Annotated in this window: 102 protein-coding genes and 1 tRNA gene (2 of these 103 cut by a window edge); 86 read left to right on the top strand and 17 right to left on the bottom strand. The window is 70.6% G+C overall.

All coding sequences use genetic code 11. The features are described 5' to 3' along the window. A protein-coding gene (locus DEJ01_RS07915; RefSeq protein WP_146247576.1) for a hypothetical protein crosses the window boundary here: on the top strand, positions 1–180 show its final stretch. The gene continues 591 nt to the left of window position 1, outside the view; 180 of the gene's 771 nt are visible here — the last part of the coding sequence; the start codon falls outside the window, past its left edge; the stop codon is at positions 178–180. 68 nt (positions 181–248) lie between these two features. On the opposite strand, the gene DEJ01_RS07910 is transcribed toward DEJ01_RS07915, so the two are convergent. Next, complete coding sequence (locus DEJ01_RS07910; RefSeq protein WP_110864596.1) at positions 249–1,241, bottom strand: asparaginase; 993 nt, start codon at positions 1,239–1,241, stop codon at positions 249–251. A gap of 34 nt (positions 1,242–1,275) precedes the next feature. On the opposite strand from DEJ01_RS07910, the gene DEJ01_RS07905 reads away from it, so the two are divergent. The 12 genes from DEJ01_RS07905 (at position 1,276) to rbfA (ending at position 15,870) form a co-directional block, all read left to right on the top strand. Further along, positions 1,276–1,785 (top strand): OsmC family protein, encoded by a 510-nt coding sequence (locus DEJ01_RS07905; RefSeq protein ID WP_071404620.1) that lies wholly within the window; start codon positions 1,276–1,278, stop codon positions 1,783–1,785. 6 nt (positions 1,786–1,791) lie between these two features. Further along, the gene (locus tag DEJ01_RS07900) at positions 1,792–2,763 is read left to right on the top strand and encodes an FKBP-type peptidyl-prolyl cis-trans isomerase (protein ID WP_071404621.1); all 972 of its coding nucleotides are present in this window, start codon (positions 1,792–1,794) and stop codon (positions 2,761–2,763) included. Between the two features lie 2 nt (positions 2,764–2,765). Next, complete coding sequence (dxr, locus tag DEJ01_RS07895) at positions 2,766–3,878, top strand: 1-deoxy-D-xylulose-5-phosphate reductoisomerase (protein WP_111092663.1); 1,113 nt, start codon at positions 2,766–2,768, stop codon at positions 3,876–3,878. A gap of 128 nt (positions 3,879–4,006) precedes the next feature. After that, complete coding sequence (locus tag DEJ01_RS07890; protein ID WP_181438387.1) at positions 4,007–5,341, top strand: RIP metalloprotease; 1,335 nt, start codon at positions 4,007–4,009, stop codon at positions 5,339–5,341. Positions 5,342–5,365: 24 nt separating this feature from the next. Continuing rightward, positions 5,366–6,838: a cytosine permease gene (locus DEJ01_RS07885; RefSeq protein ID WP_111092661.1), complete on the top strand. Its 1,473-nt coding sequence runs from the start codon at positions 5,366–5,368 to the stop codon at positions 6,836–6,838. Further along, positions 6,835–7,395, top strand: coding sequence for a cysteine hydrolase family protein (locus DEJ01_RS07880; RefSeq protein ID WP_084740730.1), 561 nt, complete (start codon positions 6,835–6,837; stop codon positions 7,393–7,395). The genes DEJ01_RS07885 and DEJ01_RS07880 overlap by 4 nt, the downstream gene beginning before the upstream one ends. 56 nt (positions 7,396–7,451) lie before the next feature. Continuing rightward, complete coding sequence (gene ispG / locus DEJ01_RS07875) at positions 7,452–8,606, top strand: flavodoxin-dependent (E)-4-hydroxy-3-methylbut-2-enyl-diphosphate synthase (protein ID WP_171907786.1); 1,155 nt, start codon at positions 7,452–7,454, stop codon at positions 8,604–8,606. 479 nt (positions 8,607–9,085) lie between these two features. Beyond that, positions 9,086–10,837, top strand: coding sequence for a proline--tRNA ligase (locus tag DEJ01_RS07870; protein ID WP_111092660.1), 1,752 nt, complete (start codon positions 9,086–9,088; stop codon positions 10,835–10,837). A 143-nt stretch (positions 10,838–10,980) separates the two neighbouring features. Continuing rightward, complete coding sequence (gene nusA, locus DEJ01_RS07865) at positions 10,981–11,976, top strand: transcription termination factor NusA (RefSeq protein ID WP_071414715.1); 996 nt, start codon at positions 10,981–10,983, stop codon at positions 11,974–11,976. A 68-nt stretch (positions 11,977–12,044) separates the two neighbouring features. After that, the gene (locus DEJ01_RS07860; protein ID WP_031259737.1) at positions 12,045–12,356 is read left to right on the top strand and encodes a YlxR family protein; all 312 of its coding nucleotides are present in this window, start codon (positions 12,045–12,047) and stop codon (positions 12,354–12,356) included. A gap of 74 nt (positions 12,357–12,430) precedes the next feature. Further along, positions 12,431–15,283, top strand: coding sequence for a translation initiation factor IF-2 (gene infB, locus DEJ01_RS07855; protein WP_111092659.1), 2,853 nt, complete (start codon positions 12,431–12,433; stop codon positions 15,281–15,283). Positions 15,284–15,396: 113 nt separating this feature from the next. Continuing rightward, complete coding sequence (gene rbfA / locus DEJ01_RS07850; protein ID WP_111046423.1) at positions 15,397–15,870, top strand: 30S ribosome-binding factor RbfA; 474 nt, start codon at positions 15,397–15,399, stop codon at positions 15,868–15,870. Here the strand turns inward: rbfA and DEJ01_RS07845 are convergent. Beyond that, positions 15,867–16,793: an A/G-specific adenine glycosylase gene (locus DEJ01_RS07845; protein WP_375342378.1), complete on the bottom strand. Its 927-nt coding sequence runs from the start codon at positions 16,791–16,793 to the stop codon at positions 15,867–15,869. The genes rbfA and DEJ01_RS07845 overlap by 4 nt on opposite strands. 52 nt (positions 16,794–16,845) lie before the next feature. Between DEJ01_RS07845 and DEJ01_RS07840 the strand changes: the two genes are divergently transcribed. Genes DEJ01_RS07840 through DEJ01_RS07820 form a run of 5 tightly spaced genes read left to right on the top strand, consistent with a single transcriptional unit; the run spans position 16,846 to position 20,111 of the window. Next, on the top strand, positions 16,846–17,292 hold the full coding sequence (locus DEJ01_RS07840) for a hypothetical protein (RefSeq protein ID WP_111046422.1): 447 nt from the start codon (positions 16,846–16,848) through the stop codon (positions 17,290–17,292). 22 nt (positions 17,293–17,314) lie between these two features. Continuing rightward, positions 17,315–18,277: a tRNA pseudouridine(55) synthase TruB gene (gene truB / locus DEJ01_RS07835; protein ID WP_111092658.1), complete on the top strand. Its 963-nt coding sequence runs from the start codon at positions 17,315–17,317 to the stop codon at positions 18,275–18,277. Next, complete coding sequence (locus DEJ01_RS07830; protein WP_071403707.1) at positions 18,274–18,639, top strand: hypothetical protein; 366 nt, start codon at positions 18,274–18,276, stop codon at positions 18,637–18,639. The genes truB and DEJ01_RS07830 overlap by 4 nt, the downstream gene beginning before the upstream one ends. 45 nt (positions 18,640–18,684) lie before the next feature. Next, complete coding sequence (locus DEJ01_RS07825) at positions 18,685–19,140, top strand: hypothetical protein (RefSeq protein WP_071403708.1); 456 nt, start codon at positions 18,685–18,687, stop codon at positions 19,138–19,140. Between the two features lie 8 nt (positions 19,141–19,148). Beyond that, positions 19,149–20,111: a bifunctional riboflavin kinase/FAD synthetase gene (locus DEJ01_RS07820; protein WP_071414720.1), complete on the top strand. Its 963-nt coding sequence runs from the start codon at positions 19,149–19,151 to the stop codon at positions 20,109–20,111. A gap of 99 nt (positions 20,112–20,210) precedes the next feature. On the opposite strand, the gene DEJ01_RS07815 is transcribed toward DEJ01_RS07820, so the two are convergent. Together DEJ01_RS07815 and DEJ01_RS07810 are read right to left on the bottom strand one after the other, a co-directional pair. Further along, positions 20,211–21,443, bottom strand: a complete 1,233-nt coding sequence (locus tag DEJ01_RS07815; RefSeq protein WP_173034022.1) for a DUF349 domain-containing protein — start codon at positions 21,441–21,443, stop codon at positions 20,211–20,213. A 113-nt stretch (positions 21,444–21,556) separates the two neighbouring features. After that, positions 21,557–22,369, bottom strand: a complete 813-nt coding sequence (locus DEJ01_RS07810) for a peptidylprolyl isomerase (RefSeq protein ID WP_146247575.1) — start codon at positions 22,367–22,369, stop codon at positions 21,557–21,559. Positions 22,370–22,501: 132 nt separating this feature from the next. Between DEJ01_RS07810 and DEJ01_RS07805 the strand changes: the two genes are divergently transcribed. The 9 genes from DEJ01_RS07805 to aroB all read left to right on the top strand — a co-directional run bounded on the left by DEJ01_RS07805 (position 22,502) and on the right by aroB (position 33,083). Continuing rightward, entirely contained in the window at positions 22,502–23,854 is a 1,353-nt protein-coding gene (locus tag DEJ01_RS07805; protein ID WP_111092657.1) for a replication-associated recombination protein A, read from the top strand. Positions 23,855–24,088: 234 nt separating this feature from the next. After that, positions 24,089–24,718 carry a 30S ribosomal protein S4 gene (gene rpsD, locus DEJ01_RS07800; RefSeq protein WP_017887166.1) on the top strand — a complete coding sequence of 210 codons (630 nt, stop codon included), beginning with the start codon at positions 24,089–24,091 and terminating at the stop codon, positions 24,716–24,718. A 422-nt stretch (positions 24,719–25,140) separates the two neighbouring features. Beyond that, entirely contained in the window at positions 25,141–25,323 is a 183-nt protein-coding gene (locus DEJ01_RS07795; RefSeq protein ID WP_027465751.1) for a hypothetical protein, read from the top strand. Between the two features lie 59 nt (positions 25,324–25,382). Further along, on the top strand, positions 25,383–28,040 hold the full coding sequence (gene alaS / locus DEJ01_RS07790; protein WP_111092656.1) for an alanine--tRNA ligase: 2,658 nt from the start codon (positions 25,383–25,385) through the stop codon (positions 28,038–28,040). Between the two features lie 8 nt (positions 28,041–28,048). Continuing rightward, the gene (ruvX, locus tag DEJ01_RS07785) at positions 28,049–28,492 is read left to right on the top strand and encodes a Holliday junction resolvase RuvX (protein WP_171907752.1); all 444 of its coding nucleotides are present in this window, start codon (positions 28,049–28,051) and stop codon (positions 28,490–28,492) included. A 93-nt stretch (positions 28,493–28,585) separates the two neighbouring features. Then, positions 28,586–30,148: an endolytic transglycosylase MltG gene (gene mltG / locus DEJ01_RS07780; protein ID WP_181438386.1), complete on the top strand. Its 1,563-nt coding sequence runs from the start codon at positions 28,586–28,588 to the stop codon at positions 30,146–30,148. 42 nt (positions 30,149–30,190) lie between these two features. Beyond that, complete coding sequence (gene aroC / locus DEJ01_RS07775; protein ID WP_110858979.1) at positions 30,191–31,411, top strand: chorismate synthase; 1,221 nt, start codon at positions 30,191–30,193, stop codon at positions 31,409–31,411. Then, on the top strand, positions 31,408–31,989 hold the full coding sequence (locus tag DEJ01_RS07770) for a shikimate kinase (RefSeq protein WP_111039074.1): 582 nt from the start codon (positions 31,408–31,410) through the stop codon (positions 31,987–31,989). Before aroC ends, DEJ01_RS07770 begins: the two co-directional genes overlap by 4 nt. Beyond that, complete coding sequence (gene aroB / locus DEJ01_RS07765; RefSeq protein ID WP_111092654.1) at positions 31,986–33,083, top strand: 3-dehydroquinate synthase; 1,098 nt, start codon at positions 31,986–31,988, stop codon at positions 33,081–33,083. Before DEJ01_RS07770 ends, aroB begins: the two co-directional genes overlap by 4 nt. A 9-nt stretch (positions 33,084–33,092) precedes the next feature. Here the strand turns inward: aroB and DEJ01_RS07760 are convergent, their stop codons facing one another. Beyond that, positions 33,093–33,272, bottom strand: a complete 180-nt coding sequence (locus tag DEJ01_RS07760) for a hypothetical protein (protein WP_110864577.1) — start codon at positions 33,270–33,272, stop codon at positions 33,093–33,095. A gap of 119 nt (positions 33,273–33,391) precedes the next feature. Further along, positions 33,392–33,580 carry a hypothetical protein gene (locus DEJ01_RS18090; protein ID WP_181438385.1) on the bottom strand — a complete coding sequence of 63 codons (189 nt, stop codon included), beginning with the start codon at positions 33,578–33,580 and terminating at the stop codon, positions 33,392–33,394. Positions 33,581–33,736: 156 nt separating this feature from the next. Between DEJ01_RS18090 and DEJ01_RS07755 the strand changes: the two genes are divergently transcribed. The 14 genes from DEJ01_RS07755 (at position 33,737) to DEJ01_RS07690 (ending at position 49,940) form a co-directional block, all read left to right on the top strand. After that, positions 33,737–35,428, top strand: a complete 1,692-nt coding sequence (locus DEJ01_RS07755; protein WP_181438384.1) for an AarF/ABC1/UbiB kinase family protein — start codon at positions 33,737–33,739, stop codon at positions 35,426–35,428. Between the two features lie 167 nt (positions 35,429–35,595). Continuing rightward, a complete protein-coding gene (gene efp, locus DEJ01_RS07750; protein WP_017887175.1) occupies positions 35,596–36,159 on the top strand; it encodes an elongation factor P in 564 nt (187 codons plus the stop codon). A gap of 11 nt (positions 36,160–36,170) precedes the next feature. Then, positions 36,171–36,623 (top strand): transcription antitermination factor NusB, encoded by a 453-nt coding sequence (gene nusB / locus DEJ01_RS07745; protein WP_027465744.1) that lies wholly within the window; start codon positions 36,171–36,173, stop codon positions 36,621–36,623. 24 nt (positions 36,624–36,647) lie between these two features. After that, complete coding sequence (gene pyrR / locus DEJ01_RS07740) at positions 36,648–37,247, top strand: bifunctional pyr operon transcriptional regulator/uracil phosphoribosyltransferase PyrR (RefSeq protein ID WP_017887177.1); 600 nt, start codon at positions 36,648–36,650, stop codon at positions 37,245–37,247. Continuing rightward, positions 37,247–38,221 (top strand): aspartate carbamoyltransferase catalytic subunit, encoded by a 975-nt coding sequence (locus DEJ01_RS07735; RefSeq protein ID WP_110864574.1) that lies wholly within the window; start codon positions 37,247–37,249, stop codon positions 38,219–38,221. The genes pyrR and DEJ01_RS07735 overlap by 1 nt, the downstream gene beginning before the upstream one ends. Then, positions 38,218–39,576 (top strand): dihydroorotase, encoded by a 1,359-nt coding sequence (locus tag DEJ01_RS07730; protein WP_111092652.1) that lies wholly within the window; start codon positions 38,218–38,220, stop codon positions 39,574–39,576. The genes DEJ01_RS07735 and DEJ01_RS07730 overlap by 4 nt, the downstream gene beginning before the upstream one ends. Continuing rightward, positions 39,573–40,136: a hypothetical protein gene (locus DEJ01_RS07725; RefSeq protein ID WP_111092651.1), complete on the top strand. Its 564-nt coding sequence runs from the start codon at positions 39,573–39,575 to the stop codon at positions 40,134–40,136. Before DEJ01_RS07730 ends, DEJ01_RS07725 begins: the two co-directional genes overlap by 4 nt. Continuing rightward, positions 40,133–41,332 (top strand): glutamine-hydrolyzing carbamoyl-phosphate synthase small subunit, encoded by a 1,200-nt coding sequence (gene carA, locus DEJ01_RS07720; RefSeq protein ID WP_071403717.1) that lies wholly within the window; start codon positions 40,133–40,135, stop codon positions 41,330–41,332. Before DEJ01_RS07725 ends, carA begins: the two co-directional genes overlap by 4 nt. Further along, positions 41,332–44,625: a carbamoyl-phosphate synthase large subunit gene (gene carB, locus DEJ01_RS07715; RefSeq protein WP_111092650.1), complete on the top strand. Its 3,294-nt coding sequence runs from the start codon at positions 41,332–41,334 to the stop codon at positions 44,623–44,625. Before carA ends, carB begins: the two co-directional genes overlap by 1 nt. A gap of 11 nt (positions 44,626–44,636) precedes the next feature. Next, the gene (gene pyrF, locus DEJ01_RS07710) at positions 44,637–45,521 is read left to right on the top strand and encodes an orotidine-5'-phosphate decarboxylase (protein WP_258375663.1); all 885 of its coding nucleotides are present in this window, start codon (positions 44,637–44,639) and stop codon (positions 45,519–45,521) included. Beyond that, entirely contained in the window at positions 45,518–46,441 is a 924-nt protein-coding gene (gene gmk, locus DEJ01_RS07705) for a guanylate kinase (protein WP_258372412.1), read from the top strand. Before pyrF ends, gmk begins: the two co-directional genes overlap by 4 nt. A 27-nt stretch (positions 46,442–46,468) precedes the next feature. Continuing rightward, the gene (rpoZ, locus tag DEJ01_RS07700; RefSeq protein ID WP_017887186.1) at positions 46,469–46,732 is read left to right on the top strand and encodes a DNA-directed RNA polymerase subunit omega; all 264 of its coding nucleotides are present in this window, start codon (positions 46,469–46,471) and stop codon (positions 46,730–46,732) included. A gap of 5 nt (positions 46,733–46,737) precedes the next feature. After that, positions 46,738–47,949: a methionine adenosyltransferase gene (metK, locus tag DEJ01_RS07695; RefSeq protein WP_110858970.1), complete on the top strand. Its 1,212-nt coding sequence runs from the start codon at positions 46,738–46,740 to the stop codon at positions 47,947–47,949. 8 nt (positions 47,950–47,957) lie between these two features. Next, positions 47,958–49,940 (top strand): primosomal protein N', encoded by a 1,983-nt coding sequence (locus DEJ01_RS07690; RefSeq protein ID WP_111092648.1) that lies wholly within the window; start codon positions 47,958–47,960, stop codon positions 49,938–49,940. A 122-nt stretch (positions 49,941–50,062) separates the two neighbouring features. Here DEJ01_RS07690 and DEJ01_RS07685 read toward each other — a convergent pair whose 3' ends face one another. Then, entirely contained in the window at positions 50,063–50,518 is a 456-nt protein-coding gene (locus DEJ01_RS07685) for a DUF4383 domain-containing protein (RefSeq protein ID WP_111092647.1), read from the bottom strand. Between the two features lie 14 nt (positions 50,519–50,532). Then, a complete protein-coding gene (locus tag DEJ01_RS07680) occupies positions 50,533–50,862 on the bottom strand; it encodes a hypothetical protein (protein WP_111029259.1) in 330 nt (109 codons plus the stop codon). A gap of 134 nt (positions 50,863–50,996) precedes the next feature. Between DEJ01_RS07680 and fmt the strand changes: the two genes are divergently transcribed. The 21 genes from fmt (at position 50,997) to DEJ01_RS07575 (ending at position 75,474) form a co-directional block, all read left to right on the top strand. Next, positions 50,997–51,932 (top strand): methionyl-tRNA formyltransferase, encoded by a 936-nt coding sequence (fmt, locus tag DEJ01_RS07675; RefSeq protein WP_071244762.1) that lies wholly within the window; start codon positions 50,997–50,999, stop codon positions 51,930–51,932. Further along, on the top strand, positions 51,929–53,497 hold the full coding sequence (locus tag DEJ01_RS07670) for an RsmB/NOP family class I SAM-dependent RNA methyltransferase (protein ID WP_258375662.1): 1,569 nt from the start codon (positions 51,929–51,931) through the stop codon (positions 53,495–53,497). The genes fmt and DEJ01_RS07670 overlap by 4 nt, the downstream gene beginning before the upstream one ends. A gap of 149 nt (positions 53,498–53,646) precedes the next feature. After that, positions 53,647–54,330, top strand: a complete 684-nt coding sequence (locus DEJ01_RS07665) for a DUF4433 domain-containing protein (RefSeq protein WP_111092646.1) — start codon at positions 53,647–53,649, stop codon at positions 54,328–54,330. 59 nt (positions 54,331–54,389) lie between these two features. Beyond that, the gene (locus DEJ01_RS07660; protein WP_220038671.1) at positions 54,390–55,394 is read left to right on the top strand and encodes a macro domain-containing protein; all 1,005 of its coding nucleotides are present in this window, start codon (positions 54,390–54,392) and stop codon (positions 55,392–55,394) included. Positions 55,395–55,438: 44 nt separating this feature from the next. Beyond that, on the top strand, positions 55,439–56,098 hold the full coding sequence (gene rpe, locus DEJ01_RS07655; RefSeq protein WP_110864565.1) for a ribulose-phosphate 3-epimerase: 660 nt from the start codon (positions 55,439–55,441) through the stop codon (positions 56,096–56,098). A 101-nt stretch (positions 56,099–56,199) separates the two neighbouring features. Next, positions 56,200–56,463: a phosphoribosyl-ATP diphosphatase gene (locus tag DEJ01_RS07650; protein ID WP_027465728.1), complete on the top strand. Its 264-nt coding sequence runs from the start codon at positions 56,200–56,202 to the stop codon at positions 56,461–56,463. A gap of 58 nt (positions 56,464–56,521) precedes the next feature. Continuing rightward, the gene (gene hisG / locus DEJ01_RS07645; protein ID WP_111092644.1) at positions 56,522–57,361 is read left to right on the top strand and encodes an ATP phosphoribosyltransferase; all 840 of its coding nucleotides are present in this window, start codon (positions 56,522–56,524) and stop codon (positions 57,359–57,361) included. A gap of 11 nt (positions 57,362–57,372) precedes the next feature. Continuing rightward, positions 57,373–58,128 carry an imidazole glycerol phosphate synthase subunit HisF gene (hisF, locus tag DEJ01_RS07640; RefSeq protein ID WP_232536485.1) on the top strand — a complete coding sequence of 252 codons (756 nt, stop codon included), beginning with the start codon at positions 57,373–57,375 and terminating at the stop codon, positions 58,126–58,128. 25 nt (positions 58,129–58,153) lie between these two features. Further along, positions 58,154–58,552 (top strand): phosphoribosyl-AMP cyclohydrolase, encoded by a 399-nt coding sequence (gene hisI / locus DEJ01_RS07635; protein ID WP_110864563.1) that lies wholly within the window; start codon positions 58,154–58,156, stop codon positions 58,550–58,552. Beyond that, complete coding sequence (locus DEJ01_RS07630; protein WP_111092643.1) at positions 58,549–60,093, top strand: anthranilate synthase component I; 1,545 nt, start codon at positions 58,549–58,551, stop codon at positions 60,091–60,093. The genes hisI and DEJ01_RS07630 overlap by 4 nt, the downstream gene beginning before the upstream one ends. Then, positions 60,090–60,788 carry a Trp biosynthesis-associated membrane protein gene (locus tag DEJ01_RS07625; protein ID WP_110858960.1) on the top strand — a complete coding sequence of 233 codons (699 nt, stop codon included), beginning with the start codon at positions 60,090–60,092 and terminating at the stop codon, positions 60,786–60,788. The genes DEJ01_RS07630 and DEJ01_RS07625 overlap by 4 nt, the downstream gene beginning before the upstream one ends. Further along, positions 60,785–61,024: an HGxxPAAW family protein gene (locus tag DEJ01_RS07620; RefSeq protein ID WP_017887200.1), complete on the top strand. Its 240-nt coding sequence runs from the start codon at positions 60,785–60,787 to the stop codon at positions 61,022–61,024. Before DEJ01_RS07625 ends, DEJ01_RS07620 begins: the two co-directional genes overlap by 4 nt. A 19-nt stretch (positions 61,025–61,043) precedes the next feature. Further along, the gene (trpC, locus tag DEJ01_RS07615) at positions 61,044–61,829 is read left to right on the top strand and encodes an indole-3-glycerol phosphate synthase TrpC (protein WP_111088782.1); all 786 of its coding nucleotides are present in this window, start codon (positions 61,044–61,046) and stop codon (positions 61,827–61,829) included. Positions 61,830–61,929: 100 nt separating this feature from the next. Next, on the top strand, positions 61,930–63,144 hold the full coding sequence (trpB, locus tag DEJ01_RS07610; RefSeq protein WP_071244754.1) for a tryptophan synthase subunit beta: 1,215 nt from the start codon (positions 61,930–61,932) through the stop codon (positions 63,142–63,144). Further along, the gene (trpA, locus tag DEJ01_RS07605; RefSeq protein WP_071403730.1) at positions 63,141–63,935 is read left to right on the top strand and encodes a tryptophan synthase subunit alpha; all 795 of its coding nucleotides are present in this window, start codon (positions 63,141–63,143) and stop codon (positions 63,933–63,935) included. The genes trpB and trpA overlap by 4 nt, the downstream gene beginning before the upstream one ends. A gap of 96 nt (positions 63,936–64,031) precedes the next feature. After that, a complete protein-coding gene (gene lgt / locus DEJ01_RS07600) occupies positions 64,032–65,018 on the top strand; it encodes a prolipoprotein diacylglyceryl transferase (RefSeq protein ID WP_071244753.1) in 987 nt (328 codons plus the stop codon). A gap of 220 nt (positions 65,019–65,238) precedes the next feature. Continuing rightward, positions 65,239–69,843, top strand: a complete 4,605-nt coding sequence (gene gltB, locus DEJ01_RS07595) for a glutamate synthase large subunit (RefSeq protein WP_372500256.1) — start codon at positions 65,239–65,241, stop codon at positions 69,841–69,843. After that, positions 69,836–71,293, top strand: coding sequence for a glutamate synthase subunit beta (locus DEJ01_RS07590; protein ID WP_111023053.1), 1,458 nt, complete (start codon positions 69,836–69,838; stop codon positions 71,291–71,293). The genes gltB and DEJ01_RS07590 overlap by 8 nt, the downstream gene beginning before the upstream one ends. Before the next feature lie 179 nt (positions 71,294–71,472). Next, positions 71,473–72,918 carry a pyruvate kinase gene (pyk, locus tag DEJ01_RS07585; protein WP_017887208.1) on the top strand — a complete coding sequence of 482 codons (1,446 nt, stop codon included), beginning with the start codon at positions 71,473–71,475 and terminating at the stop codon, positions 72,916–72,918. 130 nt (positions 72,919–73,048) lie between these two features. Then, a complete protein-coding gene (locus DEJ01_RS07580) occupies positions 73,049–74,143 on the top strand; it encodes a VIT1/CCC1 transporter family protein (RefSeq protein ID WP_111092642.1) in 1,095 nt (364 codons plus the stop codon). A 32-nt stretch (positions 74,144–74,175) separates the two neighbouring features. Beyond that, a complete protein-coding gene (locus tag DEJ01_RS07575) occupies positions 74,176–75,474 on the top strand; it encodes an acyltransferase (RefSeq protein ID WP_111092641.1) in 1,299 nt (432 codons plus the stop codon). On the opposite strand, the gene DEJ01_RS07570 is transcribed toward DEJ01_RS07575, so the two are convergent. Beyond that, the gene (locus DEJ01_RS07570; protein WP_181438383.1) at positions 75,413–75,952 is read right to left on the bottom strand and encodes an HdeD family acid-resistance protein; all 540 of its coding nucleotides are present in this window, start codon (positions 75,950–75,952) and stop codon (positions 75,413–75,415) included. The genes DEJ01_RS07575 and DEJ01_RS07570 overlap by 62 nt on opposite strands. 151 nt (positions 75,953–76,103) lie before the next feature. Here DEJ01_RS07570 and DEJ01_RS07565 point away from each other — a divergent pair, with 151 nt between their 5' ends. The 6 genes from DEJ01_RS07565 (at position 76,104) to DEJ01_RS07540 (ending at position 80,664) form a co-directional block, all read left to right on the top strand. Further along, positions 76,104–77,645: an aldehyde dehydrogenase family protein gene (locus DEJ01_RS07565; RefSeq protein WP_111092640.1), complete on the top strand. Its 1,542-nt coding sequence runs from the start codon at positions 76,104–76,106 to the stop codon at positions 77,643–77,645. Continuing rightward, positions 77,645–78,043: a DUF779 domain-containing protein gene (locus tag DEJ01_RS07560; RefSeq protein ID WP_071403736.1), complete on the top strand. Its 399-nt coding sequence runs from the start codon at positions 77,645–77,647 to the stop codon at positions 78,041–78,043. The genes DEJ01_RS07565 and DEJ01_RS07560 overlap by 1 nt, the downstream gene beginning before the upstream one ends. Positions 78,044–78,095: 52 nt before the next feature. After that, positions 78,096–79,265, top strand: coding sequence for a helix-turn-helix domain-containing protein (locus DEJ01_RS07555; RefSeq protein ID WP_111092639.1), 1,170 nt, complete (start codon positions 78,096–78,098; stop codon positions 79,263–79,265). 55 nt (positions 79,266–79,320) lie between these two features. Continuing rightward, positions 79,321–79,405, top strand: a tRNA-Leu gene (locus tag DEJ01_RS07550). A gap of 73 nt (positions 79,406–79,478) precedes the next feature. Further along, positions 79,479–80,084 carry an ANTAR domain-containing response regulator gene (locus DEJ01_RS07545; protein ID WP_017887240.1) on the top strand — a complete coding sequence of 202 codons (606 nt, stop codon included), beginning with the start codon at positions 79,479–79,481 and terminating at the stop codon, positions 80,082–80,084. Between the two features lie 109 nt (positions 80,085–80,193). Beyond that, complete coding sequence (locus DEJ01_RS07540) at positions 80,194–80,664, top strand: GNAT family N-acetyltransferase (RefSeq protein WP_111092638.1); 471 nt, start codon at positions 80,194–80,196, stop codon at positions 80,662–80,664. 24 nt (positions 80,665–80,688) lie between these two features. Here DEJ01_RS07540 and DEJ01_RS07535 read toward each other — a convergent pair whose 3' ends face one another. Continuing rightward, a complete protein-coding gene (locus tag DEJ01_RS07535) occupies positions 80,689–81,057 on the bottom strand; it encodes a PaaI family thioesterase (RefSeq protein ID WP_051596794.1) in 369 nt (122 codons plus the stop codon). 128 nt (positions 81,058–81,185) lie between these two features. Between DEJ01_RS07535 and polA the strand changes: the two genes are divergently transcribed. The 7 genes from polA (at position 81,186) to DEJ01_RS07500 (ending at position 91,738) form a co-directional block, all read left to right on the top strand. After that, positions 81,186–83,828, top strand: coding sequence for a DNA polymerase I (polA, locus tag DEJ01_RS07530; protein ID WP_258375661.1), 2,643 nt, complete (start codon positions 81,186–81,188; stop codon positions 83,826–83,828). A gap of 50 nt (positions 83,829–83,878) precedes the next feature. Next, on the top strand, positions 83,879–85,558 hold the full coding sequence (locus tag DEJ01_RS07525; protein ID WP_111092636.1) for a DUF885 domain-containing protein: 1,680 nt from the start codon (positions 83,879–83,881) through the stop codon (positions 85,556–85,558). Between the two features lie 158 nt (positions 85,559–85,716). Then, entirely contained in the window at positions 85,717–87,192 is a 1,476-nt protein-coding gene (rpsA, locus tag DEJ01_RS07520) for a 30S ribosomal protein S1 (protein ID WP_071403741.1), read from the top strand. Between the two features lie 92 nt (positions 87,193–87,284). Then, positions 87,285–87,887, top strand: coding sequence for a dephospho-CoA kinase (gene coaE / locus DEJ01_RS07515; protein ID WP_111092635.1), 603 nt, complete (start codon positions 87,285–87,287; stop codon positions 87,885–87,887). Further along, positions 87,884–88,927, top strand: coding sequence for a hypothetical protein (locus DEJ01_RS07510; RefSeq protein WP_111092634.1), 1,044 nt, complete (start codon positions 87,884–87,886; stop codon positions 88,925–88,927). Before coaE ends, DEJ01_RS07510 begins: the two co-directional genes overlap by 4 nt. Positions 88,928–88,949: 22 nt before the next feature. Continuing rightward, positions 88,950–90,446, top strand: a complete 1,497-nt coding sequence (locus DEJ01_RS07505) for an AMP-binding protein (protein WP_111092633.1) — start codon at positions 88,950–88,952, stop codon at positions 90,444–90,446. A gap of 47 nt (positions 90,447–90,493) precedes the next feature. Further along, positions 90,494–91,738: an acyltransferase gene (locus DEJ01_RS07500; RefSeq protein WP_181438382.1), complete on the top strand. Its 1,245-nt coding sequence runs from the start codon at positions 90,494–90,496 to the stop codon at positions 91,736–91,738. Positions 91,739–91,877: 139 nt separating this feature from the next. Here the strand turns inward: DEJ01_RS07500 and DEJ01_RS07495 are convergent, their stop codons facing one another. Then, positions 91,878–93,206 carry an MFS transporter gene (locus tag DEJ01_RS07495; protein WP_181438381.1) on the bottom strand — a complete coding sequence of 443 codons (1,329 nt, stop codon included), beginning with the start codon at positions 93,204–93,206 and terminating at the stop codon, positions 91,878–91,880. 170 nt (positions 93,207–93,376) lie between these two features. On the opposite strand from DEJ01_RS07495, the gene uvrB reads away from it, so the two are divergent. The 11 genes from uvrB (at position 93,377) to DEJ01_RS07440 (ending at position 107,611) form a co-directional block, all read left to right on the top strand. Next, entirely contained in the window at positions 93,377–95,449 is a 2,073-nt protein-coding gene (uvrB, locus tag DEJ01_RS07490) for an excinuclease ABC subunit UvrB (protein WP_071403981.1), read from the top strand. Next, complete coding sequence (locus DEJ01_RS07485; protein ID WP_111092630.1) at positions 95,439–96,359, top strand: SDR family NAD(P)-dependent oxidoreductase; 921 nt, start codon at positions 95,439–95,441, stop codon at positions 96,357–96,359. The genes uvrB and DEJ01_RS07485 overlap by 11 nt, the downstream gene beginning before the upstream one ends. A gap of 48 nt (positions 96,360–96,407) precedes the next feature. Further along, positions 96,408–99,464, top strand: coding sequence for an excinuclease ABC subunit UvrA (gene uvrA / locus DEJ01_RS07480; protein ID WP_258375660.1), 3,057 nt, complete (start codon positions 96,408–96,410; stop codon positions 99,462–99,464). After that, a complete protein-coding gene (gene uvrC / locus DEJ01_RS07475; protein ID WP_111092629.1) occupies positions 99,465–101,549 on the top strand; it encodes an excinuclease ABC subunit UvrC in 2,085 nt (694 codons plus the stop codon). 103 nt (positions 101,550–101,652) lie between these two features. Next, complete coding sequence (gene rapZ, locus DEJ01_RS07470) at positions 101,653–102,552, top strand: RNase adapter RapZ (RefSeq protein WP_027465691.1); 900 nt, start codon at positions 101,653–101,655, stop codon at positions 102,550–102,552. Positions 102,553–102,627: 75 nt separating this feature from the next. Beyond that, positions 102,628–103,608 (top strand): DNA-binding protein WhiA, encoded by a 981-nt coding sequence (gene whiA, locus DEJ01_RS07465; protein ID WP_027465690.1) that lies wholly within the window; start codon positions 102,628–102,630, stop codon positions 103,606–103,608. Positions 103,609–103,877: 269 nt separating this feature from the next. Then, positions 103,878–104,882, top strand: coding sequence for a type I glyceraldehyde-3-phosphate dehydrogenase (gap, locus tag DEJ01_RS07460; RefSeq protein ID WP_017887253.1), 1,005 nt, complete (start codon positions 103,878–103,880; stop codon positions 104,880–104,882). A gap of 3 nt (positions 104,883–104,885) precedes the next feature. Further along, positions 104,886–106,103, top strand: coding sequence for a phosphoglycerate kinase (locus tag DEJ01_RS07455; protein ID WP_111039100.1), 1,218 nt, complete (start codon positions 104,886–104,888; stop codon positions 106,101–106,103). After that, complete coding sequence (tpiA, locus tag DEJ01_RS07450) at positions 106,100–106,879, top strand: triose-phosphate isomerase (RefSeq protein ID WP_111031855.1); 780 nt, start codon at positions 106,100–106,102, stop codon at positions 106,877–106,879. The genes DEJ01_RS07455 and tpiA overlap by 4 nt, the downstream gene beginning before the upstream one ends. 108 nt (positions 106,880–106,987) lie before the next feature. Continuing rightward, positions 106,988–107,239 (top strand): preprotein translocase subunit SecG, encoded by a 252-nt coding sequence (gene secG / locus DEJ01_RS07445; RefSeq protein WP_017887256.1) that lies wholly within the window; start codon positions 106,988–106,990, stop codon positions 107,237–107,239. 3 nt (positions 107,240–107,242) lie between these two features. Beyond that, positions 107,243–107,611, top strand: a complete 369-nt coding sequence (locus DEJ01_RS07440; RefSeq protein ID WP_110862753.1) for an RNA polymerase-binding protein RbpA — start codon at positions 107,243–107,245, stop codon at positions 107,609–107,611. 568 nt (positions 107,612–108,179) lie between these two features. On the opposite strand, the gene pgl is transcribed toward DEJ01_RS07440, so the two are convergent. From pgl to tkt, 6 genes are all read right to left on the bottom strand, one after another. Next, positions 108,180–108,950 (bottom strand): 6-phosphogluconolactonase, encoded by a 771-nt coding sequence (gene pgl, locus DEJ01_RS07435; RefSeq protein ID WP_110864544.1) that lies wholly within the window; start codon positions 108,948–108,950, stop codon positions 108,180–108,182. 100 nt (positions 108,951–109,050) lie between these two features. Then, entirely contained in the window at positions 109,051–109,995 is a 945-nt protein-coding gene (locus tag DEJ01_RS07430; RefSeq protein WP_027465684.1) for a glucose-6-phosphate dehydrogenase assembly protein OpcA, read from the bottom strand. After that, positions 109,992–111,530 carry a glucose-6-phosphate dehydrogenase gene (gene zwf, locus DEJ01_RS07425; RefSeq protein ID WP_111029280.1) on the bottom strand — a complete coding sequence of 513 codons (1,539 nt, stop codon included), beginning with the start codon at positions 111,528–111,530 and terminating at the stop codon, positions 109,992–109,994. The genes DEJ01_RS07430 and zwf overlap by 4 nt, the downstream gene beginning before the upstream one ends. Before the next feature lie 22 nt (positions 111,531–111,552). Next, complete coding sequence (locus tag DEJ01_RS07420; RefSeq protein WP_111092628.1) at positions 111,553–113,151, bottom strand: glucose-6-phosphate isomerase; 1,599 nt, start codon at positions 113,149–113,151, stop codon at positions 111,553–111,555. After that, on the bottom strand, positions 113,151–114,263 hold the full coding sequence (gene tal, locus DEJ01_RS07415) for a transaldolase (RefSeq protein ID WP_071403753.1): 1,113 nt from the start codon (positions 114,261–114,263) through the stop codon (positions 113,151–113,153). The genes DEJ01_RS07420 and tal overlap by 1 nt, the downstream gene beginning before the upstream one ends. 138 nt (positions 114,264–114,401) lie before the next feature. Further along, positions 114,402–115,343 carry the final stretch of a transketolase gene (gene tkt, locus DEJ01_RS07410; RefSeq protein ID WP_111029283.1) on the bottom strand. 1,152 nt of this gene lie beyond the right edge of the window, so only the last 942 of its 2,094 coding nucleotides appear in the window; its start codon lies beyond the right edge, outside the window — the gene reads right to left on this strand; it ends in the stop codon at positions 114,402–114,404.

Genomic DNA, 115,343 nt, shown 5'->3' with positions numbered 1-115,343 from the left:
CGACCGCACGGGTCCGTGGTGCTCGTGGCCGGACTCGGATCGGCGCCTCGTCAGCGGGACGTCACCGTCGAGGTCTCGCGGTACGGCTGCTCCGTCCGTCGACCCGACGACCACGCGGTCGTCCGGGTGTCCCCGGCGCTGCCGGTCCTCGTCCCCGACCCGGTGAGCGCCGATCGATGACCAGCTCCGATCGATGACCAGCGCCGACGCTTGATCAGCGCCCACGCTTGACCAGCGCCGAGCAACGATCAGCGCAACCCGGCCCCGACCCGCACCGCGCCGACGGGCACGCCGCCGCCGAGCACCCGCTCACCGGTCGCCTCGAGCACCTCGGCCACTCCGTCCGACGCCACGAGCCCGTTCCGCTCGAGCAGCGCCAGGGCCGCCAGGGTGCCGGCCCGCTGCGAGCCGTCGAGCACCTTCACGGCCACGGCCGCGCCTCCGGGCAACCCCATGACCATGACGCCCTCGGCACCGAGCTTCGCCAGCACCTGCAGTCGCTCGATGGTGACCGTGTTCGCGCGTCCGACGCCGTCGATCGCCCACGGGTGCGCCAGGACCGCGTCGGTCAGCGCAGCGGAGTCGTCGTCGGCCCGTGCCACGACACCGGCGAACCCGCGTGCCAACCCCGTCAGGGTGAGCGGGAACACGGGGGCGCCGCAGCCGTCCGTACCGACCAGGTCGACGGTCTCGTGCGTGTACTCCTCGACGACGGAACGCACCCGCTGCTGCAGCGGGTGCTCGATGTCGAGGTACGTGGCCTCGTCCCACCCGTTCACCCGGCAGGCCGCGAGCATGCCGGCGTGCTTGCCGGAGCAGTTCATCGCCAGGCGACGGGGGCCGTCCATCGTGCGGGCGGTCCCGCGGTCGAAGGGCATGTCGGGCGGGCAGCCGAGGTCGGATTCGACGTGGTCGAAGGACTCGAGCATGTGCAGGGCGAGCGCCTGGTGCGCCGCGGTGCCGGCGTGACTCGCGGTGGTGAGGACGAGTTCCTCGTCGGAGAACAGCGCACCGGCACGTCGGACGGCCAGGGCCTGGAACGGCTTCATGGTGGAACGCGGGTAGATGCTCGCGGTCACGTCGCCGACGGAGTCGATCACGGTGCCGCTCGCGTCGACGACGACTCCGGCGCCGACGTGCCGGCTCTCGTCGAACCCTGAGCGTTCGAGCACCGCCAGCTCGACGGAACCGTCGGCGGTGAGAGGATGGCGATCACTGCGGACTTCGGGGCTCACCGTCATGCCGCCATGCTAGCCAAGGCGAAGGGGCGCACCCGTGCACGACCACTCCTACGAGGTCTCCGTCAGCTGGACCGGCGACCGCGGGACCGGCACCTCCGGGTACCGCGACTACGGACGCGAACACGTGGTCTCGGCGACCGGCAAGCCCGACGTCCCCGGCTCCGCCGACCCGACGTTCCGCGGGGACCGTGACCGCTGGAACCCCGAGGAGATGGTGGTCGCTGCGCTGGCCCAGTGCCACATGCTCAGCTACCTGCACGTCGCGGTGACGAAGGGCTTCACCGTCGTCGACTACCAGGACACCGCGACCGCGTCGCTCCGCCTGAACCGCGACGGTTCGGGTGAACTGACCGAGGCGACCCTGCACCCGGTCGTCACGATCCTCGAGGCCGACCGGGTCGCGGACGCCGAAGCAGCACACGTCACCGCCAACGAGCTCTGCTTCATCGCGCGGTCCGTGGCGTTCCCGGTGCACCACGAGCCGCAGCTGGTCGTCCGACCTGCGTCATTGGCAGGGGACTCTTCGACAGGTGGGGCAGACTAGGTCCTCGTGAAGCGTCTCCGCCTGCTCCCGATCGCCATCGTCCCCGCCGTCGTGCTGGGACTCGCCGCCTGCTCCGGCTCCGGTTCGAACGGGTCCTCGGCCTCGCCGACCCCGTCGGCCAGTGCCACGGCCTCGGCGATCACCTCCTGCCCCGACCCGGGCAAGTCGTCCGACGCCATCAAGGCGACCGGGTCGTTCGGTGGTCCGAAGGCCCCGACCGTGAAGTTCTCGTCCGGCCTGTCCGCGAAGACGCCGCAGGCCACCCGCCTCGTGAAGGGCAAGGGCGCGGCGCTCGACGAGGGCGACTACGCGCAGGTCTCCTACAGCGTGTACGAGGCATCGGACGCCAAGAAGCTCGGCACCGTCGGCTTCGACGAGGGCAACCCGCAGGTGCTCTCCGTCGGCGGATCGGGCTTCGGCGCGCTCCTCGCCTGCTCGAAGGTGGGCGACCGCGTCGCCGCGGTCGGACAGTCCTCGGCACTCGGCTTCAACACCGGCGGCGAGATCGTCGTGGTCGCCGACGTCGTCGCGCAGACCCCGACCAAGGCGACCGGTACCCCGCAGGACCAGGACCCGGGCCTGCCCACGGTCAAGGACAAGGCCTCGGGCGAGCCGGAGATCACGGTCCCCGACGGCGTCAAGGCGCCCACGAAGACCACGGTCGAGGTGCTCAAGCAGGGCGACGGCACCGAGATCGCCGACGGCGACACCGCACTCGTGCAGTACAAGGGCGTCGTCTACGACACCGGCAAGGAGTTCGACTCCTCGTGGTCGAAGGGTGTCCCCACCACCTTCACCGTGTCGGAGAGCGCGCTCATCAAGGGCTTCGTCACCGGGCTCGTCGGGCAGAAGGTCGGCTCGCAGGTCCTGATCGTCGCGACGCCGGAGGACGCCTACGGCGCGAACCCGCAGGAGGGCTCGGGCATCCCGAAGAACGCCACGCTCGTCTTCGTGGTCGACATCCTCGCCAAGGGCTGACCGTGACGGACGGCCGCCTCGGCAGCACCGGTCCTGATCGTCGGCGGATCGTCGTCCTCGGCAGCACCGGCTCGATCGGCACCCAGGCGCTCGACGTCGTCGCCCGCAACCCCGACCGGTTCCAGGTCGTCGGGCTCACCGCCGGCAGCAACCGCGACCTCGTCGCCGAGCAGGCTGCCCGGTTCGGCGTCCGCGACACAGCGTTCGGCGCGGCCGACTCGGAGCAGCTCGTCCGGAGCGTCGAGGCCGACGTCGTCCTGAACGGGATCACCGGCTCGGTCGGCCTCGGCCCGACGCTCGCGGCCCTCGAGACCGGTGCCGTGCTCGCCCTCGCGAACAAGGAGAGCCTGATCGTCGGCGGCTCCCTCGTGCAGCAGGCCGCGGCGCCCGGGCAGATCGTGCCCGTGGACAGCGAGCACTCCGCCATCGCGCAGGCGCTGCGCTCCGGCGCCGACGCCGAGGTGCAGCGGCTCGTCCTGACGGCGAGTGGCGGTCCGTTCCGTGGGCGCACCCGCGAGCAGCTCCGTGACGTCACCCCCGCCCAGGCACTGGCGCACCCGACCTGGGACATGGGTCTCGTCGTCACGACGAACTCCGCGACCCTGGTCAACAAGGGGCTCGAGGTCATCGAGGCCCACCTGCTCTTCGACGTGCCGTACGACCGCATCGACGTCACCGTGCACGCGCAGTCGATCGTGCACTCCATGGTCGAGTTCGTCGACGGCTCCACCATCGCCCAGGCGTCGCCGCCGGACATGCGGCTGCCGATCGCGCTCGGCCTGGCCTGGCCGGACCGGGTGCCCGGCGTCGGCGTGCCGCTCGACTGGACGACCGCGAGCACGTGGACGTTCGAGCCGCTCGACCAGGACGCCTTCGGCGCCGTCGCCCTCGCCAAGCGGGTGGGCGAGCTGGGCGGGACGTTCCCGGCCGTGTTCAACGCCGCGAACGAGCAGGCCGTCGCCGCGTTCCATGCGGGCGCGATCGGTTTCCTGGACATCGTCGACACGGTCGAGCGCGTCGTCGAGGAGCACACCGCGGGGGAGCCGTCACTCGACGGCGTGCTCGCCGCGGAGCAGTGGGCCCGCACCGCTGCGGACCGCGCGCTGACCCGCTGACGCGAGTCGCGCCTCCCGTCCGACGCGGAGGCGGCAGACCGCGGACGTGACGCACAGGCCTGGAGGCCCAGATCACCTCTCAGACGGCGCTCGGCTCCGTCATGGAATCAGTCCCGTACTCTTTCCCGGTGACCGTCGAATCCGTCCTGCTCTTCGTCCTCGGCGTGGTCGTCTTCATCATCGGCCTGCTGGTCTCGATCGGACTCCACGAGCTGGGGCACCTGTCCTTCGCGAAGATCTTCAACGTCAAGGTGACGCAGTACTCGCTGGGCTTCGGCAAGGCGATGTGGTCGTTCAAGCGGGGTGAGACCGAGTACGGGATCCGCCCGATCCTGCTCGGTGGGTACATCTCGATGGTCGGCATGCTGAAGCCGCGCGCCTCGGGTCGGGCGAACGCCATCACGAACACCGGCATGTACGGCGCGTTCGTGCAGGACGCCCGCCAGGCCAGCGCCGAGCAGATCGCGGACTCCGGCGGTGACGACTCCCGCGCCTTCTACCGCCTGACGCCCTGGAAGCGGATCATCGTGATGGTCGCGGGCCCGGCCATGAACCTGGTGATCGGCATCGTGCTGTTCGGTGTGCTGCTGTGCGGGTTCGGGGCGCCGACGACGACCTTCACGTCGAGCGTCGGGTGCGTGCTGCCGAACAGCCAGACGACCGAGTGCTCGCCCGGCGACGCGGTGTCCCCGGCGAAGCAGGCGGGCATCGAGTCCGGCGACGTCGTGCTCTCGGTGAACGGTGAGCAGGACCCCACCATCACCCGCGTCTCCGAGGTCTTCCAGGAGTCCGCCGGTGAGCAGGTCACCGTGGTCGTCGAGCGCGACGGTGCCCGCAAGACCCTCGAGATCACCCCGACGACCGCCACCCGCGACGTCTACGACGCCGAGGGCAAGGTCGTCGAGAACGACGACGGCACCACGAAGACCCAGCGCGTCGGCGTGGTCGGCGTCAGCATCGGGCAGTCCCTGGTACGGCAGTCCCCGGCCGAGGTGCTGCCCGCGACCGGTGCCCAGATCGCGGCGTCGGCGCACCTGATCATCGACCTGCCGCAGCGCCTGGTCGCCGTGTGGAACGCCGCGTTCGGTGCCCAGGAGCGGTCGCAGGACAGCCCCGTGTCGGTGGTGGGTGTGGGCCGTGCGATCGGCGAGGTCTCGTCGATGAGCGGTGTCCCGGTGGTCGACAAGGCGTACACGATCCTCGGATTGCTGGCTTCGCTCAACATCGGCCTGTTCGTGCTGAACATGGTGCCGCTGCTGCCGCTCGACGGCGGACACATCGCTGGTGCGCTCTGGGAAGCGATCAAGCGACGGTCGTTCAAGCTCGTCGGCAAGGCGGATCCGGGGCCCATCGACCTGGCGAAGACGATGCCCCTGACGATGGTCGTCGTGGTGCTGCTGGCGGGGATGAGCGCGCTGCTGATCTACGCCGACATCGTGCGGCCGGTGAACCTGTTCGGGTAGTCGCTCCGGCGCTACGCTCAGCGGATGACCACAGCCGCCCCGCACCCTCCCGAGGTTCGCACCGTCGAGCGCCAGGGCCTCGACGTCATCGCCGAGTCCGATCGGAAGGGCACCCCACGGGGACTGTTCTGGCCGTGGTTCGCCGCCAACATCTCCGTGCTCGGCATCGCCTACGGGGCGTTCGTCATCGGGTTCGGCATCTCCTTCTGGCAGGCCACCGCCGTCTCGGTCGTCGGGGTGGTGTTCTCGTTCCTGCTGTGCGGCGTGGTCGCGATCGCCGGCAAGCGGGGGTCGGCGCCGACGATGGTGCTGAGCCGTGCGGCGTTCGGCGTGCGGGGCAACCGGGTGCCCTCGTTCCTCAGCTGGATCCTCACCGTCGGGTGGGAGACCTCGCTCGCCGCACTGGCGGTCCTGGCGACCTCGACGGTCTTCACCGAGCTCGGCTGGGACGGCGGGGTGCTGACGAAGGTCGTCGCGCTGGTCGTCGTCGCCGCGCTCGTGGTCGGGGCCGGCGTCGCGGGCTTCGACGTCATCATGCGCCTGCAGACCTGGATCACGGTCATCACGGGGGTGCTCACCGTCGTCTACATCGTGCTCGCGGTGCCCTCCATCGACTTCGCCGCGATCGCCGCGATGCCGTCCGGCAGCGGTCAGCAGGTCATCGGGGCCCTGGTCCTGGTGATGACCGGCTTCGGCCTCGGCTGGGTGAACGCCGCCGCTGACTACTCCCGGTACCTGCCGCGGGCCGCGTCCACCGGTGGGGTCGTCGGGTGGACGACCTTCGGCGGCGCGCTGGCCCCGGCGATCCTCGTGGTCTTCGGCGTCCTGCTCGCCGGGTCGTCGCCGGACCTGAACGCTGCCATCCAGGACGACCCGATCGGCGCGCTCACCACCATCCTGCCGATCTGGTTCCTCATCCCGTTCGCGATCGTGGCGATCCTCGGGCTCGTCGGGGGAGCGGTCCTCGACATCTACTCGTCGGGCCTCGCGCTGCTGAGCGTCGGCGTGAAGATCCCGCGGCCGGTCGCCGCCGGGGTCGACGGAGCGTTCATGGTCGCCGGTGCCGTGTACATCGCCTTCTTCGCGACCAGCTTCGCGAAGCCGTTCCAGGCGTTCCTGATCACCCTCGGCGTGCCGATCGCGGTGTGGGCCGGCATCTTCGTCGCGGACGTCCTGCTGCGCCGACGCACCTACGCGGAGTCCGAGCTCGACGACCGTCGCGGCCGCTACGGTGACGTCCGGTGGGGCGCGATCGCCCTGGTCGCCGTCGGCACGGCGCTCGGGTGGGGGCTCGTCACGCTGGCGTCACCGGCGTGGCTGTCGTGGCAGGGCTACCTGCTCGGCCCGTTCGGCCTCGGTGGCCGCGAGGGGCCGTGGGCCTACGCGAACCTCGGCGTCCTCGTCGCCCTGGTCGTCGGGTTCCTCGGCACGCTGCTGTTCGCGCGCGGCTCGATCCGCCGTCAGGAAGCACTCGCCACGCCGGACGACCTGCGATGAGCGCGGCGATCCCCGACGACGCCTGGCTCGTCGTCATCGACATGCAGCAGGTCTTCACCGGCGAGAACCCGTGGGCCGCCCCGCGGTACGACCACGCCGGCGCCGGCATCGAGCGGCTCCTGCCGCGGTTCACTGGCCGCACGGTCTTCACCCGCTTCGTGGCTCCGGCGGAGCCCGAGGGGGCGTGGGTGCCGTACTACCGCGACTGGCCCTTCGCGCTGGTGCCGGACGCCGACCCGCTGTACGCGCTCACCGAGCCCTTCGCGTCGGCCGCCGCGGACCGGAACGACCCCGTCGTGACGGAACCGACCTTCGGCAAGTGGGGGACGAGCCTCCAGGCCGTCGTCGGCGACCACCCGCACCTGGTGCTCACGGGGGTCTCGACCGACTGCTGCGTGCTGTCGACCGCGCTGGCGGCGGCCGACGCGGGTGCGACGGTGACCGTCGTGGCGGACGCCTGCGCCGGCGCCAGCGACGAGGACCACGACCGTGCGCTCGCGGTGATGCGGCTCTACGCCCCGCTCATCACGGTCGTGGACTCGGTCAGGGAGCTCTGAACGGACGCACGGGGACCGGACCCGGCACGGTCAGACCGAGCGCGTAGAGTGCTCACGTGCCCGCAGTCAACCTCGGTATGCCCAAGTCCCCCGAAACCCTCGCTCCGCGTCGCAAGTCGCGGCAGATCCGGGTCGGCAAGGTGCTCGTGGGCGGCGACGCCCCGGTGTCCGTGCAGTCGATGACCACGACGCAGACCACCAACATCAACGCCACGCTGCAGCAGATCGCCGAACTCACGGCGTCGGGCTGCGACATCGTCCGGGTCGCCGTCCCCACGCAGGACGACGCCGACGCGCTGGCGATCATCGCGAAGAAGTCGCAGATCCCCGTGATCGCCGACATCCACTTCCAGCCGAAGTACGTCTTCCAGGCGATCGACGCCGGCTGTGCCGCCGTCCGCGTCAACCCGGGCAACATCCGCAAGTTCGACGACCAGGTCGGCGCGATCGCCAAGGCCGCCAAGGACGCCGGCGTCTCGCTCCGCATCGGCGTGAACGCGGGGTCGCTCGAGCCGAGCCTGCTGCAGAAGTACGGCAAGGCCACCCCCGAGGCGCTTGTCGAGTCCGCGGTGTGGGAAGCCTCCCTGTTCGAGGAGCACGACTTCCACGACTTCAAGATCTCGGTCAAGCACAACGACCCGATCGTGATGGTCAAGGCCTACCGGCAGCTCGCCGCCGCCGGGGACTGGCCGCTGCACCTCGGCGTGACCGAGGCCGGCCCGGAGTTCCAGGGCACGATCAAGAGCGCCACCGCGTTCGGCATCCTGCTGGCCGAGGGCATCGGCGACACCATCCGCGTGTCGCTCTCCGCCCCTCCCGCGCAAGAGGTCAAGGTCGGCCTGCAGATCCTGCAGTCGCTCAACCTGCGCGAGCGCAAGCTCGAGATCGTCTCCTGCCCGAGCTGCGGTCGCGCGCAGGTCGACGTCTACCAGCTCGCGAACGACGTCACCAAGGGGCTCGAGGGCATGACCGTCCCACTCCGCGTCGCCGTCATGGGCTGCGTCGTGAACGGCCCGGGCGAGGCGCGCGAGGCCGACCTCGGCGTCGCCTCGGGCAACGGCAAGGGGCAGATCTTCGTCAAGGGCCAGGTCGTCAAGACCGTGCCCGAGGCCGAGATCGTCCAGACCCTCATCAACGAGGCGAACCGCATCGCGGACGAGATGGGTCCGGCCGCCGCCACCGGCACGCCCCAGGTGATCATGGCGCCGTAGGCGCGACCACCCTCCGACCGGAGGCCCGGTGCCAGCTGGCACCGGGCCTCCGGTCCGTCGTCGTGCGGTGCTGGTGCCGGCGCCAGCGCCGGTCGGCACGGTGCGCGCTTCGCGCTTCCGTGCGGGGCTGTTCGCTCCGTGCGAGGCTGCAGGCGCGCACGCAGCGGCTGGTGCCGCACCGGCCGATGAACCTCGCACGGTGCGGCTCTGCTCCGCGTCGCCTGCGGCGCCCGCGACGCACCGCGGACCGGCCCGGAGGCTCGCTGCGGCTGCTCGACGCGCGTCCCCTCCGCACGGTGCGGACTTCGCGAGCGGCCGCCGGGTTGATCGCCCGGTGCGAGCCTGCGGACGCTCACCCAGCGGCTGCCGCCGCACGAGCCAGCGAACCGCGCACCGTGCCGAACCGCGCCGACAGCGCCCAGCGGCGGGGACACCGCAGGGAACCCGCGCCGTCGGCCCGCCGCCACTAGGCTTGCCCCGTGGTCACACGGCTTTCGCATCTGTTCCTCCGTACGCTCCGCGACGACCCCTCCGACGCCGAGGTGACGAGCCACAAGCTGCTCGTCCGCGCCGGGTACGTCCGTCGCCAGTCCCCGGGGATCTTCGCCTGGCTGCCGCTCGGCCTCCGGGTGCGCGCCAAGATCGAGGCGATCATCCGTGACGAGATGGTCGCAGCCGGTGCGCAGGAGGTCCTGCTGCCCGCGCTCCTGCCCCGTGAGCCGTACGAGGCCACGAACCGCTGGACCGAGTACGGCGACGGCATGTTCCGCCTGCAGGACCGCAAGGGTTCCGATTACCTGCTCGCCCCCACGCACGAGGAGATGTTCGCGCTCCTGGTGAAGGACCTGTACTCGTCCTACAAGGACCTGCCGGTCACGCTGTTCCAGATCCAGGACAAGTACCGCGACGAGGCCCGGCCCCGCGCCGGGCTCCTGCGCGGCCGCGAGTTCACCATGAAGGACGCGTACTCGTTCGACCTCACCGACGAGGGCCTCGAGCGCAGCTACCAGGTCATGCGCGACGCGTACGAGAAGATCTTCGCCCGCCTCGGCCTCGACTACGTCATCGTCAAGGCCGACGCCGGCGCGATGGGCGGCTCGAAGTCCGAGGAGTTCCTGCACCCGATCGGCGTCGGCGAGGACACCTTCGTCCGCAGCGCCGGCGGCTACGCGGCCAACGTCGAGGCGTACGTCACCCCCGTCCCCGAGTCGCTGCCGATCGAGGGCCAGCCGGAGCCCGTGCTGCTGCCGGCGTCGGACACCCCGACGATCGACACGCTCGTCGCCCACGCGAACCAGGTCGCGCCGCGCGAGGGTGCGCCGTGGACCGCGGCAGACACGCTGAAGAACGTCGTCCTCGCGCTCACCCACCTCGACGGCACGCGCGAGGTCGTGGTCGTCGGCCTGCCCGGTGACCGCGACGTCGACCTGAAGCGCGCCGAGGTGTCGTTCGCCCCGGCCGAGGTCGAGGCCGCCGGCGACGACGACTTCAAGAAGCACCGGGGCCTGGTGAAGGGCTACATCGGCCCGCAGGTCCTCGGCGCCGACAGCGCCACCGGCCTCCGCTACTTCGTCGACCCGCGTGTGGTCGACGGCACGAGCTGGCTCACCGGCGCCAACGAGCGTGGCGTGCACGTGTCCGGCCTCGTCGCCGGCCGTGACTTCGTGGCCGACGGTGTCGTCGAGGTCTCCGACGTCCGCGCGGGTGACCCGTCGCCGGACGGCTCCGGCCCCCTCGAGACCGCGCGCGGCATGGAGATCGGGCACGTCTTCCAGCTCGGCCGCAAGTACGCCGAGGCGCTCGGTCTCAAGGTGCAGGACGAGAACGGCAAGCTCGCGACGGTCACGATGGGCTCGTACGGCATCGGCGTGACCCGCATCCTCGCGATCCTGGCCGAGTCCCACAACGACGAGAAGGGCCTGGTCTGGCCGAAGAACGTCGCGCCGTTCGACGTGCACATCGTCGCCACCGGCCGTGACCAGGTCGCCTACGAGCTGGCGGCGTCCGTCGTCGCCGAGCTCGAGGGCGAGCGGTTCGACGTGCTGTACGACGACCGCCCCAAGGTCTCGCCCGGTGTGAAGCTCCGTGACGCCGAGCTGCTCGGCATGCCGATCGTCGTCGTCGCCGGTCGCGGCGCCGCCGAGGGCGTCGTCGAGCTGTGGGACCGCGCGACCGGCGACCGCCGCGACGTGCCGGTGGCCGAGCTGCTCGACGCGGTCCGCGCGATCTAGACGCGACCCCTGACGGACAGCAGGCCCGTGGCGACGTCGCCACGGGCCTCCTGTCCGTCTCCTGGTTCTGGGGTACGCTTGTGGCCGACTTCTGCGCAGTTCCACCCCGCAGGAGCGACTCATCTGAATACGGAGGCACCTCGGTGAAGATCGATCTCGCAGTCCTGCGACTCATGGAGCGCGAGCGGGAGATCCCGTTCGACGAGCTCGTCCAGATCATCGAATCTGCCATCCTGACCGCCTACCAGAAGCACGCCGACGAGAACGGCGAGCCGGCCCACGCGCAGTCGCGTGTGGAGCTCGACCGCAAGTCCGGCGAGGTCAGCGTCTACGTCCCCGAGCTCGACGACGAGGGCACCGTCATCGGTGAAGCCGTCGACCAGCCGAGCGACTTCGGACGCATCGCGGCCTTCGCGGCGAAGCAGGTCATCAACCAGCGCCTGCGCGACATCGGCGACGACAAGATCCTCGGCGAGTTCCGCGGCAAGGAAGGCGACATCGTCGCGGGCGTGGTCCAGCAGGGCCCGAACCCGAAGATGGTGCACGTCGACCTCGGCACGATCGAGGCGATCCTGCCGCCCGAAGAGCAGGTGCCGGGGGAGTCGTACAAGCACGGCTCCCGCATCCGCGTCTACGTGACGAGCGTCGCCCGCGGCAACAAGGGCCCGCAGATCATCGTGTCGCGCACGCACCCGGGCCTCGTCCGGAAGCTCTTCGCACTCGAGGTCCCGGAGATCGCGTCCGGTGTCGTCGAGATCACCTCGCTCGCCCGCGAGGCCGGCCACCGCACGAAGATCGCCGTCAAGGCGAACGAGCCCGGCGTGAACGCGAAGGGCGCCTGCATCGGCGAGCTCGGCGCACGTGTCCGGGCCGTCACGAACGAGCTCGGTGCCGAGAAGATCGACATCGTCGACTACTCGTCCGACCTCGCATCGTTCGTCGCGAGCGCCCTGTCGCCGGCCAAGGTGACGAGCGCGTTCGTGCTCGATGCCTCGACGAAGGCCGTCCGCGCGCTCGTGCCGGACTACCAGCTGTCGCTCGCGATCGGCAAGGAGGGGCAGAACGCCCGCCTCGCCGCGAAGCTCACCGGTGCCCGCATCGACATCCAGCCGGACTCCATCCTGGACGGCGAGGACTAGGACGATTTCGCTCCCGGCGCGCCCTGCGAGGGCGCGCCGGATCGCGCACGTCCGAGGCAAGGAGTAGAGTGGTTCCCGTCAGAACGTGCATCGGCAGTCGCCGTCGCGCTTCCCGATCCTCCCTCCTCCGAGTCGTCGCCCTGAGCGATGGCCGTGTCGTGGCGGATCCGAAGGCAGTCATGCCGGGCCGGGGAGCGTGGCTCACACCGACCGTCGATGCCTACGATCTGGCCGTCAAGCGCAGGGCTTTCCGCCGTGCGCTCCGGTTGGATCGCGATCCCGACACGTCCGCGGTGCTCGACCACATCGTCGGTCTCCCACAGGAACCGGCCGAGCGCCCGGACATGACAGAACAGGCTGAACGGCTTATGGACAACTGATGAGCGGCTCGAAATGAGACCCGTCATCCATTGAGTCCTGCCCCTTCACGGGGTGGGACCCGTGAAGGAGAACAGTGGCTAAACCACGCGTACACGAGATCGCAAGCGAACTCGGCGTCGACAGCAAGACCGCACTCGAGAAGCTCAAGGAGCTCGGCGAGTTCGTCCGGGGTGCCAGCTCGAGCATCGAGCCCCCCGTGGCACGGAAGCTCCGTGCCGCCCTCCAGGCAGACGGCGCCCCCGCGGCGAAGCCCGCCGCCTCGGCCTCCGCGCCGAGCGCACCCGCCAAGGCCAGCGCGCCGAAGTCGAGTGCACCCAAGCCCGGCGGTCCCCGTCCGGGTCCGGCTCGTCCGGCACCGGTTCCCGAGCCCGAGGCCCCGGCAGCACCCGCTGCCGACGTGCCCGCACCGGCCGCACCGAAGTCCGTCGCCCAGCGACAGGCCGAGGCAGAGGCTGCGCAGAAGGCCCGTGCCGAGAAGCAGGCCGCTGAGAAGCAGGCCGCCGAGCAGGCAGGCGGGTCGACCGACGCTGCTCCGAAGACCGACGCCGTGAAGCCGGGCACCAGCCCGAAGGCTCCCGCGGCAGCCGGTCCGAAGCCGGGTGGCCCCAAGCCCGGTGCACGTCCGGGCAACAACCCGTACTCGTCGAACCAGGGCATGGGCTCGCGCCCGCCGCGCCCCGGCAACAACCCGTACTCGTCCAACCAGGGCATGGGCCAGCGCCCGGCCGCCGGCGCAGCCGGTGGCGGTGGCATCCCGCGTCCGCAGCCCCCGCGTCCGGGTACGCCCCGTCCGGGTGCTCCGCGTCCGGGTGGTCCCGGTCAGGGCAACCGTCCCAACGGCTTCGGGCAGCGCCCGGGCCAGGGTGGTGGCCGTGGCGGCCCCGGTGCCCGTCCGGGTGCCGGCGGCGGTGCCGGTGGCGGCTTCCCGCGTCCGGCCTTCAGCGGCCCGCGTCCCGCCGGTGGCGGTGGCCGTGGTCGTGGCCCCGGTGGTGGTACCGCCGGTGCGTTCGGTCGCGGTGGCGGCAAGAGCCGTGCCCGCAAGTCGAAGCGGACGAAGCGCGCCGAGTACGAGATGCGTCAGGCCCCGTCGCTCGGCGGTGTGCAGGTCCCTCGTGGCGACGGCAACACGGTCGTCCGACTCCGTCGTGGTGCGAGCATCTCGGACTTCGCGGACAAGATCGACGCCATGCCCGGCAACCTCGTGACGGTGCTGTTCCACCTCGGTGAGATGGCGACCGCGACCGAGTCGCTGGACGAGGCCACGTTCGAGGTCCTCGGTGACGAGCTGGGCTACAAGATCCAGATCGTCTCGCCCGAGGACGAGGACAAGGAGCTCCTCGAGGGCTTCGACATCGACCTCGACGCAGAACTCGAGGACGAAGACGACGACGTGCTGCAGCAGCGGCCGCCGGTGGTCACCGTCATGGGTCACGTCGACCACGGCAAGACCCGCCTCCTCGACGCGATCCGCAACTCGAAGGTCGTCGAGGGCGAGGCCGGTGGCATCACCCAGCACATCGGTGCGTACCAGATCGTCGCGCAGCACGAGGGCATCGACCGCCCGATCACCTTCATCGACACCCCGGGTCACGAGGCCTTCACGGCCATGCGTGCCCGTGGTGCCCAGGTGACGGACATCGCGATCCTCGTGGTCGCGGCGGACGACGGCATCATGCCCCAGACCATCGAGGCGTTGAACCACGCGCAGTCGGCCGGTGTGCCGATCGTCGTCGCGGTCAACAAGATCGACAAGGAAGGCGCGAACCCCGCCAAGGTCCGCCAGCAGCTCACCGAGTACAACCTGGTGGCCGAGGAGTACGGCGGCGACGTCATGTTCGTCGACGTGTCGGCGCGGCAGAACATCGGCATCCAGGAGCTCCTGGACGCCGTGCTGCTCACCGCGGACGCCGGTCTCGACCTGCGTGCGAACCCCGACAAGGACGCCCGTGGTGTCGCGATCGAGGCCCGGCTCGACAAGGGTCGCGGTGCAGTCGCCACGGTCCTCATCCAGTCCGGCACGCTCCACGTCGGTGACGCCATCGTGGCGGGCACGGCCTACGGCCGAGTCCGTGCGATGACGGACGAGAACGGGGTCGCGGTCAAGGCCGCGACGCCGAGCCGTCCGGTCCAGGTGCAGGGTCTGTCCTCGGTGCCCCGCGCCGGTGACACCTTCCTCGTCACCGAAGAGGACCGCACAGCGCGTCAGATCGCTGAGAAGCGTGAAGCCGCCGAGCGCAACGCCCTGCTGGCGAAGTCGCGCAAGCGCATCTCGCTCGAGGACTTCACCCGTGCGCTCGAAGAGGGCAAGGTCGAGTCGCTCAACCTCATCATCAAGGGTGACGTCTCCGGTGCCGTCGAGGCACTCGAGCAGTCGCTCCTGGACATCGAGGTCGACGACAGCGTCCAGCTCCGCATCCTGCACCGCGGTGTCGGTGCGATCACGGAGTCGGACATCGACCTCGCCACGATCGACAACGCCATCGTCATCGGCTTCAACGTCCGTCCGGACGTCAAGGCCCGTGAGCGTGCGGCGCGCGAAGGCATCGACGTGCGCTTCTACTCGGTCATCTACAACGCACTCGACGACATCGAGCAGTCCCTCAAGGGCATGCTCAAGCCCGAGTACGAAGAGGTCCAGTCGGGCGTCGCCGAGATCCGCGAGGTGTTCCGTTCCTCGAAGTTCGGCAACATCGCGGGTGTCATCGTCCGCTCCGGCACGATCACGCGCAACGCCAAGGCGCGCGTCATCCGCGAGGGTGTGGTGGTCGCCGATGGCCTGGCCATCGAGTCACTGCGTCGCTTCAAGGACGACGTGACCGAGGTCCGCACGGACTTCGAAGCCGGTATCGGTCTGGGCAAGTTCAACGACATCCAGATCGGCGACGAGGTCGAGACGACCGAACTCGTCGAGAAGCCGCGCGACTGATCGCGTGACTCCTCTGGGCCCCGGCCTCCCCACGTGGGAGGCCGGGGCCCGACCCCTTTCCCACGCAGGACCACCGGCGGGAAGCGTCCCGCCACTGCCTCAGGAGGCACCCAATGGCCGATCCGCAGCGCGCACGCAAGATGGCGGACCGCATCAAGGAAGTCGTCGCACGTCGACTCGACAAGGGTCTGCGGGACCCGCGACTCGGGTTCGTCACGATCACCGACGTCCGTGTGACCGGTGACCTGCAGCACGCGTCGATCTTCTACACCGTCTACGGCACCGACGAGGAGCGTGCGGACTCCGCCGCGGCGCTCAAGGCCGCGACCGGCATGCTCCGGTCCGAGGTCGGCAAGAACATCACCGCCCGGCTCACGCCGTCGCTCGAGTTCATCGCCGACGCCCTGCCCGAAACTTCGGCGCACATGGAGGACCTGCTCGTGCAGGCCCAGGTGCGCGACGAGCAGGTCCGCGCAGCCTCGGTCGGTGCGACGTACGCCGGCGACGCCGACCCGTACAAGCGCGACGAGGACGAGGACGACGACGACGCTGCCGAGACCGACGGCTCCGCCGAGCCGCGTTCCTAGACCCCGGGCAGCTGGTAGCCGCTCGCGTCGTCCCCGACGGCCAGTCCGTCACGCAGGAGCGACGCGAGCGCCCGGTCCCGCTGGTCGGCGTCCGGCCACACCGGTTCGATCTCGGACCGGGTGACCGGCACGTCGCTGGCGCGCAGCTCGGCCATGATCAGGCCGCGCACCTGGCGGTCACTGCCGGCGAACTTCGTCTGCCGCGGAGCCCGCGGCCCGTCGTGCTCCGGGTACCCGGCCGCACGCCACGCGCAGCGGTCCGCGATCGGGCACGCATCGCACGCGGGGGAGCGGGACACGCACACGAGCGCGCCGAGCTCCATCACGGCGGCGTTCGTGGCGGCTGCGTCGTCGCGGTCCGCGGGCAGCACGGACTCCATCAGCGGGAGGTCCTGCTTCGCCTTCGCCGGCCCGGGTTCGCCCTGGCCGAGGACCGCACGTGCGAGCACGCGGCGCACGTTCACGTCCACGACCGGGTGCCGGTCGCCGTACGCGAAGACCGCGACGGCGCGGGCGGTGTAGTCGCCGATGCCCGGCAGGGCGAGCAGCGCGTCGACGTCGCGGGGCACGACGTTGCCGTGTTCGTTCGCGATGGCGGTCGCCGCCGCGTGCAGCGCGAGCGCGCGTCTCGGGTAGCCGAGCCGGTCCCAGGCACGCACCGCCTCGGACGGGGGCGAGTCCGCGAGGTCGCGAGGCGTCGGCCACCGGGTGAGCCACGCCTCCAGTCGGGGGACCACGCGCGCGACCTGCGTCTGCTGCAGCATGATCTCGCTGACGAGCGTCCCCCACGCGGGGAAGCCGGGGCGGCGCCACGGCAGGTCCCGCGCCTGCTGGCGGAACCACGCGATCAGCGGGGTCGCGATGTCGGGCCGTTCCGGCGTGGCCGGCTCCTGCACACCGCGTCGCGCGGTCGGTTTGTCCACATCCGGTCTGGAGGCCCGACTCGCGTTCACCTCGACAGCCTACGGTGGACGCATGGCACGCTGGGCACCCGAAGAGACCGACACGATGGCTGCGATCGCCGCAGAGGCGATCGCGCAGGTCGGCACGAACCGCACGGTCATCGGCGTCGACGGGCAGGACGGCACCGACCTCGAGCGGGTCGCGGCCGCGCTCGTCACCGGTTTCGAGCAGCACGGGGTCTCCGCGATGGCGGCCGCCGCGCCGTCCGCCGACCAGGACACGCTGCGGTCCGACCTGGTGACGCCCTTCCGCACGACCGGAGCCGGTGACGGTGTCCTGATCGTGCACGGACGGGGCATCCTGGCTCACGGGGTCCGTACCCTGTGGCGCTGGTCGCTGTGGGTCGAGCAGGAGTCCGGCCGGCTCGAGCGCCGCGCCGACGTGAAGATCGCGGCCTCCGCCGTGCTCGACGTCACCGATCCCGAGCACCCCCGCCGCGAGTGGAACGACGCCTGCTGACCGGCGCTGGTAATCTCGGCTGGTGCTCGAAACCGCGCCGGACGGCATCCTCCTCGTCGACAAACCGCAGGGGATCTCCAGCCACCGGGTGGTCTCCATCGCCCGACGGCGCCTCGGCCTGAAGAAGGTCGGCCACGCCGGCACCCTCGACCCCATGGCCACCGGGCTGCTGCTGCTCGGCATCGGGCCGTCCACCCGGTTGCTGACGCACCTGGTGGGCCTCGACAAGACCTACACGGCGACCATCCGGCTCGGTGTCTCCACGGACTCCGACGACGCCGACGGCACGCCGACCGCTGCTGTCGGTGTGGGAACTGCCGACGTCTCGGACGACGCCGTCGAGACCGCCGTCGCAGCACAGCGGGGCGTCATCGACCAGGTCCCGTCCACGGTCAGCGCGATCAAGGTCGACGGGCGCCGCGCCTACGACCTGGCGCGCAAGGGCGAGGCGGTGGAGCTCAAGTCCCGCACGGTGACCGTCTCGCAGTTCGACGTCACGACGCGGAACGAGCGGACCGTCGCCGTCGACGGCACCGACGTCGCCGTGGTGGACCTCGACGTCGTCGTGACCTGCTCGTCGGGCACCTACGTCCGCGCGCTCGCCCGTGACGTCGGCGCTGCCCTCGGCACCGGGGCGCACCTCGTCGCCCTCCGTCGGACACGCGTCGGACCGTTCGACGTGCAGGACGCCATCGACCTCGAGGACGACGCCGTCGACGTCCGCGCCGCGCTCGCACGTCCGGCGGACATCGCCCGGCGACTCTTCTCGTCGGTGACGCTCGACGCAGCCTCGGCGAAGGACCTCACCGACGGCAAGCGCGTCGCGGCCGAGCACCCCGACTCGGACGGGCCGGTGGCAGCGGTCACGGCGTCCGACGACCGGCTGGTCGGCCTCGTCTCCGTCCGCCGCGGACTGCTCCGGGTCATCACGAACTTCCCGACGCCCGGTGCGTCGTCCTCCTCGCAGACCGGAGCCCGCGCGTGATCGAGTGGTACATGTGGGTGCAGCTGGTGCTCGCCGTCGTGGTGGGGCTCTTCGCGGTCGTCGTGGGGTTCATCGGCTGGAAGCCGAACGACTACACGGTCGGCGCGCTCGTGCTCATCGAGTTGCTGCTCCTTGCGCAGGGCGTCATCTCGATCGTGCTGCCGGCGACGGGCAGTCCGCCCGACGGCAACGCGCTCGAGTTCGGGGTGTACGCCGTTTCTGTCCTGCTCGTCCCGCCGGCCGCGGTCGTGTGGGCGCTGATCGACCGCACGAAGTGGAGCACCGTGGTGCTCGGCGCCGGGGCCTTCACCGTCGCGGTGATGGTCTACCGGATGTACCAGATCTGGTTCGCGCTGAACTGACGCCGGAGGTCATGCGCGCAGCCGCGCGTCGGTAGAATCGGTGCAATGGCGACCAGATCCTCACTCGCGACCGGCATCGGCCGCGTCCTCATCGCCGTGTACGGCATCCTCGCGCTGGCGGCGACCGGACGCAGCGTCGTGCAGATCATCGAGAAGTTCTCGTTCGCACCGTTCGCCTACACGCTCAGTGCCATCGCTGCCGTCGTCTACATCGTCGCGATGATCGCCCTCATCGTGCCCGGCCGGTTCTGGTACCGGGTCGCCTGCGTCACGATCGTGTTCGAGATGACCGGCGTGCTCGTCATCGGCACCCTGTCGCTGTTCGACCGCCAGCTGTTCCCCGACGACACCATCTGGTCGTACTACGGCTTGGGCTACGCCTTCGCGCCGCTCGTGCTGCCGATCGCCGGGCTCTGGTGGCTCCGCAAGCACCACCGCACCGCGGTCACCGAGCCGTCGGCACCGGCTGCGTCCTCGTCCACCGCCCCGGCGAGCGAGTAGGAGCCGCCGTGCAGTTCTACGAGGACACCGCCGACGTGGCGGACGGGTTCGGCCCGAGCGCCGTCACCATCGGGAAGTTCGACGGCGTGCACGTCGGGCACCGAGCCGTCATCGCACACCTCGAGCGTGCCGCCCGCGAGCACGACCTCGTGGCCACCGTGGTCACGTTCGACCGCCACCCGCTCAACGTCATCGACCCGCCGCACGTCCCTCCGGCACTGACCAGCACCGCGCAGCGCCGCGAACTGCTCGAGGAGGCCGGGGTCGACGCCACCCTGCTGCTCCGCTTCGACCAGGAACTGCAGTCGAAGTCGCCCGAGGCGTTCGTGTCCGAGATCCTCGTCGACACCCTGCACGCCCGGCTCGTCTTCGTCGGCAGCGACTTCCGCTTCGGTGCGAAGGGCGCCGGTGACGTCGCGCTGCTCCGGACCCTGGGGGAGCAGCACGGCTTCACCGTCGAGCTCATCGACGACGTGGACCTCATCGACGACGTCCGACCCGACGGTGAGCGCCGCGTGTCCTCCACCTGGATCCGGGAGCTCCTGGGCCAGGGCCGCGTGGCCGAGGCCGCTCGACTTCTCGGGCGGGAACACGCCGTGCGGAGCGTCGTGGTGCACGGCAACCAGCGCGGCCGGGCAATGGGGTACCCCACCGCGAACCTCGACCCGGCGTGCGAGGGCTTCGTCCCCGCCGACGGTGTCTACGCCGCCCGGGTGCTGCACGACGGCACCGTCTACCCGGCGGCGGTGTCGGTCGGCAACAATCCGACGTTCGAGGGTGTGCCCGCGAAGCAGATCGAGGCGCACCTGCTCGACGTCGACATCGACCTGTACGGCGATCGGATCTCGGTGCTGTTCGTGTCGTACGTGCGCGGCATGGTGAAGTTCTCGTCGATGGACGAGCTCGCCGCGCAGATGCGGCAGGACGACCTCGACATCCGACTGCTGCTCGGATTGCCCGCGCCGGTCTGACCTGCTGAGCACACTTGTTCCCCCGTACGACGACGCCCCCGTACGACGACGCCCCCGTTACCGATCGGTCACGGGGGCGTCGTTCGTCGGGGCGGAAGCTCAGCCGCCCAGCGCGTCGAGCCAGATCTTGCGGGCGTCGAGGGCTTCCTGCGCGTCCTTGATCTTCCGCGCGTCACCGGTGGCCTGCGCCGCGGCGAGCTCGGACTGGAGCTTGCCGATCGCGTCTTCCAGCTGGCTCGCGAGGCCGTTCTGACGGGCCTTGCGCTCCGGGTTCGATTCCTTCCAGTGCGCGTCCTCGAGCCCACGGACGTGGTCCTCGATGGCACGCAGGCGGTCCTCGACCCGACGGACGTCGCCGCGGGGGACCTTGCCGATCTCGTCCCAGCGGCGCTGGATGCCGGTGAGGGTCTTGCGCGCGGCGACCCGGTCGGTCGCCTGCAGGAGCGGCTCGGCCTCGGTCAGCAGGGCCTGCTTCGCCTCGAGGTTGGCGGAGAACTCTTCGTTCTCGGCCGCGCTCTCGGCGTGGCGCTGCTCGAACAGCACGTCTCCGGCGGCCTTGAAGCGTGCCCAGAGCGCGTCGTCGTGGCGCTTGCCGGCACGTCCGGCGTTCTTCCAGTCGTCGAGCAGCTGGCGGTAGTCCGGGATCGCGTCGGAACCGCGGGGCGCGAGGGCCTCGGCCTGCGCCACGAGCTCCTGCTTGCGAGTCCGGGCGTCACGGTGCTGTGCGTCCAGCTCGGAGTAGAACGCACGACGGTGCTGGTCGACGGTGGACCGCGCTGCGCGGAACCGCTTCCAGAGGTCGTTGGCCTCGTTCTTGGGGATCCGCGGCCCGTCGTGCTGGTGCTGCTGCCAGCGCGCGAACACGTCGTCGAGCTGCGCCGTGATCTGCTTCCACTGCGCGCGTGCGGGGTCCACCGCGGCGAGTGCCTCGGCTTCCTCGACCAGGGCGGTGCGGTGCGCCAGGGCGTCCTGCAGGGCCTGCTGCGCCTGTTCCGCCTGCTCCTTGGTGAGCGAGCCGAGCTGCTCGGTGAGCGCGCCCACGCGGGTCTCGAGCGACTTGATGTCACCCACCACGCGGGCGTCGGCGACCAAGGCGGTCAGGTGCTCGACCGTCCGGGCGACGTCGTTCGCCGACGCACCGCGCTGGACGCGCTGCTCGGCGATCTTCACCTGCCCCTCGAGGTCGGCGTACTTCCGCGCGAAGTAGGCGAGGGCTTCTTCGGGGGTGGCGTCCGGGTACTCACCGACAGCACGTTCGGTCTCTTCGTACCGGACGTACACGGTCCCGTTCTCGTCGACCCGCCCCCAGGTCGTTGCTTCGTCAGATCCCACAGGTCTCGCCTCGATCGTGGTCGTGCATCGCCGACGTCACCGTCGGCACGGTCAGGTCGTCAGCCTATTGCACGGACGGGCTCCGCCGCCCGACCGGTGCGACGGGTTGTGGACTACTTCTGCTCCGCGATGGTCGCGTCGGTGATCTTCGTCGCCACCTTCGGCTCACCGGTGCCGTCGCGGCCGGGGGACGCGATGCCCTTCGAGGCGATCTCCGACTCGAGCTCGGACAGCCCGCTCGTGACCTTGCCGACGACCGTGTAGCCGCCCGTGGAGCCGTCGAGCGTGGTGTCCCCGTAGACGATGAAGAACTGCGTCGACTGCGAGTACGGGGAGTCCGACCGCGCGATCGCGATGGTGCCCTTCTCGTAGACGCCGTCCTCCGGCACGTTCTCGAGCGGGCCGTACTCGAAGCCGGCGTCGCCGGTGCCGTCGCCGTTCGCGGAGCCGCACTGCAGGAACTTCAGCCCGTCGCTGTCGGCGAGCCGGTGGCAGGTGGTGCCGTTGTAGAACTGCTGACGGATCAACGAGATCTCGACGCTCGCGGCCTGCGGTGCCTTCGCACCGTTCAGCTCGATGCCGAGGTCGATGCTCTTGTTGAGCGTGAGGCTGCCGGTCCAGGTCGCACCCTTCGCGATCGACTTGCTCGGCACGTTGCCGGTGTTGCCGGCCGTGGCGCTGGCCGACGGCGTGGCCGTCGACGACGCAGAGGCGCTCGGGGCCGGGGCGTCCGACCCCCGCGATCCGGCGAAGGCGAGCTGCGACCCGGTGGCGAGGGCCGCGACGAGGACGAGGGCACCGGCACCGATCAGGTTGTCCCGCACGCGGCGGCGTCGCTGCCGCTCGTGGAGGCCCTGGCGGGCCTGGTAGAGGCGGAGGCGCTCGCGCGCCTCACGGTTGTCACGCGCTGGGTTCTTCGGTGCCACGGTGCTGGTCTGCCCTCTCGTCGCAGTGTGCAACGAGCGTAGCCGAACGGTCACCACCACCACCTGGCGGGAGGCGCGGCCTGCGTCGGTGGACCGGCCTACGATTGCAGGATGGCAGCGGATCGTTCGGGAATGCACGCGCCCACCACGGGGGGTCGGGCCGGTCTCGCGCAGGGTTCCGTCCCGCTCGCCGTCCGGATGCGCCCCACCAGCCTCGACGAGGTCGCCGGTCAGCAGCACCTGCTCGGCCGGGGTTCGCCCCTGGTGCAGCTCGCCACCGGCACGCGTGAGAACCCCGGCGGGGTCTCCGTGATCCTGTGGGGCCCACCCGGTACCGGCAAGACCACGCTGGCGCAGGCCATCGCACGGCAGTCCGGTCGCGAGTTCGTCGAGCTCTCCGCCGTGACCGCCGGCGTGAAGGACGTGCGCGAGGTCATGGAGAAGGCGCTGACCCACCGCGACCTGTACGGGTCGACCACGGTGCTGTTCCTCGACGAGATCCACCGGTTCAGCAAGGCCCAGCAGGACGCCCTGCTGCCCGGCGTCGAGAACGGGTGGGTCATCCTGATCGCCGCCACCACCGAGAACCCGTCGTTCTCGGTCATCTCGCCCCTGCTGTCCCGCTCGCTGCTCCTGACGCTCAAACCGCTCACCGATCCCGACCTCGGCATGCTCGTCGACCGTGCCGTGGAGGACCCCCGCGGCCTCGGCGGTGCCGTCGTCCTCGGTGACGAAGCCCGTGGCGCGATCATCCGGCTCGCGTCCGGCGACGCCCGACGTGCCCTGACCGCGCTCGAGGCCGCGGCGGCGTCGGCCACCGCCGCGCAGGACGAGGACGACGACACCGTGCCCGTCGTCGACGCCGACACCGTCGCGGCCGCGGTCGACCGGGCCCTGCTGCGCTACGACCGACAGGGCGACGAGCACTACGACGTCATCAGCGCGTTCATCAAGTCGGTGCGGGGGAGCGACGTCGACGCCGCCCTGCACTACCTCGCCCGGATGATCGAGGCCGGCGAGGACTCCCGGTTCATCGCGCGCCGGATCATCATCTCCGCGTCCGAGGACATCGGCATGGCCGACCCGCAGGCGCTGCCAATCGCGGTCGCCGCGGCCCAGGCCGTGCAGCTCATCGGGATGCCCGAGGGGCGGATCCCGCTGGCCGAGGCCGTCGTGTACCTGGCGACGGCGCCGAAGTCGAACGCCGCCTACAACGGCATCAACCAGGCGATGGCCGACGTCAAGGCGGGGCGCATGGGCACGGTCCCGATGCACCTGCGCGACGCGCACTACGCCGGGGCGAAGCGCCTCGGGCACGGCAAGGGGTACGTCTACTCCCACGACGCCGAGCACGGGGTCGCCGAGCAGCAGTACCTGCCGGACGCACTCGAGGGCACCGAGTACTACACGCCGACGGCCAACGGCTACGAGCGCGAGGTCGGGCCGCGGCTCGAACGACTCCGGAAGATCACACGCGGCCACTAGTGTCGGTGCTTCTGCGCTCGCCCCGATGCTGCTAGCATTGCCGGGCCTACGTCCTGGTTCTCGAGCACGGCTGCGTCGAGGACAGAGTGCCACTCCGGTGGTACGGGGGCAGAGGTTCGGACTGTAGCCGTCCGATCCCACAGGCTCATCCCTCTGGATCCCGTCGTCGGGGCCACCGGCACTCGCGTGCCCGGCCTCCGGTGAGTATTCAGTTCGAACAGAGAAAAGGACCCTGTGTCTACCAAGTCACGTACCCGCAGCAAGACCCGCCTGTCGCGCGCACTCGGCATCCCGCTGACGCCGAAGGCCGCCCGTTACCTCGAGAAGCGCCCCTACGGGCCCGGTGAGCACGGCCGTACGCGCCGTCGTGCGGACAGCGACTACGCCGTCCGCCTCCGTGAGAAGCAGCGTCTGCGCGCCCAGTACGGCATCCGCGAGAAGCAGCTCCGCATCGTCTTCGAAGAGGCCCGCAAGACGAAGGGCCTGACCGGTGAGAACCTGGTCGAGCTCCTCGAGCAGCGCCTCGACGCCCTCGTGGTCCGTGCCGGCTTCGCCCGCACCACCGCGCAGGCCCGCCAGCTGATCGTGCACCGCCACATCCTGGTCGACGGCAAGCTCGTCGACCGCCCCTCCTTCCGCGTCAAGGAGGGCCAGCTGATCCACGTCAAGGCGAAGTCCGAGTCGATGGAGCCCTTCCAGGTCGCCGCTGCCGGTGGCCACCAGGAAGTCCTCCCGAAGGTCCCGGGCTACCTCGAGGTCGAGATCGAGAAGCTCCAGGCCCGCCTCGTGCGTCGCCCGAAGCGCGCCGAGGTCCCCGTGACCTGTGAAGTGCAGCTCGTCGTCGAGTACTACGCAGCTCGCTGATCCACTGATCACACCCGAACGGCGGGTCGTCCTCTCGAGGGCGACCCGCCGTTCGGCGTTCCGGCACCGCCCTCCGCTTCGCAACACGCCGTCGTCTCGGCGACGCGCCTCCGGGTGCGCGAGACGCCTCCGGTTTCGGCGGCGTCCTGCCGACACGACGGCGTCTTGTGTGGGGCAGTGGACGTGAGCAGGGGCGGACGGGAGGCGCGGGGTGCGCCGTGCGCACGGCCTCCAGCCCGGCCCCTGGTCGGTCCGCAACACGCCGTCGTCTCATCGACGCGCCGCCGGGTGCGCGAGACGCCTCTGGTTTCGGCGGCGTCCTGCCGACACGACGGCGTCTTGCGGACGGGGACGCGCGGAAGTGCCCGGCGACTAAGCTTGTCCGGGCATGCACCGCCCGGGTGCACAGAGGGAGAGGCACCGTGAAGCAGCTGTTCTTCGTCGCCGTCGGCATCGTCATCGGGTTCGCCGTCGCACACCGGGTCGCCCAGACCTCCGGTGGTGCCCGGCTCTTCGCCGAGGTGAACGCCAAGACGAAGGCCTTCACGGGTGCCGTCGCGGACGGCTACCGGTCGCGCGAGGCCGAGCTCCGTACCGACGTCTGAGTGCTCCGACCGAGCAGCCTCGACCCTCCTCCACCCACGACCTGAACCCAGGAAGCACCATGCAGACCGCAGAGATCCGCCGCCGTTGGCTCCAGTACTTCGGTGACCGCGGCCACACCGTCGTCCCGTCCGCGTCCCTCGTCTCCGACGACCCGTCGCTCCTCTTCACGGTCGCCGGCATGGTGCCGTTCATCCCGTACCTGACCGGTCTCATCCCGGCGCCGTTCCCGCGGGCGACGAGCGTGCAGAAGTGCATCCGCACGAACGACATCGAAGAGGTCGGCAAGACCCCGCGCCACGGCACGTTCTTCCAGATGAACGGCAACTTCTCGTTCGGCGACTACTTCAAGGAGCAGGCGATCCAGTTCGCCTGGGAGTTCCTGACCAACCCGGAGACCGACGGCGGACTCGGCTTCTCGCCCGACGACCTCTGGGTCACCGTCTACGAAGAGGACGACGAGGCGATCGGCTTCTGGAAGCAGCACTCGTCGCTGCCCGACGAGCGGATCCAGCGCCTCGGCAAGGACACCAACTACTGGTCGACCGGACAGCCCGGACCGGCGGGTCCCTGCTCGGAGATCTTCTTCGACCGTGGCCCCGAGTACGGCATCGACGGCGGCCCGGCGACGGACGATGACCGGTACGTCGAGATCTGGAACCTCGTCTTCATGCAGTACCAGATCGCCGACGTGCGGTCGAAGTACGACTTCGAGATCACCGGCGAGCTGCCGAACAAGAACATCGACACCGGTATGGGGCTCGAGCGCGTCGCCTTCATCAAGCAGGGCGTCGACAACATGTACGAGATCGACCAGGTGCGCCCGGTGCTCGACCGCGCAGCCGAGATCTCCGGCCGACGCTACGGCGCCGTGCACGAGGACGACGTGCGTATGCGCGTCATCGCCGACCACGTCCGTTCCTCGCTGATGCTCATCGCCGACGGCGTGAGCCCGTCGAACGAGGGCCGTGGGTACATCCTCCGTCGTCTGCTCCGTCGCACCGTCCGCGCGATGCGCCTGCTCGGTGTCGAGGCGCCCACGTTCCCCGAGCTCTTCCCGGCGTCCCGCGACGCCATGCGCGACGCGTACCCGGAGGTGGCGTCCGACTACGACCGGATCTCCCGCATCGCCTACGCGGAAGAAGAGACCTTCCTCCGCACCCTGGCGCAGGGCACGACCATCCTCGACGTGGCCGTCGAGCGTGCGAAGCAGGACGGCGCCCCGTCGATCGGCGGCGACACGGCATTCCTGCTGCACGACACCTTCGGGTTCCCCATCGACCTGACGATGGAGATGGCCGAGGAAGCCGGGGTCCACGTCGACCGCACGGCGTTCGAGACCCTGATGTCCGAGCAGCGTGCCCGGGCGAAGGCCGACGCGAAGAGCAAGAAGACCGCGATCGCCGACCTGAGCGTGTACAGCGCGTTCCGGGCCAAGGGCGAGACGACCTTCCTCGGCTACGACGCGCTCGAGGCCGAGACGCGCGTGCTCGGCATCATCGTCGGCGGTGTGAGCGTCGACCGTGCGGTCGCCGGTGACATCGCCGAGGTCATCCTCGGCGAGACCTCGCTGTACGCCGAGTCGGGTGGCCAGGACGCCGACCAGGGCTCGATCGTCGGCAACGGGTTCGACCTCGAGGTCCTCGACGTCCAGCGACCGGTCTCCGGACTGTGGAGCCACACCGTGCAGGTCCGCTCCGGCGAGGTCGGCGTCGGTGACGCCGCGAGCACCGTCGTCGACGCGGAGTACCGCCGCGGCGCGACCCAGGCACACTCCGCGACGCACCTGGTGAACGCGGCGCTCCGCGACATCCTCGGGCCGGAGGCGCTGCAGGCCGGTTCGTACAACAAGTCCGGCTACATGCGCCTCGACTTCTCGTGGTCGCAGCCGGTCTCGCTCGAGACGCGCTCCGAGATCGAGGAGGTCGTGAACACCGCGATCCGCACCGACCTCGAGGTCTCCACGCGCATCCTGCCCATCGACGAGGCGAAGGCCCTCGGGGCGCAGGCCCTGTTCGGTGAGAAGTACGGCGCAGAGGTCCGCATGGTCGACATCGGCGGCCCGTGGTCCCGCGAGCTCTGCGGTGGCACGCACGTCGCCTCGAGCGCGCAGATCGGGCTCGTCAACCTGGTGGGGGAGTCGAGCGTCGGTTCGACGAACCGCCGCGTCGAGGCACTGGTCGGGCTCGAGGGGTTCCGCGACCTCGCCGTCGAGCGCACGATCGTGTCGCAGCTCTCCAGCGCGCTCAAGGCTCCCCGTGCCGACCTGCCGGCCCGCGTGCAGAACCTGATGGAGGACCTCCGGTCCGCCCAGAAGAAGCTCGCCGAGTACGAGTCGGCGAACCTGCAGCAGCGCGTGCCCGCCATCGCCCGGAACGCCACCACCGTCGGTGCCACCACCGTGGTCGCCGAGACGGTCGACGGGCTGCAGTCCGGTGACGACCTGCGCTCGCTCGCCACCGGCGTCCGGGGCCAGCTCGGTGACGGCGCGGTCGTCGTCGTGCTCGGTGCCGTCGTGGGCGGCAAGCCGATCGTGATCGTCGCGACGAACGACGCCGCCCGTGCTGCGGGCGTGCAGGCGGGCCCCCTCGCGAAGGAGGCCGCCGGCGTGCTCGGTGGCGGTGGCGGCGGCAAGCCGGACTTGGCGCAGGGCGGCGGGACCGATGCAGCAGCGCTCCCCGCGGCGCTGCGTGCCGTGACCGCACGGCTCGCGGGCTGACCGTGGGCATCCGGTCCGGGCGGCGGCTCGGCGTGGACGTCGGACGCGCCCGGATCGGGGTCGCCGTGTGCGACCGCGACGGCCTGCTGGCGACGCCGGTCGAGACCGTCCGTCGCGACGACTCGAAGGACCTCCGGCGCATCCTCGAGCTCGCGGACGAGTACGACGTGCTCGAGGTCGTCGTCGGACTGCCGCTGTCGATGTCGGGTGGGGACACGGCCTCGACCGAGGACGCCCGCGTGTTCGCGGCCCGGATCGCGGCGCGTCGGCCGGTGCGCCTGGTCGACGAACGACTGTCGACGGTGACCGCCCAGCGAGGGCTGCACCAGGCCGGCAAGAACACGAAGAAGTCCCGGGCCGTGATCGACCAAGCAGCCGCTGTTATCATTCTGCAACACGCGCTCGACCACGAGCGCAGTGCCGGTGCCCCTCCGGGCACCACGCTTCCCTGACAGGGCTGCCCGGTACCGCACATGGGTGCTCTCGTCGTCAGCTGTGAGGACGACGGTGCCCAGGTGGAGTTCCCGACCGAGAGACCGAGGACGTTGGCAGACGATCTGGACTGGAACGCGATCATCGCGCCCGGCAACGACGCCGAGCGGCGGAAGGCGACTTCCGACCGCACGACAGGCACCGATGACCGCGACGACGCTGGTCAGGTGACCCCAACGCCGGCGCCTCCGATGTCCCGACGCGAAGCCCGCGCCCTCGAAGCCGAACGAGCCCGCGTCGCAGCGACCGAGGAGCCGCCGGCCGCCGAACGGACCACCGAGGCCCCGGCAGCCGCACGCGACGAACGCCCGGCGTCCCCCGCCGACGCACCGATCGCCACCCGCCCCGAAGACCTGCACCCCGAGGTCGCCGCACTGCTGACCGGCGAGCTGCCGACCGAGCCCGCGGTGACCGCCGCGGCCGGCGGGTCCGGCGCCGACGGGACGGACGACGGTGACGCGACCGGCGGCGGTGGTGCCGCGGGAGGCGGCGGACGCGGGGGACGAGGCGGCGGAGGACGCGCCTCCAGGCCGCCGCGCGAGCCACGGCCGAAGCGCCGGCGCGGACCGCTCGTCGCGGGGCTCGTCATCGTCGCGGTCGTGCTCGCTGCCGGCGTCGGGGCGTACACGTTCGCCGCGCCGAAGATCCAGCAGCTCATCGCGGCGATCAGCGGCGCGCAGGAGCCCGACGACTACACGGGCAACGGCACCTCGAAGGTGACCATCACGATCAAGCAGGGCGACATCGGCGAGAACGTCGCCGCGACGCTGCAGCGCAGCGGCGTCGTCAAGGACTCGAAGGTGTTCTACAAGCTCCTGCTGGCATCGCCGGACGTGCAGTTCCAGCCCGGTTCGTACGCGCTGAAGAAGCAGATGAGCTCGAAGTCGGCGCTGGCGGCCCTGCAGGACAAGGACAACCGCGTCCAGGCGTCGATCATCATCCCGGAGGGCACGGCACTCGCCGACATCAAGGCCGGGATGGTCTCGAAGGCCGGCCTGACCGAGAAGCAGGTCGACGCGGCCGCGAAGGACCTGTCGGCCTACGACCTGCCGTCCGGCGTCACGACGCTCGAGGGCTGGCTCTTCCCCGCGACCTACCCGATCAACCCGGGCTGGACCGCCGAGCAGTACTTCAAGTCGATGGTCGACACCATGAAGGAGCACCTGTCCGCCGCCGGCGTCAAGGAGGCCGACCAGGAGCGCACCATCGTCTTCGCGTCGCTGGTGCAGAAGGAAGCCGGTCTCGCAGCCGACTACCCCAAGGTCGCCCGGGTGTTCCAGAACCGCCTCGACCAGGGCATGAAGCTGCAGTCCGACGCCACGGTCGCGTACGGCACGGGCAACACGCACACCGTCACGACCACGGACGCCGAGCGTGCGGACGCCTCGAACGAGTACAACACCTACGTGCACGAGGGGCTCCCGCCCGCACCGATCTCCAACCCGGGGGACATCGCGATCAAGGCCGTGACGAACGAGGCCCCGGGCAAGTGGCTGTACTTCGTGACGGTCGACCTGGAGTCGGGCAAGACCGTCTTCTCGGACACCTACGACCAGCACCTGGTGGCGGTCGAGCAGTTCCAGGCGTGGCTGCGGGCGCACCCCGACTACCAGTAGGCGACGACGTCGCACGGACGATCGCTGTGGGAGGATTGCGGCATGCTTCGTTGGTTGACTGCTGGTGAGTCCCACGGACCCGAACTGATCGCCATGCTCGAGGGCCTGCCCGCGGGTGTCCCGGTGTCGTTCGAGTCCATCCGTGCCGATCTCGCGCGCCGCAAGCTCGGCTACGGCCGTGGCTCGCGGATGAAGTTCGAGCAGGACGAGCTGCACGTGTCCGGCGGTGTCCGGCACGGCTACTCGCTCGGCAGTCCCATCGCGATCCGCATCGGCAACACCGAGTGGCCGAAGTGGGTCGAGGTCATGAACCCCGAGCCGATCGAGTCCACCGAGATGTCCCGCGGGCGGAGTGCGCCACTCACCCGACCGCGTCCGGGCCACGCTGACCTGGTCGGCATGCAGAAGTACGGCTTCGACGAGGCGCGCCCGATCCTGGAGCGGGCGAGTGCCCGCGAGACCGCTGCACGCGTGGCGCTCGGTGCCGTCGCCAAGTCGTTCCTGGCCGAACTCGGCATCCGCTCGGTGGCGCACACCCTGCAGGTCGGGACCGTCCGGGTCCCCGACGGCACGGACCTGCCGCTGCCCGACGACGTGGACCGCCTCGACGAGGACCAGCTGCGTTGCTTCGACGCCGAGACCTCCGCACGCATGGTCACCGAGGTCGAGGCCGCGAAGAAGGACGGCGACACCCTGGGCGGCGTCGTCGAGGTGCTGTTCTACGGCGTCCCGCCGGGCCTCGGCTCGCACGTGCACTGGGACCGCCGGCTCGATGCCCGCCTCGCCGCGGCGATCATGGGGATCCAGGCCATCAAGGGGGTCGAGGTCGGTGACGGCTTCGCGACCGCCGGCCGCCGGGGCTCCGCCGCGCACGACGAGCTGTACCGCGAGGACGGCGAGATCTACCGCACGAGCGACCGCGCCGGTGGGACCGAGGGCGGGATGTCCACGGGCACCGTGCTGCGCGTCCGCGCCGGGATGAAGCCGATCGCGACCATCCCGCACGCCCTGCATACGGTGGACGTCGTCTCCGGTGAGGACGCCTCGGCGCACCACCAGCGCTCGGACGTCTGCGCCGTGCCCGCTGCCGGTGTCGTCGCCGAAGCGATGGTGGCCCTGGTGCTCGCCGACGCGGTGCTCGAGAAGTTCGGCGGCGACAACGTCGTCGAGACGAAGCGCAACCTCGACGCCTACCTCGCGGCGATCCCGGAGACCCTGCGCACGCGCCGGACCGAGCCGTCGGCGACGTCGACCGACCTGTGAGCACCGACGTCCGACGCGCCGACGCGCCCGTGGTCGTGATCGGCCCGATGGGCGCCGGCAAGTCGAGCGTCGGCAAGCGGGTGGCGAAGGCCCTCGGCGTCCCGTTCACGGACACCGACCGGGTCATCGTGCGCGAGCACGGGCCGATCCCCGGGATCTTCGCCGACCGCGGCGAGCCGGCGTTCCGCGCGCTCGAGGCCCAGGCGGTCCGGGCGGCGCTGGCCACCGGCGGCGTCATCGCCGTGGGCGGGGGAGCCGTCACCCACGCGGACACGCGGCAGGCCCTGAGCGGCGCGCGCATCGTCCTGCTCACCGTGTCGCCCGAGGCCGTCGCCGACCGGATCGCCGGGTCCGACCGGCCCCTGCTGGCGAACGGCGGGATCGACGCCTGGCAGACGATCATGGACGAGCGGGCGGCCACCTACGCCGAACTCGCGCACGTCGTGGTCGACACGTCGCGCCGGCCGATGTCCCGCGTGGTCGACGAGGTCGTCACGTGGCTGCGCAGCGACGCCGGCACCACCGCCGCGCCCGGCAGCACGACCAGCAGCACCACCAGCACCGAAGGAGCACCGTGACCGAGTCGACCCTGCCCGCCGGGACCACCGAGATCCGGGTCGGCGGTGACGACGGCTACACGGTGGCCGTCGGCACGGACCTGCTCGGTGCCCTGCCCGCGATCCTGGGCCCGCGTGTCGCCAAGGTCCTCATCGTGCACTCGCCGACGCTCGGTGCCCGGGCGAACGAGCTCCGTGCGCTGCTGGTCGAGGCCGGGCTCGAAGCCCTGATCGCCGAGGTCCCCGACGCCGAGGGCGCCAAGCGCGTCGAGGTCGCCGCGTTCTGCTGGCAGATCATGGGGCAGGCCGACTTCACCCGCACCGACGCGGTGATCGGCCTCGGTGGCGGTGCGGTCACAGACCTGGCCGGCTTCGTCGCCGCGACCTGGCTGCGCGGTGTGCCGTACGTGGCCGTCCCGACCAGCGTGCTCGGCATGGTGGACGCCAGTGTCGGCGGCAAGACGGGCATCAACACGAACGAGGGCAAGAACCTGGTGGGCGCCTTCTACGCTCCCCGTGCCGTCGTCGTGGACCTCGACCTCGCCCGCACGCTGCCGCGCAACGAGATCCTGACCGGGTTCGCCGAGATCGTGAAGGCCGGGTTCATCGCCGTGCCCGAGATCCTGGACATCGTCGAGGCCGACGTCGAACGGGTCACCGACCCGACGACCCCGGAGTTCCGCCGGGTCGTCGAGCTCGCCATCGCGCTCAAGGCCGAGGTCGTCTCGGACGACTTCACGGAGCAGGGCCGACGCGAGATCCTGAACTACGGGCACACCCTCGGGCACGCGATCGAGCACGCCGAGCGGTACCAGTGGCGCCACGGCGCAGCGGTGTCGGTCGGCATGGTGTTCGCCGCCGAACTCGCCCGACTCACCGGGCACCTGGACGACGCTACGGTCGACCGGCACCGGGCGATCCTCGAGTCGCTCGACCTGCCGACCTCGTACGGTGTCGGTCGGTGGCAGGGGCTGCTCGCCACGATGCGTCGTGACAAGAAGGCCCGTGCCGGCATGCTGCGGTTCATCATCCTGGACGGCGTCGGCAAGCCCGTCGTGCTCGAGGGCCCCGAGGACCACCTGCTCTTCACCGCCTACCAGGAGGTCGGCGTCTAGCCACGCCGGTCAGCGCAGGACCCGTCGCATCCTGCGCCACCACCAGGTGACACGCGTCGAGACGGTGACCACGCCGGTGCGCTGGGATTCCCGCCATTCGTCGACGGTGGCGCCGTGGTCCCAGGCGAAGAGGACGTCGTCGTCCTCGTCGAGGTCGGGCGCGTCGGGGAGCGGTCGCAGGATCGACATCAGTCGGAGGCCCTTCGTTCGTCGTCGTCATGTGCCTGGTCGGCGCTGGCTCGCCTGCGGAGCGCTCGGCTCGCGAGTCGGCGATCGGCCTTCGACCACCACGGTAGGGTCTCCAGGTCTCAGAGCACCGTTGTCGAAATGTCGTATGTGTTCATGTCCGGCCGCTGCGTGACGGCCCAGGTGAACCGATGCCAGGCGTGGTCACGATCGGACGTCCGTCGACTCCGGAACGCCCCGAACCAGCTGACGACGGCCGCGACGATCGCCGCTCCGGCGGCGATGCACGCCGCGATCAGTGCTGTCTCCACGGCACGAGTGTCTCGCTCCAGGACCGAGCCCCGCGCCGGGCCCGCGCCGACCTGTGGAAGCCGCACCGGGCCTCCAGGCTGTGGAGGAGGGGGCGACGCGACGGACCGGGCCACCCGCACGCTGCGGACCCAGCACCGGGGAGCAGACTGGCGGACGTGCCCACCCCACCCCGACTGAGCGACCTCTCCGGCCCGCGCGATGCCGACACCGGCACCCTGCGCTCCCGTGGTCGCCGCTTCACCGAACTCCTCTCGATCGCCCGTCGCCACCACCTGGTGCCGTTCCGTCGTCTCGACTTCTCGCACGACCCGGCAACGTCGGACCTGCGTCGCGACCAGGCCGAGCACCTGCGCCGGGCGCTCGAGGAAGCCGGTGGTGGGTTCGTGAAGATGGGCCAGCTGCTCTCCACCCGTGACGACCTGCTGCCCGAGGAGTGGACCGAGGGACTCGCCCACCTGCAGCGGAACGTCACGGCGGCGCCGGCTGACGAGGTCCGTGCGCTCCTCGAGCAGGAGCTCGGCGCCCCGGTCGACCAGGTCTTCGCGACCTTCGACCCGGTGCCCGTCGCAGCGGCGTCCATCGCGCAGGTGCACCGCGCCCGGCTGCCCGACGGCACCGCGGTCGCCGTGAAGGTGCAGCGGCCGGGGATCGACGCCGCGGTGCACCGCGACGTCGACATCGCGCTGCGGGTCGTCCGGTTCATGGCCCGGTGGTCGACCGAGGCGCGGCAGGTCGGCGTGCAGGACATCGCCGGCCAGTACGCGGACGACCTGATCCGGCAGGTCGACTTCGTCTCCGAGCTCCGGAACCTCACCGCGCTGCGTGCGGCCCAGGCCCGCAGCGCGCGTCCGGACGAGGTCCGGTTCCCGGACCCCTACCCGGACCTGTCCGGCCGGCGTGTGCTCGTGATGGAGTTCCTGGAGGGCGACACGCTCAGCGCGATCCGCGCCGAGCGTTCCGAGCGCGACCTCGACGCGCCGATGCGCGCCATCCTCCGCGCCTTCCTGCGCCAGGTCGTCTTCGACGGCCTGTACCACGCAGACCTGCACCCGGGGAACGTCCTGGTGCTGCCCGACGGGCGGCCCGCGTTGATCGACTTCGGATCGGTCGGGAGGCTCGACCCGGGTCTCCGGGACACGGTCCAGGACCTGTTGGCCGCGTACCTGCAGGACGACACGTCGCGGATCGCCGATGCGGTCCTGCGGATGGCACCCGTGCGCGATGCGCACGACGAGCCCGACTTCCGTCGGGACATCGCCCGCTTCGTCGCGGACGAACTCGGCCCGGGCGCGCGCATCGGCGTCGACACCGTGGACGACGCGGTCGAGGTCTTCGGGCGGTACCGGCTGAAGCCACCGCCGGACTTCGTCGCCGCGGCCCGCGCGCTGGCCATCTTCGAGGGCACGCTCCGCACGCTCGCGCCGTCGTTCGACCTGCTCGAGGAGTCCCGCGGACTCGCCCGGGAGCAGATCACCGACCAGCTCCGGCCGGGCAAGCTCCGCGACCTGGCGGCGAAGGAGCTGCTCGGCGTCGTGTCGGCCGCTCGTCGCCTGCCCCGCCGGGTGGACCGCATCGGCGAGGCGATCGAGACCGGCCGGTTCACGGTGAACATCCGGCTCTTCGCGGACAGCCGCGACCGGCAGCTCGTCTCCGGCATGATCCGGCGCATCCTGCTCGTGCTGCTCGGTGCGGGGGCGGGGATCCTGGCGATCGTCTACCTGTCGTTGCCGGCGCGACCGACCGCGGCCCTGTCCACCGGGGTCGCGGGCGGGTTGCTCGGGGGAGCGGCGGTGGTGCTGCTCGGCTGGGCGGCGATCGACGCCTGGCTCGCCCGACGGCGGCGCTGAGCCCGGGCCCGGGCCCGGGCCCGGCGCCCGGCGCCCGCCCGAGACCGGCGCGTCCGGCACGCACGCGCACCGCTCCGACTGCCGGGCGGGCGTCCGCTACACTCATCCGGGGCCGTCCGCGGCCCGCGGACACTTCACAACACGACCGAACGGGACACCGACGACTCATGGCCAGTACCACAGACATCAAGAACGGCGCCGTTCTCATCATCGACGGCCAGCTGTGGTCGGTCGTCGAGTTCCAGCACGTCAAGCCGGGCAAGGGCGGCGCGTTCGTCCGCACGAAGCTCAAGAACGTCGTCTCCGGCAAGGTCGTCGACCGCACGTTCAACGCCGGCGCGAAGATCGACACCGCCGTCGTCGACCGTCGTGACTACCAGTTCCTCTACGAGGACGGCGACTCCTACGTGTTCATGGACACCGACACGTACGACCAGATCCCGGTCTCCGCGACCGTGGTCGGCGACGCCAAGAACTACCTGCTCGAGTCCGCGATGGTCACCATCGCGATGAACGAGGGCAACCCGCTGTACGTCGAGCTCCCGACGTCGATCGTCACCGAGGTCGAGACCGAGCCGGGCCTCCAGGGCGACCGTTCCTCCGGCGGCACCAAGGACGCGACCATCATCGCGACCGGCCACCGCATCCAGGTCCCGCTGTACCTGGAGAGCGGCACCCTGGTGAAGATCGACACGCGCGACGGCAGCTTCCTCGGCCGCGTCAACTCCTAGGCGCTGACCGTATGAGTGCTCGTTCGAAGGCCCGCAAGCGCGCCCTCGACATGCTGTACGTCGCCGAGGTGCGTGAGCTGCCGATCGCGGACGTGCTCGCCACCGAGACGGTCCGGCACCTGGACCAGCCGGAGCGTGCCTCCAGCTGGGACTACGCCCGCCAGATCGTCACGGGTGTCGACGACGCCCGTCACGAGATCGACTCCGTCATCGTCGACCACGCCCAGGGCTGGTCGATCGCCCGGATGCCGGTCCTCGACCGCTGCATCCTGCGGATGGCCGTGTGGGAGCTCCGGTTCAACCCGGAGGTGCCCGACGCCGTCGCGATCGCCGAGGCGGTCGAGCTCGCGCAGTCGCTGTCCACCGAGGACTCCGCCGGCTTCGTCAACGGCGTGCTCGGGGCCGTCGCCGGCGGTCGTGCACCGTCCGGTCGGACGGTCGCAGGAGACCAGGAGTCCCGGTAGGGTTGACCACGTCAGCATCCTTTAATGCCGTCCAGTGAGGCGGGGAAGGGGGTCGACGTGGGAACCAGAACGGTCCTGCAACAGCCCGACATCACGCGTGCCCTGACACGCATCGCGCACGAGATCCTCGAAGCCAACCACGGGGGCTCGGACCTCGTGCTCCTCGGCATCCCGACCCGCGGCGCCGTCCTGGCGGAACGCCTCGGCCGGATCCTGGCCGGCATCGAGCCGGAGTGGTCCTCGGCCGCCGGTGGCATCGGGACGGAGCGTGTCGGCACGCTCGACGTCACCATGCACCGCGACGACCTCGGCCACGGCATCGGCCGCGCGCCGCACCGGACGGTGATCCCCGCCGGCGGCATCGACGGCAAGGTCGTCGTGCTCGTCGACGACGTGCTGTACTCCGGTCGGACCGTCCGCGCCGCACTCGACGCGCTGCAGGGCATCGGCCGGCCGCGTGCCGTCCGGCTCGCCGTGCTCGTCGACCGCGGCCACCGCGAGCTGCCGATCCGCGCGGACCACGTGGGCAAGAACCTGCCGACCGCGTCCGACGAGCGGGTCACGCTGCACCTGGCCGAGACCGACGGCGACGACACCGTGTTCATCGAGCAGGGGGTGGCGTGATGCGGCACCTGCTCTCGACTGCCGACCTGTCCCGCGACCAGGCCGTCCACATCCTCGACGTGGCCGAGGAGATGGCCGAGGTCAACACGCGCGAGGTCCGGAAACTCCCGGCCCTGCGCGGCAAGACCGTGGTGAACCTGTTCTTCGAGGACTCCACGCGCACGCGCATCTCGTTCGAGGCCGCCGCGAAGCGCCTGTCCGCCGACGTCCTGAACTTCGCCGCGAAGGGCTCGAGCGTCTCCAAGGGCGAATCCCTGAAGGACACCGTACAGACCCTCGGCGCGATGGGCATCGACGGCATCGTCATGCGTCACGGTGCCTCGGGGGCGCCGCGGGTGCTCGCCGACGCCGACTGGATCGACGTGCCGGTGGTCAACGCCGGTGACGGCACCCACGAACACCCGACGCAGGCGCTGCTCGACGCCTTCACCATGCGCCGCCGCCTGCACGGCGCCGGCTCGCGCGGTCAGGGCCTCGACGGCGTGCGCGTCCTGATCATCGGCGACGTGCTGCACAGCCGGGTCGCCCGGTCGAACGCCTGGCTGCTCCGCACCCTCGGCGCGAGCGTGACCTTCGCCGCGCCGCCGACGCTGCTGCCCGCCACCCCGACGCCGTTCGGCGCCGCGGTGCACCACGACCTCGACACGGCCCTCGCCGAGGACCCGGACGTCGTCATGACGCTCCGCATCCAGCAGGAGCGGATGAACGACGCCTTCTTCCCGAACCCGCGCGAGTACACGCGGCACTGGGGCCTGACGGCGGCGCGCTTCGGGCGGCTGTCCGAGCGCACGCTGATCATGCACCCCGGCCCGATGAACCGTGGGCTCGAGATCGCCGGCGTCGCCGCCGACGACCCCCGTTCGACCGTCGTCGAGCAGGTCGAGAACGGCGTCTCGGTCCGGATGGCCGTCCTCTACCTCGCCCTGACGGGCAGTGCCGGAACCGGCACCGACGCGAAGGAGTCCGCCGCATGACCGCTCACCTGATCCGTGGCGCGCAGCTGGTCGACGGCTCGCGTGCCGACATCCGTCTGGAGGCCGGGCGCATCACCGCGGTCGGGTCCGGTCTCGACACGGCCGGCGCCACCACCGTGGACGCGGACGGCCTCATCGCCCTGCCCGGTCTCGTGGACCTCCACACGCACCTGCGCGAGCCCGGTCACGAGGAGTCCGAGACCGTCCTCACCGGCTCGCGTGCCGCGGCCGCCGGTGGCTTCACCGCCGTGAACGCCATGGCCAACTCGAGCCCCGTCGCCGACACTGCCGGGGTCGTCGAGCAGGTCCAGGCACTCGGTGACGACGCGGGCTACGTGACGGTCCGCCCGATCGGCGCCGTGTCGCAGGGGCTGCAGGGCACGCACCTGTCCGAGATCGGTGCGATGGCGACCTCGCGGGCGAAGGTCCGGGTGTTCTCGGACGACGGCTCCTGCGTGGCCGACCCGCTGCTCATGCGCCGCGCACTCGAGTACATCAAGGGCTTCGGCGGGGTGCTCGCGCAGCACGCCCAGGAGCCCCGGCTGACCATCGGCGCGCAGATGAACGAGGGCCGGCTGTCCTCGGAGCTCGGCCTCGCCGGGTGGCCCGCCGTCGCGGAAGAGGCGATCATCGCCCGCGACGTCCTGCTCGCCGACCACGTCGGAGCACATCTGCACGTCTGCCACGTCTCGACGGCCGGCAGCGTCGAGGTGATCCGGTGGGCGAAGTCCCGCGGCATCGACGTCACGGCCGAGGTCACCCCGCACCACCTGGTGCTCACCGAGGACCTCATCGCCGGCCACGACGGTGCGCCCGGATACGACGCCCGCTACAAGGTGAACCCGCCGCTCCGCGCCCGCGAGGACGTCGAGGCGCTCCGCGCGGCCCTGGCCGACGGCACCATCGACATCGTCGCGACCGACCACGCGCCGCACACCGCCGAGGCGAAGTGCTGCGAGTGGCCCGCCGCCGCCAACGGCATGGTCGGCCTCGAATCGGCACTGAGCGTGGTGCAGTCCGCCGTGGTCGACGACGGGCGGCTCGACTGGGCCGACGTCGCCCGGGTGCTGTCCGAGGCGCCGGCGCGGATCGGCCAGGTCGAGGGGCACGGGCAGCGCATCGCCGTGGGAGCACCCGCCGAGATCACGCTCTACGACCCGTCGGCCAGCCGCGAGTTCGCGGTCACCGACCTCGCCGGCCAGTCGCAGAACTCGCCGTACCTCGGCATGACCCTGCCGGGCCGGGTCGTCGCGACCTTCCACCAGGGGTACGCGACGGTGCTCGACGGCCGGGTCGTCGACGCGGACACGATCGCGGCGCACGCCGCGGCGCTCCGGACAGGGGCGCGCGCATGAGCGGCGACGCGCAGCGCTGGCTCCTCGGCGCGGTGATCCTGCTCGCGGTCGCCGCCCTGTTCGTCGCGATGGCGCGCACCTGGCGGACGCGGACCAGGAAGCAGGCGGAAGCCGTGCCTCCAGTCCGTGTGCCGGCCGACCTGGCACCGGCGGTCGGGTCGTGGGACGGGTTCACCGTCGCGACGACCCGCGCCGACCAGCCGTTGGAACGCATCACCGCAGGCGGCCTCGGGTTCCGCGGCCGCGGCGGGGTGACGGTCCACGCGACCGGCGTGGTGATGCGCCTCGCCGGTACCGACGACCGCTGGATCGCGCGTGACGCGGTCCGCGGCGCCGACCGCTCCACGTGGGCGATCGACCGAGTGGTCGAACCCGGGGGACTGGTCCGTCTGCGATGGACGGCGACCGGCGCCGCAGGTGCGACGGACCTGGACACCTACTTCCGGTTCCCGGAGGGCGACGCAGCCGCGCTGCACGCCCTGCAGGGACTGACCGAGACCGGGCCGCAGGGGACTGCGGCCGATGCTCCGCGAACCGCGGGCGAAGGGAAGAAAGCATGACACGCGAACGGGCCGTCCTGGTCCTCGAAGACGGCACCCGGTACGACGGCTGGGCCTACGGCGCCCGTGGGCGCACGCTCGGCGAGGTGGTCTTCGCGACCGGCATGACCGGCTACCAGGAGACGCTGACCGACCCCTCCTACGCCGGACAGATCGTGGTGCAGACCGCGCCGCACATCGGCAACACCGGGGTGAACGACGAGGACCCCGAGTCCCGTCGCATCTGGGTCGCCGGGTACGTGGTGCGCGACCCCAGCCGCGTGGTGTCGAACCACCGCGCGAACGCGACGCTCGACGACCACCTGGTGCGCGACGGCATCGTCGGCATCTCCGGCATCGACACCCGCGCACTCACCCGCCGCATCCGTGACGCCGGCGCCATGAAGGGCGGCGTCTTCAGCGGTGCGGACGCCGCACTGTCGGCCGAGTCGCAGCTGGACGCGGTCGTGTCGCAGGCGACGATGGCCGGCGCGAGCTTCTCGGCGGTCGTGTCCACCCCGGAGACCTACGTCGTCCCCGCCGTGGGCGAGCAGATCGGCACCCTGGCCGTGCTCGACCTCGGCGTGAAGGCCTCGACCACCCGGTACCTCGCCGCCCGCGGCTTCGAGGTGCACGTGGTGCCGCAGGACATCTCCGCCGCGGAGCTGGAAGCCCTCGCACCGGACGCCCTGTTCTACTCGAACGGCCCCGGCGACCCCGCCGCGTCGGATGCACAGGTGGAGCTGCTGCAGGACAGCCTGCGCACCGGCCGCCCGTTCTTCGGCATCTGCTTCGGCAACCAGCTGCTCGGCCGTGCGCTCGGCTTCGGCACCTACAAGCTGCCCTTCGGCCACCGCGGGATCAACCAGCCGGTGCTCGACACGACCACGGGCAAGGTCGAGATCACGAGCCAGAACCACGGCTTCGCGGTCGACGCGCCCCTCGGCGAGGTCCTCGAGTCCCCGGCCGGGTTCGGTCGGGTCGAGGTCTCGCACTACTCGCTGAACGACAACGTGGTCGAGGGCCTCCGCGCGCTCGACGTGCCGGCGTTCAGCGTGCAGTACCACCCCGAGGCCGCCGCCGGACCGCACGACAGCATGTACCTCTTCGACCGGTTCGCGGACATGGTGCGCGAGCGTCGCGACGGGGAGCCGCTCGACGCGGCCACCGCCGACGCCACGACCCCCGCAGCAGACATCACCAAGGAAGCGAACTGATGCCCAAGCGCGCAGACATCAACTCCGTCCTCGTCATCGGCTCCGGCCCGATCGTCATCGGTCAGGCCGCCGAGTTCGACTACTCCGGCACCCAGGCGTGCCGTGTCCTCCGGGCCGAGGGCGTCCGGGTCATCCTGGTCAACCCGAACCCGGCGACGATCATGACCGACCCCGACTTCGCCGACGCGACCTACATCGAGCCGATCACGAACGCGTCGCTCGAGGAGATCATCCGCATCGAGAAGCCGGACGCCGTCCTGCCGACCCTCGGCGGCCAGACGGCCCTGAACGCGGCCATCGCGCTCGACGAGGCCGGCATCCTCGACAAGCACGGCGTCGAGCTCATCGGCGCCAAGGTCGAGGCGATCCAGCGCGGCGAGGACCGCCAGCTCTTCAAGGAGCTCGTGCTCGAGTCCGGTGCCGACGTCGCCCGCAGCCACATCGCGCACACGTTGGAGGAAGCGAAGGAGTTCGCGAAGGACCTCGGGTACCCGCTGGTCGTCCGCCCGTCCTTCACCATGGGCGGCCTCGGCTCGGGCTTCGCCTACAACGAGGCCGAACTCGTCCGCTTCGTCGGCGACGGGCTGCAGTCCAGCCCGACGACCGAGGTCCTGCTCGAGGAGTCCATCCTCGGCTGGAAGGAGTACGAGCTCGAGCTGATGCGCGACAACTACGACAACACCGTCGTCATCTGCTCCATCGAGAACGTCGACCCGGTCGGCGTCCACACCGGTGACTCGATCACGGTCGCCCCCGCGCTGACCCTGACCGACCGCGAGTACCAGAACATGCGGAACATCGGCATCGACATCATCCGTCGCGTCGGCGTCGACACCGGTGGCTGCAACATCCAGTTCGCCGTCGACCCGTCGAACGGCCGCGTCATCGTCATCGAGATGAACCCCCGCGTGTCCCGCTCGTCCGCCCTCGCGTCGAAGGCCACGGGCTTCCCGATCGCCAAGATCGCCGCGAAGCTCGCCATCGGCTACCGGCTGGACGAGATCGAGAACGACATCACGAAGGTCACCCCGGCGAGCTTCGAGCCGACCCTCGACTACGTGGTCGTGAAGACCCCGCGGTTCGCGTTCGAGAAGTTCCCGGCCGCCGACGCCACCCTCACCACGACGATGAAGAGCGTCGGCGAGGCGATGGCCATCGGCCGGAACTACGCCACCGCGCTGCAGAAGTCGCTGCGCTCGCTCGAGAAGCGCGGGTCGAGCTTCCACTGGGACACCCCGGCGGCCGAGCTCGACAAGGACGCCCTGCTGGCGAAGTCGTCGATCCCGACCGACGGCCGCATCGTCACGGTCCAGCAGGCGCTGGTCGCGGGTGCCACCGCGGACGAGGTCTTCGAGGCCACCAAGATCGACCCCTGGTTCATCGACCAGATCGTGCTCATCAACGAGGTCGCGGACGAGGTCCGGGCCGCCGAGACCCTCGACGCGGACACGATGCGCTGGGCGAAGGAGCACGGCTTCAGCGACACCCAGATCGCGAGCCTCCGCAGCACGGACGCGGCACCGGTCTCCGAGCAGCAGGTCCGTGACGAGCGGCACGCCCAGGGCATCCGACCGGTCTTCAAGACCGTCGACACCTGCGCCGGTGAGTTCCCCGCCCTGACGCCGTACCACTACTCGTCGTACGACACCGAGACCGAGATCACGCCGAGCGACCGCAAGAAGGTCGTCATCCTCGGCTCCGGCCCGAACCGCATCGGACAGGGCGTCGAGTTCGACTACTCCTGCGTGCACGCGTCCTTCGCGCTGAGCGCCGCCGGGTTCGAGACGATCATGATCAACTGCAACCCCGAGACCGTGTCGACCGACTACGACACCTCGGACCGCCTGTACTTCGAGCCCCTGACCGCCGAGGACGTCCTCGAGGTCATCGAGGCCGAGGCGGCGTCCGGCGAACTCGTCGGCGTCGTCGTGCAGCTCGGTGGCCAGACCGCCCTCGGCCTGGCGAAGCCGCTCGAGGCCGCGGGCATCCCGATCCTCGGCACCAGCCCCACCGCGATCGACTCGGCCGAGGAGCGCGGGCAGTTCTCCGCCATCCTCGACGCCGCCGGCCTGCTCGCACCGCGGAACGGCACCGCCCACGACCTGGCCAGCGCGACCACGGTGGCGGAGGAGATCGGGTACCCCGTCCTCGTCCGCCCGTCGTTCGTGCTCGGCGGCCGCGGCATGGAGATCCTCTACGACTCCCCGTCGCTCGCGGACTACTTCGACCGGATGGCCGACCAGGCGATCATCGGCCCGGAGCTCCCGCTGCTGGTCGACCGGTTCCTGGACGACGCCGTGGAGATCGACGTCGACGCGCTCTTCGACGGCGAGCGGCTCTACATCGGCGGCATCATGGAGCACCTCGAAGAGGCCGGCATCCACTCCGGCGACTCGGCCTGCACCCTGCCCCCGGTCGGCCTCGGCCGCGCGGAGATCCAGGGCGTCGTCGACGCGACCGAGAAGATCGCTCGCGGCATCGGCGTGCAGGGCCTGCTCAACGTCCAGTTCGCCATCGGCGCCGGCGTGCTCTACGTCCTCGAGGCGAACCCGCGCGCCAGCCGCACGGTGCCCTTCGTCTCGAAGGCGCTCGGCATCCCGCTGGCCAAGGCCGCGTCCCGCATCATGACCGGCACCACGGTCGCCGAGCTCGTCGCCGAGGGCATGCTGCCCGAGCGTGACGGCGCGTTCGTCCCCGCCCAGTCGCCGGTCGCCGTCAAGGAGGCCGTGCTGCCCTTCCGTCGCTTCCGCACCCGCGAGGGCCAGGTCGTCGACTCGGTGCTCAGCCCCGAGATGCGCTCCACCGGCGAGGTCATGGGCATCGACCGCGACTTCCCGCGGGCGTTCCTCAAGTCGCAGGACGCCGCGTACGGCGGCCTGCCGACCAGCGGCACGGTCTTCGTGAGCGTCGCCGACACCGACAAGCGCGCGATCGTGCTGCCGGTGCACCGCCTGCAGCAGCTCGGCTTCACGATCATCGCGACCGAGGGCACGGCCGAGATCCTCCGCCGCAACGGCATCGAGGTCGGGATCGTCGGCAAGTACAGCCAGGGCGGCGAGAGCGTCGTCGACCTGCTCGCCCGGGGCGAGGTCGACATCGTGATCAACACGCCGTCGGGTGCCGCCGGTCGTGCGGACGGGTACGAGATCCGTGCGGCCACGGTCGCGGCGGACAAGCCGCTGTTCACGACGATCGCGCAGATCGGGGCGGCCGTCGCGGCGATCGAGACGATCGGTTCGCCGCTCAACGTCCGCAGCCTGCAGGACTACGCGCTCGAGCGCGCGACCTGGTGACGGCTGCCAGCGTGGCAACGACCCGGTCGGGAGGCCCGGCCTCCTTCGGCGACCGCCTCGCGTCCGCCATGGGGGAGCGTTCACCGCTCTGCGTCGGGATCGACCCCCACGCCGCCACCCTGGCGGCGTGGGGGCTCGCCCGCGACGAGCAGGGCCTGACGGCGTTCGGCGCGACCCTGGTCGACGCGGCCGCCGGCCGCGCGGCGATCGTGAAGCCGCAGGTCGCCTTCTTCGAGGCGGCGGGGGTGGCGGGCTACCGTGCGCTCGACGCGACGATCCGCCGGGCACGCGATGCGGGCCTCCTGGTCGTCGCCGACGTGAAGCGGGGCGACATCGGGACCACCGGTGACGACTACGCGCTGGCGTGGCTGGACCGCGACGGGCCGTTCGCGGCCGACGCGATGACGGTGTCGCCGTACCTCGGGTACGGCTCGCTCCGGGGCACGATCGACGTCGCGCGCCGGAACGGTGCCGGGGTCTTCGTGCTCGCGGCGACGAGCAACCCCGAGGCCCGTGTGCTGCAGACCGCGGTGCTCGCGGAAGGACCGCGTACCGGCCGGACGGTCGCGGCCGGTATCGTCTTGGACGTGGCAGACGACAACCGGTCCGTGGGCGATCAGGCCCTCGGCGACGTCGGGCTCGTGCTCGGCGCGACCCTTCACCTCGACGACTTCGGCATCGACGCGGACGCGATCGGCACCGCGCCGGTCCTCGCCCCGGGCTTCGGTGCCCAGGGTGCCCGCGTCGAGGACCTCCGTGCGCTGTACGGCGCCCGTGCCGAGCAGGTGCTCGTGACCGAGTCGCGCGGCCTGCTGACCGACGGTCCGGACGGCGTCGCGGCGCTCGTCACCGACCGCGCCGACCGCATCCGCACCGCACTGGCGGCGGCAGCGTGACCGACGAGCACGAGGGCCTGCCCGCCCACCGGACCCCGCCAGAGGTGGACCGCGTCGCTGCGGCGAAGGCCGCGGTCGCCGCGCGACGCGCCCGGGCCGCGGTGAAGGCCGCGATCGCGTCGGGGGAGCGCTCGGCACTCGACGTCGCCCGTGCCGCGTGGGACGACTCGCTGGTCGAGACGACCTCGGCGGAACGCTCGCTGCGGGTCCGTGACCTGCTCGTCAGCCTGCCGGGGATCGGCCCCGCACGAGCCGAGGCGATCATGGGGACCCTGCGGATCGCCCCCTCGAAGCGCCTCGGTGGCCTGGGGACCCGGCAGCGGACCGCCCTGGCGGACTGGCTCGCCGCCCGCGGTCGCAAGCGTGGTGTCTCGAAGCTCGTCGTGCTCGCCGGACCCACCGCGGTCGGCAAGGGCACGGTCAGCGCGCACATCCGACAGCACTACCCGGACGTCAACCTCAGCGTCTCCGCCACCACCCGGAAGCCGCGCCCCGGCGAGGTCGACGGCGTGCACTACTACTTCGTGGACGACGACGAGTTCGACCGCATGATCCGCGACCGCGAGCTGCTCGAGTGGGCGACCGTCCACAACTCGTACCGGTACGGCACCCCGCGCCCGCCGATCGACCGCGCGCTCGACGCCGGCGAGAAGGTCATGCTCGAGATCGACCTGCAGGGCGCCCGGCAGGTCCGCGACGCCATGCCCGAGGCGGTGCTCGTGTTCCTGTTGCCCCCGACGTGGGAGGAACTGGTGCGCCGGCTGATCGGCCGCGGGACCGAATCCGCGGAGGAACAGGCGCGTCGTCTCGAGACCGCGAAGGTCGAGCTGGCCGCGCAGGACGAGTTCGACGTGCGGATCGTGAACTCCGATGTCGGCACCGCGGCACGTGAGGTCGTAGACTTGTTCTCTGCGCCCTGACGGGTGCACTGACTTCGAGGAGACACCATGGCCAACCCCCAGGGCATCATCGACCCGCCCATCGACGACCTGCTCAGCAAGGTCGAGTCGAAGTACGCGCTCGTCATCTTCGCGTCGAAGCGCGCCCGCCAGATCAACGACTACTACGCCGACCTGCACGAGGGCTCGCTCTTCGACAACGTCGGACCGCTCGTCGACTCGACGATCGACGACAAGCCGCTGTCCGTCGCGCTCCACGAGATCAACGAGGACAAGCTCACCGTCACCAAGCAGCAGCAGCCCACCGACTGATCCCGGTGACTGCAGCTGCTCTCCGCCTCTTCACGTCCGAGTCGGTGACCGAGGGGCACCCCGACAAGATCTGCGACCAGATCTCGGACAGCATCCTCGACGCACTGCTGACGGTCGACCCGAACGCGCGCGTCGCCGTCGAGACGATGGTGACCACCGGGCTCGTGCACGTCGCCGGCGAGGTCACGACCTCCGGCTACGTCGAGATCCCCAAGCTCGTCCGTGACGTCATCACCGGCATCGGCTACAACTCGTCGGACGTCTCGTTCGACGGTGCCACCTGCGGTGTCGAGGTCTCGATCGGCGCGCAGTCGCCCGACATCGCGCAGGGTGTGGACGAGTCGCTCGACTCCCGCACCGGTGCGGTCGACCCGCTCGACCGTCAGGGCGCCGGCGACCAGGGCATCATGTTCGGCTTCGCGACGAACGAGACCCCCGAGTACATGCCGGTCGCGATCTGGCTGGCGCACCGTCTGGCCGAGCGCCTGGCCGCGGTCCGCAAGTCGGGCGAGCTGTCGTTCCTGCGCCCGGACGGCAAGACCCAGGTCACCATCGGGTACGACGGCGTCGTGCCGAAGACCGTCGAGACCGTCGTGCTCTCCACGCAGCACTCGCCGAGCGTCACGCTCGACGAGCTCACCGCGGCGATCACCGAGCACGTGATCCGTCCGGTCCTCGACCTGGTCGACCTCGACTCGTCGCACGTCGACGTCATCGTGAACCCGACCGGTCGTTTCGAGATCGGTGGTCCCCAGGGCGACGCCGGGCTCACCGGCCGCAAGGTGATCGTCGACACCTACGGCGGGGCCTCCCGTCACGGTGGCGGCGCGTTCAGCGGCAAGGACCCGTCGAAGGTCGACCGTTCGGCGGCGTACGCGCTGCGCTGGGTCGCCAAGAACGCGGTCGCCGCGGGGCTGGCCGACCGGCTCGAGGTGCAGGTCGCGTACGCGATCGGCCGTGCGAAGCCCGTCGGGCTGTACGTCGAGACCTTCGGCACCGGACACGTCGACGACGCCACGATCGAGGCCGCCATCCGCCAGGTCTTCGACCTGCGTCCGGCCGCGATCATCCGCGACCTCGACCTGCTCCGACCGATCTACGCGCAGACCGCGACCTACGGCCACTTCGGCCGCGAGCTCCCGGGGTTCACGTGGGAGCAGCTCGACCGTGTCGAGGAACTCCGCGCCGCCGCAGGACTCGTCGCCGCGACCGTCTGAAGCACCGCGTGACCACCGTCGCGCGCGTCGTCCTCGACTCGCCGCTCCCGCAGTTGGACCGTTTGTTCGACTACCGGGTGCCGGCCGAGCTCGAGGACGACTGCGTCGCGGGGGTCCGCGTCAAGGTGCCGCTGCGCACCGGGGCCCGGATGTCCGACGGCTACGTGGTCGAGGTCGTCACCGAGGGTGAGTACCCGGGGGAGCTCAGCCAGATCGAGGCCGTGCTGTCCCCGGTGCCCGTGCTCGCGCCGGAGATCTGGACCCTCGCGCGTGCCGTCGCCGACCGGGCCGCGGGTGTCGCGTCCGACGTCCTGCGCCTCGCCGTGCCACCGCGGCAGGTGCGCGCCGAGAAGGCCTGGCTCGCCCGGGACACCGCGTGGTCGCCGCCGCCGGTGACCGCCCCGCCCGTCACCGGCTACGCCGACGGCGTCCTGGAGGCCGTGGTGACGGAGCACGGACGCGCCGCGGTCGCCGCCGTGCCCCAGCCCGTGGCGGTGGGTGACGCGGACGCACCGGTCTGGGTCCCGGGATGGGCCGCGACACTCGCCCAGGCCGCCGCACACACGGTGGCGGCCGAGCAGTCCGCGGTGATCGCCGTGCCGGACTTCCGCGACGTCATCGACCTCGAGCGCGCCCTGCTCGCCGTGCTGCCGCCGGAACGGGTGGTGCGGTTCGACGCCAAGCAGACGAACGGGCAGCGCGCGAAGGGCCTGCTGCAGGCCCGCACGCACCCGGTGGTCGCGATCGGCAACCGTACGGCGATGTACGCGCCGGCGACGGAGCTCGGCCTGATCGCGATGTGGGACGACGGCGACGCCTCGTTCATCGAGCAGCGGGCGCCCTACGTGCACACGCGTGACGTGGCCCTGGTGCGGGCCGCCCAGTCCGGGGCCGCGCTGCTGTTCGTCTCACACGCGCGCAGCACCGACGTGCAACGGCTGGTGGAGCTGCACTGGCTGCAGGACGTCGTGCCCTACCGCGTGAAGACGCCGAAGGTCATCCCCACCGTGCAGCAGACCGGGGCCGAGGGGTTTGCCGCACAGGCCCGCATCCCGAGCTCCGCCTGGCGTGCCGCGCGCGAGGCCAGCCAGCACGGTGCCGTCCTGGTGCAGGTCGCGAGCCCGGGCTTCGGTACGGGGCTGGTCTGCGCCGAGTGCGGCGAACGCGCGCACTGCCGGGTCTGCGGCGGGCCGCTCGGAAGCCCGCACCGCGGCGCCACGCCCCAGTGCCGGTTCTGCGGCGCCCTGGCCGTCGGGTTCCGCTGCCCGACGTGCGGCAACGGCACCGTGAAGCCGGTCGGCCAGGGGGCACAGCGCACCGCGGAGGAGCTCGGGCGGGCGTTCCCCGGCACCCGGATCATCGTCGCGGACGGCTCCCGCCCGCTCGACGAGGTTCCCGCCAAGCCATCGGTCGTCGTCGCCACCCGTGGGGCCGAGCCGTCGGTGCCGGGCGGGTACGCCTGCGTGCTGCTGCTCGACGGCGAGAAGATGCTCGCCCGCGAAGGGCTGCGGGTGCAGGAGGACGTGCTGCGCTTCTGGACGAACGCCGCCGCGAAGTCGGCCCCCGGTGCCGAGGTGTACCTGGTCGGGATCGGTGGGCGGCTGGCGTCGGCGATGGCCCTGTGGCGGCTCGACGGTCCCGCGCACGACGAGCTCACCGACCGCCGCGAACTCCACTTCCCGCCGGCGGTGCGGGTGGCGACGATGACCGGTACCGACGAGGCCGTCACCGCTGCGGTCGAGGCCGTCGGCGACGCTGTCGTCGGTCCGGTGCTCGGCCCGGTCCCGGTCGAGGACGACACGTTGCCGGGCACGGTCCGGGCCATCGTGCGGTTCCCGTACGCGCACGGGGCCGAGGTCGCCGCGACGCTCAAGGCCGAGGTCATCCGGCGCTCGTCGACCCGGCGGGTGCTCAAGGGCGGCAACCGACGACGGGCCGCTCCGACGCTGCGGGTGCGGTTGGACGACGCGGAGCCGTTCTCCGAGGTCTGACGCCGCCGGTCCCGGGTGGGCCCGGGCGCTCCACGACGGAGAACGACACCGCCGACGTCGTGCGACGTCGGCGGTGTCGTTCGGGGTCTGCCGCCGTGCGGCGACCGGCTGGTGCTGGCCGGTCAGGCGTCGGCGGGCCGACGACGCTCGCGCGGCAGCACGACGCCGAGGGCGACCATGCCGATGGCGAGCACGAGGTGCAGCCAGTTGTCGGCGTTGTTCAGCGGGACGAAGTTCGCTCCCGAGCTGTGGCCGGCGGTGAACAGGCCGTAGATCCACAGCACGAAGTAGACGATCCCGCCGATCACCAGGTACATCCGCGAGCCGGAGGCGCGGTTGGCGGCGAGCAGTCCGACGACGCCGAACAGCAGGTGCACGATGTTGTGCAGCACGGACACCTGGAAGATGCCGAGCAGCATGCCCATCGACTCGTGTCCGGCCCCGGCCAGGTCGCCGGTCGTGATGCCGGGGACGAACCCGGCGATCCCGACGAGCAGGAACACGATGCCGACCACGAGGGCGGCCTTCTGGACGGACGAACCGGCGTAGCGGTTGGTGGCGGTGGTGACGTCGCTCATGGTGTCTCCTGATCTCAGCGCGGTTGCGCGGGGTTGGTGGGCACGCCGTGGGACGGCGGGTTGATCGTCGGACCGGCGGTGGCCGGCGTGACGTCCGCGGGTGCCGAGGCCCCCGCAGACGTCTCGGGGAGGTGCTCCGGCACGGAACCGGTCGGCTCCGCGCCGCCGTCCAGGGCCTCGATCCGGTGACGGATCCGCTCCAGCACCGGCAACCGTGCGCCGTGGGCGTGCTCGTGGTCGAGCAGCACCTGGAGCTGCTCGCGGTCGAGGGCCGTCAGGTGCTCCGTCAGGTTGCCGAGCGGGACGTGGTCGAAGTCCGGGATGGGCAGGTCTCGGTCGGTCATGGTGCTCCTTCCGTCGATGCAGCCAGAACCTACGCAGCCCACGCTCTGCTGGTGCACAGGCAGTGCCGAGCACCGCGTGCTCCGGACAGGCGGTCGGGGTCGGGTGGGCCCGTCGGCGTGGGAGGATCGAACCCATGCGTCTCGTCGTCGCCGGCAGCCCCGCTGCGGCCGTCCCCACCCTCCGCCGTTTGGCGGCGTCCGACCACGAGATCGTCGCGGTGCTCACGCGGCCGGCCACCCCGCAGGGCCGGAAGCGTGTCCTCACCCCGACCCCGGTGGCCGTCGTCGCCGCGGAGCTCGGACTGCCGGTCATCGAGGCCTCGCGTGTCGACGACGCCGTCACCGCCCGGATCGCGGACCTCGACGTCGACCTCGGCGTGATCGTCGCCTACGGCGCACTGCTCCGCCGCCCGGCCCTCGACGCCCCGCGGCACGGGTGGATCAACCTGCACTTCTCCGACCTGCCGGCGTACCGCGGTGCGGCTCCCGTGCAGCGTGCGGTGATGGCTGGCGACACCCGGACCGCCGCCACGGTCTTCCAGCTGGTCGAGTCGCTCGACGCCGGCCCGGTCTACGCCGCCCTGCCCTTCGAGATCGACCCCGAAGCGACCTCGGGTGAGGTCCTCGCGGCGATGGCCGAGGTCGGCGCCGACGTGGTGGCGGACGTCGTGGACGCCATCGCCGCCGGCACCGCCGTCGCGACCGAGCAGTCCGGCGAGCCCACGCTCGCCCCGAAGCTCACGATCGACGACGGCCGCACCGACTTCGCCGCGCCCGCCGCCTCCGTGCACGCGCGGCTGCGCGGGGTCACGCCCGAGCCCGGCGCGTACGCCCACCTGGGCGAGACCCGCGTGAAGCTGCTCCGCAGCACGATCGAGCCTGGAGGCACGCAGGACCCCGCCCCGTCGCTCGCGCCCGGTGCGCTCGCACTCCACGGCGGTCGGCTGCTGGTCGGGACCGCCGACACCCCGCTGGTGCTGCTCGAGGTGCAGCCGGCTGGCAAGAAGGCGATGGACGCCGCCGCCTGGGCCCGTGGCCTCGGCGAACTGGACGGGAAGGTCCTCGCATGAGCCCCCAGACGAAGCCCCAGGGTGCCCGCCGCGGCCCGCGTCCGGCGAGTGCCCGCCGCGTGGCGTTCGACGTGCTCCGCGCCGTGCAGGTCGACGACGCCTACGCGAACCTGCTGCTGCCGACGCGCATCCGCCGCGCCGGGCTCACCGCCCGCGACGCCGGGTTCGCGACCGAGCTCACCTACGGGTCGATCCGGATGCTCGGCCGCTACGACGTGATCATCGCGCTGGCATCCGGTCGCCGGGCCGAGAACATCGAGGCGGACGTCCTCGACGTGATGCGTCTCGGTGCGCACCAGCTGCTCGCCATGCGCACGCCGACGCACGCCGCCGTCGACGCCACGGTCGAGCTCGCCCGCGAGGTCGGTGCCCGCCGCGCCACCGGGTTCGTGAACGCCGTGATGCGCAAGATCGCCGCCCGCACCGACCAGGAGTGGGACGCCCTGATCACCGAGGGCCGTGCCGGGGACGCCCTGCTCGCCACCCGTTGGTCGCACCCGGTCTGGGTCGTCTCGGCGCTCCGCGACGCCCTGGCCGCCGAACGTTCCCGCGACGAGCTCGCCGCCCTGCTCGCCGCCGACAACGCCGCACCCCGGGTGCAGCTCGCGGCCCTGCCCGGCCTCGCCACCGACGAGGACATCGCCACCGCGACCGCCCGCACCGCTCCGGACGACGACACCGATGCCGCGTTCGCCGACGCGACCGGTGCGGACGACGTGCCCGCGGCCCTGGTGCCCGCCGACGACGAACCGGAGGCCGACGGCGCGACCGGCACCGTGCCTCCCGTCCGGGCCGGCGAGCCCGTCGTGCAGGCGGACGCCGCGCCGGTGTCGCCCGTCGGCATCCGCGGCATCAGCGGCGACCCGGCGCGCGTGCCGGGCGTCGCCGCCGGACGCCTGCGCGTGCAGGACGAGGGGTCGCAGCTCGCCGCGCTGGCACTGAGCCGTTCGTCGGACGTGCGTGCGGGGGAGCGGTGGCTCGACATGTGCGCCGGGCCCGGCGGCAAGGCCGCGCTGCTCGCCGCCGAGGCGCAGCAGGGCGGGGCGACCCTGGTCGCCAACGAGCTCGTGCCGGCCCGCGCCGGACTCGTGCGGAACGCCCTCGGCGTGTTCGGTGACCACGTGCGGGTCGTCGAGGGCGACGCCCGTCGGTACGGACGCGACGGCACCGGGATGACCTTCGACCGCATCCTGCTCGACGCCCCGTGCACCGGGCTCGGCGCGCTGCGTCGCCGGCCGGAGGCGCGCTGGCGGAAGCTCCCCGAGGACGTCGAGGAGCTCGCTGCCCTGCAGACCGAACTGCTCGACGCCGCCGTCCGGGTGCTCGCACCGGGCGGGACCCTGGCGTACGTGACCTGCTCGCCGCACCTGGCCGAGACCCGCGGGCAGGTCGACGCGCTGATGGGGCGGCACGGGGACCGCCTCGAGCAGCTCGACACCGCCACGATCGTCCGGGGTGTCGCCGCCCGCGACCCCGAGATCGCGGACGGCGCCACGGCGCAGCTGTGGCCGCACCGCATCGGGACGGACGCGATGTTCATCGCGCTGTTCCACCGCGTCGACTGAGGAGGTTGCCCCACTGGAACGCTTCTGATATGTTGGTTCCACAAGACCGGTTCCGCCTGCGAAAGCAGGTCCAGGGCCGGTCTTCTTCGTGAGCTTGCAACTAGAGTCAGTTGCGTCGGTTAGGCTGCGGCTGGTTGGGCGCCGCCTGCATGTTCACGAAGGTTCAGTTGATTGCGAAGGAATGGGTTTCGGTGGCGGAGCGCAAAATCCCGACGTTAGCATTGCACTTCACGCATGTGGACAATCTCGAGACGATTGCCGGCGCGGAGTTGCTGCCAGACACCTCGGCCCAATCAACCGGGGCTCTCCGGGTGGAGGTTGGTAACACATCAATCAAGGAGCGTCGACGTGCGCAGATTGTTCCATTAGACCCAGGGGGTTCGGTAGCGGATTATGTTCCATTCTACTTCGGCCCTCGCAGTCCGATGATGTACGCGATTGCCTCCGGGAATGTGCCTAGTTACACAAGTGGAACGGCGGAGCTGGTTTACATTGTGACCACTCTTGAGCAGCTGTACTTCTGCGGATGTAAGCCGATTTTGACCGACAGGAATGCGGCTCTTGCTTACGCAGAGTATCGTGAATACCGTCCAGACGATCTCATTGGCGATGGGTTCATTGACTGGGCTTTAATGAGCGCGAAGTATTGGACAGATTTCCCTGACGGCAGGGAACGGCGAATGGCCGAGTGCTTGGTGGCTTCCCATGTTCCGTGGGCAGCGGTCCAGGGTCTTGCGGTTCAAAATGAACGTATTGAGAAGCGAGTGGTGGATATACTCGCACGGGTTGGTAGCGATGTGCCGGTCAAAATCCGCCCGACTTGGTATTTTTAGGAGCAGCGATGATAAGCCTGGCTCAAGGTAACCTGCTTCACGCTTCGGCGGAGGCATTAGTGAACACCGTCAATACAGAGGGTGTCATGGGTAAAGGGATAGCGCTACAATTCAAGCAAGCCTACCCTGAGATGTTCAAGGCGTATCAGAAGGAAGCGAAGTCGGGGCATTTGAGCCTCGGGAGCATGCACGTTTGGGAGTCCGGCATGCTTGAAGGTCCGCGATACGTAATCAATTTTCCAACCAAGGGTCATTGGCGTTCCAGGTCAAAGCTGTCCGATGTGAGAGCGGGACTTATTGACCTTGTTCGGGTGATTCGCGAGCTGAACATAAAGTCAATTGCGGTACCGCCACTGGGCTGCGGTAACGGAGGACTAGATTGGCGCGACGTGGAACCAATCATCCGTCAGGCCCTCGAAGGCCTGACGGACGTGGAGGTTTTGCTTTACCCGCCGGCGGGTGCGCCCGAACCTAAAGCGATGCCGAGAGCCGGGGCCAGCCCCCGTATGACCTCTGGGCGGGCGGCACTCGTTGGCGTCATCCAGAAGTACATGGACCAGTCTTTGAATGCTCCATCACTCATTGAAGCGCAGAAGCTGATGTATTTCCTCCAGGTTGATGGTGAACCATTGCGCCTAAAGTTTGAAGCGAACCGTTACGGCCCATACGCTGATAATCTGCGCCACGTTCTTGCCCAAGTCGAGGGATATTTCCTGACAGGGTTTGGGGATGGTTCGGCTCGCGTGTTAGAGGGGGTCCCGCTCCGACCTTTGGAGGAGGGTATCTCGAAGGCTAAATCTAGCCTTGCGGATCATCCGGACACGGTAGAGCGTATGCATGACGTTCTGCGCTTGGTCGATGGCTTCGAGTCGGCCTATGGGCTCGAGCTGCTCGCGACGGTTCACTGGCTTGCCAGTCAGAAGCCGGCCGAGGACGACGCAGAAATCGCGCGCCGCGTAGCCGATTGGTCCCCACGCAAGTCGAGAATGTTCACTGCAGAACATGTGCAGTTGGCTTTGAATACATTGCGCGAGGAGAACTGGCTAACAAAAAGCCTCGCGTAGGGCTGTGAGTGAACGTGTCACGCGACTGCCGGTAGGCTTGCCCGGTGACGATCCGCATCTCGCCGAGCATCCTGTCCGCCGACTTCGCGAACCTCGAGCGCGAACTCCAGCGCATCGAGACCGCCGACCTGGTGCACGTCGACGTGATGGACAACCACTTCGTCCCGAACCTGACGCTCGGGCTGCCGATCGTGCAGCGCCTGCAGCAGGTGTCGCCGGTGCCGCTCGACGTGCACCTGATGATCACCGACGCCGACCGCAACGCGCCGAAGTACGCCGAGACGGGTGCGTCGAGCGTCACGTTCCACTTCGAGGCAGCCGACGACCCGGTGGCGACCGCCGCGGCGATCCGGTCGAACGGTGCCCGCGCCGCCGTCGCCGTGAAGCCCGGCACCCCGATCACGCAGGTGCTGCACCACCTCGACGCCTACGACATGATCCTGCTGATGACCGTCGAGCCCGGGTTCGGCGGCCAGTCCTTCATGCCGTCCGTGATGCCGAAGCTCGCCGACGCCCGCGCCGCCGTCGACGCCTCCGGGCTCGACGTGTGGCTCGAGGTGGACGGCGGGATCGCCGTGGACACCGTGCCCGAGGCCGTGCGGAGCGGTGCCGACACGCTGGTCGCGGGCTCCGCGGTGTACGGCGGTGAACCCGCTGCGCGCATCGCCGACCTGCGCGAGGCCGCCGCTCGGGCGCGCTCGTGACCGGGGGAGCGCCGGACGGTACCGGTGTCACCGGGGCGACCACTGCCTCCCGTCCGGACGGTGCGTCGGAAGCGTCAGCGGAGACCGGTAGCCTGGACCCCGTGAAGACGTTCGACGACCTGTTCCAGGAGCTCACCGAGAAGGCGCGCACGCGCCCCGAGGGCTCCGGCACCGTCGCCGAACTGGACGCCGGCGTGCACCAGATCGGCAAGAAGATCGTGGAAGAAGCAGCCGAGGTCTGGATGGCGGCCGAGTACGAGGGCGACGAGCGCACCTCGGAGGAGATCTCGCAGCTGATCTACCACCTCCAGGTCCTCATGGTCGCCAAGGGGCTCACCCCGGCGGACGTCTGGCGACATCTGTAGGAAGCGCCGCCCGGCGCACCGACGACCGCCGACGACCCCACAGAAAGCAGACCCACTGATGCTCCGCATCGCCGTGCCCAACAAGGGCTCCCTGTCCGAGACCGCGTCCGACATGCTGCGGGAGGCCGGGTACGCCGGCCGCCGCGACCCGAAGGCGCTGCACCTGCTCGACGAGCGCAACGGCGTCGAGTTCTTCTTCCTCCGCCCGCGGGACATCGCCACGTACGTGGGGTCCGGCGCGCTCGACGTCGGCATCACCGGCCGCGACCTGCTGCTCGACTCCGGGTCCGAGGCGCACGAGGTCGACGCGCTCGGCTTCGCCGACTCCACCTTCCGGTTCGCCGGCACGCCCGGTCGGTTCGGCTCGCTGCAGGACCTCGACGGCGTCCGCGTGGCCACGAGCTACCCCGGCCTCGTCGGAGCGTTCCTCGCCGAGCACGGGGTCACCTCGACGCTCGTGAAGCTCGACGGCGCCGTCGAGAGCGCCGTGCGGCTCGGGGTCGCCGACGCCGTTGCCGACGTCGTGTCGACGGGCAGCACGCTCCGACAGGCGGGCCTCGAGATCTTCGGCCCGGTGATCCTCGAGTCGACCGCGGTGCTCGTCTCCACCGACGAGACCATCCCCGGCATCGACGTGCTCCGCCGTCGCCTGCAGGGCGTCCTCGTCGCCCGTGGCTACGTGATGCTCGACTACGACGTCCCCACGGCCCTGCTCGAGCAGGCGACCGCGGTGGCGTCCGGCATCGAGTCGCCCACGGTCTCACCGCTGCACGACCGCGACTGGGCGGCGGTCCGCGTGATGATCCCGCGCGACGACGCGAACCTCATCATGGACGCGCTCTACGACCTCGGCGCCCGGGCGATCCTCGTCAGCCCGATCCACGCCGCACGCCTGTGACCCCCGGTGGCGTGTCGGTCCGGGTCATCCCGTGCCTCGACGTCAAGGGCGGACGCGTCGTCAAGGGCGTCAACTTCCTGGACCTGCAGGACGCCGGTGACCCCGTGGAGCTCGCGGCTCGGTACTACGAGCAGGGTGCCGACGAGCTGACCTTCCTGGACGTCGGTGCCACGGTCGAGAACCGGGCGACGATGTACGACACCGTGACCCGGACGGCCGAGCAGGTCTTCATCCCGCTCACCGTCGGCGGCGGGGTGCGCAGCGTCGACGACGTCTCGCGGCTGCAGCAGTGCGGCGCGGACAAGATCGGCGTGAACAGCGCAGCGATCGCCCGGCACGAGCTCATCGGTGAGATCGCCGACCGGTTCGGTGCCCAGGCCGTCGTGCTGTCGCTCGACGTCAAGCGGTCCGACCGGATGCCCTCGGGCTTCGTGGTCACCACCCACGGCGGGCGGACCGAGTCCGACCTCGACGCCATCGCGTGGGCACGCGAGGCCGTCGAGCGCGGCGCGGGGGAGCTGCTCGTCAACTCCATCGACGCCGACGGCACGAAGAACGGGTTCGACCTCGAACTCGTGGCCGCGGTGCGCGCCGTCTCGTCCGTCCCGGTGATCGCCTCGGGAGGCGCGGGTCGCGTCGAGCACTTCGCCCCGGCCGTCGACGCGGGTGCCGATGCAGTCCTCGCCGCCAGCGTCTTCCACCGTGGCGAGATGACCGTGGGGGACGTCAAGGCCGCGCTCCGCGCGACCGGCCACGCCGTCCGCTGATCCGCCGCCGTAGGCTAGGAGCCTCATGACCGACAGCACCAGCACCGACACCGAGGCGGTCCTCGACCGCGCACACTTCGGTGCGGACGGCCTGCTCCCCGCCATCGTGCAGGAGGAATCGTCGAAGGACGTCCTCATGCTCGGCTACATGGACCGGGAAGCCCTCCGCCGCACCCTCACCGAAGGCCGTGTGACCTTCTGGTCGCGGTCGCGGAACGAGTACTGGCGGAAGGGCGACACGTCGGGACACGCGCAGTACGTCCGCGGTGCTGCGCTGGACTGCGACGACGACACGCTCCTCGTCACGGTGCAGCAGGTCGGGGCGGCGTGCCACACCGGTGCGCACCGGTGCTTCGACGTCGACCCGCTCGCGCCCGTGACCATGTCCGCCCCGGCGGACACGGCCGTGGAGCCGACCCGATGACCACCGCGACGATCTCCGAGACCCCGCACACGACCTCCCGACCGGAGTTCGACGGCCTGCTCGGCGACCACCGTGTCCTGCCGGTCGTCCGCGCGCTGTACGGCGACAGCGAGACGCCGGTCGGCGTCTACCGCAAGCTCGCCGACGGCCGCCCCGGGTCCTTCCTGCTCGAGTCCGCCGGCCAGGGCGGCCTGTGGTCGCGCTGGTCGTTCGTCGGCGTGCGGAGCTTCGGCGTCCTGACCCAGGAGGGCGACCGCGCGGCCTGGATCGACACCGGCATCGACGCCGAGCGCGCCGTCGGGTCGCTCGACGGCGCCCCGCTCGAGGTCCTGGCACGGTTGCACGAGCGCTGGGCGACGCCCCGCGTGCCCGGCTCGCCGCCGCTCGTCGGCGGGACCGTCGGCTTCATCGGGTGGGAGGCCGTTCGTCAGCTCGAGCACCTGCCGAACGTGCCGCCGGCCGACTTCGACGTGCCCGGACAGGCGCTGTCGTTCGTCTCCGAGCTCGCCGCGCTCGACCACCGCACCGGTCTCGTGCTGCTGGTCGCGAGCGTGCTGAACGACGGCACCGACGACGCGGACACCCTCTGGGCGGACGCGCAGCAGCGACTCGACCGCATGCAGGGCGACCTGGTGCAGCCGAGCATCGCGACCGTGGCCGAGGCCTTCGAGATCGCCGAGCCGACCCCCACCCACCGCACGAGCCCGGCCGACTACATGGCGGCCGTCGAGCGCTCGAAGGGCTTCATCCGCGACGGTGACGTGTTCCAGGTCGTCATCTCGCAGCGGTTCGACCACGAGGTCACGGCGGACCCGCTCGACGTCTACCGGGTGCTCCGGACGCTGAACCCGAGTCCGTACATGTACTTCCTCGCCCTCGCGGACACCGCCGACGAGCGGTTCTGGATCGTCGGCGCATCGCCGGAGGCGCTGGTCAAGGTGCAGGGCGACCGCGCCATCACGCACCCGATCGCCGGGTCCCGCCCGCGCGGTGCGACCCCGGAAGCGGACGTCCACCTCGGCGAGGACCTGCTCGGCGACCCGAAGGAGCGCGCCGAGCACCTGATGCTCGTCGACCTCGCGCGCAACGACCTGCAGAAGGTGTGCGAGCCGGGCACCGTCAGCGTCACCGAGTTCATGACCGTCGAGCGGTTCAGCCACATCATGCACCTGGTGTCGAGCGTCGAGGGGCGGGTGCGTCCCGACGCCTCGGCGATCGACGTGTTCCGGGCGACGTTCCCGGCAGGCACGCTCTCGGGCGCGCCGAAGCCGCGTGCGCTCGAGATCATCGACGAGCTCGAACCGGCGAAGCGCGGTGCGTACGCCGGTGTCGTCGGCTACTTCGACTTCGCCGGTGACGCCGACCTTGCGATCGCGATCCGCACCGCCCTGATCAAGGACGGCGTGGCTCGCGTGCAGGCCGGGGCAGGACTCGTGGCGGACTCCGACCCGGAGACCGAGCACGTCGAGGCGGTCAACAAGGCCGCCGCCCCACTGCGTGCCGTCGCCACCGCCAACCGGATGCGCGAGGTCCGCTCGTGAAGCGTTCTCGTCCGATCGTCGTCGTCGCCGGGCTCCTGGTCGCCGGCGTCATCATGCTCGCCTGGACCCAGACCTGGTTCACCGTCCGCCTGCACGCGGGTGCCGCCGTCACCTCGACGGTCTCGGCCGACGGGGCGGCGGTCGTGCCGCAGTACACCGCGCTGGCTATCGCGAGCCTCGCGCTCTTCCTGGCGATGACCATCGCGGGACGGGTACTGCGCATCGTGCTCGCCGCCGTCGAGATCCTGCTCGGCCTCGGCGTGGTCGTCAGCGGCATCACCGCCCTCGGCGACCCGATCGCCGCCGCACGCGGTGCCGTCGGCGAGGTCGCCGGGGTCAGTGACCTCGGTGCCGTCCGCGGTGTCGTGTCGAGCGTCTCCGTGAGCCCGTGGCCCGCCGTCGGGATCGCGGGTGGCGTGCTCGCCGTGCTGCTCGGCGTGGTCGTCATCGTCGTCCAGCGCGCCTGGCCCGGCCCGAGCCGGAAGTACGGTGCCGCCACCGCCGGAGCCGCCGCAGCAGCACGTGCAGCAGCTCCCGTCCAGCGCGACGCGGTCGTCGACTGGGACGACCTGAGCGCGGGCGTGGACCCGACCACCGCCGACGGCGCGGGCGCGGGGGCGCCGAGTGACGACACGGTAGGATCGACAGGGCGTCGCTCGACCGACGACGCCGGAGCAGAACGAGGAGCACCGTGAGCAACACTGAGCCCGCAGAACTCGGCGAAGGCCACTCGCCGGCCGCCTGGACCGCCGTCGTGATCATGCTGATCGGATTCGCGGCAGGCACGCTGTTCTTCTGGTTCGACCAGCCGTGGGGCGTCTGGGCCTCCGCTGGCGTCGTCCTCATCGGCCTCATCGTCGGTGGCGTGATGAAGAAGGCCGGCTACGGCGTCGACGGTCCGAAGTTCGTCCCCAAGCACCACGGCGAGTAGGGGTCTCCCGATGCCGAACGTGCTCGAGACCCTCGTCGCGGGCGCGCTCGAGGATGCCGCCGCCCGTCGTGTCGACCGTCCGTACTCGGACGTCGAACGCGACCTCGACCGGGTGGCGTCGCCGCTCGACGCCCTCGCGTTCCTCAGCCCGGGCGACCGGGTGAAGATCATCGCCGAGGTCAAGCGCGCCAGCCCGTCCCGCGGGTCGATGGCCGCGATCGCCGACCCGGCCGCCCTCGCCGCCGACTACGAGCGTGGCGGGGCCTCGACGATCAGCGTCCTGACCGAGGGCCGCAAGTTCCTCGGCAGCCTCGCCGACCTCGAGGCCGTGAAGGCCCGCGTCGGGGTCCCCGTGCTCCGCAAGGACTTCATCGCCGACCCGTACCAGGTGATCGAGGCCCGGGCGTCCGGAGCCGATGTCGTGCTGCTCATCGTGGCGGCGCTCGAGCAGGCCCGTCTTGTCGAGCTGCACACCCTGGCCGAAGAACTCGGCATGCGCGTGCTGGTCGAGGCGCACTCCGGTGACGAGGTCACGCGTGGCCTCGACGCCGGTGCCCGCATCCTCGGCGTCAACGCGCGGGACCTCACCGACTTCTCGCTCGACCGCGACCTGTTCGGGTCGCTCGCTGACCGCATCCCCTCCGGGGTCGTGCGGGTCGCCGAGTCCGCGGTCTCCGGTCCGGCCGACGTCGCCCACTACCGGGCGGCCGGCGCCGACGTCGTGCTGGTCGGCGAAGCGCTCGTGACGGGTGACGACCCCGCCGCGACCCTGGCGTCCTTCGTCGACGCCGCCGACCGGGCCTGACCGGCTCCGCCCACGTATCGAGGCCGCCGACCGCGGCCGCACGTTCCACCCGTCCGACGCGGCCGACCGGCCGCGTCGGACTCGTCCCGGGAGACACATCGTGACCTCACTCCGCGACCTGCACGGCCCCTACTTCGGTGACTTCGGCGGACGCTTCGTCCCCGAGTCCCTCGTCCTCGCGCTCGACGAGCTCGAGGCCGCCTTCCGCCAGGCCTGGGCGGACCCGGCGTTCCGTGCGGAGCTCGACGAGCTGCAGCGCGACTACACCGGGCGCCCTTCGATCATCACCGAGGTGCCGCGCTTCGCGAAGCACGCCGGTGGTGCCCGGGTCATCCTGAAGCGCGAGGACCTGAACCACACCGGGTCCCACAAGATCAACAACGTCCTCGGGCAGGCCCTCGTCGCCCGTCGGCTCGGCAAGACCCGCCTGATCGCGGAGACCGGTGCCGGCCAGCACGGCGTCGCCACGGCGACCGCCGCAGCCCTGTTCGGCATGGAGTGCGTCGTCTACATGGGCGCCGTGGACACCGAGCGACAGGCCCTCAACGTGGCCCGGATGCGCCTGCTCGGTGCCGAGGTGATCCCGGTCGAGACCGGTTCGCGCACCCTGAAGGACGCCATCAACGACGCCCTGCGCGACTGGGTCGCCAACGTCGAGTCGACGCACTACCTGCTCGGCACGGTCGCCGGTCCGCACCCGTTCCCCGAGATGGTGCGCGAGTTCCACAAGGTCATCGGCGAGGAAGCGCGCCAGCAGGTCCTCGACCGCGTCGGTCGTCTGCCGGACGCCGTCGCAGCGTGCGTCGGCGGCGGCTCGAACGCGATGGGCATCTTCGAGGCGTTCCTCGACGACGAGTCCGTCGCACTGCACGGCTTCGAGGCCGGGGGCGACGGCGTCGAGACCGGTCGGCACGCGGCGAGCATCACGCTCGGTCGCGAGGGTGTCCTGCAGGGCGCGAAGTCGTACCTGATGCAGGACGAGGACGGCCAGACGATCGAGAGCCACAGCATCTCCGCCGGACTCGACTACCCGAGCGTCGGACCGGAGCACGCGTACCTGGCGTCGATCGGCCGCGCGAAGTACCAGCCGATCACCGACACCGAGGCCATGGAGGCGTTCCGCCTGCTGAGCCAGACCGAGGGCATCATCCCGGCCATCGAGTCGTCCCACGCCCTCGCCGGTGCGATGAAGCTCGGCAAGGAGCTCGGCCCCGAGGGCGTCGTGCTCGTGAACCTGTCCGGCCGCGGTGACAAGGACGTCGCGTCCGCCAGTCGCTACTTCGGCATCCTCGACGAGAACGCGGTGCAGCTGTGACCACGAACAAGACCGTCGCCCAGACGATCGACGCCGCCAACGCCGAGCGCGCCGGAGCCGTCGTCGGCTACCTGCCCGCCGGGTACCCGAACCTGCAGACCAGCGTCGACGCCGCCGTCGCCCTCGCCGAGAACGGGGTGGACGTCATCGAGTTCGGTCTGCCGTACTCCGACCCCGTGATGGACGGCCCCGTGATCCAGCGGGCAGCCGAGGAGAGCCTGGCGAACGGCTTCCGGGTCGCACAGGTCTTCGACGCCGTGCAGCAGATCACCGAACGGGCCGACGTGCCGGTCCTCGTCATGACCTACTGGAACCCGGTGCTGCGCTACGGCGTGGACCGCTTCGCCGACGACCTCGTCGCCGCCGGTGCCGCCGGCCTCATCACGCCCGACCTCATCCCCGACGAGGCCTCCGCGTGGACCGAGGCCTCGGAGCGGACCGGGCTCGACCGGGTCTTCCTCGCCGCGCCGTCCTCGTCGGACGAGCGCATGCGCCAGGCGGTCGAGGCCAGCCGTGGGTTCGTGTACGCCGTCTCGACGATGGGTGTGACCGGTGCCCGGGTCGGCGTCGACGTCGCCGCACGCACGGTGGTGTCGCGTCTGCGCGACGCCGGGGTCGAGCGCACCTGCGTCGGTCTCGGGATCTCGACGGCCGAGCAGGTCGGTGAGGTCCTCGAGTACGCCGACGGTGCCATCGTCGGGTCGGCGTTCGTCCGTGCGCTGGCCGACCTCGGTGTGCAGGGTGTGGCGGACCGTGCCGCCGACCTCGCCACCGGCGCCCGCCGCCGCTAGTCCAGTTCCTGTCCGGCCCGCGAGCCGCGCTACAGTGAGCGAGGCCGACGCCACGTCGACCGCGCCCCGTCAGTTCCGAAAGGCGACAGCACCTCCATGCCCCTCCTGAGCATCCCGAGCCCGAGCACCGCCTGGCAGTACTTCGACCTGACCGCCTGGCTGCGCGACGCGTTCGGCTGGTCGCTGCCCCTCGACTTCCGCATCCACGCGTACGCGATCTGCATCCTGATCGGGATCGTCGCCGCGGTCGTCCTGGCGAACCGACGACTCAACGCCCGAGGCGTCGAGCGCTGGATCATCATCGACATCGCGATCTGGGCCGTGCCCGCCGGCATCATCGGCGGTCGTCTCTTCCACGTGTTCACCCACGTGTCCGACTACTTCGGCCCCGGCATCGACCCACTGTCCTTCCTGTACATCTGGGAGGGCGGGCTCGCCATCTTCGGTGCGCTCATCCTCGGGTCGGTCGGCGCCTGGATCGGCTGCCGTCAGGTGGGCCTCCGTTTCACGTCGTTCATCGACGCCGTCGTGCCGGGCGTCCTGCTCGCACAGGCCTTCGGTCGCCTGGGCAACTACTTCAACCAGGAGCTCTTCGGCATGCCGACGAGCCTGCCCTGGGGTCTCGAGATCGACTCGAGCAACGCCGCGTTCCCGAAGGGTCTGCCGGAGGGCACGCTGTTCCACCCGACGTTCCTGTACGAGATCATCTGGAACGTCCTCGGCGTCGTCGTCATCCTCTTCCTGGCGCGCAAGTTCACGCTGCAGTGGGGCAAGGTCCTCGGCCTGTACCTGATCTGGTACGGCGCCGGACGCTCGGTGCTCGAGTCCATCCGCGTCGACACGAGCGAGACCTTCTTCGGCGTCCGCACCAACGTGTGGGTGGCCCTCGCCGCGGTCGTGATCGGCATCCTGATCTTCGTGGTGCAGAGCCGTCGCCACACCGGCAAGGAGCCGAGCCCGTACCTGCCGGGTCGCGGGCCCCGTCCGACCTCCGTTGTAGACTCCGAGGACACCTTCTCGGAGCACGATGACGACGCAGCAGACGGCGTCACGAGCGACGAACCGGTCACGACCACTCGCTGATCCCGTGGGGGAGCACCCGCTCCCGACGACCACCGGTCACGTGCAGCACCACCAGCAGCAGCACCAGACGGTCTCCGCCACAAGCGGGGCCCAGCAACCTCGCCGGCCGGCAGGGCAACTCACTGACGGCGGGCACGGGCACCAGTCCCGCCCGCTCGGGCGGAACGCACCACCGGGCCACCGCTGTCCCTGTTCCACTTCCTCGTGAGGACGGTTCCCCATGGCGCTCCAGCCAACCCAGCCCTCGGCACCGACGAGCCTCGTGCCGCCGCACCGCCGCTTCTCCGCGATCCCGGACGCCACGGGCATGTACGACCCGGCGAACGAGAAGGACGCCTGCGGTCTCGCGATGGTCGCGACCCTGCGCGGCACGCCCGGGCACGACATCGTCGATGCGGCCCTCGGTGCGCTCCGGAACCTCGAGCACCGCGGTGCCGTGGGGTCCGACGCTGGCACCGGTGACGGCGCGGGCATCCTGTGCCAGGTGCCCGACGAGTTCCTGCGCGCCGTCGTGCCGTTCGAGCTGCCGGCAGCGGGGGAGTACGCCGTCGGCACCGCCTACCTGCCCCTGGACGACGACGCCCGCCACGCGGTGAAGGGCGCCGTCGAGCGACTCGCCCGCGAAGAGGGCCTGAAGGTCCTCGGGTGGCGCGAGGTCCCGGTGCGTCCGGAGGTCCTCGGCACGCTCGCCCGTGCCGCGATGCCGGCGTTCGAGCAGCTGTTCGTCGCCTCCATCCGGCACGACGTGCACGGTGCCTCGTGGAGCGGCATCGCGCTGGACCGTCAGGCCTTCCGCCTCCGCAAGCGCGCCGAGCACGACAACGACCTGTACTTCATGTCGCTGTCGAGCCGCACCATGGTCTACAAGGGCATGGTCACGACGCTCCAGCTGGAGCCGTTCTACCCGGACCTCAGCGACGAGCGCTTCGCGTCGAAGCTCGCGATCGTGCACTCGCGCTACTCCACCAACACGTTCCCGTCGTGGCCGCTCGCGCAGCCGTTCCGGACGATCGCCCACAACGGTGAGATCAACACCGTGCGCGGCAACCGCAACTGGATGCGCGCGCGCCAGTCGCAGCTCGAGAGCGAACTGCTCGGCGACATGGCCCCGCTGCTGCCCATCGTGAGCCCGGGGGCGAGCGACTCGGCCTCGTTCGACGAGGTCCTCGAGCTGCTGACCCTGACCGGCCGGACCCTGCCGCACGCCGTGTCGATGATGGTTCCAGAGGCGTGGGAGAACCAGGTCGGCATGGACCCGGACCTCCGCGCGTTCTACGAGTACCACTCGATGCTCATGGAGCCGTGGGACGGCCCCGCCGCGATCACCTTCACCGACGGCTCGCTCGTCGGCGCCACCCTCGACCGCAACGGCCTACGCCCCGGACGCTTCCTGGTCACCGACGACGGCCTCATCGTGATGGGCTCCGAGACCGGGGTCATCGACGTGCCGGCCGCCAAGGTCGTGCGCAAGGGCCGCCTGCGTCCGGGCCGGATGTTCTTGGTGGACACCGAGGCCGGCCGCATCATCGAGGACGACGAGGTCAAGCGCGAGCTCGCCGCCTCCGGTCCGTGGGGCGACTGGCTCGAAGCCGGACGCATCAACCTCAACGACCTGCCGGAGCGCGAGCACATCGTGCACACCCCGGCGTCGGTGACCCGTCGTCAGCGTGCGTTCGGGTACACCGAGGAAGAAGTCCGGATCCTGCTGCGCCCGATGGCGGCAGCGGGTGCCGAACCCCTGGGCGCGATGGGCTCGGACACCCCGATCGCCGTGCTGTCGGAGCGTCCACGCCTGCTCTTCGACTACTTCACGCAGCAGTTCGCGCAGGTGACCAACCCGCCGCTCGACTCGATCCGCGAGCAGGTCATCACCTCGATGGGGATGGGACTCGGTCCGGAGCGCAACCTGCTCTCCGCCGGTCCCGAGCACGCGAAGCAGATCACGCTCGACTTCCCGGTGATCGACAACGACCAGCTCGCCAAGGTCCAGCACTTCGAGACCGAGTCGGGTCGCCACCTGACCGTCACGATCAAGGGCCTGTACCGCGTCGACGCCGGCAAGAAGGCGATGCAGAAGCGCATCGCCGCCGTGTGCGACGAGGTCGACGCCGCGATCGAGTCCGGCAAGCAGTTCATCGTGCTGTCCGACCGCGACGGCAACTCCGAGCAGGCACCGGTGCCGAGCCTCCTGCTCCTCGCCGCGGTCCACCACCACTTGATCCGCACCGAGCAGCGCATGAAGGTCGGGCTGATCGTCGAGGCCGGCGACGTGCGCGAGGTCCACCACGTGGCGACCCTCATCGGGTACGGCGCCTCGGCGATCAACCCGTACCTGGCGATGGAGACCTGCGAGAACCTGGTCCGCGCCGGCATGATCCCCGGGATCACCCCGGAGCAGGCCGTCAAGAACGTCATCAAGGCGCTCGGCAAGGGCGTGCTGAAGATCATGTCGAAGATGGGCATCTCCACGGTGTCCAGCTACGCCGGTGCGCAGGCGTTCGAGGCCGTCGGGCTCAGCCAGGAGTTCGTCGACAAGTACTTCACGGGCACCTCGTCGATCCTGGGCGGCGTCGACATCGACGTCATCGCCAAGGAGAACGCCGAGCGGCACGCCCAGGCGTACCCGCAGGACGGCGCGGTGCTCTCGCACGAGCGACTGCAGATCGGTGGCGAGTACCAGTGGCGCCGTCAGGGCCCGCCGCACCTGTTCAACCCGGACACGGTGTTCCGCCTGCAGCACGCCACCCGTGCCCGCCGCTACGACATCTTCCGCGAGTACTCGAGCGCCGTGGACGACCAGTCCGAGCAGCTCATGACGCTCCGCGGGCTGTTCCGGTTCAAGCAGGGCGCTCGGAAGCCCATCGCGCTCGACGAGGTCGAGTCGATCGAGTCGATCGTCAAGCGGTTCAACACGGGTGCGATGTCCTACGGGTCCATCTCGAAGGAGGCCCACGAGACGCTCGCCATCGCGATGAACCGACTCGGTGGCCGGTCGAACACGGGTGAGGGCGGCGAGGACGTCGACCGCCTGCTCGACCCCGAGCGCCGCAGCGCGATCAAGCAGGTCGCCTCCGGCCGGTTCGGCGTGACGAGCATGTACCTCACGCACGCCACCGACATCCAGCTCAAGATGGCGCAGGGCGCGAAGCCCGGCGAGGGTGGGCAGCTGCCCCCTGCCAAGGTCTACCCGTGGGTGGCCCGCACCCGGCACGCCACCGCGGGCGTCGGCCTCATCTCGCCGCCGCCGCACCACGACATCTACTCCATCGAGGACCTCAAGCAGCTGATCTTCGACGTCAAGCGCGCCAACCCGGCCGCCCGCGTCCACGTGAAGCTCGTGAGCCAGTCCGGCATCGGTGCGGTCGCGGCCGGCGTGACGAAGGCCCTGGCCGACGTCGTGCTCGTGTCCGGCCACGACGGCGGCACCGGCGCGAGCCCGCTCAACTCGCTCAAGCACGCCGGCACCCCGTGGGAGATCGGCCTGGCCGAGACCCAGCAGACGCTCATGCTGAACGGCATGCGCGACCGCGTCGTCGTGCAGGTGGACGGGCAGATGAAGACCGGACGCGACGTGGTCGTGGCCGCGTTGCTCGGGGCCGAGGAGTACGGCTTCGCGACCGCCCCGCTCGTGGTCGAGGGCTGCATCCTGATGCGCGTCTGCCACCTGGACACCTGCCCGGTCGGCGTCGCCACGCAGAACCCCGAGCTCCGCAAGCGGTTCTCCGGCAAGCCCGAGTTCGTCGTGAACTTCTTCGAGTTCATCGCACAAGAGGTCCGCGAGCTCCTCGCCGAGCTCGGCTTCCGCAGCCTCGACGAGGCCATCGGGCAGACCGACGCGCTCGACGTCGACCGTGCCGTCGAGCACTGGAAGGCGTCGGGCCTCGACCTCGCGCCGGTGCTCAAGGGACCGCACTTCGACGACGCCGAACCGCGCCGCCACCACCGCGAGCAGGACCACGAGCTGGACCAGCACTTCGACGTGCAGCTCATCCAGCAGACCGCGGACGTGCTCGACCACGGCGGTTCGATCGCGCTCGACCTGCCCATCCGCAACACCGAGCGCGCCGTCGGCACCATGCTCGGCCACCAGGTGACCCTGCGGCACGGCGAGCACGGCCTGCCGAACGGCTCGATCGACGTGACGCTGCGCGGTTCCGCCGGGCAGTCGCTCGGCGCGTTCCTGCCGGCGGGCATCACGCTGCGGCTCATCGGCGACAGCAACGACTACGTCGGCAAGGGGCTCTCCGGCGGCCAGATCGTCGTCCGGCCCGACGCCGGCTCGGGCTTCGACCCGGCCGAGAACGTCATCGCCGGCAACGTCATCGGGTACGGCGCCACCCAGGGCAGCATGTTCATCCGCGGCATCGTGGGCGAGCGCTTCCTGGTGCGGAACTCCGGTGCCACGGCCGTCGTCGAGGGCGTGGGCGACCACGCGCTCGAGTACATGACGGGCGGGCTCGCGCTCATCCTCGGCGAGACCGGCCGGAACCTCGGCGCCGGCATGTCCGGTGGGACGGCGTACGTCCGAGGCCTGCGCCAGGAACACGTGAACACCGACGCCCTCGCGTCCGGCGAGCTCCGGCTCGAGGCGCTCGACAGCGCCGACGTCGAGATCGTCACCGACCTGCTCACCCGGCACGCCGACGAGACGGGTTCGACGCTCGCGTCCGACCTGCTGGCGTCCGGAGACCTGAGCGACTTCGTCAAGGTGCTGCCGCGCGACTACGCGGCGGTGCTCGAGACGCGCAGACAGGCCGTCGACGAGGGGCTCGACCCCGACGGTGACATCGTTTGGAACAGGATCATGGAGGTGACCGGTGGCTGACCCCAAGGGATTCCTGAAGGTCCAGGAACGCGAACTCCCGCCCCGGCGACCCGTGCCCGTGCGGCTCATGGACTGGAAAGAGGTCTACGAGCAGCAGGAGTCCGGTGTCCTGAAGCGCCAGGCCGGCCGCTGCATGGACTGCGGCGTGCCGTTCTGCCACCAGGGCTGCCCGCTCGGCAACCTGATCCCGGAGTGGAACGACCTGACGTGGCGCGGTGAGGGCCGCCAGGCGATCGAGCGCCTGCACGAGACGAACAACTTCCCGGAGTTCACGGGTCGGCTCTGCCCGGCACCGTGCGAGTCGTCGTGCGTGCTCGGCATCAACCAGCCCCCGGTGACGATCAAGCAGGTCGAGGTCTCGATCATCGACCAGGCGTTCCAGAACGGCTGGGTCACCCCGCACCCGCCGGAGCGCCTGACGGGCAAGACCGTCGCCGTCGTGGGCTCCGGCCCCGCCGGGCTCGCCGCCGCGCAGCAGCTCACGCGTGCCGGCCACACGGTCGCCGTCTACGAGCGGGACGACCGCATCGGCGGCCTGCTCCGCTACGGCATCCCGGACTTCAAGATGGAGAAGCGCCAGATCGACGCGCGCCTCGCCCAGATGCAGGCCGAGGGCACCCGGTTCCGTGCCGGGGTCGAGATCGGCAAGGACATCACCTGGGACGACCTGAAGTCGCGCTACGACGCGGTCGTCGTCGCCACCGGTGCCACGGTGCCGCGCGACCTGCCGATCCCAGGGCGCGACCTCGAGGGCGTGCACTTCGCCATGGACTACCTGGTCCAGCAGAACAAGGCGAACGCGGGCACGACGGTCGACAACCAGATCACGGCAGAGGGCAAGCACGTCGTCGTCATCGGCGGCGGCGACACCGGCGCGGACTGCATCGGCACCGCCCACCGCCAGGGCGCGTTGAGCGTGACGAACCTGGCGATCGGCAAGCAGCCGCCGCTCGAGCGTCCGTCCGACCAGCCGTGGCCGATGTTCCCGACCGTGTTCGAGATCACGAGCGCGCACGAAGAGGGCGGCGAGCGGCACTTCCTCGCCTCCACCGTCGAGTTCCTGTCGAACGACGCCGGCGAGGTCCGCGCACTGCGGGTCGCCGAGACCGAGTACCTCGACGGCCGGCGGGTCCCGAAGGCGGGCAGCGAGCGGGAGATCCCGGCCGACCTCGTCCTCATCGCGATGGGCTTCACCGGCCCCGAGTCGGACACGATCGAGCCGCAGCTCGGTCTGCCGACCACGGTCTCCGGGGCGCTCGACCGCCGTGCCGACTACGCGACCAACGAGGCCGGCGTGTTCGTCGCCGGCGACGCGGGTCGCGGGCAGTCGCTCATCGTGTGGGCGATCGCCGAGGGCCGTGCCGCGGCCGCACAGGTCGACGAGTACCTCGAGGGCTCCACGATCCTGCCGGCACCGGTCAAGGCGACCGACCGGGCGATCTCCGTCTGATGTCGGACGCGCACCAGATGTCGGACCGCCGCCAGACGGCGGACCGTCTCCACCAGATGCTCACGCTCCCGTGAGCATGAGGCCACCAGCACTCGGTAGGGTGCTGGTGGCCTCGCTTCGTTCCGCGCGGCCCCACAGCGCGGAAACCCAAGCTCCATCCACCACCACGAAGGAATCCATTGAGACGCGCAAAGATCGTTTCGACGCTCGGACCGGCAACGTCGGACTACGAGACCGTCAAGGAGATCATCGAAGCGGGCGTCGACGTCGCCCGCCTCAACCTCAGCCACGGTGACTACAGCGTCCACGAGGCCAACTACGTCAACGTCCGTCGTGCCGCCGAAGAACTCGGCAAGCCCGTCGCGATCCTCGTCGACCTGCAGGGTCCGAAGATCCGTCTGGCACGGTTCGCCGACGGCCCGCACGACCTGGCAGTCGGTGACATCTTCACCATCACGACCGAGGACGTCCCCGGCTCGAAGGAGATCTGCGGCACGACGTTCAAGGGCCTGCCGCAGGACGTCAAGCCCGGCGACCCGCTGCTCATCGACGACGGCCGTGTCCGCCTCCGTGTCCTCGACACCGACGGCGTGCGGGTCCGCACCGAGGTCGTCGTCCCCGGCACGGTGTCCAACAACAAGGGCATCAACCTGCCCGGTGTCGCCGTCAACGTCCCCGCGCTGAGCGAGAAGGACGAAGCCGACCTGCGCTGGGCGATCCGCCAGGGCGCCGACCTCATCGCGCTGTCGTTCGTGCGCAACGCGAGCGACGTCGTGCGTGCCCACGAGATCATGGACGAAGAGGGCAAGCGCCTGCCGGTCATCGCCAAGGTCGAGAAGCCCCAGGCCGTCGACGCGCTCGAGGAGATCATCGACGCCTTCGACAGCATCATGGTCGCCCGCGGTGACCTCGGCGTCGAGCTCCCGCTCGAGGCCGTCCCGATCGTGCAGAAGCGCGCCGTCGAGCTGTCCCGCCGCATGGCGAAGCCGGTCATCGTCGCGACGCAGATGCTCGAGTCGATGATCTCGTCGCCGATCCCCACCCGCGCCGAGACCTCCGACGTCGCCAACGCCGTCCTCGACGGTGCCGACGCGGTCATGCTGTCCGGTGAGACGAGCGTCGGTGAGTACCCGGTGCAGACCGTCCGCACCATGGCCCGCATCGTCGAGTCCACCGAGGACCACGGTCTCGAGCGCATCGCGCCGCTCGGCACCAAGCCGCGCACCCTCGGTGGGGCGATCACCCTCGCCGCCGTCGAGATCGCCGAGTTCACCGAGGCGTCGTACCTCTGCGTCTTCACCGAGTCCGGCGACTCGGCCCGCCGCATGTCGCGCCTGCGCCACGGTCTGCCGATCATCGCCTTCACCCCGAACGAGGCCACGCGCCGCCGGATGGCCCTCACCTGGGGTGTCCGTTCGTTCCTGGTGGAGCGGAAGACCCACACCGACGAGCTCTTCTCGCAGGTGGACGACGTCCTCCTCGAGAACGGCCTGGCCGCCCCCGGCGACCGCGTCATCGTGACGGCCGGGTCCCCTCCCGGCATCGAGGGCTCGACGAACGACCTGCGCGTGCACCGGGTGGGCGACGCCCACGCCGAGGCCGCCCCGGCCTACGTCCGGGACTGATCCGAGGGATCCGTCGCCACCAGGGCGCGGACTGGAGGCCCGGCGCGCGCAGCGCCGACCGCTTCCGGTCCGCGCCCTGCCGCGTCTCCACGGCCCTGGTGGTGACCGGACGTCGGCCGCAGGCGGCAGGATGGTCGCTGTGAGCCTCCGATCCGACACCCCGGCGCCGCGCGCCGACGTCCGCCGCTGGCGTCGCTACCTGGCCGACGAACGTGCCGAGGCGGCCGTGTACCGCAACCTCGCTGCCCGCCGTTCCGGCGAGGAGCGCGAGATCCTCGCCGCGCTGGCCGAGGCCGAGGGACGGCACGCCGACCACTGGCTCGACCTGCTCGGCGACGACGTCGGACGGCCGCAGCGGGGGAGCCTGCGCACCCGGGTGCTCGCCGTGCTGGCCAAGCGGTTCGGGTCGGTCTTTATCCTCGCGCTCATGCAGCGCGCCGAGGACCGCTCGCCGTACGCCGACGACTCGGACGCGACCGCGCGGATGGCCGCCGACGAGCGGATCCACGGCGAGGTCGTGCGCGGGCTCGCGAACCGGGGCCGGATGCGGCTGTCCGGCACGTTCCGGGCGGCGGTGTTCGGCGCGAACGACGGCCTGGTGTCCAACCTGGCGCTCATCATCGGCATCAGTGCCTCGGGGGCCGACCGGCACTTCGTGCTGCTGAGCGGCATCGCCGGCCTGCTCGCCGGCGCGTTGTCGATGGGGGCGGGGGAGTACGTCTCCGTCCGGTCGCAACGCGAACTGCTCGAGGCGTCCGCGCCGCACCCCGAGGCCGGCAAGGCGGTGTCGGACCTCGACGTCGATGCGAACGAGCTCGCGCTGGTCTACCGCGCGCGCGGGATGTCCGAGGCCGAGGCGACCGAGCACGCCGCGCAGGTGCTGTCCGGCATCGGCGAGCGCCGGCCCGCGACCGGTTCGACCGCGGTCGCGGACGACCACGAGGCGGTCGGCACCGGGCTGAGCGCCGCGGTGTCGAGCTTCTGCTTCTTCGCCTCGGGCGCGATCATCCCGGTGCTGCCGTTCCTGTTCGGCATGCAGGGGTGGCCGGCGATCGCGGTGGCCGGCGGGCTGGTGGGCATCGCCCTGCTCGGCACCGGCGCCGTCGTCGGCGTGCTCAGCGGGGCCTCGCCGGGCAAGCGGGCCTTCCGGCAGCTCGCCATCGGTTTCGGTGCGGCGATCGTCACCTACGCGCTCGGGCTGCTCTTCGGCACCGGGTCGGCCTAGCGGCCATATCCGATATGTGACATGCTGTTTGCATGTCGTCTGCTCGCGCACCCCGTCTGGACCTCGCCCACATCGACGGGATGCGCGGGATCCTCGCTGCGTTCGTCGTGGTCGCCCACACGGTGCAGTTCACCGGCGTCGCCGGCTCCGTGGCGACGTCGATGCCCTTCGTCTACCGGGTGCTCAGTGCCGGCGACCTCCGTGTGCCCGCGTTCATCGCGATCTCGGGCTTCACGATGATGATCGCCGTCTCGGGGCGCCACGACCTCCGCCTCGGGACCAGCTACGGGGCCTACGCGAAGCGCCGGATCCGTCGGCTCGTCCCGCCGTACCTGGCGGCGCTCGTATTGGCGCTGGCGCTCATCGCGTTCGTCCCGGTGATGAACGAGCCGCACGGCACGGTCTGGGACGACAAGCTCCCGGTGACGTTGCAGGGCATCGTGACCCACGTGTTCCTGCTGCACAACCTGTCGCCGGAGTGGATCACGTCGATCAACGGGACGCTGTGGAGCCTGCCGATCGAGATGCAGCTCACCCTGCTGATGCCCGTGCTCCTGCTCCTCTGGCGACGGACCCACCCCGTCGTCGTCATCGTCGTGTCCTTCGCCCTCGCCGTGCTGTCCATCGCCACCGGCGTCGGGGCATGGTCCGCACCGCACTTCCTCGGGGTCTTCGGCGTCGGCATGTACGGGGCCTTCCTGGTGATCGGGTCCGAGGACGACCTCCGACGGCGTCGACCCCGAGCCGTGCAACGGATGCTCCGGCACCAGCGATCCGTGCTCGTCGTCGCCCTCGTGGTGCTGACAGCAGCATTCGCCCAGGTCGCCGCCGCGCCGGGCATCGTCCACGGCGCGGTCACGGGCACCGTCGCCGGATTCGGGATCACGCTGCTCCTCATGGTGCTCGCCGAAGGCCAGCGGACCGGACGCGTCGGCACACACGGCGTCCGGCGGTTCCTGGGCGGACGTCGTCTGGTGCAGTCGGGGCTGGTCTCCTACAGCGTGTTCCTGGTGCACAGTCCGCTGCTCGCGCTCGGGAACCTGCTCCTGCTGCCACTCGGGCTCCCGACTCCGGCGCAGTTCGGGCTGATGCTGTTCGTGGTCGCTCCGGTCGTCGTCGCGGTGTGTGTCGTGTTCGCGGTGCTGGTCGAGCGCCCGTTCATGAACAGCCACCAGCGTGCGTTGCTCGGCGAGCTGTTCGGCCGACGCGCGGTCCCCGACGCACCGCTCATCGCCCCCGCCGTTGCGCCGGCGGTGCCCGCGGTGCCGGTCAGCGGCGGACGGCGGCGCGCGGCGGCAGGAGCAACAGGGCCGCGGCCCCGACGACGATGAGCGCGATGCCGGCGAACACCATGAAGACGGTCAGCGCGAGTCCGGGTGCGACGAGCACGACGATGCCCCCGATGATCGACAGCACGCCGCTGACGACCGTCGGGACGCGTGACGATCCCGGGTGGCCGACGAAGCCGCCGACGATCGCGGCGACCCCCTCGATCACGAACCCGACACCGGCGAGCACCGCGTAGACGACGAGCGGGATCGCCGGATCGAGCAGGGTCACGAGCCCCGCGACCGCGACCAGGCCGCCGACGATGCCGGACGTCCACCGCCACACCGGACGGGTGCCGTGCCCCCGCACCGCGGCGAAGACGCGCAGTGCCCCTGCCACGACGAGGTACACGCCGAACAGCAGCGCCACGAGCACGAGTGACGGGCGGGGCCAGACGATGGCCACGATGCCCAGTGCGATGGCGACGACGGCGGTGACGACGACGAACACCCGGAACGTCCTGACGGCACGAGAATCCACGAGCGCTCCTCCCTGATCGCCAGCGCTGGTGTCCAGCACGCTACCCGTCGGAGCCGCGGGCCGTGCAACGACCTGCAACCCCCGCGGTCGTACCGTGCGGAGCAGGCGCGCGACCCGTGCGCCCCGACAGCGTCGTCGAAAGGGCACCACCATGACCATCGCACCCTCGCCCACCAGCTACGCCGCACCCGGCGAGCCCGGCTCCCTGGTCGAGTACCGATCCCGGTACGACCACTTCATCGGCGGCGAGTACGTGCCGTCCGCCAGCGGGCAGTACTTCGAGAACCCCACCCCCGTCACGGGCAAGGTGTTCACCGAGGTGGCCCGCGGTGACGCCACGGACGTCGACCGGGCCGTCGCCGCCGGATGGAAGGCGTTCCCGGCCTGGGGACGGACGAGCGCGGCTGAACGTGCCGTCATCCTCAACAAGATCGCGGACCGCATGGAGGAGCACCTCGAGATGCTCGCCGTCGCCGAGACGTGGGAGAACGGCAAGCCGATCCGCGAGACCCTCGGCGCCGACATCCCGCTCGCGATCGACCACTTCCGGTACTTCGCCGGGGCGATCCGCGCACAGGAGGGCTCCGCCGGCGAGATCGACCACGACACCGTGGCCTACCACTTCCACGAGCCGCTCGGCGTGGTCGGGCAGATCATCCCCTGGAACTTCCCGATCCTGATGGCGGTGTGGAAGCTCGCACCGGCCCTCGCCGCCGGCAACTGCGTCGTGCTGAAGCCCGCCGAGCAGACCCCGGCGTCCATCCACGTGCTCGTCGAGCTCATCCGCGACCTGCTGCCCGCCGGGGTGCTCAACGTCGTCAACGGCTTCGGCATCGAGGTCGGCGCACCGCTCGCGCAGCACCCGGACATCCGGAAGATCGCCTTCACGGGGGAGACCACGACCGGGCGGCTGATCATGCAGTACGCCTCGCAGAGCCTCATCCCGGTGACGCTCGAGCTCGGCGGCAAGAGCCCGAACGTGTTCTTCCCGGACGTGGCGGCCGAGCAGGACTCCTTCTACGACAAGGCGCTCGAGGGCTTCACGTTCTTCAACCTGAACCAGGGCGAGGTCTGCACGTGTCCGTCCCGGGCACTCGTGGCGAAGGAGATCTACGACGGGTTCGTCGCCGACGGCCTGGAACGCGTCCGTGCCGTCAAGCAGGGACACCCGCTCGACCTGTCGACGATGATCGGCGCCCAGGCGTCCAACGACCAGCTCGAGAAGATCCTGAGCTACATCGACATCGGCAAGCAGGAGGGCGCGAAGCTCCTGACCGGTGGCGAGCGCGCCGATCTGGGCGGCGAACTCTCCGGCGGCTACTACGTCACGCCGACGGTGTTCGAGGGCGACAACTCGATGCGGATCTTCCAGGAGGAGATCTTCGGGCCCGTGCTCGCGCTGACGTCCTTCAGCGGCTACGACGACGCGATCGCCACGGCCAACGACACCCTGTACGGGCTCGGCGCCGGGGTGTGGAGCCGTGACGTCACGACCCTGTACCGCGCCGGACGGGACATCCAGGCCGGGCGCGTGTGGTCGAACACGTACCACCAGTACCCGGCGGGTGCGGCCTTCGGCGGCTACAAGCAGTCCGGCATCGGGCGCGAGAACCACAAGATGATGCTCGACCACTACCAGCAGACGAAGAACCTGCTCGTCTCCTACGCCGACGGACCGATGGGCTTCTTCTGATGCCCGACACCGCACGCGTCGCGGTGACGGCGGCGGCGGGGGAGCTCCTGCGGACCCTCACCGCCCGGCACGGCCCGCTGATGTTCCACCAGTCCGGCGGCTGCTGCGACGGCTCGAGTCCGATGTGCTACCCGGTCGGCATGTTCCGGACCGGTCCGGGGGACGTCCTGCTCGGCGCGTTGCAGGTGGACGGCCTCGAGCCGGTCGAGGTCTACATGTCGGTGTCGCAGTTCGAGTACTGGAAGTACACGCACCTGACGATCGACGTGGTCGACGGTCGGGGCGGCGGGTTCTCGGTCGAGGTCCCGGAGGGCAAGCGGTTCCTCACCCGGTCGCGGATGTTCGACGACGCCGAGCTCGCCGATCTCGGCCTGGTCCCGCGGGTGGCCCGGACGTAGGCTGACCGCACGCGTCGCGACGGAGCGGCGGGTGGGGTCGATCGGAGGACGCATGCGCGCACCCGGTCGGCTCCGCCCGCTCGTCGCCGCGTCGTGGCAGCGGTCCGCCCAGGTCGATCCCGACGCGACCCCCGTCCTCGCCCTCGGTGACGACGAACTCGACGCCGTCCAGCACGACGGCCCCCTCGCAACCCTGCTGCCGGTGGTCCGCCGGCTGATGCTCGACGACTCCCGCTCGGCCGGGTGCGTCGTCGCCGTCGCGGACGCCGCGGGCCGTCTCGTCTGGGTCGACGGCGCCCGCTCCACGCGTCGCGCGGCCGAGGACATGGGTTTCGTCCCCGGGGCCGACTGGTCGGAGGACCGCGTGGGCACCAGCGCGCCCGGCACGGCACTGCGCCTGGACCGTCCGGTGCAGATCCGCTCCGACGAGCACTACGCGAACGCCGTCAAGCCGTTCTCGTGCACGGCGGTCCCGGTGCACGACGCGAGCGGTGCGACCGTCGGCGTGCTCGACCTGACGGGCGACGACCGCGCCGTCGAGCGGCACACGCTGTCGCTGCTCGCCGCCACGGTCGCCGCAGCCGAGGCCCAGCTCGCCCTGGCCGCGGTCCGACCACGGGCGCGGACACCCCGCGTACCGTCGGCCGAGCTGACCGTGCTCGGGACCGACACCGCCGTGCTCCGGATCGCCGACCGCCGGGTCGAGCTGTCCGCCCGGCACTCCGAACTGCTCGTCGTGCTCGCCGCGCACCCCGCCGGCCTCGCAGCGACCGACCTCGCCGCCGCCGTCTACGGTGACCCGGGCGCGGTCGTCACCCTGCGCGCCGAGGTCGTCCGGCTGCGCCGCGTCCTCGCGCAGCACGCGCCGGACGTGACCGTGACGTCGCGGCCGTACCGGGTGACCGGGGTCCGGACCGACGTCGACGGCGTGCTGTCCGCGCTCGAACGCGGCGCGCGCCTCCAGGCCGTCGACCGGTACGCCGGACCGGTCCTGCCGGGCTCCGCCGCACCCGGCGTCGACGCGGTCCGTGACCTGGTGCGGCTGCGGTTCCGCGAGTCGGTCGTCGCCGACGGCGGCGTCGACGCCTTGCTCGCGTGGGCGCGCACCCCGGACGGTGCGACCGACGCGCTCGTGCTCCGCGCGCTGCTCGCGGTGCTGCCGCGGCGGTCGCCGCGACGGGCCGGTCTCGTGGCGGCGATCGAGGCGCTCGAGGGCTCCTGAGACGGTCGACGACGGGCCGGGAGGCGCGGGTCGGGCTGGTAGTGTTGGCCTCCTCGCGAGTGTGGTGGAATCGGCAGACACGGGGCACTCAAAATGCTCTGCCTCACGGCGTGCGGGTTCAAGTCCCGCCACTCGTACCAAGCATCGATCTGCGACTGATCGATCTGCGTGGTCTGGGATACGGCACTTCCGTCGTCTAGTAGGCTTTCGTCCGTGAGTGACACAGAAGCAACAGCACCAGCACCCCGTCGCGTCGTCGTCGCCGAGGACGAGTCGCTCATCCGCCTCGACATCGTGGAGATCCTCCGCGACAACGGGTTCGACGTGGTCGGTGAAGCCGGTGACGGTGAGACCGCCGTCCAGCTCGCGACCGACCTCCGCCCCGACCTCGTCGTGATGGACGTCAAGATGCCCCAGCTCGACGGCATCTCCGCAGCTGAGAAGCTGTCCAAGAACCACATCGCGCCCGTCGTCCTGCTGACGGCGTTCAGCCAGAAGGACCTCGTCGAGCGTGCGACCGAGGCCGGAGCGCTGGCCTACGTGGTCAAGCCCTTCACCCCGAACGACCTGCTCCCCGCGATCGAGATCGCCCTCTCGCGTTACCAGCAGATCATCACGCTCGAGGCCGAGGTCGCCGACCTCGTCGAGCGCTTCGAGACCCGCAAGCTCGTCGACCGCGCCAAGGGCCTGCTGAACGAGAAGATGGGCCTCACCGAGCCCGAGGCGTTCCGCTGGATCCAGAAGGCCTCGATGGACCGCCGCCTGACCATGCACGACGTCGCCAAGGCGATCATCGAGCAGCTCAGCGCCAAGAAGTAGTCCAGCGCACCACCGTCGCTCACGGAACGCCGTCGAACCCCCCGGGGTCGGCGGCGTTCCTGCGTCCGGGGGCGGGGCGTGTGGCGCGACCACCTGGCAGGCTGGAGCCATGGACGACGTGGTGATCCGGGCCTCCCGGCCTGACGACATGCCGGCGGTGGCGGACCTGCGGTGGCGGTGGAGCGTCGACGAGGACGGCCGCTCACCGGTGCAGACGCCGGGGGAGTACCGCAGGGCGATGACGGACTTCGCCGCCCGTCACCGGGAGTCGCACCGGTGCGTGGTCGCCGAGCGGGACGGCGTGGTGCTCGGCATGGCGTGGCTGGCGGTCCACCCGCGACCGCCGGCGCCGCACGTCGACGGTGACCGGTTCGCCGCCGAGCTGCAGACGGTCTACGTGCACCCGGAGCTGCGCGGTTCCGGCGTCGCCGGACGGCTCGTCAAGGCCCTGCTCGAGCTCGCCGACGAACTCGGCGTGGAGCGGACGTCGGTGCACTCGAGCGTGGACGGCGAACGGCTCTACCGGAGGCTCGGGTTCGGCGACGCCCGCCTGCTGCTGCAGCGGCCGCCGGAGGACTGAGTCGTCGCTCCGTCGCTCCGTCGGTCAGCGTCGCTCGCGGATCATGTTCGTGATCCGCACGGTGGAGCACCGGCGACCCTGGTCGTCGGTCAGGACGATCTCGTGGGTGGTGAGCGTGCCGCCCAGGTGGATGGCGGTGCACGTGCCCGTGACGATGCCGCTCGTGGCGCTGCGGGAGTGCGAGGCGCTGAGCTCGATCCCGACGGCGTAGCGGCCGGGCCCGGCGTGCACGTTCGCGGCCATCGAACCGAGGCTCTCCGCGAGGACGACGTAGGCGCCGCCGTGCAGCAGGCCGACCGGCTGGCGGTTGCCCTCGACGGGGATCGAACCGACCGCGCGCTCGGCCGAGAGCTCGGTGATGACCATGCCCATCTTCTCGGCCAGCTCGCCCATGCCGCGTTCGTCGATGCGGGGATCGATCGTGGTCGATGTGGTGTCGTCGGTCACGGTCTGCGTCGACCTTCCGTGTCAGCGGGCGTCGGTAGGCTGTCCGGGTGTCGGACTCCGCAAAGCCTACCCTCATGGTCATCGACGGCCACTCGCTCGCCTTCCGGGCCTTCTACGCGCTGCCGGTCGACAGCTTCGTGAACCGCGAGGGGCAGCACACCAACGCGATCCACGGCTTCATCTCGATGCTGCTGATGCTCCTGCAGCGCGAGAAGCCCACCCACCTGGCGGTGGCGTTCGACATCTCCCGGTTCTCGTTCCGAACGCGTGAGTACGCCGAGTACAAGGGCACCCGCTCCGAGACCCCGGCCGAGTTCAAGGGCCAGATCCCGCTCCTGCAGCAGGCGCTCGAGGCGATGGGCATCACCACCGTCACGAAAGAGGACTACGAGGCCGACGACATCCTCGCGACCCTCTCCAAGCAGGGCGCCGACCAGGGCTTCAAGGTCTACGTGGTCTCCGGTGACCGCGACTCGATCCAGCTCGTCAACGACGACGTCACGCTGCTCTACCCGTCCGTCCGCGGTGTCTCCGAACTCACCCGCTACGACCGCGACAAGGTCTACGAGCGCTACGGCATCGAGCCCCACCAGTACCCGGACATCGCCGCACTCGTCGGCGAGACCAGCGACAACCTGATCGGCATCGACAAGGTCGGCGAGAAGACCGCGGTCAAGTGGGTGACCCAGTACGGGTCGCTCGACGGCGTCCTCGAGCACGCCGACGAGATCAAGGGCGTCGTCGGCAACAACCTGCGCGAGCAGCAGGACCGGGCGATCCGGAACCGCCGGCTCAACCGCCTGGTCACCGACGTCGAGCTGCCCGTCGGTCCCGCCGACGTCGCACTCCGCCCGGTCGACGAGACCGCGGTGCGCGAGCTCTTCGCCAAGCTGCAGTTCCGCACGCTCCTCGACCGCGTCTTCAAGGTGGCCGGGTCGGGCGACCCCGCCGAGCCCGCGGCCGAGGGCACCGTCACCGACGGCGCGCCGACCCCGCCGCCCGTCAAGACGCTGATCGACGAAGAGCTCGGCTACTGGCTCGAGCGCCGCAACGCCACCGAGGCGGCGAACGGCTACGGCGTCGCGGTCGAGGTCATCGACGGACGCCTCAGCGCCATCGGCATCGCGACCCACGACGACGCCGTGCTGGTGCCGGGCGGCAGCGGCGCGAAGGACTACGAGCAGCTCTCGGCCTGGTTCGCCTCCGACGCCCCGAAGCACTTCCACGACGCCAAGGCCGCGATCAAGGCGCTCGGCACCGCCGGCTTCGTCGTGAACGGCATCGCCGGCGATGCCCGGATCATGGGGTGGCTCGCGCAGCCCGGCAAGCAGGGACAGCCGCTGTCCGACCTCGTCTACCAGGAGCTCGGCGAAGAACTGCCGACGGCCGACCCGAACCAGCTGGTCCCCGAGACCGACCCGGTCAACGTCGGGGTGCACGCGTGGTTCGTGCTCCGCGTCACCACGGCCCTGCGCGCCCGGATCGACGCGTCCTCGCTGCAGGTCCTCGACGACATCGAGCTGCCGCTCGTGTCGGTGCTGGCGGGCATGGAGACCATCGGCGTCGGCATCGACCGCCCGGTGCTGACCGGCCTGTCGAAGGAACTCGGGGAGCGCGCCGCCGAACTCGCGCAGCAGGCCTTCGCCGAGATCGGGCACGAGGTCAACCTCGGATCGCCGAAGCAGCTGCAGGAGGTCCTGTTCACCGAGCTCGCGATGCCGAAGACCCGCAAGACCAAGACCGGGTTCTCGACCGACGCCGCGAGCCTGGCCGACCTGCAGGAACAGCACCCGCACCCGTTCCTCGGGCTCCTGCTGCAGCACCGAGACGCCACGAAGCTCCGGCAGATCGTCGACACGCTCGACGCCGCCGTGGTGGACGGGCGCATCCACACCCGCTACGAGCAGACCGGTACGAGCACCGGCCGGGTCTCGTCGACCGACCCGAACCTGCAGAACATCCCGGTGAAGACGGCCGTCGGTCGCCGGATCCGGTCGGCGTTCGCGGTGGCCGAGCCGTACACGACGCTCGTCACCGCCGACTACTCGCAGATCGAGATGCGGATCATGGCGCACCTCTCCGGCGACCCGGGGCTGATCCAGGCCTTCAACGAGGGCGAGGACCTGCACCGCTTCGTCGGCGCCCGGGTGTTCGGCGTCGACCCGGCCGAGGTCTCGAACGAGATGCGCACCAAGGTCAAGGCGATGTCCTACGGCCTGGCCTACGGGCTGAGCGCCTTCGGTCTGTCGAAGCAGCTGCGCATCGAGCAGTCCGAGGCCCGCACCCTGATGACCGAGTACTTCGCTCGCTTCGGCGCGGTGCGCGACTACCTGCGCAACGTCGTCGAGCAGGCGCGCGAGGACGGCTACACCGAGACGATCTTCGGTCGCCGTCGCCCGTTCCCCGACCTGAAGAGCCCGAACCGGGTCCTGCGCGAGAACGCCGAACGTGCCGCGCTGAACGCCCCGATCCAGGGGTCGGCCGCCGACATCATCAAGATCGCGATGCTCGGGGTCGCCGACGACCTGCGCGAAGGCGAGCTGCAGTCGCACCTGCTGCTCCAGGTGCACGACGAGCTCATCCTCGAGGTCGCGCCCGGGGAGCAGGAGCGTGTCGAGGAGATCCTCCGCACCCGGATGGGCAGCGCAGCCGAGCTGACCGTCCCGCTCGACGTCTCGGTCGGTGTGGGGCCGAACTGGGAGAGCGCCGCCCACTGACCCGGGTGGCTCGGGAGTCCTGCCGACCCGCGGGTCGGTAGGGTCGGGGCATGAGCGAAGAGCGTCCTGTCCGCCAGCCGTCCGCCGTCGACCGCGTCGCCGAGGACTGGGTCACCACCCTCGTCGACCTCGACCCGACGACCGCCACGTACATCGGCGTCCCGGGGCGCACGGGGGAGTACGGCGACACCTCGCCCGCCGGCGCCGCCGCGATGGCCGAGGCCGCGCGCGGTGCGAAGCGTGCGCTCGATGCCGCTCCCGCCGTCGACTCGGTGGACCAGGTGACGAAGGCCGACCTCGGCGCCGAGCTGGACCTGGTGCAGGAGTCGTACGAGCGCAAGCTGCACCTCCGCGACCTCAACGTCATCGCGAGCCCGGCACAGTCGGTCCGCGAGATCATCGACCTGATGCCGACCGCGACCGAGGGCGACTGGCAGGACATCGCGAGTCGGCTGCAGGCGCTGCCGGATGCGCTCGAGGGCATCCGCGAGACCCTGCTCGAGGGCACGCGTGAAGACGTCACCCCGGCGAAGCGCCAGGTCGCGCTCATCGCCGAGCAGGCGGCGCGCACCGGCGCCGACGGCGGGATGTTCCGTCAGCTGGCCGACTCCGCGGCGTTCGAGGGCGACGTTCCCGTGCCGGAGGCGCTCCGAGCCGACCTGCACCGCGGTGCCGAGGTCGCCGCGGCGGCCTACCGCTCGTTCGGACAGTTCCTGGAGCACGAGCTGCTGCCGCTCGCCACCCCCGTCGACGCCGTCGGTCGCGAGGCCTACGAGCTGCACTCGCGCCGGTTCCTCGGCGCGGTCGTCGACCTCGACGAGACGTACGAGTGGGGCCTCGAGGAACTCGCGCGCATGCGGGACGAGCAGGAGCGCATCGCCGACCGCATCGAGTCCGGCGCGAGCGTCGCCCGGGCGATCGAGGTGCTCGACACCGACCCGTCCCGGATCCTGCACGGCACCGACGCGCTGCAGCGGTGGATGCAGGAGACGAGCGACGCGTCGATCGCCGCGATGGCCGGGACCTACTTCGACATCCCGGATCCGATCCGTCGCCTGGAGTGCCGGATCGCCCCCACCCAGGAGGGTGGGATCTACTACAGCGGCCCCTCCGACGACTTCTCCCGTGCCGGCCGCATGTGGTGGTCCGTCCCCGAGGGCGTCACCGAGTTCGGCACCTGGCGCGAGAAGACGACGGTCTACCACGAGGGCGTCCCGGGACACCACCTGCAGATCAGCCAGGGCGTCTACAACCGCGGCGAACTGAACACGTGGCGCCGGCAGCTGTCCGGGTCCTCCGGGCACGTCGAGGGCTGGGCGCTGTACGCCGAACGGCTGATGGAGCAGCTCGGGTTCCTCGACGACGACGGCGACCGGCTCGGCATGCTCGACGGGCAGCGCATGCGGGCGGCCCGCGTCGTGCTCGACATCGGCGTGCACCTGCAGAAGACGAACCCCGACGGCGGCGGCTGGACGTGGGAGTACGCGCTCGACTTCATGGGGCAGAACGTGAACATGGACCCCGCGTTCGTCCGGTTCGAGGTCGCCCGGTACTTCGGGTGGCCGGGGCAGGCCCCCTCGTACAAGGTGGGTCAGCGCGTCTGGGAGTCCATCCGCGACGAGGTCGCCGCCCGCGAGGGAGCCGACTTCGACCTGAAGGCGTTCCACCACCGTGCGCTCTCCCTCGGCAGCATCGGCCTCGACACCCTGCGGACCGCCCTGGTCGGGTGACGCGCCGTCGACACGCCCGGTTGTGGGGCCTCCGCCGGTGCGGTTAGACTTGTGCGGCGCAATCCGCGCCACTCAATCAATCGCCACGGCGGTGCACCACGGGGGCCGAGTCCCCGCACGCCATGGCCCGACTCATGTCCGTTCGGAGCAATCTCTACATGACAACCACTACGACCAAGGCTCCTAAGCAGGTCGCCATCAACGACATCGGTTCGGCTGATGACTTCCTGGCCGAGGTCGAGAAGACCCTGAAGTTCTTCAACGACGGTGATCTCATCTCCGGCACCGTCGTGAAGATCGACCGCGACGAGGTCCTCCTCGACGTCGGTTACAAGACCGAGGGCGTCATCCCCTCGCGCGAGCTCTCGATCAAGCACGACGTCGACCCCAACGAGGTCGTCGAGGTCGGCGACGAGGTCGAGGCCCTGGTTCTCCAGAAGGAGGACAAGGAAGGCCGCCTCATCCTGTCGAAGAAGCGCGCGCAGTACGAGCGTGCGTGGGGCGACGTCGAGAAGATCAAGGAGTCCGACGGCGTCGTGACCGGGACGGTCATCGAGGTCGTCAAGGGCGGTCTCATCGTCGACATCGGCCTCCGTGGCTTCCTCCCCGCCTCGCTCATCGAGCTCCGCCGTGTCCGCGACCTGACGCCGTACCTCGGCCAGGAGATCGAGGCGAAGATCCTCGAGCTCGACAAGAACCGCAACAACGTGGTCCTGTCGCGCCGTGCACTCCTCGAGCAGACGCAGTCCGAGTCCCGGACGACGTTCCTCAACAACCTCCACAAGGGCCAGGTCCGCAAGGGCATCGTGTCCTCGATCGTCAACTTCGGTGCGTTCGTGGACCTCGGTGGCGTCGACGGTCTCGTCCACGTCTCCGAGCTCAGCTGGAAGCACATCGAGCACGCCAGCGAGGTCGTCGAGGTCGGTCAGGAAGTCACGGTCGAGATCCTCGAGGTCGACCTGGACCGCGAGCGCGTGTCGCTCTCGCTCAAGGCGACGCAGGAGGACCCGTGGCAGGTCTTCGCCCGCACCCACGCGATCGGTCAGATCGCACCGGGCAAGGTCACGAAGCTCGTCCCGTTCGGTGCCTTCGTCCGCGTTGCCGACGGCATCGAGGGCCTCGTGCACATCTCGGAGCTCTCGAACAAGCACGTCGAGCTCGCCGAGCAGGTCGTCTCGGTCAACGACGAGGTCTTCGTCAAGATCATCGACATCGACCTCGACCGTCGCCGCATCTCGCTCAGCCTCAAGCAGGCGAACGAGGGCGTCGACCCGGAGAGCGACGAGTTCGACCCGGCGCTCTACGGCATGCCGACCGAGTACGACGACAAGGGTGACTACAAGTACCCCGAGGGCTTCGACCCGGAGACCAACGAGTGGCTCGAGGGCTACGACACGCAGCGCACCGAGTGGGAGGGCCAGTACGCGGCCGCCCAGGGGCGTTGGGAAGCCCACAAGGCGCAGGTCGCGAAGACCATCGCCGACGAGGCGCAGGGTGGCTTCGACCTCCCGGCCACGGCTTCCTCGTCGTCGTCGACCTCGTCGTTCGCCGGCGAGACGGGTGGCGCGAGCCCCCTGGCCGACGACGCGTCGCTCGCTGCACTCCGCGAGAAGCTCAGCTCGACCAACAACTGATCGAGCGGTTCGTCCCGACCGGAAGCCCGGCACCCCTGACAGGGTGCCGGGCTTCCGGCGTTTCCGGGCATCGGGGTCGTTACCCTGTTGCCGTGCACATCATCGGACTCACGGGCGGCATCGCCGCGGGCAAGTCGACCGTCTCCCGGCGCTGGGCCGAGCACGGGGCCGTCGTCGTCGACGCCGACCGACTGGCTCGGGACGCCGTGGCACCGGGCAGCCCGGGCCTGGCGCAGGTCGCCGAGCGGTTCGGTCCGTCGGTGATCGCCGCCGACGGTTCGCTCGACCGGCCGGCGCTCGGGTCGATCGTGTTCGCGGACCCCGCGGCGCGGAAGGACCTCGAAGCCATCACGCACCCCGAGGTCTGGCGGCTCGCGCAGCAGGCGTTCGACGCCGCCGAGGCCACCGACCCCGACGCCGTGGTGGTCTACGACGTGCCGTTGCTCGCCGAGGCTCGCGGCTCGCGTCCGCTCCGGTTCGACGCGGTCGTGGTGGTCGACGCCCCGGCGGCGCAGCGCATCGAACGGCTCGTCGAGCACCGCGGGATGCCCCGTGACGAGGCCGAGCGTCGCGTCGCCGCCCAGGCGAGCGATGCTGATCGTCTCGCCCTCGCCGACCACGTCGTCGACGCCACCGGGACGCTCGAGCAGACGATCCGCTCCGCTGACGAGGTGTGGGCGCGGATCACTCCATGAGCCACCGCCTGCTGCTCGTCCTCGCCGCGATCGTCCTCGTGGCGATCGGGGCCGCCTCGATCGTCGCCGCGAACGTCCTCGGTGCCCAGCGAGTGGCGGACAACGGCCGGGTCGCGGTGCACGAGCGGCCGTCGGGTGACGAACACGGGCCCGAGGGGGAGTTCCACCGGTTCCGGCTCGGAACGGTGAACGGTGAGCGGCTCACCCCGAACCGCGACGACTTCGCCGCACGCACCTCGGCTGACGGTCCGCTCCTGCTGTTCCTGCCGGCGACCCGATCCCGTCCCGCGGAGTACCAGCGGTTCCTCGGAGCAGCTCTGGCCGACGGCTACCACGTGCTCGGCCTCGACTACTGGAACCTGGGCCGCACCCTGTCGGGCACGTGTGAGGCGAACGCACGCTGCTACGGCATGGTGCAGCGGAACCGCTTCGACGGCACGCGGCCCTCGGCGTTCAGTGCGGTGAGTCCGGCTGGGTCGATCGTCTCGCGCTTCCGGGACGCCGTCGCGTACCTCGACGACCACGACCCCGACGGCGGTTGGGGGCGGTTCGTCCAGGGCGACGACCGCATCGTCTGGAACGACATCGTCGTGGCCGGGCACTCGCAGGGCGGCGGAGAGGCGGCGTACATCGCCCACATCCGCAGTGTCCACGGCGCGCTGATGTTCTCGTCACCCGTGGAGTCCCGCGGACCGGCGCATGCAGCGTGGATGGACCGCCCGGGCCGGACACCGGTGGACCGGATGTACGCCATCGACGACGTCCGTGACACGTTCGGCCCCCGCATCACCGGTTCGTGGGACGTCCTCGGGCTGAGCGGTGTGTCCGGGCCGTTCGAGACGGACACCGCACCGCCACTCGCCGGAGCGGACCCGCACGCGATCCTCACCGACCTCGGCGGCGAGGGCAAGGCGCACTCCCTGATCATCAAGGACTCGACGCCGCTCACCCGTGACGGCGTCCCCCGGATGCTCCCGCTGTGGCAGTGGATGCTGCACCGGTTCTCCACAGATCCCGCTGTTCCCTCCGACCGCTCATAGCGTCGCGCAATAGCCTTCCTGCGTGCAGCCCGTTCGTGATGAACCCGACCTGCGCTCGCTGATCCGGGCCCGTGCGGCCGACGGGGGCGTGCGCCACTTCCTCGAGGACGCTCGCTCGGAGCGCGTCCTCACCTACCGCGCGCTCGACGACGCGGTGACCGCCTGGTCGCGGACCTTCGACGCGATCGGCATCGCCCCGTCGGGTGCCGTCCTGGTCGACGTGGGTGACCCGCTCGCGTTCGCGGTCGTGCACCTGAGCGCCGTCGCGTCCGGTCGCCGCGCGATCCCCGTCGACACCGGCCAGCCGGCCACCGAGCCCGGCCGTCTCGCCGACCTCATCGGCGGAGCGTCCATCGTCGTGTCGGACCGCGCGGTGGACGCGACCGTCCCCGGGGCACCGGCGAGCGGGATCGACCCGGCCACGTTCCTCCCGACCGCCGTCCGTGACGGCGACCTGCCCGCCCACAGCCCGCACGCGCCGGGCCAGGGGTCCGTCGTGCTGTTCACGTCCGGGTCGACCGGCACGCCGAAGGGCGTCGAGCTGCCCGAGACGCAGCTGCTGTTCGTCGCCCGGGCCGTCGCACGGCACAACCGGCTCGTGCCGGACGACCGCGGGTTCAACTCCTTGCCGCTGTTCCACGTCAACGCCGAGGTGGTCGGACTGCTCGCGACGCTCGTCGCCGGCGCGACCCTCGTGCTCGACCGGCGCTTCCGTCGTACCGGGTTCTGGGACCTGCTCGCGGAACGACGGATCACCTGGCTGAACGCCGTCCCCGCCGTCCTGGCCGTGCTGGCGAAGACCGGGCCGCTCGAGTTCCCGCCGGGCCTGCGGTTCGTGCGCAGCGCGTCGGCGCCGCTGCCGGATCCGGTGCGCGCCGCCCTCGGTGACGTGCCGCTCGTCGTGAGCTGGGGCATGACCGAAGGCGCCTCGCAGATCACGGCGACGCCGCTCGACGAACCGGCCCGGCCCGGTACCGTCGGGGTGCCGGTCGGCTCCGAGGTGCAGGTCCGCGGCGAGGACGGCTCGGTGCTGCCCGCCGGCGAGATCGGTGCGCTGTGGGTGCGGGGCGAGGGGATCGTCCGGGGCTACCTGGGTGGCCGCGCGTCCGAGCGGTTCGACGCCGACGGGTGGCTCCACACCGGTGACGTCGGCTCCGTCAGCACCGACGGCTGGGTGTCACTGGCCGGACGCTCCGACGACGTCATCAACCGCGGTGGCGAGAAGGTCTACCCGTCCGAGGTCGAGGACGTCCTGCTCGGCGACCCACGCGTGCTCGAGGCGGTCGTCGTCGGCCGCCCCGACGACGTGCTCGGTGCCGTCCCGATCGCCTACGTGATCCCGCAGCCCGACGAACCCGTCGACCACGCAGCCCTCGTGGCCGACCTCGTGGCCCGGGCCGAGGCGCACCTGACCCGGTTCCGCCGACCGGTCGAGGTCATCGTCGTGCCCGACCTGCCGCGTGCACCCACCGGCAAGGTGCAGCGCGCGAAGGTCCGGACCATGGCCCGACCCTCGTGAACGGGGCGTCACGCGTGTTCCCTGCGTCGACCGGCGACGAGCCGGGGGTGCAGACGCCGACGCGTACGGCCGAGGGCAAGCCCCGGCACCTGTACGAGGTCGACGTGCTCCGCATCCTCACGTTCGCGTGCGTGATCGGGGTGCACACCACGAGCCACACCGCGGCCACCGACGACGTCGGGCTGAACGCGCTGCTCGCCCTGCTGCACTTCACCCGGCTGGTCTTCTTCTCGCTGACCGCGTTCGTGCTCGTGTACAGCTACACCTTGCGCCCGAGGCCGATGGCGCAGTTCTGGCCGAAGCGGTTCCTGCTCGTGGGCGTGCCGTACCTGGCGTGGTCGTTCGTCTACGTCGCGGCGGCGTGGCTGCTGAGTCCCACCCGCCGTGGCGACGTCCCCGACCTGGTGCGCACCGCGGCCGAGGGCATCGTCACCGGCACCTCGTGGTACCACCTGTACTTCCTGCTCGTGACGATGCAGGTGTACCTGCTCCTGCCGGTGATCGTCTGGCTGGTGCGCCGGACCCGTGGGCACCACGTGACCGTGCTGGTCGTGGCGTTCCTGGTCCAGCTGGTGGTGTTCGCCGGGTACAAGTACTTCCCGGCGAGCGACGCGTGGATGCAGGGGTACCAGAAGCAGTTCTTCTTCTCGTACGTCTTCTTCATCGTCTCGGGGGCGATCGCCGCCGACCACGCGGACGCGTTCCTGCGGTTCATCCGGGTCCACCGCCGTTCGGTCCTGTGGGCGTTCGCCGGCGTCGGTGGGCTCACCCTCGGTGTGTGGGCGCTGCAGGTCGGCCTCGGGCAGTCCCTCTACGCCGCAGGGACACCGCTGCAGCCGGTCCAGGTGGTCTGGAGCACCGCGGTGTTCGTCGGGTTCCTGGCGATCGGCGCGGCCTGGGCGGATCGACGGCGCCCCGGGAGCCGGACCGCCCGGTTCGTCGACTACGCCTCCGATCGCTCGTTCGGCATCTTCCTGAGCCACCCGTTCGTCATCTGGATCCTGCTCTACGGCGACAGCTGGCTCGAGGCCGTCGTGCCACGGCCGTGGCTCACCCTCGTCACCTACGTGCTCGTGCTGGTGCTGTCCGTCGCGGTGACCGAGCTGTTCCGGTGGACGCCCCTCAGCGTGCCGTTGACCGGGCGGCCGTCGTTGTCCTCTCGAGCGTCACGAGCGGCGCGGGCGCATCGGTCCGCAGGCGCGGGGGTGCCGCAGCGGTCGCCGGAACCGGTGGAGCCGGACGACGCCCTCGTCGGCGAGACCGACGACGTCGGGCGGCGCGCCGCGCGCTGAGCGCTCGCACCAGCCGTGCGGGGCGGTGGACACGTGGCGCGGCGGCCGGGAGGCACGTGGCGGGCCCGACCCGCGCCTCCCGGCCGTCGCGTGCGGACCACCAGGGCCGGCGCACGTTCCGCGCACCGGCTGCCGGCCGTCAAGCCGAGCGCTGCTCGGCCTTCGGGGTGCCGATCTCGAGCACGCCGTCGGTGGAGGTCAGCCGCTGGGGCTTCATGAACCACGCGACGACGGCCGCGGCTCCGAGCAGGACGCAGGAGAGCGCGAAGGGCACCTGCCAGCCGGAGGCGTCGATGAGCAGACCGAACACGATGGGCGAGACGACACCGGCGATGCCGAACCCGGTGTTCATGAAGCCCGAGGCCGTGCCGGACCACTGCGGCGCCACGTCCATCGGGATCGCCCAGAGGTTGGCGTTGCAGAGCTCGAGGAAGAAGAACGACAGGGCCAGCGAGATCGTCGCGACGAGCAGGCCCTGCCCGATCACGAGCGGGATGAGGCAGAGGAGCGAGCCGCCGAGCCCGATCACCAGGATGGTCCGGCGGGCGTTCCGGGTGTTCCCGCCGCGGTGGATGATGCGGTCGCTGAGCATCCCGCCGACCGTGTCCCCGACGACACCGGCCAGCAGGATGAGGGTGGTGAACAGGGCGAAGTCGCCGATCTCCAGGCCGTAGGTGGAGCTGAGGAACGTCGGGAGCCACGTGAGGAACACCCAGAGGGTCCAGCCGTACCCGAAGTCGACGAAGGTGACCGGCAGGATCTGCTTCGCCATCTGCCGCCACGGCACCGGGGGACGGGTCGCGCGGGTCTCGACCGGCGGGAGCTCGGCGAGCTCGACCTGCGTGATGCCCTTCGCGGACTCGGGCTTGTCCCGGAACCAGACGAACCAGACGACTGCCCACGCCAGGGACAGCACCGCGGTGGCGAAGAACGCCCAGCGCCAGCTGCCCGTCGCCCCGATCACCCACGCGACGATGAGCGGGGCCAGCGCGTTGCCGAGCCGTGCCGCGGAGTGCACCACGCCCTGGGCGAAGCCGTTCCGGTCGCGGGGGATCCACCGGCTCATCGCCTGCGTGGCGGTCGGGAACGCGGCGGCCTCGCTCAGCCCGAGCAGGGCCCGTGCGGCGACGAGGGTCCAGAAGCCGACCGCGAACCCGGTCCAGAGCGTCGCGACGCCCCAGATCACCGTGATGACGAAGAGCGCCCGGCGCGGGCCGAACTTCTCGCTGATCGTGCCGCCGAACACCTGCAGCAGGGCGTACGGCAACGAGAACGCGGAGACGATGAGACCGGCGGTCGCCTCGTTGAACCCGAACTCCTCGGTGATGTGCGGCAGCGCCGTCGAGATGTTCGTCCGGTCGATGTACGAGATCGCGTACATGCAGCAGAGCAGGACGAGCACGCGTCCGCGGATGCGTCCGCGGAACGGGGTGCCCTTGATCGGTGCGGCCGGGGTCGCCGTGGTCATGAGGCCTCTTCGGGGGAGTGGGAAGGAGTCGGGTGACTGAACGGATCGGACGGTATGCCCGTTGACCATCAGTCGACTTGGAGCCTGCTTGCAGCGGACAGTACGCCGAGGGCGAGCAGCGGTCCTCGGTGTCAGGGGTGCCGACTACCGTTGTCCCCATGGGTGTTGCGATCGAACCGACCCGAGCGGTGCGTCCGTTCGAGGTCATCAGCGAGTACTCGCCGAGTGGCGACCAGCCCGCGGCCATCGCGGAACTCGCCGGGCGGATCAACGCCGGTGAGACCGACGTCGTGCTGCTGGGTGCGACCGGTACCGGCAAGTCGGCGACGACCGCGTGGCTCATCGAGCAGGTGCAGCGGCCGACACTCGTGCTCGCGCACAACAAGACGCTCGCGGCCCAGCTCGCCAACGAGTTCCGCAGCCTGATGCCGAACAACGCGGTCGAGTACTTCGTCTCGTACTACGACTACTACCAGCCCGAGGCGTACGTCCCGCAGACGGACACCTTCATCGAGAAGGACTCCTCCGTCAACGCCGAGGTCGAACGACTCCGGCACTCCACGACGAACTCGCTGCTCAGCCGTCGCGACACCGTGGTGGTGTCCACCGTCTCCTGCATCTACGGTCTCGGCACCCCCGAGCAGTACATGAACGCATCGGTCGCGCTCCACGTGGGCCAGACGATCTCCCGCGACCAGCTCGTGCGCAAGTTCGTCGCCATGCAGTACCAGCGCAACGACGTCGACTTCGCCCGGGGCACGTTCCGCGTGCGCGGCGACACCATCGAGATCATCCCGATGTACGAAGAGCACGCGATCCGCATCGAGATGTTCGGTGACGAGATCGAAGCGCTCTCCTCGCTGCACCCGCTCACGGGCAACGTCATCGACGACCTGCCCGCCGTGTCGATCTTCCCGGCCTCGCACTACGTCGCGGACACCGACGTGATGCACCGCGCGATCGCCTCCATCAAGGAAGAACTCGCGGAACGGCTCGCCGAGCTCGAGGGCCAGGGCAAGCTGCTCGAGGCCCAGCGCCTCCGGATGCGCACCACGTTCGACATCGAGATGATGGAGCAGATCGGGTTCTGCTCGGGCATCGAGAACTACTCGCGGCACATGGACGGCCGTGGCCCGGGCGAAGCCCCGCACTGCCTCATCGACTACTTCCCCGACGACTTCTTGATCGTCATCGACGAGTCGCACGTCACCGTGCCGCAGATCGGTGCGATGTACGAAGGCGACGCCTCGCGCAAGCGCACCCTCGTCGAGCACGGGTTCCGCCTGCCGAGCGCGATGGACAACCGCCCGCTGAAGTGGGAGGAGTTCCTCGAGCGCGTCGGGCAGAAGGTCTACCTGTCGGCCACCCCGGGGCGCTACGAGCTCGGGGTCACCGACAGCGTGGTCGAGCAGATCATCCGCCCGACCGGCCTGATCGACCCCGAGATCGTGGTCAAGCCGAGCGACGGCCAGATCGACGACCTGCTCGAGGAGATCAAGCAGCGGGTGGAGAAGGACGAACGCGTCCTCGTCACCACGCTGACCAAGCGCATGGCGGAAGAACTGACCGACTTCCTCGGGAACGCCGGTGTCCGCGTCCGCTACCTGCACTCCGACGTCGACACCCTGAAGCGCGTCGAGCTGCTGACCGAGCTGCGGCAGGGCGTCTACGACGTGCTCGTCGGCATCAACCTGCTGCGCGAGGGGCTCGACCTGCCCGAGGTGTCGCTCGTCGCGATCCTCGACGCCGACAAGGAAGGCTTCCTCCGCTCGTCGACGTCGCTCATCCAGACGATCGGTCGCGCTGCCCGCAACGTGTCGGGCCAGGTGCTCATGTACGCCGACAAGATGACCGACTCGATGAAGACCGCGATCGAGGAGACCGATCGCCGTCGTGAGAAGCAGGTCGCCTACAACCTGGAGCGCGGCATCGACCCGCAGCCGCTGCGGAAGAAGATCGCGGACATCACCGAGGTCCTGCAGCGCGAGAACGACGACACGAAGGCGCTCCTGCAGGGTCGCCCCGGCACCGACGGCCGTCGGTCGCCCACGCCGAACCTCAAGCGCGGCGGCATCGCGGGCGAGGGTGCGACGCAGCTCGGTGCCACCATCGCCGACCTGAACGACCAGATGCTGCAGGCTGCGGCGGAGCTGAAGTTCGAGCTCGCGGCGCGACTGCGCGACGAGGTGCAGGACCTGAAGAAGGCCCTGCGCCAGATGGAGTCGGCCGGACATGTCAGCTGACGGCGCCCGCACGGTCGTCGTCACCGGTGCGAGCGCCGGGCTCGGGTACCACGCCGCCGAGCAGCTCGCCGCGGCGGGGCACCGTGTGGTGCTGGCGACGCGCGACCGCGGCCGGGCGGACGCCGCCGAGCGCAGCATCCGTCGGCACGTCGACGGGGCCTCCTCGCTCGCCCACGTCCACCTCGACCTCGCCGACCTCGACTCGGTCAGTGCCGCTGCCGACGAACTCGCCGCGCTGGAACCCGACGGCGTCGACGCGGTCGTGAACAACGCCGGGGTCGTCGGGGCGTCGACGCGGGGGAGCACGGCACAGGGCACCGAACTCCAGATCGGTACGAACCACCTCGGGCACTTCGCGTGGACCGCCCGGGTCCTGCCCCTGCTCGAACGACGAGCCGGCCGGGTCGTGCACCTCGGGTCGATCGCCCACCGATTCGCCCAGCTCGACGCGACCGATCCGCTCGGCGTCGGTCGGTACTCGAGCCACCGCCAGTACGCCAGGAGCAAGCTCGCCGTGATGCTGTTCGGCTTCGAGCTCGCCGAGCGACTGGCCGACTCGGGCTCATCCGTGTCGAGCGTCGTCGCGCACCCCGGCCTGTCGCTCGACCGCCTGTCGCCGGGCCGTCCCGACGTCAGCCCGACCAGAGCCGAACCCGAGTGGATCCGCCCGGCGCAGCGCATCGTCGCCCAGGGCAAGGACGTCGGCGCCCAGCCGCTCGTGCACGCGGCCGTCGGTCCTGACGTGCACTCGGGGGAGTACTGGGGCCCGGCGGGCTGGATGCAGCTCCGGGGCCCGGCCACGGTGGTCGCGGCCGAACCTCGGGCGCACGACCGCACCGTCGCAGCGCAGCTCTGGGCCGCGAGCGAGCGTGCATCCGGTGTCGCGTTCGCTCTCGACGCACTCGTCTGACCCTCCATCCCGGCCGAATGTCGGTGCCGCTTCGTAGAATCGACGACGATGACCATCACCTCTGACCCCGGTACCTCGACGTCGGGCCGGAACGCCTTCGGCGAGCCCGCTGACCTCCACCTCCCCGGCGGGACCGCGCCGCACAGCACCTCCACGCTCAGCGTGCGCGGCGCGCGCGTGCACAACCTCCGTGACGTCGACCTCGAGATCCCGCGCGACTCGCTCGTCGTGTTCACCGGCCTGTCCGGCTCGGGCAAGTCCTCGCTGGCGTTCGACACGATCTTCGCCGAGGGGCAGCGCCGGTACGTCGAGTCGCTGTCCGCCTACGCGCGCCAGTTCCTCGGCCAGGTCGACCGCCCCGACGTCGACTTCATCGAGGGGCTCTCGCCGGCGGTGTCGATCGACCAGAAGTCGACCAACCGCAACCCGCGGTCGACGGTCGGCACGATCACCGAGGTCTACGACTACATGCGTCTGCTCTGGGCGCGCATCGGGGTCCCGCACTGCCCGACGTGTGGCGAGGTGATCAGCAAGCAGACCGTGCAGCAGATCGCCGACCAGCTCATGCAGTTCGAGACCGGCACCCGCTTCCAGGTCCTCGCACCCGTCATCTCGAAGAAGAAGGGCGAGTTCGTCGACCTCTTCCAGGAGCTCGCGGCGTCCGGCTACGCCCGCGCGATCGTGGACGGGGAGCGCATCCAGCTCAGTGACCCGCCCAAGCTGAAGAAGCAGGTCAAGCACGACATCTCGGTCATCGTCGACCGACTGGTGGCGAGCGACGACATCCTCGGTCGTCTCACCGACTCGCTCGAGACCGCCCTGCGCCTGACCGACGGCACCGTCGGCATCGACCTGGTGGACCACGAGGGGCCCGGAGCGGTCCGGAACTACTCCGAGAACCTCTCGTGCCCGAACAACCACCCGCTCGCGCTCACCGAGATCGAGCCGCGGACGTTCTCGTTCAACGCGCCGTTCGGTGCGTGCCCCGAGTGCTCCGGCCTCGGCACCCGCATGTCGGTCGACCCCGACCTGGTGCTCGGCGACCCCGAGGCCTCGTTGCGTGACGGCGTCCTGCTGCCCTGGACCGGGACGAGCGGGCTGTACTCCTACTTCGAGAAGCTGCTCGGCGGCCTCGGCAAGGAGCTCGGCTTCTCGCTCGACACCCCGTGGAACCAGCTCGACCCCGCGGTGCAGGCGTCGATCCTGACCGGCAAGGACTTCCAGGTGTCGGTCTCCTGGCGCAACCGCTTCGGCCGCGAGATGCGGTACACGAGCGGGTTCGAAGGCGTCATGCCCTACATCGAGCGCAAGTTCGCCGAGGCCGAGTCGGACTCGCAGCGGCAGCGCTTCCAGGGGTACCTGCGCGAGGTCCCGTGCCCGGTGTGCGAGGGAACCCGCCTCAAGCCCGAGGTGCTCGCGGTGACGGTCAACGACCGCAGCATCGCGGACGTCACCGACATGTCGCTCGACAACGCGTACTCGTTCATGGACGAGCTGACGCTGACCGACCGCGAAGCGCACATCGCCGCCGCGGTCCTCCGCGAGATCCGCGCACGCCTCGAGTTCCTGCTCGAGGTCGGCCTGAACTACCTCACGCTGGCACGTGGTGCCGGCGGTCTCTCCGGCGGCGAGGCGCAGCGCATCCGCCTGGCGACGCAGATCGGCTCCGGGCTGACGGGCGTGCTGTACGTGCTCGACGAGCCGAGCATCGGCCTGCACCAGCGCGACAACCGTCGACTCATCGACACCCTGGTCAAGCTCAAGGACCTCGGCAACACGCTCATCGTCGTCGAGCACGACGAGGACACGATCCGCACGGCCGACTGGGTCGTCGACATCGGCCCCGGTGCCGGTGTGAACGGCGGCAACGTCGTGCACTCCGGTTCGTACGAGGGCATCATCGAGAACCGCGAGTCGATCACCGGCGACTACCTCGCCGGCCGACGCGCGATCGAGGTGCCGGCCGAGCGTCGCAAGGTCAACCTGAAGCGCGCCATCACCGTGCAGGGTGCCCGCGCGAACAACCTCAAGTCGATCGACGCGGACTTCCCGCTCGGTGTGTTCACCGCGGTGACGGGCGTCAGCGGGTCCGGCAAGTCGACGCTGGTGAACGACATCCTGTACAAGGTGCTCGCCAACCAGCTCAACGGTGCCCGACACATCGCGGGCAAGCACACCCGGGTGAAGGGCCTCGACCAGCTCGACAAGGTCGTGCACGTCGACCAGGCACCGATCGGCCGCACGCCGCGCTCGAACCCGGCGACCTACACGGGCGTGTTCGACCGCATCCGCCAGCTGTTTGCCGAGACGCAAGAGGCCAAGACCCGCGGTTACCAGCCCGGCCGCTTCAGCTTCAACGTCAAGGGTGGCCGCTGCGAGAACTGCGCGGGCGACGGCACGATCAAGATCGAGATGAACTTCCTGCCCGACGTCTACGTCGCGTGCGAGGTCTGCGGTGGTGCGCGCTACAACCGCGAGACGCTCCAGGTGCACTACAAGGGCAAGAACATCTCCGAGGTCCTCGACATGCCGATCAGCGAGGCGGCCGAGTTCTTCGAGCCGATCTCGGCGATCCACCGCTACATGGCGACCCTGGTCGACGTGGGCCTCGGCTACGTGCGTCTCGGCCAGAGCGCGACCACGCTCTCCGGCGGCGAGGCGCAGCGCGTCAAGCTCGCCACCGAGCTGCAGCGTCGCTCGAACGGCCGCACGGTCTACGTGCTCGACGAGCCGACGACCGGTCTGCACTTCGAGGACGTCCGCAAGCTGCTCCTCGTGCTGCAGAGCCTGGTCGACAAGGGCAACACCGTCATCACGATCGAGCACAACCTCGACGTCATCAAGTCCGCCGACTGGCTGATCGACATGGGGCCCGAGGGCGGTTCCGGTGGTGGCACGGTCCTGGCGACGGGTACCCCGGAGCACGTGGCGACCGTGCCGGAGAGCCACACCGGTGTCTTCCTGCGCGAGATCTTCGACGCGCAGGACGCCCGGGTCGGCAAGCAGCAGGCGGTCGGCGCACGCCAGGCCACCCAGGAGCAGCAGGGCGGCAAGCAGCAGGACGCGACCAAGCAGGCGAGCAAGCAGAAGGCGGGTGCTCGGTAGGTGGCGGACACCGTCCCGTGGCGTCCGAAGGCGGGGGAGATCCCGACCGACCCGGGCGTCTACCGATGGCGTGACGAAGCCGGTCGGGTGCTCTACGTCGGCAAGGCGAAGAACCTCCGCGCCCGGCTGAGCAACTACTTCGCGCCGCTGCCGACGCTGCACGAGCGCACGCGGCGCATGGTCCTCACGGCACGCAGCGTCGAGTGGACGACGGTCGGCTCCGAGATCGAGGCGCTCCAGCTGGAGTACACCTGGATCAAGGAGTTCGACCCGCCGTTCAACGTCAAGTTCCGCGACGACAAGTCGTACCCGTACATGGCGGTCACCCTGGGTGACGAAGCGCCGCGGGTGATGGTGACGCGCAACCGCAAGATCAAGGGCGCGAAGTACTTCGGTCCGTACCCGAAGATCTGGGCGGTGCACGACACCATCGACCTGATGATCAAGGTCTTCCCGATCCGCACGTGCTCGGACTCGTCGTACAAGAAGGCGATGCAGACGGGCCGCCCGTGCTTCCCGGGGCAGATCGGCAAGTGCGGGGGCCCCTGCTCGCAGAAGGTCACGATCGAGGAGCACCGCGCCCTCGTCGAGGAGTTCGTGCGCTTCATGAACTCCTACGACCGTCGGGTCATCACCGAACTCCGGCAGCGCATGGGGGCCTCGGCCGACGCGATGCAGTACGAGCAGGCCGCGAAGTTCCGCGACCAGGTCGAGGCGCTCGAGGCCGTGCTCGAGAAGTCCGCCGTGGTGCTCCGCGACTCGGTCGACCTCGACCTGTTCGGCATCGCGGAGGACGAGCTCGCCGCGGCAGTGCAGCTGTTCTCCGTCCGTGGTGGCCGCATCCGCGGTGTCCGCGGCTGGGTCGTCGACAAGGAGCTCGACATCGCCACCGGCGACCTCGTCGAGCAGATCGTGCAGGGCGTCTACGTCACCGACGAGCCGCCGCGCGAGGTCGTCGTCCCCGAGCTGCCGGAGGACGCCGACGCGCTGCAGGAGTGGCTCAGCAAGCGCCGGAACGGGCGCGGCACGAAGCTCAGCACGGCACAGCGCGGCGATCGCGCCGGGCTCGCCCGGACGGCCGCGCAGAACGCCGGGCAGGCGCTCATGCTCTACAAGACCAAGCGTTCGGCCGACTACACCACCCGGGCCGCAGCACTGGCCGACATCCAGGACGCCCTCGGCATGACCGAGGCGCCGCTCCGCATGGAGTGCTACGACATCTCGCACCTGCAGGGCACGAACGTCGTCGCGTCGATGGTGGTGTTCGAGGACGGCCTGCCGCGCAAGGACCAGTACCGCCGGTACTCGATCGCCGAGACCACCGACGACACCGACAGCATGTACCAGGTGCTCTCGCGGCGCCTGGCGCGGCTGGACGAGGACGCCGAGCTGCCGGACGTCCCGGACGTCACGACCGACGAGGTCGTCGAGGGGTCGAAGCCGACGAAACGGTTCGCGTACCGTCCGCAGCTGCTCATCGTCGACGGCGGCCAGCCCCAGGTGCAGGCCGCGAAGCGCGCGATGGACGAAGCCGGCGTGCACGACATCGCCCTGGTCGGCATCGCCAAGCGGCTCGAGGAGCTCTGGCTCCCCGACGACGACTTCCCGGTCATCCTGCCCCGCAACTCCGAGGCGCTCTTCCTCATCCAGCGAATCCGCGACGAGGCGCACCGGTTCGCGATCACCCACCAGCGCAGCAAGCGGAAGCGCGACGTCCGGTCGCGGCTGTCCGAGATCCCCGGTCTCGGCCCGAGCCGCGTCAACGCCCTGCTGAAGCACTTCGGCTCGGTCGCCCGGCTGCGTGAAGCCACGGCCGAGGAGATCGGCGAGGTGAACGGCATCGGTCCGGCGACCGCTGCCGCGGTGGTCTCGAAGCTGGCCCAGACGCCGACGAGCGCGCCGGCGACGAGCGCGTCCAGCGCCCCCGAACCGGACGCCGACGCGATCGCGGACACCGTGACCGAGAACGCGGCCACCCAGCAGACCGCCACCCAGCACACAGCCACCCAGCAGACCGCCACCCACCCGGGAGGCCCGGTGCGGGTCCCCGAGGTGACCAGCGACGGTCCGCAGCGACCGTCGTGACGAACCCCGCGCCTCCCGGCCGCCCCCGGGCGGTAGCCTGGTCCGGCAGCCGAGACCTCCCCGGGCGACGCGCCCGGGCCGCCACGACGGAGCCCACTCCCAGATGACCGACAGCGCCACCGCGACCACCCACGCGTCGCAGCACGACATCCTCATCGTCACCGGCATGTCCGGGGCCGGGCGGTCCACCGTCGGCAAGGCCCTCGAAGACCTGGGCTGGTACGTCGTCGACAACCTGCCCACGCAGATGCTGGCCCCGCTGACCGAACTGGCCGACCGCGCGGGAGAGAAGATCCCGAAGATCGCCACGGTGGTCGACGTCCGCGGCGGGCGGTTCTTCACCGACCCCGAGCACGCGGTCGAGCAGGTCCGCTCGAGCACCTCCGCGCGGGTCCGTGTGCTGTTCCTCGAAGCCACCGACGCCGTGCTGGTCCGGCGCTTCGAGCAGGTCCGCCGACCCCACCCGCTCCAGGGCGAGGACACCCTGCTCGACGGCATCGCCCGCGAACGAGCGCGTCTCGCCGGCCTGCGCGAGGCGTCCGACGTGGTGATCGACACCTCCGACCTCAACATCCACCAGCTCGCGAACACCGTGATCGAGCACTTCGCCGACGAGCACTTCGTGGGTGTACAGGTCACGCTGATGAGCTTCGGGTTCAAGTACGGTCTGCCCGCCGACGCCGACATGGTGGCCGACGTGCGGTTCCTCCCGAACCCCTACTGGGTCCCGGAACTGCGGCCCCACACCGGGCTGGACCAGCCGGTCTCGGACTACGTGCTGGCCCAGGCCGGAGCCCGTCCGTTCGTCGATCGCTACGCCTCCGTCCTCGAGCCGGTGTTCGAGGGGTACCAGCGCGAGAACAAAAGACACGCTACGATCGCCATCGGCTGTACCGGCGGGAAGCACCGCTCGGTCGCCATCGTCGCCGAGTTGGCGAACCTCCTCCGCGGGATGCCTGGCGTCGCCGTGCGTGTGAAGAACCGAGATCTCGGCCGGGAGTGACCGTCCCTCCGGCCGCTCCCACGCCCGTGCCGCCGGATCTGCGGGAACCACTGAACGAACGTTAGGAATGATGCTGTGCCGTTGACTGCCGAGGTCAAGGACGAACTGGCCAGGGTCGCCGTGAACCGCAACACGGTCCGCGCCGCCGAACTGGCCACGATCCTCCGGTTCGCTGGTGGTCTGCACGTCATCTCGGGCCGCATCGCGGTCGAGGTCGAGCTCGACACCCGGATCATCGTGCACCGGGTCCGCAAGGACCTCGCCGAGCTCTACGGCGTGCGCAGCGAGGCGTCGGTGGGCTCGTCGGCGTCCGCCCGCCGCGGGACCCGCTACCTGGTCCGCGTGCTCGAGGCGGGGGAGACCCTCGCCCGCCAGACCGGCCTGATGGACGCCCGTCGTCGTCCCGTCCGCGGGCTGCCGAACCGCCTCACCACGGGCAACCGTGAGGACCTCGCCGCCATCTGGCGCGGCGCCTTCCTCGCCTCCGGCACCCTGACCGACCCGGGTCGGGCCGCAGCGCTCGAGGTCACCTGCCCCGGCAACGAGGCCGCGATGGCCCTCGTCGGTGCCGCTTCGCGTCTCGGGGTCGCCGCGAAGGGCCGCGAGGTCCGCGGGGTGCACCGCGTCGTCATCCGCGACGGTGAGGCCATCGGTCAGATGCTGACCGTCATGGGTGCAGCGCGGACCACCGCTGACTGGGAGGAGATGCGCCAGCGTCGCGAGGTCCGTGCGACCGCGAACCGCCTGGTCAACTTCGACGACGCGAACCTCCGCCGTTCCGCGCAGGCCGCCGTGGCCGCCTGCGCGCGGGTCGAGCGTGCGCTCGAGATCCTCGGCGACGAGGTCCCCGACCACCTGCAGTACGCCGGCACGCTGCGCCTGCAGCACCGCGACGCGTCGCTCGACGAGCTCGGCCAGCACGCGGACCCGCCCATGACCAAGGACGCCATCGCCGGCCGCATCCGGCGCCTGCTGGCGATGGCCGACAAGCGGGCCTCCGACCTCGGCATCCCGGGCACCGAAGCGAGCGTTCCCGAGGAGCTCGAAGGGGCCTGAGAGCGGTCTGTCGACCCTGCGGACGGGAGGCGCGGTGCCAGCTGGCACCGCGCCTCCCGTCCGTTTCCCGGCCCGTTCTCGGACCCGTTCCCGGCCTGGTCGGCGACCGTCCGGACGGACCGTCATCCCGCTCGGGCACGCAGCGTCCGACTGCTAGGGTCGTTACGGCGACGTTACGGGGCGTATCGTCCACCACACGCGGGCCCGCCAGGGTGCGCGACTCCCGAAAGCAGCGCCCCCTGGGCGCTCCACACTCACCAGGAGATCCATTGACCGTCAAGATCGGTATCAACGGCTTCGGCCGCATCGGCCGTAACTTCTTCCGGGCCGCCCTCGCGAAGGGCTCCGACCTCGAGATCGTGGCGGTGAACGACCTCACCGACAACGCGTCGCTCGCCAACCTGCTGAAGTTCGACTCCATCACGGGCCGTCTCGGCGTCTCCGTCGAGCTCGACGGCGACAACATCGTCGTCGACGGCAAGGCCATCAAGGTCCTCGCCGAGCGCGACCCCGCCAACCTCCCCTGGGGCGAGCTGGGTGTCGACATCGTCATCGAGTCGACCGGGTTCTTCACCAAGGCCGCCGATGCGCAGAAGCACATCGACGCCGGCGCCAAGAAGGTCATCATCTCCGCCCCGGCCTCGGGTGACGACGTCACCATCGTGCTCGGCGTGAACGAGGACCAGTACGACGCGGCGAACCACCACATCATCTCGAACGCGTCCTGCACCACGAACAGCCTCGCGCCGCTCGCCAAGGTGTTCCACGACAAGTTCGGCATCGAGCGTGGCCTCATGACGACGGTGCACGCCTACACCGCCGACCAGAACCTGCAGGACGGCCCGCACAAGGACCCCCGTCGTGCCCGCGCCGCCGCGCTGAACATCGTCCCGACCTCGACCGGTGCCGCCAAGGCCATCGGCCAGGTCATGCCGGAGCTCGCCGGCAAGCTCGACGGCTTCGCGCTGCGCGTCCCGGTCCCCACCGGCTCGATCACCGACCTCACCCTCGAGACCAAGTCCGAGGTCACCGTCGACGAGATCAACGCCGCCTACAAGGAGGCCGCAGAAGGTCCCCTCAAGGGCATCCTGCTCTACAGCGAGGACCCGCTGGTGTCGACCGACATCACCACGGACCCGCACTCCTCGATCTACGACTCCGGCCTGACCAAGGTCATCGGCGGCCTCGTGAAGATCACCTCGTGGTACGACAACGAGTGGGGCTACTCGAACCGCCTCGTCGACCTCACCGAGTACGTCGGCGAGCGTCTGTAACACATGGCCCTCCGCACCCTCGAGGACCTCGGCGACCTCGCCGGCAAGCGCGTCGTCGTCCGCTGTGACCTGAACGTCCCGCTCAAGGACGGCACGATCACGGACGACGGCCGCGTCCGCGCGTCGCTGACCACGCTGAACACCCTCGTCAACGCCGGCGCACGCGTCATCGTGATCTCGCACCTGGGCCGCCCCGACGGGGAGCCCAAGCCCGAGTTCTCGCTCGCACCGGTGGCCCAGCGGCTCTCCGAGCTGCTCGGCAAAGAGGTCACGTTCGTCGGCGAGACCGTCGGCGACGAAGCGACCGCCGCGGCCGAGGCCCTCGAGGACGGCGACGTCCTGCTGCTCGAGAACCTCCGCTTCAACCCGGAGGAGACCTCGAAGGACGCCGCCGAGCGCGGTGCCTTCGCGGACCGCATCGCCGCCCTCGGTGATGCCTTCGTCTCCGACGGCTTCGGTGTCGTGCACCGCAAGCAGGCCTCGGTCTACGAGCTCGCGTCCGCACTGCCCAGTGCAGCCGGTTCGCTGATCGAGACCGAGTTGCGCGTGCTCGAGCGTCTGACCACCTCGCCGGAGCGGCCGTACACGGTCGTGCTCGGCGGGTCGAAGGTCAGCGACAAGCTCGGTGTCATCGACCACATCCTGCCGAAGGTCGACACCCTCTGCATCGGTGGCGGCATGCTCTTCACGTTCCTCGCGGCCCAGGGCCACGGGGTCGCGAAGTCGCTGCTCGAGGCGGACCAGCTCGACGTCGTCCGCGAGTACCTCTCGCGGGCGAAGGAGCTCGGTGTCACCATCGACCTGCCGACCGACGTCGTGGTGGCCTCCGCCTTCGCGGCAGACGCCGACCACGAGACCGTGGCGGCCGACGCCATCGAGTCCTCGTCGTTCGGTACGGACGGCATCGGCCTCGACATCGGCCCGGAGACCGCGGCCCGGTTCGCCTCGGCCGTCTCGGGTTCGAAGACCGTGTTCTGGAACGGCCCGATGGGCGTGTTCGAGTTCCCGGCCTTCGCCGCCGGCACGAAGACCGTCGCGCAGGCGCTCACCGAGGTCGACGGCCTCGGCGTCGTCGGTGGTGGCGACTCCGCTGCCGCCGTGCGGTCGCTCGGATTCTCGGACGACCAGTTCGGCCACATCTCGACCGGTGGCGGTGCGAGCCTCGAGTTCCTCGAGGGCAAGTCGCTGCCCGGTCTCGAAGCACTGGGGTGGACCGCATGAGCCGCACGCCGTTGATCGCGGGCAACTGGAAGATGAACCTGGACCACCTCCAGGCCATCGCCACCGTGCAGAAGCTCGCGTGGACGCTCAAGGACGCCCGGCACGACTTCGACGACGTCGAGGTCGCGGTGTTCCCGCCGTTCACCGACCTGCGGAGCGTGCAGACGCTCATCTCGGCCGACAAGCTGCCGATCCACTTCGGTGCGCAGGACCTGTCGCAGTTCGACTCCGGTGCCTACACCGGTGACGTCTCCGGCGCGTTCCTCGCCGCGCTCGACGCCCAGTACGTCATCGTCGGCCACTCCGAGCGGCGCACGCTGCACGGTGAGACCGACGAGGTCGTCGCGGCGAAGACCGCAGCGGCCGTCAAGCACGGCCTCGTCCCCGTGGTGTGCGTCGGCGAGACCGGCGAGCAGCGCGAGGAGCGCGGCGCCGGTGTCGTGCCGGTCGAGCAGCTCCGCGTCGTGCTCGACGCGGTCAAGCCAGCCGACATCGTCGTGGCGTACGAGCCCGTCTGGGCCATCGGCTCCGGCCAGGCTGCCACGGCAGAGCAGGCGCAGGACGAGTGCGCGGCCATCCGTCGTGGCATCGCCGCAGCCTGGGGCGACCAGGCTGCTGCCGACACCCGAGTGCTCTACGGCGGCTCGGTCAAGTCGGGCAACATCGCGGGGTTCCTCCGCGAGCCCGACATCGACGGCGCGCTCGTCGGTGGCGCTTCGCTCGACGTGCAGGAGTTCGCGGCCATCGCCCGGTTCCGTCAGCACGTCGGGCTGTAGTCCACAGGCGTCGTCGCGGGCAGTCGTCCGCACCACTCCCGTCCAGGTACCGGCCGTGCTCCGCGCGGCCGGTACACTGGTACGGCTGACTGACACGAAAGGTACGTCGTGGCGATACTCTCCGTCGTGCTGCAGGTCCTGCTCGCAATCACGAGCCTCCTGCTCACGCTCCTCATCCTGCTGCACAAGGGCCGCGGTGGTGGCCTCTCCGACATGTTCGGCGGTGGGGTCACGAGCAACCTCGGTGCGTCCGGCGTGGCCGAGCGCAACCTCAACCGCATCACGGTGATCCTCGGTCTGGTCTGGATCGTCTCCATCATCGTGCTCGGTCTCATCAACAAGTTCACGGCGGGGGTCTGATCCATGGCAAGCGGAGGCAGTGCAATCCGAGGGTCTCGCGTCGGCGCGGGACCGATGGGCGAACAGGACCGCGGGGTCCAGGCAGAGCGCGTGGCGATCTCGTACTGGGACGCCCTCGGCAACGAGGTCGTGCGGTACTTCGCCGCGAACCTGCCCGATGAAGAGATCCCCGAGACGGTGGACTCGCCGTCGAGTGGTCTGCCGGCTGGGCGCGACAAGGAGAACCCTCCCGTGGTCTCCAAGACGGAGCCCTACAAGACCCACCTCGCGTACGTGAAGGAACGCCGCACCGAGGAAGAGGCAGCGCAGCTCCTCGAGGACGCGCTCCAGCAGCTCCGAGAGCGTCGCGGCACCGCGGCGAAGAAGAGCTAGCGCACGCACGCTGACGAAGGCCCCTGCACCGATGGTGCGGGGGCCTTCGTGCGTCCGGGGCAGGGGCGGCTCGCTCGCCGAGTGGTCGCGACACGCCGCGTGCGGTGCGCGCTGGTGGCGCGAACCGTCGGTTGCAGGCGCCGCAACCGACAGTTCGTGCCCACTCGGCGTCGCCCGGCGGGCAGTCGCGGCCGTTCGGCGCCGAGGAGCCGCGTCCGGGTGCCGCGCGGAGTGCCGGTTCGCCGAGGGGTCAGGACACGCCGCGTGCGGTGCGTCGAGGTGGCGCGAACCGTCGCCTGCGGCGCCTGCGGCCGACAGTTCGTGACCACTCGGCGTCGCGCCGGCGGGGAGTCGCGACCGGTCGGTGCCCGAGGGCGCCGAGTGGTCAGGACGCGCCACGTGCGGAGCGCGGTCGTGGCACGAACCGTCGCCTGGGGCGCCCGCGGCCGACAGTTCGTGCCCGCTCGACGCAGGGGCTCGGGCGCGGTGCGCAGTGGGCGCGACCACAGACGGACGGGAGGCCCGGTGCCAGCTGGCACCGGGCCTCCCGTCCGTCAGGAACGCGCGTCTAGTACGTCGACGCGATCAGGTTCTCGGGGACGTCGCGTGCGGCGTCCTGGTCCACGAAGAAGACGGTGCGCTTGCGACCCTGCACGCCACCGACGGGGACGTCCTCGATCGACGCACCCGCGAGGGCCAGCCCGAGGACCGAGGCCTTCTCGGCACCGGAGAGGATCACCCAGACGCGCTGCGAGGCGTTGATCACCGGGAAGGTGACGGTCAGACGCTGCGGCGGCGGCTTGGGGGAGTCGTCGACCGACACGACGGCACGGTCGGTGACGGTGAGCTGCGGGAACTCCGGGAAGAGCGAGGCGGTGTGCCCGTCGGGACCGACACCGAGCAGCGTGATGTCGAAGCGCGGAGCGACGGCACCTTCGGGCGCGGCGTCCTGCAGCTCGCGCTCGTACTGGGTCGCTGCGGCCTCGATGTCGAGCCCGCCGTCCGACGCCGGCATCGGGTGGATGTTCGACGCGGGGATGTCGACGTGGTCGAAGAAGTCGGTCTGCGTGCCGATCGTGTTGCGGTCGGCGTCGTCCGACGGGACCCAGCGCTCGTCGACCCACCAGACGTGCACCTTCGACCAGTCGACGCTCTCGCGCGCCGGCGACTGGCCGATCGCGGCGAGGACGAGGGAGGACACCGAGCCACCGCTGATCGCGATGTCGGCACGCTCCTGCTCGTCGAGCACGTCGATGATCTTGGTGATGAAGCGTGCGGCGACCGAAGCGCCGAGGGCCTGCTTGTCCGGGTGCACGAGCACCCGCCGTTCGTTGGTCACGTGACTCCCGTGTTCGTGGCGGCCGACCGGTCGTCCGACCGCCTTCGGTCCGGTCGGGCCGCCTGCACCAGACAGGCGGCCCGACCGTGTGGGGTGTTGATCAGCGGGCGATGGTCTCGCGCAGCTGGGGCACCCCGTGCTTGACGACGTCTCCGAAGAGGACGTCCGGGTCGAGTCTACGGAGTTCCTCGGCCAGGCAGTCGCGCAGGTTGCGGCGTGGCAGCGACAGGTCGTGCGTCGGCTGCCCGGGCATCGAGAGCGTCGCGACGTCCACCAGGGAACGCTCGAGCTCGATGGTGCCGGACTCGCGGACGAGCTTCACACCGTGGATGCCGCTCGACCCCGTCGCGCGCGGCGACGTGACGACGGACACCGGAACCTGGAGCTGCAGCTGCAGCCAGGCGGCGAGGAGGATCGTCGACGGGCTGTCGGACGCTCCGGAGACCTCGACGGCGGTGATCGGCTCGTACGGCGGCTGGTCGAGCGCCGCGGCGAGCTGGTTCCGCCACAGGGTCAGACGGGTCCACGCGAAGTCGGTGTCGCCCGGTACGTAGGACGCACCGAGCGCCTCGATCGCGCCGTTGGGGTCCTTCTGCGCGGCCGCGTCGGTGATCCGTCGCTGCGCGATGCGGCCGAGGGCCGACGCCGCGGGCTGCTCGGGAGCCGTCTGCGGCCACCAGGCAACGACGGGTGCGTCCGGCAGCAGGAGGCCGGTGACCAGGCTCTCCTCGTCGGTCGCGGTCTCGCCGTACGCCCGGAGGACGATGACCTCGCTCGCACCCGCGTCGCTGCCGACGCGGATCTGCGCGTCGAGGCGCCCGGGGGACTTCGTGTCACCGCTGTTCTTCGAGACGATGATGACGCGCATCGGGTGCTCGCGGGACGCCTCGTTGGCCGCCTCGATCGCCTCTTCCTCGTGGCCGAGGGCCGTCGAGATGATGAGGGTCAGCACGCGGCCGAGGGCGACGGCGCCGCCCTCTTCACGGATGCGGACGAGCTTCTTCTGGATCTTCGACACCGTGGTGTCGGGCATGTCGATCTTCACGGACGCCTCCAGGTCCGACCGTCGCGGGCGAGCAGGGCGTCGGCGGATGCCGGACCCCACGTGCCGGGACGGTACTGCTCGGGCTGGCCCTGCGTGGCCCAGAACTCCTCGATGGGGTCGAGGATCTTCCAGGACAGCTCGACCTCCTGGTGCCGCGGGAACAGCGGCGGGTCACCGAGGAGCACGTCGAGGATGAGTCGCTCGTACGCCTCGGGGGATGCTTCGGTGAACGCGTGGCCGTAGCCGAAGTCCATCGTCACGTCGCGCACCTGGGTGCCGACGCCGGGGACCTTCGAGCCGAAGCGGAGCGTGACGCCCTCGTCCGGCTGGACACGGATGACGAGCGCGTTCTGACCGAGCGGGGACTGCGTGTTGCCGTAGACGTCCTCGGGGACGCGCTTGAACACGATCGCGATCTCGGTCACACGACGACCCAGACGCTTGCCGGCGCGCAGGTAGAACGGGACGCCCTGCCAGCGACGCGTGGCGATGTCGAGCTTGATCGCCGCGTACGTCTCGGTGCCAGACTCCGGGTTCATCCCGGCCTCTTCGAGGAAGCCGAGCACCTTCTCGCCGCCCTGCCAGCCGCCGTCGTACTGCCCGCGGGCAGTGGCGGTCGACAGGTCCTCGGGCAGACGGACGGCGGAGAGCACCTTCTCCTTCTCGGCACGCAGGTCGGCGGCCTTGAACGAGACGGGTTCCTCCATCGCGGTGAGCGCGAGGAGCTGCAGCAGGTGGTTCTGGATGACGTCGCGCGCAGCACCGATACCGTCGTAGTACGCGGCACGCCCGGCGACGCCGATGTCCTCGGCCATCGTGATCTGCACGTGGTCGACGTAGTTCGAGTTCCAGATGGGTTCGTACATCTGGTTCGCGAACCGGAGCGTCAGGAGGTTCTGGACGGTCTCCTTGCCGAGGTAGTGGTCGATGCGGAACACGTCGTCGGGCGCGAAGACGCTCTCGACGATCGCGTTGAGCTCGCGCGCGGTGCGGAGGTCGGAGCCGAACGGCTTCTCGACGACCACGCGGCTCCAGGAGCCCTCGCGCTTCTCGGTCAGCCCGGACAGCTTCAGCTGCTCGGTGACGACCGGGAACATCTTCGGCGGGATGGACAGGTAGAACGCGTGGTTGCCCAGCGTCCCGCGCTCGGCGTCGAGGTCGTCGACGGTGCGCTTGAGCTCGCGGAACGCCTCGGGGTCGTCGAACGAGCCCTGGACGAAGCGGATGCCCTGTTCGAGCTGACGCCAGACGTCCTCGTCGAACGGGGTGCGCGAGTGCTCCTTGACGGCGTCGTGGACGAGCTGGGAGAAGTCTTGGTCCTCCCAGTCGCGACGAGCGAACCCGACGAGCGCGAACCCCGGGGGCAGGAGCCCCCGGTTGGCCAGGTCGTAGACCGCGGGCATCAGCTTCTTGCGTGACAGGTCGCCCGTCACGCCGAAGATGATGAGCGTGCTCGGTCCCGCGATCCGGTTCAGTCGACGATCCGTCGGCAGCCGGAGCGGGTTGCGCTCCGGGGTGATTGCCACCGGTGACATGAGTCGGTGAACTCCTTACGAGTCAGTGGGAGACGGCGGACGCGATCGCCGCGGTGGCGGCGTGGACGTCCGACGTGGTGAGGGTGAGGACCGGCCGGCCGTGCTCGGCGAGGACACTCGCGTCGCCGGCGGCCTGGGCCCGGAGGAGCTGCCCGAACGTGAACGGCCGACCCGGGATCGCCAGGTCGTCCGCTTCGTCGGCCACGATCTGCAGGAACACTCCCGTAGCGGGGCCGCCCTTGTGGTACTGGCCGGTCGAGTGCAGGAACCGGGGGCCGTACCCGAAGGTGACGGGGCGCTCCGTGCGCGCCGCGATCGCGTCGCGCAGCGACTCGAGGCCGCTGTTCGTGGTGCGGTCGACGTACGCCTGCACCGACACGTAGCCGGTCGGGTCGAGTGCGGACAGGAGGCCCGACACGGCTTCCGAGAGCGTCGCACCGACCGCGAGTCCGGGCGTCGCGTGCACGGCGATGCCGTCCTCGGAGAACGCCGGCTCCGCCGGAGCGGGGCGGTCGTCGAGGAGCGCGCGGGTCGCGACCTTGGCGGCCTCGACGTCGGGCTGGTCGAACGGGTTGATGCCGAGCAGGCGACCGGCGACCGCGACGGCGTACTCCCAGACGAGGATCTGGCCACCGAGCGTGCCGGTGATCTCGACCTCGCCCTCGGCCACGTGACGCTCGTCCTCGCGCGAACCGACCAGGCGGATGACCTGGACGTCGGGCAGGCCGGCGGTGACCTCGGGGGAGTCCGCGTGCAGCACGACGGGCAGCAGGCCGCGGCCGTCCTTGCCGGTCGACTCCGCGATCAGCTGTTCGACCCAGTCGCCGAAACCGACGATGTGCGTGCCGTCGGGCACGATGGCGATCTTGTCGCGCAGCGGCTCGGTGCCCGCGAGGACCGCACCGAGCACGAGCCCGGGGTTCTCGTCCAGGTCGACCGAGAGCAGCGCGGAGATCGCGTCGGCCTCGTCGAGGAGCTCGGCGATGTCCGCTCCCGCGAGCCCGGACGGCACGAGGCCGAAGGCGGTGAGCGCGGAGTAGCGGCCACCGACCGTGGAGTCGGCGGTGAAGACGCGGTAGCCGGCGTCGGTCGCAGCGGCCTCGAGCGCGGAGCCCGGGTCGGTGACGACGACGATGCGGCGCGCCGGGTCGATGCCGGCGTCGCGGAAGGCCTGCTCGTAGACACGGCGCTGCGAATCGGTCTCGAGCGTCGAGCCGGACTTCGACGAGACCACGAGCACGGTGCGCTCGAGGTCGGTCGTCACGGCCGCGCGGACCTGTGCGGGGTCGGTCGAGTCGAGGACCGTGAGGGGCACGCCGGCGGTGCGCGTGATGACCTCGGGTGCGAGGGACGAGCCGCCCATGCCGGCGAGGACGACGTGGTCGACCCCTTCGGCACGGAGCGACTCGCGCAGCGCGGTCACCTCGGCGACGAGCGGGCGGGAGACCGAGACGGCCTCCACCCAGCCGAGGCGCTTCGACGCCTCGGCCTCGGCGGGGGTACCCCACAGATCGGCGTCCTGGGCGGTGATGCCCGAGGCCACCAGGTCAGCGACGAGCCGCGGGACCACCTGTTCGATGGCCCGCGCGGCGTCGCCGCTGGCTGCGATGGAAACCGTCACTACTTGGCGCCCTCGAGCGCTGCCTTGACGGTGTCGACGAGCTCGCCCCAGGACACGTTGAACTTGTCCACGCCCTCCTTCTCGAGCAGTGCGACGACCTCGTCGTAGTCGACGCCCTGTGCGGCGAGCTGGTCGAGGACCTGCTGCGCCTGGTCGAACGTGCCGGCGATGGCGTCGCCGTGGATCTCACCGTGGTCGAACGTGGCGTCGAGCGTCTTGCCCGGCATCGTGTTGACGGTGTTCGGGGCGGCGAGCTCGGTCACGTAGAGCGTGTCGGGGAGCGACGGGTCCTTGACACCGGTCGAGGCCCAGAGCGGACGCTGCGTGTTGGCGCCGGACTCGAGCAGGCCGAGGGCACGCTCGGAGGCGAACGCCTCGGTCCAGACCTGGTAGGCGAGCTGCGCGTTGGCGATGCCGGCCTTCGACTTGAGGGCCTTGGCCTCGTCGGTGCCGACGGCGTCCAGGCGCTTGTCGATCTCGGAGTCGACGCGCGACACGAAGAAGGACGCGACCGAGTGGATCTTGGAGAGGTCGTGGCCGGCGGCCTTGGCCTTCTCGAGCCCACCGAGGTACGCGTCGATGACGGCGCGGTAGCGCTCGAGCGAGAAGATCAGGGTGACGTTGACGGAGATGCCGGCGCCGATGACCTCGGTGATCGCCTCGAGACCCTCGAGCGTCGCCGGGATCTTGATGAGGACGTTCTCCTTGCCGACCTTCTCGAACAGGAACTTGGCCTGCTCGATGGTCTTGGCGGTGTCGTGCGCGAGGCCCGGCTCGACCTCGATCGAGACGCGGCCGTCGAAGCCCTTGGTCTCGTCGTAGATCGGCTTGAAGACGTCGGAAGCGTTCGCGACGTCCTGCGTGGTGATCGCGAAGATCGCGTCGGTGACGTCGGTGCCCGCAGCGGCGAGCTCCTTGACCTGCGAGTCGTAGCGCTCGCCCTTGGCGAGGGCCGACGCGAAGATCGTCGGGTTCGTCGTCACGCCGACGACGTTCTTCTGCTCGATGAGCTCGGTGAGCTTGCCGGTCTCGAGGAGCTCGCGGGAGAGGTCGTCGAGCCAGATGCTCACGCCGACCGCGGAGAGGGCGGCGGTGGGGGTGTTCTCAGCCATGTGTTTCTCTTCTTCTTTCATCGACGGGTCCGTGAGGACCGTGAGTCGGGGTTTCGGGGACGGGAGGCCCGTGGCGGAACCGAGCCGGGCCTCCCGGAAGAAGGGCCGGATCCGGAAACCGGACCCGGCCCTTGCAGGTCAGGAAGCTGCGATCGATTCCTTCGCGGCGGCCACGACGTGCTCCGTCGTGAAGCCGAACTCCTTGAAGAGCGTCTGGTAGTCGGCCGAGGCACCGAAGTGCTCGATCGAGACGCTGCGGCCCTTGTCGCCGACGATGTCGCGCCAGCTCATGGCGATGCCGGCCTCGACCGACACGCGAGCGGTGACGTTCTTCGGGAGCACCTGGTCCTGGTAGTTCTCGGACTGGGCGCGGAACCACTCGATCGACGGCGCGCTCACGACGCGGGCGTTGATGCCCTCGGCCTTGAGCTGCTCGCGAGCATCGACCGCGATCTGGACCTCGGAACCGGTCGCGATGAGGATGACGTCCGGGGTGCCGTTGGGCGCCTCGGCCAGGATGTACGCACCCTTGGCGACGTTCTTCGCCGAAGCGAAGACCTCACCGGACGCGTCACCCTCGCCACGCTCGAACACGGGGAGGTTCTGACGGCTCAGCGCGATGCCGGCCGGGCGGTCGGTGTGCTTGAGCATCTCGAGCCACGCGTACGCGACCTCGTTGGCGTCGGCCGGGCGGACGACGTCGAGACCGGGGATCGCACGGAGCGACGAGACCTGCTCGATCGGCTGGTGCGTCGGGCCGTCCTCGCCGAGGGCGATGGAGTCGTGGGTCCAGACGTAGATCGCCGGCGCCTGCATGAGCGCGGCGAGACGGACCGCCGGACGCATGTAGTCGCTGAAGATGAGGAACGTGCCACCGAAGGGGCGCGTGTTCCCGTGCAGGACGATGCCGTTGAGGATCGAGCCCATGGCGTGCTCGCGGATGCCGAAGTGCAGCACGCGGCCGTACGGGTCGGTGCTCCACGTCGACGTCGAGGCCTCGGCCGGACCGAAGGACTTGGCGCCCTCGATCGTGGTGAGGTTCGACTCGGCGAGGTCGGCCGAACCGCCCCAGAACTCGGG

The organism is Curtobacterium sp. MCLR17_040 (assembly GCF_003234735.1).
GTDB classification, from domain to species: Bacteria; Actinomycetota; Actinomycetes; order Actinomycetales; family Microbacteriaceae; genus Curtobacterium; species Curtobacterium flaccumfaciens.
The sequence above is the reverse complement of the archived record's forward strand: the minus strand, read 5'-3'. Positions and strand labels throughout refer to the sequence as shown.

Excerpts from the sequence above, each read along its gene's own strand:
- DEJ01_RS07910 (WP_110864596.1), bottom strand. The coding sequence starts at position 1,241 with ATGACGGTGAGCCCCGAAGTCCGCAGTGATCGCCATCCTCTCACCGCC.
- DEJ01_RS07885 (WP_111092661.1), top strand. The coding sequence starts at position 5,366 with ATGACCACAGCCGCCCCGCACCCTCCCGAGGTTCGCACCGTCGAGCGC.
- DEJ01_RS07880 (WP_084740730.1), top strand. The coding sequence starts at position 6,835 with ATGAGCGCGGCGATCCCCGACGACGCCTGGCTCGTCGTCATCGACATG.
- rbfA (WP_111046423.1), top strand. The coding sequence starts at position 15,397 with ATGGCCGATCCGCAGCGCGCACGCAAGATGGCGGACCGCATCAAGGAA.
- DEJ01_RS07840 (WP_111046422.1), top strand. The coding sequence starts at position 16,846 with ATGGCACGCTGGGCACCCGAAGAGACCGACACGATGGCTGCGATCGCC.
- DEJ01_RS07825 (WP_071403708.1), top strand. The coding sequence starts at position 18,685 with ATGGCGACCAGATCCTCACTCGCGACCGGCATCGGCCGCGTCCTCATC.
- DEJ01_RS07805 (WP_111092657.1), top strand. The coding sequence starts at position 22,502 with ATGCACGCGCCCACCACGGGGGGTCGGGCCGGTCTCGCGCAGGGTTCC.
- alaS (WP_111092656.1), top strand. The coding sequence starts at position 25,383 with ATGCAGACCGCAGAGATCCGCCGCCGTTGGCTCCAGTACTTCGGTGAC.
- aroC (WP_110858979.1), top strand. The coding sequence starts at position 30,191 with ATGCTTCGTTGGTTGACTGCTGGTGAGTCCCACGGACCCGAACTGATC.
- DEJ01_RS07760 (WP_110864577.1), bottom strand. The coding sequence starts at position 33,272 with ATGTCGATCCTGCGACCGCTCCCCGACGCGCCCGACCTCGACGAGGAC.
- efp (WP_017887175.1), top strand. The coding sequence starts at position 35,596 with ATGGCCAGTACCACAGACATCAAGAACGGCGCCGTTCTCATCATCGAC.
- nusB (WP_027465744.1), top strand. The coding sequence starts at position 36,171 with ATGAGTGCTCGTTCGAAGGCCCGCAAGCGCGCCCTCGACATGCTGTAC.
- pyrR (WP_017887177.1), top strand. The coding sequence starts at position 36,648 with ATGCCGTCCAGTGAGGCGGGGAAGGGGGTCGACGTGGGAACCAGAACG.
- DEJ01_RS07735 (WP_110864574.1), top strand. The coding sequence starts at position 37,247 with ATGCGGCACCTGCTCTCGACTGCCGACCTGTCCCGCGACCAGGCCGTC.
- DEJ01_RS07730 (WP_111092652.1), top strand. The coding sequence starts at position 38,218 with ATGACCGCTCACCTGATCCGTGGCGCGCAGCTGGTCGACGGCTCGCGT.
- DEJ01_RS07725 (WP_111092651.1), top strand. The coding sequence starts at position 39,573 with ATGAGCGGCGACGCGCAGCGCTGGCTCCTCGGCGCGGTGATCCTGCTC.
- carA (WP_071403717.1), top strand. The coding sequence starts at position 40,133 with ATGACACGCGAACGGGCCGTCCTGGTCCTCGAAGACGGCACCCGGTAC.
- carB (WP_111092650.1), top strand. The coding sequence starts at position 41,332 with ATGCCCAAGCGCGCAGACATCAACTCCGTCCTCGTCATCGGCTCCGGC.
- rpoZ (WP_017887186.1), top strand. The coding sequence starts at position 46,469 with ATGGCCAACCCCCAGGGCATCATCGACCCGCCCATCGACGACCTGCTC.
- DEJ01_RS07685 (WP_111092647.1), bottom strand. The coding sequence starts at position 50,518 with ATGAGCGACGTCACCACCGCCACCAACCGCTACGCCGGTTCGTCCGTC.
- DEJ01_RS07680 (WP_111029259.1), bottom strand. The coding sequence starts at position 50,862 with ATGACCGACCGAGACCTGCCCATCCCGGACTTCGACCACGTCCCGCTC.
- fmt (WP_071244762.1), top strand. The coding sequence starts at position 50,997 with ATGCGTCTCGTCGTCGCCGGCAGCCCCGCTGCGGCCGTCCCCACCCTC.
- DEJ01_RS07670 (WP_258375662.1), top strand. The coding sequence starts at position 51,929 with ATGAGCCCCCAGACGAAGCCCCAGGGTGCCCGCCGCGGCCCGCGTCCG.
- DEJ01_RS07665 (WP_111092646.1), top strand. The coding sequence starts at position 53,647 with ATGTTCACGAAGGTTCAGTTGATTGCGAAGGAATGGGTTTCGGTGGCG.
- hisG (WP_111092644.1), top strand. The coding sequence starts at position 56,522 with ATGCTCCGCATCGCCGTGCCCAACAAGGGCTCCCTGTCCGAGACCGCG.
- hisI (WP_110864563.1), top strand. The coding sequence starts at position 58,154 with ATGACCGACAGCACCAGCACCGACACCGAGGCGGTCCTCGACCGCGCA.
- DEJ01_RS07630 (WP_111092643.1), top strand. The coding sequence starts at position 58,549 with ATGACCACCGCGACGATCTCCGAGACCCCGCACACGACCTCCCGACCG.
- lgt (WP_071244753.1), top strand. The coding sequence starts at position 64,032 with ATGCCCCTCCTGAGCATCCCGAGCCCGAGCACCGCCTGGCAGTACTTC.
- gltB (WP_372500256.1), top strand. The coding sequence starts at position 65,239 with ATGGCGCTCCAGCCAACCCAGCCCTCGGCACCGACGAGCCTCGTGCCG.
- DEJ01_RS07580 (WP_111092642.1), top strand. The coding sequence starts at position 73,049 with ATGGTCGCTGTGAGCCTCCGATCCGACACCCCGGCGCCGCGCGCCGAC.
- DEJ01_RS07575 (WP_111092641.1), top strand. The coding sequence starts at position 74,176 with ATGTCGTCTGCTCGCGCACCCCGTCTGGACCTCGCCCACATCGACGGG.
- DEJ01_RS07565 (WP_111092640.1), top strand. The coding sequence starts at position 76,104 with ATGACCATCGCACCCTCGCCCACCAGCTACGCCGCACCCGGCGAGCCC.
- DEJ01_RS07560 (WP_071403736.1), top strand. The coding sequence starts at position 77,645 with ATGCCCGACACCGCACGCGTCGCGGTGACGGCGGCGGCGGGGGAGCTC.
- DEJ01_RS07555 (WP_111092639.1), top strand. The coding sequence starts at position 78,096 with ATGCGCGCACCCGGTCGGCTCCGCCCGCTCGTCGCCGCGTCGTGGCAG.
- DEJ01_RS07540 (WP_111092638.1), top strand. The coding sequence starts at position 80,194 with ATGGACGACGTGGTGATCCGGGCCTCCCGGCCTGACGACATGCCGGCG.
- DEJ01_RS07535 (WP_051596794.1), bottom strand. The coding sequence starts at position 81,057 with ATGGGCGAGCTGGCCGAGAAGATGGGCATGGTCATCACCGAGCTCTCG.
- polA (WP_258375661.1), top strand. The coding sequence starts at position 81,186 with ATGGTCATCGACGGCCACTCGCTCGCCTTCCGGGCCTTCTACGCGCTG.
- DEJ01_RS07525 (WP_111092636.1), top strand. The coding sequence starts at position 83,879 with ATGAGCGAAGAGCGTCCTGTCCGCCAGCCGTCCGCCGTCGACCGCGTC.
- rpsA (WP_071403741.1), top strand. The coding sequence starts at position 85,717 with ATGACAACCACTACGACCAAGGCTCCTAAGCAGGTCGCCATCAACGAC.
- DEJ01_RS07510 (WP_111092634.1), top strand. The coding sequence starts at position 87,884 with ATGAGCCACCGCCTGCTGCTCGTCCTCGCCGCGATCGTCCTCGTGGCG.
- DEJ01_RS07495 (WP_181438381.1), bottom strand. The coding sequence starts at position 93,206 with ATGACCACGGCGACCCCGGCCGCACCGATCAAGGGCACCCCGTTCCGC.
- DEJ01_RS07485 (WP_111092630.1), top strand. The coding sequence starts at position 95,439 with ATGTCAGCTGACGGCGCCCGCACGGTCGTCGTCACCGGTGCGAGCGCC.
- uvrA (WP_258375660.1), top strand. The coding sequence starts at position 96,408 with ATGACCATCACCTCTGACCCCGGTACCTCGACGTCGGGCCGGAACGCC.
- rapZ (WP_027465691.1), top strand. The coding sequence starts at position 101,653 with ATGACCGACAGCGCCACCGCGACCACCCACGCGTCGCAGCACGACATC.
- DEJ01_RS07455 (WP_111039100.1), top strand. The coding sequence starts at position 104,886 with ATGGCCCTCCGCACCCTCGAGGACCTCGGCGACCTCGCCGGCAAGCGC.
- tpiA (WP_111031855.1), top strand. The coding sequence starts at position 106,100 with ATGAGCCGCACGCCGTTGATCGCGGGCAACTGGAAGATGAACCTGGAC.
- DEJ01_RS07440 (WP_110862753.1), top strand. The coding sequence starts at position 107,243 with ATGGCAAGCGGAGGCAGTGCAATCCGAGGGTCTCGCGTCGGCGCGGGA.
- zwf (WP_111029280.1), bottom strand. The coding sequence starts at position 111,530 with ATGTCACCGGTGGCAATCACCCCGGAGCGCAACCCGCTCCGGCTGCCG.
- tal (WP_071403753.1), bottom strand. The coding sequence starts at position 114,263 with ATGGCTGAGAACACCCCCACCGCCGCCCTCTCCGCGGTCGGCGTGAGC.